Below are 115,343 nucleotides of genomic sequence, written 5' to 3' on the forward strand. Positions count from 1 at the left end.
ATCATAGAAAGCATTAAACGGCGGGTGCGTGATGGTAGCGTGCTGCGCTTAATCAGCCAGTTCTTAACAAGTGGGGTGATGGTTGAAGGCCATTGGCAGCAGACAGACACAGGGAGTCCGCAAGGTGGGGTAATCAGCCCCTTGATAGCGAACATCTATCTGGATGCGTTTGATAAGGAGATGATGCAACGTGGCCACCGCATAGTGCGCTACGCTGATGATATTCTTATCTTGTGTCGCAGTCGTTCAGCGGCAGAGAATGCGCAACGACAAGCGACCCAAATCCTTGAAGGTAAACTGAAGCTGACCGTGAACACAGAGAAAACCCACATCACACACAGTGATGCGGGTGTCAGGTTCCTTGGTGTGGAAATCGGGACGAAATATACCCGAATCCAAGCGAAGAAACTGGCATTGTTCAAAATGAAGCTAAAGGAGATGACAAAACGCAACGGGGGAAAACCGTTGTCACATGTCATCAACAGACTGAATCCACTGCTAAGAGGGTTCAGCCAGTACTTCAGGATTGCCAATGCCAGCAGGGCATTCAAGCAAATCGCGAGTTGGCTGAGACGCAGACTGCGCAGTGTTCAACTGAAGTTATGGAAAAAGGCGAGCCGCCTGCATCGCTGGCTACGACAGCGGGGCTACAAAGGCAAGTTCGCGTCCATGAGCATGACGAGTTGGCGCAGCGCAAGAAGCCCACTGGCAAGCTACGCGATGCCAAACAGCTGGTTTAACGAACTTGGACTGGTGAATCTGGAAGACGTTAGAACGGGAAATGTGCCCAGCAATTACGCTGGATAAACTGTACAGGAGCCGTATACGAGGCCCGTACGTACGGTTCTGTGAGAGGGATGAGGCGGTGATGCCTCACCCTACTCGATGTTTTCAGAATCTAGAATAAATATTATTAATTGTTTTAAAAGTGTTATCAGAATGATTCTCTAAAAATTATCAATAAGAGCTTTGTCTTGGTCTACATTGATTAATAAACTATTAAGTAACATTTAATCCCTTCGGAAGAATCAAGTTATAAAGTTAGATGAAAATTATAAGTGTATGAATATATATGTTTTTAATGATATTTCATTTGGATTTAATAAACTTTTCCTAGTCGGTAAATAATCTAAAAGCAAAAAAGATTAAAAAAGTTAAAGTGCGTTTTTTCTGAGGTAGAAATGCTTTTTTGATTTTATTTTGCTCGATCTTTACATTGCTGATTGACAATTAAAAATGCCAGCGATAATTATAAATGTGTGAACCTGGACACAAAATAAAAATAATAAAAAGCAAAAGTTAATAAATAACTACAGGGAAATAATAATGAAACACAGAAAAACACTCGTGGCAGCAAGTGTTGCAAGCTTGTTGGCATTATCAAGCCAGGTTTATGCAGCAGGTGGTACATTAAAAATTCAGGTGACGAATTCAGATGGCTTACCTGTAGCAGGTGCAACCGTATCGGTTAAATCTCCTGACACACTTACATCAAGAACCGCGACGACAGACGAGAATGGTTTACTTCGCGTTGCTGCGTTAGACCCCGCACGCAACTATACAATCTCAATTGAAGAGGATGGTTACCTCACCGTCAATAAAGAGAATGTCATCGTTGTTTCGGATAAGGTTTTCGAACTCGATTATATCCTTGCCACCTCCGAGCAAGACTATGAAAAAATTGCCGTAACCGGCAGCAGGACGGCTACCTATATCGATACCACGTCATCTACGGTTGGTATGGATATTACGTTAGATCTGACCGAATCGTTACCTACCGGTCGTGATTATCAAAGCTATCTCCAACTTGCACCCGGTACCAAGCCTTCAGCTTCTGGTAACCCATCGTCTAAATCGGGTGTGAACTATTCCGATATTGGGGGAACGATAGGAAGCTCCAGCGATAACGTTTACTATCTCGACGGCATCGATACCACGGATGCGAACTCAGGTGGCTTCGGTTCGAATATCAACTCAGAAATTATTCAGGAACAGCGGGTACTCACCGGCGGTATTCCTGCAAAGTATGCGGGTGGTACCGGTCTGGTTTCTATCGTAAATACCAAGTCTGGCGGTAATGAATTCAGTGGTTCGGTGAACTATTATCTGCAGAACGACAGCCTGGTAGGTGACAACGATCACACAGAAGGTGCGCAATTCTCAACATACGATACGGCCGTTACCCTCGGTGGTCCGATTATCAAAGATGAACTGTGGTTTTTTGCCTCCTATCAAAAGAAAAATCGACAAGACGATTTGTATACCGAGGACGGTATTTTCGCTCGTTCAGTAGAAGAAGATTCTGATTTGGGCTTTTTTAAGCTCACATGGCAAGCCTCCGATCGCGATATGCTGGAAGTTTCCTGGTTTAACGATCCGCGAGAAGTCTCCGGTTCGAGCGATCCTAATGTATTAAACAACCGCGACTCTTCAAATAAATACGGCGGTGACAACTACAAAATTGAATACTCTCACTCATGGGATGATTTGATTGTTTCGTTAAAGGCATCAAAACATGAAAAAGAGAGCTCCGTTAACGCCGCGTATACTGACACCCGAAATGATATCGCTTATCTGAATTACGATGCTACCCAGGAAGAAACGGACCAGGGTGGGCTGGGAACCAACAACGAGCAGCATCGTAATCGAGAACAATACAACGCTGATCTTACTTACTATTACGACACTTCCTATGGCCTGCACACCATCGAAGCCGGTTATGGTTTAGTAAAAAATACCCTGGAGCAAGACTCGACTTATACAGGTGATGGTCAGTACACTTCAATTGGCGCAAACAGCGCTGGTGCCACGCTGGGAAGCTACACTTCAGGTATTGGGTGGCAGGGGACTATCGACCTTTCCGAAGGCGACTACGCACGCATCATCGAAAACATGGAAGGTTCAGCTGATTACAGCTATTACCAGGGACTGCTCGACTCAGACGGCACTGGCGTTATTTCTTCTGACGAGCTGGCGAGTTTGGTATTCAATAGTACGGCAGGCAACCCCACCGGCGATGTTAATGTTTATCGTATAATCATGACGCAAACAGCACCGGTAGAAATGAGAAGTGAAGGGCAAACGGCATACGTTCAAGACACGCTTACATTGGATCAGCTATCTATTACCGCCGGTATTCGTGCTGAAAAGTGGGAACACTATGGGTCTAACGATGCCAAGATTGCCACTTTCGACTGGGAAATCGCACCGCGTCTAAGCTTGTCTTATGACTTGTTCGGTGATGGCGCCAGCAAGGTATTTGGTTTTTACGGTCGTTACTACGATCCTGTTCGTACCAACATGACAAATTTTGCTGGTAACGTGACAGGGCCGGTTCGTGAAGAGCAAATCTATGCGGGCGACCGTTGGTTAACATTCCGTACCCGTGGGGGCGAGAGTGGTCAGGATGCGTTTTTCGCGCCAACCACAAAAACACCTTATACCGACGAGTACATGATTGGTTATGCTACTGCGCTTAACGAAGAGTACGCAGTCGAAGTAACCTACACTGAACGTAAAACACGTGATATCCTCGAAGACTACGACCTGGGCGTATATACACAGGATCTTGCGGGTACGTCGCTGGAACTGCCATTGTCTTACTTCGGTTACGATGAAATTCCTGAATCTAACTACGTTATTGCCACATTAGAAGGCGGTGAGCGCGATTATAAGGGTTATGAAATTTCTTTCCGACGTAATCGTATTGATAACTGGCAGGCTTATGCGTCATTGACCTACAACGATGCAGCGGGTAACACCAATTCAGACAGTAATGCTGACTTACAGGGTGACTTAATCTGGATGGACCCTCGTGCGCCGGGCATGTATGGTGATCAGCCGGGTAATATTGAGTACCTGTTCAAAGCTTATGGTACTTACTATTTCGACAATGGTATTGAAGTCGGGGCAGTGTATAACTGGAATTCAGGTTTCACCTACAGTGCCACTTCTCTTTTGTACAGCCGTCATGTCCCTTTACGTGTAGATGAAGCTTATGACTTTGGTGGTTACAGCGACCGCTGGGCGCAAGAAGGCGTCGTGGGTAGTCAGGAAAGTGACTCGTACGGTACCTTGGATGTTCGGGTGAAATACACTTATGAATTTGATTTTGCCAAAGCAGAATTCTTCCTGGATATCTTTAACGTGCTTGACGACCAAGCGGGCATTCAACAAATGGACGTTGTGGCCGGAGATTTAGGGTATGAGTTCGGTGAAGATATCGACTGGGTAGAGCCTAGACGTTTCTATCTGGGCGCTCGTCTTACCTTCTGATCGATAAAGACTTTTTATCTGACAACGTTGGAAGCCGGTTGTGAGTATTACGACCGGCTTTTTCTATGCTGTGATCAAACCTTCAACCTTCACTTCGTCAATATCATATCAATATGCGGAATACCATCTTCCAGATACATGGTGGACGTGGCTTCGAAACCATACTTTTTATAATAGGCGGCGAGATATTCCTGAGCGCCGATTTCAATGCTTAATCCCGGCCATGTTTGCTTGCATACTTCAAGGGCTTTACTGATTAGTTCGTGCCCCAGTCCATTTCCGCGATGACGGGCTACCGTTAATACACGTCCAATACTCACCGAGGGAAAGCTCAATCCTGGCGGCAACAAACGGGCGTAAGCGGCTATCTCATTGTTGGCAAAACCCACAAGATGAATTGTATCGGGATGGATATCTTTTTCATCCAGCTCCGGGTACGGGCAACTTTGTTCCACCACAAAGACATCAACCCGTTCTTTCATAATGTTAAAGAGCTGACGTGTAGATAAGTCTGAAAAATGAATGGCTTGCCAAGTAAGCATTACTTTAAACCTGTGACGAATGTTGCAGTGACTGTAACAGTCTTTAATCGGCGCGTCACCATCATCCAGGCCTGTAAATACTGGCGATTTCGCGCTGCTCTGCTAGGTTTTATTGGTAATCCTGTCTCGTAATGAACGCGTAAATTCACTGTCAATGAGGCTTTGTTGATGGCGCTAAGCGATATACCGAATGGAAAGTAAAAGATGAGTGATCAGAGTGGGTTTGAAACTGTATTCAGAGACTCCATGGACGGGCTGGCAATTCTTAAAAACGACATTTTTGTCGATTGTAATCAATCAATGCTGAATATCGTTGGCGCAACACGGCCTGAACAATTTGTTGGTCAAACGCCTGCGGAGTTCTCCCCGCCATTTCAACCCGACGGCATGCCATCTGCTGAAAAAGCAGAAATAATGATTAGTCAATGTATCGAATTAGGATGTACCCGCTTCGAGTGGGTGCATATAAAAGTTGATGGTACGGAGTTCTGGGCTGATGTGCTACTGACAAAAATGACGCTGGATGGTGAAGATGTGATTCATACCAGTTGGCGGGATATTTCCGAGAAGAAGTTGCTCGAACTCGAAACGCACAAGCAAAAGCTCACCTTCGAAACCCTGTTTAATGATTCATTAGATGGCTTGTGCCTGTTAACCAAAGAAGCCTACATCGATTGTAATCCGGCCTTTGTCGAGCTGTTTGGTTTCAAGGAGAAAAGCGAAGTCATTGGCATTACGCCCATCGATATTTCTCCTGAATACCAGCCCGATGGTCAAACATCACTGAACAAAGCGACGACAATTATCCAGACCGCTTTCTCAGAAGGGAAGATACGTTTTGAGTGGATGCATCAGAAGCTAGACGGCACTGAGTTCTGGTGTGAAATTGTGTTGTTTAAGATCACGGTTGAAGATCAGGAAGTACTCTATGCGAGTACCCGGGATATTTCAGAGAAGAAGGAACTGGAAATTGCGCTTCAACGGAGCTTCGATGAAGTAAAAACATCAAACCACGAACTGGAAGATATGCTGGAAAACCTGCAGCAGACACAGGAGAAGCTGGTTGAATCGGAAAAAATGGCAAGTTTGGGATCGCTGGTAGCCGGCGTCGCCCATGAAATTAACACCCCGGTGGGAATCGCGCTAACCGGCACAACACAACTCATGGAGGAAAGCCGGGATATCGCACAGCGGTACGAGGAAGGGGCCATCACGGAGGACGACTTCGAGGAATTCCTTTCAATGGCTAACGAGCTTTCGGAATTGGTAAAGAAGAACCTGCAGCGCACGGCACAGTTAGTGAAAAGCTTTAAGCAGGTTGCCGTAGACCAAACATCGGAAGAAGATCGGGAGATTAACTTTAAGGTGTATTGTGAAGAGGTGATTTCAAGCTTGGCTTCCGTTATCAGAAAAGGCCAAGCCGAGGTGTCGCTGGATTGCCCAGATGACATTCAAATCATGACTAACCCCGGCTTACTCGCACAAGTGTTAACTAACTTGATTGTTAACTCCATCAATCACGGGTTTAGCGAAGGTACTGGCGGCAGCATCTATCTGCAAGTTCGTGAGCACGAAGAAGGTGAAATTTCGATCTTATATAAAGATGACGGCAAAGGCATCAGCAAAGAAAATTTGCAGAAAATATTCGACCCGTTTTTTACCACTAATCGTGGAAAGGGCGGTACGGGGTTAGGGCTCAACATCACTTATAACATCATTACCAGCGCCCTCGGTGGCAGTATTAAATGTACCAGTGTTGAAGGAGAAGGGGTGGAGTTTGCCATTAAATTCCGTGCGAAGAACACAGCTTATTAGTGAAATGTTACTAAATTTCGTATATTGAGTACGATAAATGAGTGGCGATGCAAACCGTCGTATAGCATAGTATAAATTCAACATTCTCGTTGAAATTAGGAATATAAAAATTCTAATCAAAATCAAACGGAGAGGGTGACTGTTTAAACGTGCAGTTACTGAGGGAGACAGTAATGGTTCACGATACCAGCTTACCTTTTATCGCTGGCATAGGCTCTTCAGCGGGCGGTATTGAAGCACTTATTGAGCTAGTAAGCAGTATTCCGCCGGAATTAAATGTATCTTTTATCATTGCCCAACACCTGTCGCCTAACCATAAAAGCCAGATGGCAGAAATCCTGTCTAGAGAAACTCCACTCCCCGTCATTGAAATCACCGACGGCTGTTGTGTAGAAAAAGGCAAAATCTATATTGCGCCTTCAGGCAATCATATTCGATATCGCAACGGTCATATCTACCTGCAAAATGAACCCGTACAAATTTCACCAAAGCCATCGGTCAATATATTACTAGAAAGTCTTGCCGATGAAATTGGTGACCATGCCATCGGAATTATTCTCTCCGGAACGGGTAGCGACGGCACGCTCGGATTAAAGGCGGTTAAAAGTGTGGGCGGCTTCACCATTGTGCAAGACCCTGACTCGGCGAAATACGATGGCATGCCTTCATCCGCTATCTCAGCTATGCCCGTAGACAAAATTGTTTCACCGGATGCGATGGCTAACGAAGTGGCGAATTTCGTTAATAATATCAGTGATGACTTTCTTCCAACATCGAATGATGAGCGGGAAAAGTTGCTAAACACTATGTTTGAACTGATTCGCGCAGAAACCAAGATAGATTTTGGATTTTATAAACGCTCAACGCTGTTGCGACGGATTAATCGTCGAGTAATTTACACCAATACGGCAACACTTGAAGCCTATCTTGAGCTCCTCCAAGAGAATAGTGAAGAAATACATGCACTCTCAAAAGAGCTATTGATATCAGTGACTAATTTCTTCAGAGATAGCACCGCATTCAAAGACATCAAGTACTATATCAGTGAAATAGTCAGAGATAAGAAAAATGAAGATAGCATAAGAGTATGGGTGCCGGGCTGTGCTACCGGAGAAGAAGCGTATTCTATCGCTATTTTGTTCATCGACGAATTAAAGAAACAAAATAAAACCTCAGATTTAAGAGTTTTTGCTACCGATATTGATGATCAGGCGTTACAAATTGCCAGAAAAGGGTGTTACAGCGCACATGCTGTTAATGCAGTAGACAACGATATTCTGGAAAAGTACTTTCACTATAGTAGCAACACGTATACCGCTAAGAAGAAGTTGCGAGAGCGCATTACCTTTTCCAGACAAGACATTACCCGTGATCCGCCTTTTCTTCATCTTGATATGGTGACGTTTCGCAACGTCATGATTTATTTCAATGTCGATTTACAGGCCCGCGTACTGTCTATCCTAAGGTATGCACTCAATACCGGTGGGATCCTATTTTTAGGTAAATCCGAATCAATCGGACTGAAAGATGAGTTGTTCGTGCCTGTAGATCGAAAATCCCGCATATTTAGAGCCAGTTTAGCGACAGAAAAGCCCAGTTTGCCCAGAATGGGGGCACAGATAGAAAGACAGCCTGCAAAACAGGTGAATGCTGTGGATTACAATAAAGCCGCACTGATAGAAGCGGCGTTGGTGCTCGCAAGCCCGTGTATGCTCATCAACGAAAATTTTAAGGTGTTACAAAATCACGGCAACATCAAACCGTTTATTCATATTCCTGATGGTGCACCAGAATCGAACCTGACTAAGCTTATTGCTCATGCTTTTTCGGCAGAACTGGTTGCAGGCGTTGCAAAAGCAAAACGCACAGGAGATAAGGTGAAAGGTCACTCTCATGCCATTGAAACTGGCTCTGATGATCAATGGTACATGACAATCATGCCCGTTTACGGTATCGAGTCAGAACGTTTTCTGGTGCATTTCTCAAAAGGGAAAAATACCACCGATCATCAATTAAATACCCAAAGCGAAGATGTTGGAGAGTTACTTGCTGCCCGCGAGCAATTGCAAACACTGACAGAAGAAATGGCAGCGTCTGCAGAGGAAATGCAAGCGCTGAATGAAGAAGTGCAGGCCGCCAATGAAGAGTTGCAGGCAAACAACGAAGAGTTGGAAGCCACGAACGAGGAGCTGCACTCCACCAATGAAGAATTGCTTAGCGTAAATGAAGAAAACGCACGCAAGACTTCAGAGCTTTCTATGATCAATATGGAGCTGGAAAGTACCTATAACACGATTGATTTCCCAATTTTTGTTTTCGATACCGAGCTGCGACTTAAACGCAGCAACGATGTGGCGAACCGAAAATATCATCTAAATGTGGGTATTTATAAAAAATCTATCCATGACATGAATCTCCCTGATTATTTCACTGACATAGAAAAGCGTATGCGTGAAACACTCAGCGGTGGCGGGAAAATGAACTTTATCATTCAGCCTGCAATCGACGAAACGTATAACGTGTTTATTACCCCCGTGACTGGTATCGATAATAAATCGAATTGCCTCATATTAGCGCTAATTAACAATTCTGAACTTGCGAAAGCGCACAATCGGGTAGAGAAAAGTCAGGAGCAGTTACTGGCTATTATGAATAACTCGTTGTCGCTGGTGGCATTGAAAGACTCCACCGGTCGCTACGAGTTTGTTAACGCTCGCTTTGAAGAGCTGTTTGGCTTAAATAACGAAGAGGTTATTGGAAAAACCGACAAGCAGTTGTTCGATGAGGCGGTAGCTAGAGATCTGCGCGAGCGCGATTTAGAGACTATGCGAACGCTGTTGCCGCGCAAAACTGTTGACGAAGTATTTGGTCCCAAGGGGAAAGTAATATTAGAAAGCGTGCGCTTTCCGATATTCGATAGCGAAGGGACAATAAAGTCGGTGTGTACTCAGGCGAACGACATTTCCGGTGCGCGGCATGCCAATGAACAACTTAAACTTGCCGGAAAATTATTTGACCGCGCAGGTGAAGCTATTCTTATTACCGACAGCGATGCAAATATTGTTACTGCTAATCAAGCTTTTACCGATTTCCTTGGCTATTCAATCAGTGAGCTTTCTGGATTAAATCCTCGCAAGCTAGCTTCCGGACAGCACTCCGACGGGTTCTTTGAAAACATGTATTTCGCGCTGGAAACCATGGGGTATTGGCAGGGCGAAATTATCAATCGAAGGAAGTCAGGTGAAGAGCTTAGCATGTGGCTAACCATCAATGTGGTGAAAGATGCCAGTGGTAGCGTAGTGAATTACGTCGCCACTTATAGCGATATTAACGAAATAAAAAGCGTGCAGCGCAAAATAGAGTTTCTGGCAACCCACGATGAACTGACCAAATTGCCAAGTCGCAATCTGCTGATGGAACGGTTAGATCTGATGCTCAGCCATGCTCGACGTCAGGAGACGTTATGTGCCGTGTTGTTTTTCGACCTCGATGATTTTAAAAATATCAACGACAGCCTTGGCCATGATATCGGTGATGAGCTACTTCGTCAGGTGGCTAAGCGTTTGCGTAAATGCATTAGGGATACCGATATTCTTGCCCGTATGGGTGGCGATGAATTTGTTGCGGTAGTGAGTGCTGAAGAGCTAAGCGAAATAAAGGACGTGTCTGACCGCATTATCAAGACATTAAGTTCCCCCTTTGAAATTATTGAACACACACTCTTTGTCTCGGCCAGTATGGGTATTGCTATTTATCCCGCCGACGGTGACACGAATTTCGCGTTATTGAAAAATGCCGATACGGCAATGTACCGGGCCAAGGAGCTCGGCCGTAATCAGTATCAATACTTTACTGAGCAGATGCGCAGCGATGCTGAAGAAAAGATGCAAATAGAGCAGTCGTTGCGAGATGCTTTAAAAGAAAGCCTGTTTGAAGTGGTTTATCAGCCCAAAGTCGATACAAAAACAGGTAATGTGATCGGTGCTGAAGCATTATTGCGAGGCCACAATGGCGCACTTGAGCTCATATCGCCGAGCACCTTTATTGAAGTCGCTGAGAAAGGGCGGCTTATTGATGAAATAGGACTGCATGTATTGTCTAAGGTTCTCTCAGACGTACGCAGTTGGCAGGATGATGGGTTAAGTGTTCCCAACATCTCTGTTAATGTTTCTTCGAAACAGCTAAAAAATAATCGCTTTATTACTCAGGCCAAATTGCTGCTGGATGACTTCTGCGTTAAACCGGAAGTGTTTACCATCGAAGTAACTGAAACCGCCTTGATGGAGAAGGTAGAGAAAAGCATCGAAACGCTTAGTATGCTGAGTGATATGGGCATGAGTATTAGCGTAGATGATTTTGGTGTGGGTCAGTCATCACTAACTTATTTACGTAAACTGCCGATAAATGAGTTAAAGATTGATCAAAGCTTTATTCGTGGCATGGTAGAAGAACAAGATGATCGTGCCATTACCAGAACGATTATTCGAATGGGCCATGCGCTGGGTTTAAAAGTGGTTGCCGAGGGGGTGGAGACAGAAGCGCAGTTGCACATTCTGCGACAGGAAAATTGTGATGTTGTACAGGGTTATCACTTCTTCCGTCCTATGCCTGCCAAAGAGTTTCGAGAGTTGATCAAGTCCACAGGATAGTTATGGAACAATGCGAGTTAGAAAAGCTCCACCTATCAGGGCAGATTCAGCCCTTTGGGGCTTTTTTGCGCATTGACCAGTCAACAAATTTGGTTACTCATGTCAGTAAGAATATTTCCCAGTTCTGTGATGTTCCTTTCGAAGATGTACTTGGGAAGTCGATAAGAGAATTACCTTGGTTTCCCTTAGGGGCATTGTCTGATTTGCCGGATGTTCTTGGCTCTCGCTTATTAGATATCAAAAACAATAGGGCAGGGGAGCCGCTGTATTTTCGGGTAATTCGTGCGGACAACGCGATCAATGTAGAAATTGAATTACAGGAGCGGAGTGCTTCTACCTCTCGCTATTCACATCATGATGCAATCTCATATCGCTCACTTCAGGGAGATTGGACAGAGCAGGATTATTTTAATTATTTAACTACGGTCATTAATCAGTATTTACCGTTTAATCGGGTAATGCTTTATCGATTCGAGGAAAGTTGGATTGGCGAGGTTGTTTCGGAAGCCAGTAAAGATAACCGCACCTTATATCAGGGCCTAAAATTCCCCGCCTCAGACATCCCTGCTATTGCCAGAAGGCTTTATTTTCTCAATCCCTCGAGAATTATTCCTAGTACGAATTCCGAAGCCGTGGATATTGTAAGTCTGGAAGAAAGTGTACCGGATTTAACTTATTCAGATTTACGCAGTGTTTCGCCAGTGCACATAGAATATCTAAGCAATATGCAGGTGCAAGCATCGCTTTCTATCCCGGTTATTGTATCCGGAGAACTGTGGGGGCTGATTGCCTGCCATCATCCTACGTCGTTAAAGGTTGACGTAACGCAGCGAAATGAAACCGAGCGTTTAGTCGCTTCTTTCAGCAGTAGCTTTGGAGCCTTTATTGCGGGTGAACGATTGAAGTGGTTAAGAATTGCTGAAGCGGATATCAGCCGTCTTAGTCTAGCCCTTACAGAAGCATATGCAGACGACGATGCCCGTTTAGATATAGTGGCAGAGTCTATTAAAACGATGTTCAGGTGCAAAGGGGTTGCAGTATTTCAGGATGAACGCGTTGAGTTCTGTGGTTTGTCATCCTGGCGGGAATATTTGGTCTTATTGAAATATGCAGTTGATAAACATTTACTCGGGAATGTGACTGACATCACCGATATTCGTGAGTATATTGCGCAACCATCAGCGAACTTTCCTATTCGTGGCGCGCTGGTAATACGTCAGAGTTTTGAGCGTTCAGGTATCACGATTGTGATTCTGCGTCAGCCTGAAGTCATTACAAACAACTGGGCAGGCAATCCCGACAAGTCGCTGCTCAAAGAAGGTGATAACGGATTAATTAAGCCACGAAACTCATTTAAAAAGTGGTCTGAAACCTCAGGTGATGAAAGCGCTCCATGGAGTAAGCTGGATGTACTGATGGCGAAGAAAATTCGCGCAGTCATTCTCGGGCTGCGACATCCCACTCTTAGATAACAAAAAGGCCAGGCAAAAGTGCCTGGCCATTGTCTGGTTACTCGAATTATCGATTAAAAACGATAACTCACACTAAAGGTCGCATTACGCGGCAGAATGTAACGTCCATTCGGTGAAGACGGGTTACGCGGGTCACCCTCAGTGAGGCCATCTTCGTCAGTCAGGTTTTGCAGGTTCAGCTGCAGTTCCAGATTTTCAGACAAGAATACATTCAGTCCCAGGTCGATTTGTTCATAACCTTCCAGCACAACCTGATTACCGTTGTCACCAAATCGATCGCCAACCGCAAAAATGTTGGCATAGATCGTAGATTCGATGTCATCGATCATAAAGTCGTAGCTTGGAGTCAAGCGTACCTGCCAACCAGGCTGACGCTGGGCTTCATTGCCGTTATTGTCCGGGCTTTCTGTAATTTCGGTTTGCTGAATCGTGGCGTTGAGCGTAATGGAGAAGCCATTGTCGGCATAATAGGCAGCATCGAATTCTACACCGTAAGCTTCGTTGGTCATGGTTTCAACGGGCGCATTCGGGTAAGCCACAAAGGTGTCGCCTTGCACTTCGTTGAAGAAGCTGGTCAGGTAAACACTGTAGTTCTGTTCTGCTTTTTTATAGCCCAACTCATACTGTGTCACTTTCTGAATCAAGTCTTCACCTGATGAGAACGCGCCATAGTTATCGCGGAAATCATCGAAGTAAGGCATTTTAAAGCCTTCACTGGCCCGGAAAAACACGCCCTGATTTTTTTCAAACTGCCAGTTAGCGCCAGCCGTCCAGGCAATGTCGCTTTTGCTGTAGTCTACCGATTTGTTTGCCGCACCGTTTAAGCCTTCATCTACAGTGTATTGTACTTCGTGTTTTTCACTGCGTACGCCCACGTCAATGGTGAGTTCGTCGGTAAGTTTATAGTCTGCCGCGACATAGAATGCATTGGTAGAACCGTCGCCGGTGCTGGCAATATCATAGTTCCAGGCACAGCTGTCGGCGTTATCGTTACAGTCGATACCGGTTAGCAGTTCGCCGCCGTTACCCACAACGTAGTAAGATTGATTACCGATAGACCACCAGTCATCAGAAGAAAAGGAACTGGCAAAATAACCGAAGGTCAGCTCGCCTTTGCCAAAGTCTTTGCTGAAAGTGAGGTCGTTAGTCAGACCCTCAATTTCTTTTAACACTACCCAGCTACCAAACATCTGAACATCGGTATCACCGTTATATTCAGCTCCCGTTACAGCACCTGTGGCCGACGTGCCATTATCTGCTACGGTTGCCAGTTTAACCGCACCACCTTCCGGCACCATGCCGTAGGTGTTTGCATCACCTTTGGTATAGCCAAACTTATCAGACAACGACCAGCCGTTACCCAGGTCAAGTTGCAGGCTACCGCCCGATACCGAGCCGTTCCAACCTCGACCGTTACCCAGATCAACATTCATGGTTTCGCCATCGGGGCCAAATTGGATTTGCGATTGACGGTTCAGCGTGCCGAGCTGCACATAAGCGTTGTCGACACCGTCCACGTTTAGCGGACTAGGCAGATACCAGATGCCGTGATCATCAGTTACTCGGGTAAACACAGAGAACTTACCATTATCGAGCTCTTTGGTGATATTTACCGTGAATTGCTTACCGTTTTCCGTATCGAAACCCGTATCGCGAATGCCAGGAGACGAGTAAATATAACCACCGGCCATGAAATAGAGGTCTTCAGCAAGTTCACCACTGATCAGGCCATCTACACGCTTCAAGTTGTAGTCGGAACCCGTATATTTAATTAAGCCTTCAGTTTCTTCAGAGCCTTCTTTTAGTATGAAGTTTGACGTTAAGCCGGGCTGACCGTTGGAAAGCACCGAGTTAGGGCCACCGCGAAGGGCATCCATGAATGAAATTGTTTCGTCCATTCTGAACAGTGTGGAGTTTTCCAGGAAGCTCAGTGTAGGAGGAGTAAATACAGGAACACCTTGCAATTGAAGGGTAACGAATGGGGCATCACCACCACCCGGAAAGCCACGAACGAAAATGTTCGCGCCAGACTGACCGCCTGAAGATTCCGCCCACACGCCCGGAACGGCTTTGAAAATATCAGCTGTACTCTTAGGGGCAAGTCGTTTGATATCTTCTTCTGACATATTGGTGATCGCAAAGCTGGTATCTACTTTACGGGTTGGGGTTCCGCCCGGCAGTCCGGTCACAACAATACGTTCAAATTCATTGGTTTCGGTTTGTGTAGTTTCTGTGTCTTCCTGGGCAAAAGCAACGGTGCTTAGGCCGAGTGCGCCAATAATGGCCAGAGACAGTGTGGAAAGGGAGGTTTTCATGCTCAGTGTCCTGTATTTTTTCGTTATTCGTGCAGGTGAATTTCTTCATCCTGTTAACTTATCGCGGTAAAAAGTACGAAAAAATGCAATCGATTGCAAAGGTATTTTTCAAAAAATATTTAAATATTTATCATTGTGTTTACATTGGGGCGCGGTAAGTGGTTAACCGAAAACAAAAAAATCCATGCGAGCAGCTTTTCTCAACGTCATAAGCGCAGGGGATGTGGGCAAGGTAAGGAAAAAAGGCTATAGTCCGGCCATCACTTGTTAACCATGTTCTGCGTTTTGAAATCTGAGCGAAACCTTACATTGTCTGATTTAGCAAAGCTTGCTGGTGTGTCTACATCAACGGCTTCCCGGGCCCTGAATAATAATCCTGTGATTAAATTGGCCACCCGAGAGCGAATTCAGGCATTGGCCAAGGAGCACAATTTCAGTATTAACGCGGCAGCAAGCCGTTTGCGCACGCAGCGAACTAACGTAGTCGCGGTTATCCTTAATCTTATTGAGCATACCGAGCAAAGCATTAACGACCCATTCCTGCTCAAAGTGGTTGGCGATTTAAATCAGGCCCTGAACGACAAAGGCTACGAGCTACTGCTGTCGAATTCCTTTATGGCGAAAGACGATTGGTACAACTACTTTATCAACAGTCGCCGCGCCGACGGGATCATTGTGGTGGGGCAGGCAAAAAGTGAGCAAAAAGCCATTGATGCCGCTAAGGCCGGGGCGCCGCTGGTGGTATGGGGTGACTCAAATACGCAGTCAAATTATCCGATAATCGGCAGCAATAACCGCTTGGGCGGAAAGTTGGCGGCGCAGCATCTCATCGAAAATGGCCATACCCGATTGGTTTTCCTGGGCGATACCGGGCACGCTGAAATGAATGAGCGTTATCAGGGGTATCTTGATGCCCATAAGGCTGCCGGTTTAACCGCTGATCCTACTCTGGTATTTCCCATCGACCTCACAAGCCAAGCGGCTTATAACGCCGTTAATGAGACTATTCTAAAACGGGGCTTACACTTCGACGGTATTGTATCCTGTAGTGACATGGTTGCACTAGGTGCGCTTAAGGCATTGAAAGAGCGGTATATTTCTATTCCCGGTGAAGTGGCGATTGTTGGCTTTGACGATATTGCGATGGCCGAGTTGCTGCACCCCGCGTTAACCACCATTAGGCAGAACACCCGTGATGCAGCCAATAAAATGGTTGAGCAATTACTTAATCAGCTTAATGGTGAGCCCGCATTTTCAGACGTGATTGACATTGAACTCGTGGTTCGCAAATCGTCTGTTTAGTCTAAAATTTTTATCTTTCTGATATTCTTAATATTTCACATCCAATCTCGCTAGGATCGCTAAGTTTTAGAATTGCAAACGATTGCAATGATGTTTTTCACTGGCTAAACTACACTGATATTCAATTTGTTAACGAGAATTAAACAAATGCCACGTTTGCTTGTGATTGCAGCCATTGCGGCCAGCTATTTTGCCTTTGCCATATTACTCAATAGTGTAGGCACCGTGATCCTGCAGTCCATTAACACGTTCGATATTTCTAAGCCCGAGGCAGCAACGCTAGAGGGATACAAAGACTTGACCATCGCCTTTGTTTCTTTTCTGGTGGCGTCTTTTGTACCCCGTTTGGGTTATAAGGTTGCGATGCTGGCTGCACTATTACTGGTTACAGCGGCCTGTTTAATCACGCCTGTTGTTAGCGAGTTCGTTGCTATAAAAGCATTGTTCGCCTGCATTGGCGCTGGCTTTGCGCTGATAAAAGTGTCGGTGTATGCCATGGTAGGGTTGCTGTCGTCTGATACGCGCTCCCATTCCTCGTTGTTAAATACCATTGAGGGAATATTCATGGTGGGGGTGTTAAGCGGTTACTGGATCTTCAGTGCATTTGTCGATCCGCTCAATCCCGGTTCGCCAGTGTGGATGAATGTGTATTACTGGCTCGCCGCGCTGTTAGCGATTAACGTATTGCTGGTTTGTGTCGCTCCAGTGCCTTCAGCCGATGAAAAAGTGCGTGAGCAGTCTGCCATTGCGGCATTTACCGGCATGTTAAAGCTGGCGTATCAGCCACTGGTTATCATTTTCGTCGTCTCCATTTTTCTTTATGTACTCATTGAGCAGGGCATCGGAAGTTGGTTGCCGACTTTCAACAACGAAGTACTACACCTGCCTGTAGATATTTCGGTTCAAATCACCAGTTTATTCGCCCTCTCTATTGCGGTTGGACGCCTTGCCGCAGGGCAAGTGCTCAGGTTTATAAACTGGTTTCCATTTCTGCTGGGCTGCGCTGTACTCATGGGGGGCTTGATAATCATCACGCTACCAATGGCCGAAGGCCATCAGGCTACCGGCATTACTCAACTTAGCGATGCACCGCTGGCTGCTTTCATATTGCCCATGATCGGTTTACTCATGGCGCCGCTGTATCCAATCCTCAACTCGGTCATGTTGAGTGCGCTGGATTCACACAAACAAGCTGCAATGACAGGATTGATTGTTGTGTTTTCAGCCCTGGGTGGCACCACGGGCTCTGTTATTACCGGTTATCTTTTCGAGCACATGGGTGGGCAACACGCCTTTTACATGCAGCTTGTTCCTGTTGTCGGCATTATTGCCGCTATATTTTTGTTTCGTCAGGTCTCTCAAAAAGACCAGACTGCTTCAGCTGTTTAGGAGAGGGTACCTGTGGAAGTTTCTGCGTATCTCGCATCAAGTCACCAATTTTTTTCTAGTGAATTATTCCATCGGGTTCAGATGGCGGGGTTGTTTGCCGATAGTAAAACCTTTGCTGATGCCGAGCCCAAAAGCGACATCACGCTAATTCTTAATGCCTATAAAGAACAGCTACCCGCAGACAACGAAAGTCTGCTTGCGTTTGTAAACATGCATTTCGTTATTCCTACTCCTCCGCAGGAACCTGAAGTGCAATCAGAAGATTTGCAAGCGTATATTACCCGGCTTTGGCCGGCACTTACCCGTAAAGGGGTAACACAAACCGCTGGCTCACTTCTGCCCCTTCCTTGCGATTATCTGGTACCGGGAGGACGTTTCCGGGAAATTTATTATTGGGATAGTTTTTTTACTTCTCTGGGATTAATGCGTTCAGGCTATGAAGCGCAGGTGCAAAGTATGGTCGATAACTTCATTTCTTTGCAGCAGTCGGTGGGGCTTATCCCTAATGGGAGTCGGACCTATTACTCAAGCCGTTCTCAGCCGCCCGTGTTGGCTTTAATGATTTCTCTGCTTGAGAAAAACGGCGTCGAAGCAGAGCCGGAAGATCTCAATGGCTATTATTTACAAGCCCTCATCCGAGAACATCACTTCTGGATGAACGGCGCTGATGAAATTACCGGCTCCGGTGCAATACAGCGGGCAGTGAAGCTACCCGACGGAGAGTTGCTTAACCGTTATTGGGATGACAGTGCGACACCGCGCCCCGAGTCGTATCGTGAAGATGTGGAATTAGCGCAAGGGCTGTCAGAGTCAGACGCACAAGTGTTTTACCGTAACATTCGGGCGGCGTGCGAATCCGGTTGGGATTTTAGTTCGCGCTGGTTGGCTGATCCGGAATCACTGTTGAGCATTCAAACAACCGACTTAATTCCTGTTGATTTAAATTGTTTGTTGGTGATTTTAGAGCAAACTATCGCTCGGCTCAGTGCACATGTGCATGGTGAAGACGACGAACAAAAGCAGGTTTGGCAGCAGAAGGCGCAAGCCCGTATCGACGCCATCAACAAATATTGCTGGCGAGAAGACATGGGAGCCTTTGTCGATTTTAATCATAAACAGATGCAGCCATCGTCAGTTCACGCGTTGAGCACCGTGTTACCTTTATTTGCGGGCATCGCCAACAGTGAGCAGGCCGACAAAGTGGCCCAGGCACTGCAAACCCAGTTTTTGCAAAAGGGCGGATTACTGACCTCCGTGAATCAAACTACACAGCAATGGGATGCACCGAACGGCTGGGCACCTTTGCAGTGGTTTGCAGTAGAAGCACTGAAAGCGTATGGAAAAATGGAACTGGCAGAAGAGATTGCCAATCGCTGGCTCGAAACGGTGAATAATTACTATCAGTGTCATCACACTCTTATGGAGAAATACAATGTAGTTGATACCACTGCCAGCGCGAAAGGGGGAGAGTATGAAGTGCAGCATGGCTTTGGCTGGACGAATGGAGTCGTTCAGGCGTTTTTCGCATTGCAAAAAGCGACGCAGTGAGTCGCTGTTCATGCACTGAGACTCTTTAACCTTATTATTCAACTACTCCGTTGCAGTATCGGGGGGCTACGACATCCCGTTATGCTTTAACCAGCGACAGTTTTTGCTGATTGAAGCGTTCGGCTTTGTTACGCCCACCTTTCTTCGCGCGATACATCGCATTGTCAGCCCTTTCCAGCACTACGTGCCAATTCAGGTCGTCCGGCTCCATGGCGGCAATGCCCAAGCTAACGGAAAGGGGAATGGTGTCTGTGGGGGTAACAAACGGCGCTGCATGAATTGCACGACGCACTCTTTCAGCGACGACTTCAATGTCGTTGATTTGCAGACCCGAAAACATTAACACGAACTCCTCGCCGCCATGGCGAAAATGGTAGTCGTATTCCCGGGTGGCGTCTTTTGCCACGCTAGCGATATGTTTCAAAGCATGGTCGCCAATCAAATGGCCGTAGGTGTCGTTTACCTTTTTAAAATAATCGATATCGAAAGTCACAAAAGCAAACGTGGTTTTGTCGCGTTGACAGCGGGCAAACTCCCGGGTGGCAAACTCATTCAGTGCATGACGGTTATACCATCCTGAAAGGGCGTCAGTTCGTGAAAGGTTTCTAAGCGTCGTTTCACGATGCCACGCATGAATAAATATCACCCCAAGCGTAATTCCTGCATCGTATAAGGTGGTGGCCAGCAAGTTTGTTGTTTGCACAATATCATCCCCGAGATACTCCAGTTTTTCCGGGTACGACAACACCATGCCCATATGCACGAGCGTATAAACAATGAATAAGGAAAGCGCGCATCCCGCAGCCCAATATCCTTTTCCCAGTGAAGAGTTTCTAAAACGCCAAAGATGAAAAAGCGAGAGCCCATTTAAGGCCATCATCATTGGCAGAATAGTGAGGAGCCGAAAGGTAACGCTCTCACTCACGTGAGGAGCAAACTGAATCAAAAACACCATTGCACAGATAGAAGCGATGGTGAGGTAAGCATTTTCATTGCGAGTATGTCGAACAATGCCGCTGAAAATGAATCCGTGGGCGGCGATATACATCACATTAGACAGCACCGGCGATAACAACCAGGGAAGTGTGAAAAACGTCGATACAAGAATTGATAGATTACAGCTAAAGAACAGAACACCGGCAATAGCCCAATCGCACATCGCTTTGTTCGTTTTATTTGTGATGTACAGCGACACCAAGGCGGCAGCCGTCATCGCACTGAACATTACAGTGCTGATTGTCAGAGTTAACAAATCCATTTGATATCCAAAGTGATGGGAAGCGTATCGGACTCCGTGATACAGGGTTGATAATCTGATGCATAACCCGATGCAATTCAATATCAATGCGATGAATGGGTAATGATTTGTGAAAAAAAACAGGTATTGTAGATATCAACTAAAGGTATTATTAAGCGGAGCCGGAATTTATGGCCAGTCAACGCGCAGTTAACAAAAACACCCGTGCTATTTTGTTTGATCACGACGGCACCCTCATCGATTCTGAACAGGTGCATTTTGCACTCTGGCAAAGTGTGCTTCGCGACTACGGAGTAGACATATCAGAGGCGTTTTATGCAGATGTCATGGCGGGAATTCCTGTTGCACAAAATGCCGTTGATGCGGTAAAGGCATTTTCGCTGAGCGTTTCACCGGAGCAATTGGCCGCTATTAAGCATGCGCGTACCAATGCGTATCTCGCTAAACAACCCTTCCCGTTAATGCCTCACGCCGTCGACACCATCAAGCAGTGTTATCAAAGTGGTTACCAACTGGCTATTGTCACGGGTGGAAGTCGTCAATCGGTGGAGCGTACGCTGGACGCCCGGGGTATTCGGCATATGATTTCAGTTACGGTAACGGTTGAGGATGTCGAGCACAGTAAACCCGCTCCGGATTGCTACCTTAAAGCCATGAAAATGCTGGGCCGAAAACCCCAAGAATGTGTTGCCGTAGAAGATACTGAACATGGTATGCGTTCGGCGTTAGCCGCAGGAGCCGGTTGCGTGGTTATTCCTACTAGCCATTCTGCGCAGCACGATTTCTCTGGCGCAACGGCACAATATCCGTCCTTGCAAGCCTGGTGGATGATGGAACGCTAGGCAGTTTAGTCATTGGTAGCATTGAATTCGTTGGCGAATTCTTAAAAAATACGATGAGCTTTGATAATTAAAAAGGCGAATTTCTTGCGCATAATACGTGGTCTGGTCATTCTTTTTTTGCTTTGTTTGTTGGCGCTGACAAGCATCGTGGTATTGATGGTCGAAACTGAACCTAAAGTTGATGTTAAAGCGGCGGAGCAGGTTGCTGATGCCGACACCGTTCATGACTTATTAGCGCAACTGGAATCCAGTGTGACAGACCGGCACCAGGCCCACACGATTACCATAAACACGCAACAATTGGATGCTATAGTCGGGTTTCTTCAACGCGCGACAGCCGGTTTTAGAGGGAAAGTGTCAGTCACGCCAGACGCAACACGGGTGCAAGCCAGTATTGCCATACCTGTTGAATTGTTCGACGGTTATCTGAATATTGATGCTACGTTGTTGCCAGCCAATGCCTTTGTGCTGGAGCAAGTGAAGGTGGGCGATCTCTACATTCCCGGCGGCATGGCCGTAGGCCTCACTGAATGGCTTGTTAACCGTTGGACGCAAAGCAATATTGCTACGCAGGCTCGCGAGCAAATAGAAAAAGTCAGCATGAGCAATGAAGAAGTCATGGTGTCGTTGCGCCCTATGGACGGCTTTCTGCGTCAGCTGAATGAAGTGAAAAATGGTCTGTCGGTGGATCAGGACGACGAACTTCGGGATATGACGGCTTACTATCTTCAGTACATTGCCTGGCAAGATATTACTTTGGCCGACACGCCGCAACCGGCAATCGATTTTATCCGTCTGACAATGAAGCGCGCAGCACAGCGCAGTTCGCCAGAAGATGCCGCCGAACATAATAAAGCGGCTATTCTGGCGTTAGCGATTTTTATCGGCCATCACCGGGTAGCGAATTTTGTCGGTGATGTACAACCCGACGCGGAAAAAGCGTTAAAACCATTAACGCCGCCATTGCTCCGCGGCAGGAACGATCTCGCCCGACATTTTCTTATCTCGGCAGCGCTTAAAATTCTCAGTGAGCAGGGTGTCACGCTGGCCATTGGTGAATTCAAAGAGTTAATGGACCGCGCCATTGGCGGCAGTGGTTATTCGTTTGTTGATCTAAGTGCAGATATGGCTGGCGTCGAATTTGCGGAGGTTGCTACATCGCCCAAGCATGCCCAGGAAGTGCAGAATATGTTGTCTCAGATGCACGATGATAGCGTGATTATGCCGCCCATAGATGGGTTAGCAGAAGGGTTATCGAAAACCCAGTTTGAAGACAAATTTGGTGCCGTTGACAGCAACGACTATCTTGATGAGGTTGCCAAAATTAAAGCGCGTCTTGCCACTATTGCGCTCTATCAGTTAGATAACTGACAGAGCGCCAACATCGCTTCAGCCAATGTGAGGCGTTATTGCTTACCAACAGCCTGAAACTGAGCCAGGGTCGTTAACGCCAGTTCAATTTTCTTTACCAGTGGAGCGAGGCCAGCCTTAAACGTGGCTTCGTCGCTGTCTTTAATGGCTTGCCAGTCTCTGGCGATTTCTTCTATATAGGGTGAGAATCGTTTTGAGCTGGTTTCAAAACCACTTTCCTCGGTAAAAATGGCCTGAAATTTTCCTTTTTGAGACTGCTGTAATTGATCAAGAAATGCATCTGCATCAATGGCTTTACGGTGCAGAGTCTGCAAAGTGTCCTGAAGTTGGTCGTTGATCGCCTGCATGGTTCTCCGAAATTCTGCTAAAGTTGTTTAAAGTATGGTCGATAACACTGAGAGGTGGGCAATTCTGCCCACTTTTTTATCTTGCTACAAGCAACAAAGGAAACTGGTATGGATATACAAGGTGCAGGTGCCTCTGGTACATCCGGTGCGTCGCTTGAGTTGGCCTCTCTGAAGCTGGCAAAAAGCCAGCAGCAACAAGAGGGAAAAGCTTCGCTTCAGCTGTTGGAATCGGCCGCTGACGTACCAAAACCATCATCCGGGAATCCGTCGTTGGGTGCCAACGTAGATACCTACGCGTGATTTAAGGGTGTAATTGTAAGTCGACAGGCGTTTTGCCGGGCTGGCCGCCAATCTCCCTGGTGAGTTTAGGTACCAGATACCCCGGCAGGCGCTTTATCATTCCGGCCATCAGCATTTTGGCTTTTTCATCGGACACCTCGAAGTGGGCGGCGCCGAGTACTTTATCTAACTGAAATAAATAATACGGCATTACCCCTGCCTGGAACGATGCTTCCTGCAAATCAACCAGAGCATCCTCAGAATCATTCACCCCTTTAAGCAGCACCGACTGATTAAGTAACATAACGCCCGCCTTGCGCAGCAGGTTAAGGCGTTCTATTAATAATAGACTGAACTCGTTGGCATGGTTCGCATGCAGTACCACGATCACCGGTATGGGCAACTCACTTATCCAGTTCACAAACGCACTATCGAGCCGCTCCGGCATCACTACGGGTAAGCGGGTGTGAATACGCAAGCGACGCACGTGGGGAATACGCGCTATTTCATTGGCTAGCCAGCTCAAGTGGTCATCTTTGGCCATGAGTGGATCGCCGCCAGAGAAAATCACTTCGTTGATGTTCTTATCGGCAGCAATGTACTTCAGGGCTTCCGTCCACTCACGTTTGCTTACCGCGTTTTCAGCGTAGGGAAAATGACGACGGAAACAATAGCGACAGTTCACCGCACAGCCGCCACGCACAATCAGTAAAACCCGGCTTTGATATTTGTGCAGTAGCCCTTTCCCCGCCGTGTCGTGCTCTTCCAGCGGATCAGCACTGTAACCGGGGGCAGCTTCGAACTCGTCTGTCAGTGGCATCACCTGGCGCAATAAAGGGTCGTGCCAGTTTCCTTTCTCCATCAAAGAAGCAAAGTGGCGAGGAACACGCATGGGAAATAATCGTCTGGCAGTTCCGTGGTGACCAAGGTGCTCAGCATCGAGATCGAGGTAGTTCAACAGGTCTTCCGGGCGAGTAAACGCCATTGCAAGATCTTTTTGCCAGTTTGTCTCTACAGACAGCCTATTTTTAGGTATTATTTGCGCCACTTCGTATTTACACCTTATGTATTGGCAGAGAAAAATATGGCTTTTTACAGCACTAACGAATTCAAAGGCGGCCTCAAGATCATGCTTGACGGCGAACCTTGTAACATTCTTGAAAACGAATACGTAAAACCAGGAAAGGGTCAGGCATTTAACCGCGTTAAAATCCGTAAACTTATTTCCGGTAAAGTTCTTGAAAAAACGTTCCGCTCTGGTGAAACAGTAGAAGGCGCTGACGTGATGGATACGGAATTGGCCTACCTGTACACCGACGGCGAATTCTACCACTTTATGAATAACGATACATTCGAACAAATCGCGGCAGATGAAAAAGCGGTTGGCGAAAACGTTAAATGGTTAAAAGAGAATGATGTGTGCACCATCACGTTGTGGAATGGCGCGCCTATCACCGTTTCTCCGCCCAACTTCGTAGAGCTGGAAATTACCGAAACAGATCCAGGTCTGAAGGGCGATACTGCAGGTACCGGTGGTAAACCAGCAACGCTGTCTACCGGCGCTGTTGTTCGTGTTCCTCTGTTCGTACAGACAGGCGAAGTGATCCGTGTGGACACGCGCTCTGGCGAATACGTGTCACGCGCACAAAAATAAGCAATTCCTGACGGCGCTCTTGCGCCGTCTGCTTTTTTCACTTCAAGCTCCCTCTTATGCAAACACCTTCTGACGCCTGGCAGCCCACCGCCGCCTTCGATAACCTGCGCCAACGTGCGGCATTGTTACGCACCATTCGCGAATTCTTTTATCAGCGCGATGTGCTGGAAGTCGATACACCTCTGTTAAGCCACGGCACAGTTACCGATGTGCATCTTGCAGCCTTTTCCAGTGCGTTTTCTCACAGCGAAACAGGCAAACCAGAAACGCTGTATCTGCAAACCTCGCCAGAATATGCCATGAAGCGCTTGCTGTGCGCGGGCAGTGATTCTATCTATCAGATTTGCAAAGCGTTTCGCCACGAAGGGGCTGGGCGGTTTCACAATCCGGAATTTACCATGTTGGAATGGTATCGTACCGGATTCGACCATCACGCACTGATGGCGGAGATGGATGAACTGTTGCAGGCCACGTTGAATACCGATCCGGCGGAAAAGGTCAGCTATCAGGACGTGTTTATACGCCAGTTATCGGTCGACCCATTAACGGCACCGGTAGAGGTTCTGCAAAAAAAAGCCGTTGAGTGTGGCCTGGATATGAATGCCGGGCTTCCAGACGATGCCGATACACTGTTGCAACTACTCTTCAGTTTATACATCGAGCCTCTTATTGGAGCCGATTCGCCTTGTTTTGTTTATGGCTTTCCTGCATCGCAAGCTGCACTCGCGAAAGTAAATGCAGACGATCCACGCACCGCAGATCGCTTTGAGGTGTATTTCAAAGGCGTTGAGCTGGCCAATGGCTTCTATGAACTGGCTAATGCCAGTGAGCAGCGCCAGCGTTTTCTTGCCGATAATGCAAAACGTGAGGAAATCGGCTTACCTCCTTTACCCGTAGACGAATACTTCCTTTCAGCGCTGGCGTCAGGACTACCCGACTGTGCCGGTGTGGCACTCGGTATCGATCGTTTATTGATGCTTAAACTGGGTGCTTCTCATATACAAGACGTAATCACTTTTCCGGTATCTCGGGCCTAATACAATACCGTTGCTTCTTTGTTAATGGGTTTCCTACGATAGAAAATGTCATTGTTATGTTATATCATCGATAATTAACTGCTTTCATCGGTGAATGGGGATTGACCTCAGACCGCTTTCCGTTAAAAATGTTATAACATTACAAAAAATCATTAGTAGTTGACGGAACATCCCCCATGTACAAACCCTCTCTTCTTGCTGCTGCCGTATTGGCGGCATTTAGCAGTGGCACGTTCGCCACGACAATTACAGGTAAAGTGACCGACGAGTCAGGTGCGCCAATTAAAGGCGCACAAGTGTCGGTAGAAGGTTCGCGTAAAACCGTGCTAACAGATGAAAACGGTGTTTACACCATGGCCGATATTAGCGCCAAAGATGTGCACGTTCATGTGTCCTCAAGCAAATATCTCCACGGTGATAAAGATTTAGGGCCAGTGTCCGGCAATCAACAACTGAATTTCACGCTGGCACCAGCATCAGTTGAGAATATCGTGGTCACCGCCACCGCTATGCAAACATCTATACTTGAAAGCGTAACGCCGGTCTCTGTGCTCAGCGCAGAAGAGTTACGCCGCAAGCAAGAGCCCACGTTAGGTGAAACCCTGAAAACCATGCCGGGTGTGCATTCTTCTTATTTTGGTCCGGTGGCGAGCAGCCCGGTGATCCGTGGTGCTGGTGGCCCCCGCGTGAAGATTGTGCAAAATGGTTTGGATGTTGGCGATGTATCGCGCATTGGTCCTGATCATAACGTGGCAGCAAGCACCTCAAGTGCCACTCAGGTGGAAGTGTTGCGTGGTCCGGCAACGTTGCAATATGGCTCGGGTGCCATTGGTGGTGTGGTCAACGTCGTAGATAAACGTATTCCGCAAGAAATGCCTTACGGCACTGAAGGGGAAGCCGAACTGCGTTACAGCACCGTGGACAACGGCAAATTTGGCAAAGTGGATGTCACCACAGGCAAAGACAACGTGGCATTCCATTTTGATGGATTCAAGCGTAAGACCGACGACATTGATATTCCCGGCTATTCCGAAGCTGAACCTGATGAAGATGCTACCTACGGTACGCTGGGTAGCACAGACATGGATACCACAGACTTCAATGCGGGCATTAGTTACATTCAGGATGAAGGCTACATTGGTTTCTCAGTAGAAAAGCTCGATAACCTGTACGGCGTGCCGGGTCATCACCATCATCATGAGGAAGAAGAACATGAAGAAGGTGAAGAGCATGAGGAAGAAGGTCACGAAGAAGGCACTAAAATTGATGTGGATATGACTCGCTATCAATTGGCCGGCGAGTGGCATTCACCCACTGACGGTATCGACAATATTCGTTTTGCTGCCGCTTACACCGACTACAGCCACGTTGAAATTGAAGACGGCGAAATCGGTACCCAGTTTAATAATGAAGGCGTGAATGCCAAACTGACCATCGCGCACACCGGCATTGCAGGCTGGCACGGCGTGTTCGGTATGCAGCTAACAAACAGCGACTACGAAGCGATTGGGGAAGAAGCCTTTTCACCGCCAACAACAACGGATACACAGGCGCTGTTCCTGATTGAACAGAAGAAGGTTGGCGATGTGACCTTTGAGTTGGGTGGGCGCTTGGAAAACACCTCATTCGATGCCGACGATGCCACCGTAGAGCTTCATGTTGAGCACCTCGATGAAGAGGAACATGAGCATGAGGAAGAAGAACATGAAGAAGAAGCGCTAACGTTCAACTTCCCGGATTACGACTTTACCAGTGTTTCGCTGTCCGCCGGTGCGAACTGGGAATACCAGCCGGGCTATGCCGTGGCTTTAACGTTGTCTCGCAACGAACGTGCGCCTAGTCAGCAAGAATTATTCTCTGGGGGTCAGCACATTGCCACTCGCACTTACGAAGTAGGTTTGGTTTATCAATTAGATGATGAAGGTGAGTTGTCTGACACGTTGCGCGATGTGAACGAAGAAGTCAGCACCAACCTGGATTTAACGTTCCGCAAATTCAACGGGGATTGGGGTTATACCGCGTCGCTGTTTTACAACCAGGTAGACAACTACATTTACGAAAGCGGCACCGGATTACTGGCCATTTCTGAAGAACATGAAGAGGAATTGGCTGAAGAGGGGGCCGAGCACGAACATGAGGAAGAAGGCACGCCGGTGTATTACTTCCAGCAGTCTGACGCTGATCTCTACGGCTTCGAAGCGGAAGTGTTCTACAACATTTCAGACGAATGGCGCATAGAAGCCTACGGCGACTATATTCGTGCCAAGCTCGATAATGAAGATTTACCGCGTATTCCACCGTTGCGTTTAGGCTCGACCTTGCGTTATCAGGGGCAGTCGCTCGGTGGTGAAGTAGGCGTTGAATGGTATGACGAGCAAACTAAAACCGCGCCTTACGAAACGGCTACCGATGGCTACACGCTGTTAAACGCCAGTGTGGAATACGATATCGCCTCAGCTGGGGTCGATTGGGTTTTGTTTGCCCGTGCCGACAACATCACTGATGAAGAGGCCCGTGTACATACTTCATTCCTGAAAGATTTGGCACCGCTTCCGGGCCGCAACTTCTCGGTAGGCGTACGCGCTGTGTTTTAAGTCACTGGCATGTGAACCGGGTGATGTGTGTGTTCCCGTAAATCCATCCTTCGTATTTACGTGAAGGCCGGTTCACTAAACGCTATACTGGCTCCCGTTATGGTTTTCCATCGCGGGAGTTTTTTTGCAGTTTTCAGAATTAACATCGTGGATGCGGGCTACGGAGAATAAGCCCCTGGTACTCGGCTACGGTAGCCTGATGAGCAGTGACAGCCGTCGTCGTTTCTCTAATATCGAGCATCAAGGTCTGTTGGTACAGGTTGCTGGTTATGCCCGAGCCTGGATCACGCGCAGTCTGGAAGAACAACAAACGTATGTGGGTGCGTTGCCCGACGTTCAGGGCTGTTTGAATGCACAGCTTATTGCTACAGATATCGATCCCGCCCTTGCCGACCGCGAAAAAGACTATCAATTCGAGCAGGTTCCAGTAACACAGATTTCGACTCATTTGCCTACGCAATCCGCCCATGCTTTACAGAATTTTCTCGGGGAAAAGCGAGTCTATATTTGTCGTTCGTTGGCTAGCTACCCGGCAGAAGCCAATTATCCTATTCATCGCTCTTATGTCGATACGTGTATGGCTGGATGCCTGGAAGCGGGGGGCGAAGAAGCCGCCAAAACGTTTGTCGAGCAAACCGGACACTGGAATCAGCATCTGATAGATGACAGGCATGAACCACAATACCCACGTGCCGCTAAGGTCTCACCGGCACATCGTGACATCATTGACACCATTCTGGGGGCGCTGCTATGAAACTGTCTACCTCTCAATTAGATTTACGCCAACCCCGACATGGCGATGAAGCTTGGATCTATGCACTTAACCACGATCCACTGTGGTTGCGTTTTATTGGTAACCGTGGCGTGAATACCTTGCTCGATGCCACCACTTATATCGACAATGCCATGAAGCATTTCGATACCCACGGTTATGGTTTGTTCGCTATTGAAGATCGATTAACGGGTAAAGCCCTTGGCATGTGCGGGCTAATAAACCGTGGGCTGTTCTCTGCGCCTGATTTAGGTTTTGCGTTATTACCTGAAGCCAGGGGAAAAGGAATGGGTGTCGAAGCGTGCGAGGCGGTTATTGCGTTTGCCCGTGAGCAGCTCTGCGTGGACTATCTCACTGCCATGACCCATGGTGAAAACCATGATTCGCAGAAACTGCTTAGAAAGTTGGGCTTTAACAGACAAGGCGAACTGTTTATGCCGGGCATCCGTGGGCAACAGTTTTTCTGGCTGGAAATGAAAACGCCCCGCTGAATGAGCGGGGCGCGGGTTTATTTCTTTGTGTCTTAAACCGGTGGAAGCACCGTCACTTTTTTCAGAATGATAGGCTCTTTGGGCGAATTGACTTCACCAATAGCAGGCTGATAATCGAGTTCTACTTCCATCATTTTCTCAATAACTGCTTCGCCTTCAACAATCATTCCGAATACCGAGTAACCCCAGTCCCGTCCCGGGTCCAGGTTGCTGTTGTCATTCATGTTGAAAAACCATTGACGAGTAGCCGAATGCGGATTGTTCTGACGTGCCATCGATATGGTGTACATTTTGTTTTTCATACCGCTACCCGACTCATTAAAAATCGGGTCGTATTCTGGCTTTTCACCATATTCCACATCGTAGCCACCGCCTTGCACAATATAGCCGGGCACAATGCGATGAAATACCGTGTTGTTGTAGCTGCCTGCATCTACGTAACGCAGAAAATTATTTACGGTAATGGGGGCGCGGCGACGATAAAGTTCTACGATTACATCGCCTGCAGAAGTCTCCATTTTAACCCGCGGATAGTAGTTATCTGGCTGAACATGAGAACCGTCTTTTTCTTTTTTCGCTGCAACCGCAGAGGTGGTGATCAGCACTAAAGCCAGAAACAACGTACGTAACATAGTGAACTCCCTTAACGTTTAGCTGAGTTGAGAATCACGAACTTCTGGTGACTGGCAAGCTGACTCACGCCGCCGAAGATCCGCTTTAATTTTATATGGTAATCAAGATGGCGGTTGCCTACCACCACAAGATGGCCGCCACGGGCGAGACAATCTTTAGCATCGGTAAACATTTGCCAGGCAATATGATCGGTAATGGCATTTTGCTGGTGGAATGGAGGATTGCAGAATACCTTGCTATAACCGCCGTCGCCACGCTGCCTTATTGCATCCAAACAGTTCGAGGGCACAAACTCACAGCGTTCCAGCGCATCAGGAAAATTTTCCTGCACATTCAGCTTTGCCGATGCCAGCGCCATGAAAGACTCATCGACAAACGTAATGCGGGCTTCCGGGGCCAGAGAAAGTGCGTTAAGCCCAAGCACGCCGTTACCGCAGCCAAGATCAATAACACGCTCATTGTTGGTCACATTCATGTGTTCCAACATGAAACGGGCACCGATATCTAGCGATTGGCGGGAGAACACATTCGCATGGTTCGCCACAGATACATTCAAACCGTTTTGGGTACGAACAGACCAACGAGTCGGGTAGGGCGATGTTGCAGGGGCGTCGAGCTTAGCGGCATCAGGTGTGGAAAAAATTAAGCGAGACTTTTTCTTTGCTAACGACGTTTTCGTTTCGCCAATATAACGCTCGAACAGTTCCAGCACATTTTTCGTGATGGTTTTTGCTTTCGCCCCAGCAATGATGCGCGTGTCGGGTGTAATGACCTGTTGCAACATAATTAGCTGATGCTCAAGCAGTGCCAGTGCCCGGGGAATTTTCAGCACTACCGTATCGGGTTTATCTGGTAGCGCGGCCAGGCAGTCTGTAGCGGTTACCGGCGCACTTACCAAACCTTCCGCAGTAAGGCTTTCTTCGAACCCGTTTACTACCAGGTTATCTTCCAGCGAACGGTGCGAAATCCACGAGTCCGATACCCAGTGCGGGGCGTGATCGGCATACCAGCAGCCCAGTGCACCGAAATCATCATTGAATATGATACATTTGCCCAAAGATGAAGACTGGCTTTCAGCAATGTGATCAATAATCAGCTCATCCGCACTGTCCCAGGCCTGCAAGCTCACATGCTGGTGTTTGGCGGGGTGGCGGATAAGTTTAAGTGTGCGGTCGCGAAATGCGAAAACGGTGTTGTCGCTCATGGGTATGGTTAACAGGTTCCAGGTTTATGCAATTTTCATTTTTCGATGATGACAGTGAACACGCTTCGCAGCCTCAGATTATTCCGCTGCCGGGGGCCGATGTGGTTTACATGCCCCGCTGGCTGGTAGATCAAGAGGCCACTGCGTTTTATCATGCGTTGGCATCATCATTAAGCTGGTCACAGGATACCATTAAACTGTTTGGCAAGCCGGTGAAAATTCCCCGCCTGCAAGCCTGGTATGGTGATTTGACCACCCAATACACCTACTCTGGACTCACCATGGTGCCCAAGGAATGGACAACGGAATTGCAAAACCTGCGTTCGCGCTGCGAAAAAACAGCCGAGTGCCGTTTTAACAGCGTACTTGCAAACTGGTATCGACACGGACAAGACAGCATGGGCATGCATGCCGATGACGAACCTGAATTAGGCGTGCAACCGGTTATTGCTTCGTTAACACTGGGCGAAGGGCGACCCTTTATATTCCGCCACAAGCAAACGAAAGAAACCACACGGATTAATCTGGAGCATGGCTCATTGCTAATAATGCGCGGTGATACCCAACGTAATTATCTGCACGGTATCAACAAGACGACCCGCAGTATCGGTGGTAGAATCAACCTTACATTTCGCTATATTTATCCTGCTACACCGGAGTAATCATGGTTGACGTAAAAGCCTTTATTGAACAGCAATTAACAGAAGCCCTGTCGCCTGTGTACTTAGAAGTGCTGGATGAAAGTCATATGCACAATGTACCACCGGGCGCGCAAAGCCACTTTAAAGTTACTGTAGTCACCAGCGATTTTGAAAACGTGCGCCGGGTACCACGACACCAAAAAGTAAACGGCCTGCTTGCCGAAGCCTTACAAGGCCCGGTACACGCGTTAGCCATGCACACCTACACCCCAGAAGAATGGGAAGCCAGAGGCGGCAGCGTAAACGCCTCACCAAACTGCCTCGGCGGCAGCAAGCTGGGGTGAGCCTTGTTAGCTCTTCCGGCCTAAAAGCCGAAGGTGCTCTGAAACACGCCGTAAATCCATTCTTGGAGGCTCGGCAACCGCATCCCTGCGGTTGACGGTTTCCTCGCACAATCGACTCTCAGTCCGCGAGCTAACAGTGATTTGTCGCTTTCGCAGCATCCGTAATGCTGTAACAGAACACGCTGTGAACACATCCCTGTGAGCTCGACAGCCGCATCCCTGCGGCTGACGGTTCTGTTACAGCATCACTCCTGCCGCTGCTCTCAATGGCTCACGTTATCAAGTGTTTGCTTTCGTATCGCTCTGAAGCCGATTTTAGTTTTGAATTCAATGCTGCAGGTCGGTCGAGTGCTTCCATCAGTAATATCGCATCTTCTTGGCTTAACTTTAAACTCTGCTCGCGCTCTATGATTCGTTTAGCTTTTTCGATTGCCGCATTTAGAACAAATGAGTTAATACTGCTCATGCCTGCGATGGCAGCAGCCTTAGTCAGTAAATCTTGTGTATCAGCATCAACTCTGGCGGTGATGCGAAGCAACCTGGTACTCATTGTTTAGCCTTTGTGTGTCTAAGTGTCACATCAGAGTTACGCGCTTAAATTGTACGAATAGTAAGCGATGTGGCATTTGGGCTCAACTAAATAGGCCTTATTTTAAGCTGCACTGGATGTCACCAAAGAGCGAGATTCGTACATCAGATGAATCGACAACTGTAGATAATGAAGTCCTCTGCATAAGGATTAAACTTTATTTTTTTCATCAAGTTATTCGTGTAATGTTGACTACTTATCTAAACTTAAAAGAACCAAAACAAGGTCCAGATGGAATACTTATCATTATTTGGTTTACTACAAGCCTACTCAATACCGCCAACTCAAGTCAGGCTGATTAGACATGGAAATAAGGAAGTTAGTGCCTTAGATACTTTCGAACAGGATCCCAAAAAATTTACTGAATATACTGCTTGGCAGAAACCGGGCAAATACGGAAATGCGAAATATTTGGCAGTATTTTGTCCCGGCCGTGGCACTACATCTTTGTTTCTGGGTATATGGGAAGTATTCGGCGTCACTGCTAACCGGGAGCTTTCTGCAGAACATTTTGCCCAGTTAGATAAATATAATTTCCCCAAACAGTGGTCTGAAAATACAGATCGTTATGAATTACAGCTAAGCGCCAAAATGCAGGATATCCCTAAACGATTGGTTATTGATTGGGGAAAATCCACAGTTAGCTGGGTTCAGTCAAAAGATAAACCGATAGTCGAAATCAAGCCTACTAACTCCATTGGTGAATTTAGCTCATATGACAGCGTTTTATTGAGTTACGCGGACTTAATAAAACTGATAAAAGATACAGACTCTAACGTAAGTTGGGTAAATGCCCTTTCATCAGTGAATGGCGTTTACCTTATAAAAAATACCTTGGATGGAAAACTCTATGTAGGTTCGGCCTACGGTAAAGGCGGTATTTTGGGGCGCTGGAGTGCCTACGCGTCCAGTGGCCATGGTGGAAATAAATTGCTTAAGGGTTTGGATACTCACTTTTTTGAATTTTCTATTTTAGAAATTTCTCCTGCTACAATGTCGGCCGAAGACGTGATTGCCAGAGAAAACCGATGGAAATTGTGTTTAGGCACCAGAAATTTTGGGCTCAACGACAATTAGCAAAACCTTATTGTTCGCTGGCCACTCCCTAAATGTAATGGCTCATACGCGACCTGATAGTTTCGATTTTGAGTTAATTCAAATCTAAAAGCTATCAACTTATTTGCGGCAGATAGAATGAGAAGCAGATATCACAATTATCGTAAAGCTATGAAAAAAGGACATTCAGAGAATTTCTCTATATGACCTATTAGTCGGTTTATTTATTTGAGAAAAGCCTGACCGGTTAAAAAATCCACCTCCAGCGGAAACTTTATTGTTTCTTTGATATCAGGAAATTCTGCAGGACTACACAACCTTAAATTCATCTTTTGACGGCGCTTGCTTAATTTCTCCGTTATATCCATACCGCGTTGCTGTGCCGCTTCGCAAAGTAAAATAGCCATACGGCATATCACAGTATTGGAAGAGCCAATACTAATAGAGGACCGTAAATTACCTGCCCGTTTGGCATGAATGGCTAACAATTCATCTACACTATTGATAAGCGCGGGTTCATCATTAGATAAAATAGCCTTGACTGCGTCGGTACTGCCCAAAGGCACTATGTCAGACTTATGCTCTTCTTCATTCGCCAGTCGCGGTAAAAAATCTTTTACCGACAGATTTACTGAAAGTAGTGCCCCTACTAGCGTCAATACACTATGCACTTCATCTTGCGTTTTATCATAAGCCATGATGGATATGTGCTTAGCCAAGTCAAGTCGGGTATCATCACCACGCAAAACAGCATTAATGTAAAGTTGTGTTAAATTGTAAAGTTGTCCCGGCGGATGTACGTCATAAGCTTTTTGGTAATATTCATCGGCGCGCTGTGAATAAAGCAACGCGTTATTATCATTAAGCGATTTGGCGTATACGAATGCAGAAAACCAAGCATTAGCTGCTATTTGGTGACAGGTTGCCGTATGCTTTGTACTTAAATCAGGTATTTCACTATCTATTTGCGCTAATGAAAGTTCTCGCTTCAATCGGTATCGCAACTCGTCTACTGCTTTCATTGTTATTTCCTTCGGTCATTAGGATGCAAACTCGAGGGCGTTTTGTGTATACAGCCCCGTACTTTCGGTTACAAGCCTAGCTTTAATTGGTTATTGCTGGTGTCCGCTTTTGACCGATACAAGAAAAAATGAGAATGAATCTGGTAAGTTAACCGAAATCCATTCTCAACTAACTAAGCCGCAGAATTTAACCAATTCCAGAATGCTTCCGGCATTTCGGCCTCTACGGTTTCCATCGACTTGATATCAACGGTGGCGTTACAAGCCATAAGAGGTACCTCGATGACTTGCTCTTGTGCAGACCAATCCATTTCAAAATAGCGAATGTCATCATCGTAAGCGATTTTCTTTACACGACCATGGCCGTATAGCTTCATTGTTTTGCCAAAAGTTTCACGCTTCTTGAGTACGATAAGGTCGCCAGGGCAAATGGTGGTCCATCTGCCTATCTGCGATTTGTTTGTTGGATAGTCGAGTCGACAGGTTCCTTCTCTTTTCCACTCAATATCCTCACGCTGGTTGAAGTCTGCATTCGGGCAAAAGCCCATGAAAAGTATGTAGCCATCTGAAGGTGTAGACCCATTGATTGCCTCAAGAACGACTCTGGCATCTTCGTCACCTTTTGCGACAAGTGCTTCAGCATTTGTTTTGAGTCTCGCAATGTCCGATCGGCTCATATTGCCAGATTTAAGTTTATCGAGTTGCTTCTGATACTTCACAGCAATTTCATCCTTTATAACTGCTTATGGATATTTGCGAAGTAAACTAGCACGCGAAAATGATAAAGCCAATATTCGCTGCAGCTCAATAAAGAGTGTGTTTCACAGCAGAGCAGGCACTAACTCACAATGCCTACTAACCATAAACCCCTTTTCTCTGCCATTTATCGGAATTTCGCAAAACAACAGTTGTAAAATGATATCGATGTCACTAATGTAGGCAATCTATAGATTGATAACATTTAATTAACTTCTTTGCGCATGGCCGAAGTGGCACTCAAGTGCAGAGTTATTGATAAGGGAAACAAACATGACATCGTCACTTTCACGTCGACACTTTTTGAAAGCTGGGGCAGCGGTAGCCGGTTTGATGGCCGTGCCGGGCGCAATGGCGCATTCCATGACTGCAGGCTGTGGTACTACGGGTACCCGTCCGTACGGCATTCAGATGTACATGGTACGTGACATGCTGGCGAAAGACTTCAAAGGCACGGTGAAAAAGCTGGCTGCAGCGGGCTTTAAGCAACTGGAACTGTTTGGCGTTGGTGGCTCGGTTAGCGCTGAAGGTGCGCCTCTGTTTGGTTTGAGTGTCGATGACATGGCGGCAATGCTGAAAGAGTATAAGCTCAGCGTGCCATCCGTTCACATCAATTCAGATTTGGAAGATATCGACTACATCCGTGAAATGGGTGAAAAGCTGGATATCGACTACTTCATCGAACCGATGGCGGGTGAGTTTTTAAGCTTTGCTGATGGCAAAGTGACGTTGAACCAGCCCTCAACGGTTGAAGAAGTAAAAGCCATTGCGGCGCGCTTAAATAAACGCGGCCAAACCATGAAAGATCTGGGCTTTAAGTTCGCTTACCACAATCATAATTTTGAATTTGATAAAGTGGATGGCCAGGTTATTTTCGACATCATGATGGAGAACACCGATCCTGAACTGGTAAAAATCGAGTTAGATTTGGGCTGGGTTGCGGCAGCTGGACACGATCCTGTTGCGATGCTGAAGAAATACGAAGGCCGCGTGATTGGCTGCCATATGAAAGACTACAATGATTCACTGCCGCTTACTGACGATCCGCGATTTATCATTCCTGAAATGGCACGCATTGGTACACCGGGCGATGGCAAAAGCGACTTCCCGGCTATTGTGAAACTGCTTAATAAACAGAACGTGAAGTATCGTTATGTGGAAGTAGACGTAACGGAAACACCGTTTGAAGATGCGGTACGTGGCTTGTGCCATTTGAGTGCGTTGGGCTAACCCATAATTAGAATAAGGAAAGTTGCTATGAAAACACGTGTATTTACTTTGTCAGCGATTGCCGCGGTGATGTTGTCAGCCTGTGGTGAGCAGGCAGCAGAAAAGCCTGAAGCGAGTGCGCCCATGAATGACACACAGGTCACCATTGCCAATGGCACCATTGAAGGGGTGAAAGATGATGACATTCTTGTTTTCAAAGGCATTCCTTATGCTAAGCCGCCAGTAGGTGAAAATCGCTGGCGTTCACCACAACCGGTTTCAGAATGGGATGGCGTGAAAGCGACTACCGACTACGGCAACGACTGCGCGCAGAAACCGTTTCCAAGTGATGCTGCTCCATTGGGTAAAGAGCCTGCGGAAGACTGCTTATACGTGAATGTGTGGGCGCCGCAGTCAGGCGAGGGTAAACGCCCAGTTGTGGTTTGGATCCACGGTGGTGGCTACGTGAATGGCGGTGCATCGCCAGCCACTTACGATGGCAGTGAATTCGCCCGTGCGGGTGTGGTGTTTGTTAGCTTTAACTACCGTTTAGGCCGTTTTGGCTTCTTCGCACATCCTGCCTTATCTGCTGCAAAAGAAGGCCCGCTGGGCAACTATGGCTTTGAAGATCAGATCGCGGCGATGAAGTGGGTACAGGAAAACGTTGAAGCGTTCGGCGGTGATGCGAGTCAAGTGACTATTATGGGTGAATCTGCTGGGGGCGGCTCGGTGCACAACCTCATGCAAACACCTGGCGCGCGAGGCACTTTCCAGCGTGCAATCATTATGTCGGGTGGCGGCCGTTCCTTGATGGGCGAGCGTTATCTGGATAAAGGCAGCAATGGTCAGCCTTCGCTGGAGCAGATTGGTGTGAACTTCGCTGAAAAACATGGCATCGAAGGCACAGGCCCTGAGGCATTGGCTGCATTACGCGCATTACCTGAAGAGCAAGTTGTCGATGGTTTGAATTTGATGGCGCTGTTTATGCCGCAAGGTGGCGTAGTCACTTATGGTGGCCCGGTGAACGATGGTGAAATTGTGCAGGGCGCAACGCAAACGATGCTGGAAGAAGGCAAAGTGGCTAAAGTGCCAGTAATGGTAGGCACAACCAGCCAGGACATCGGCTTTGCAAATTTCCCTGACAAAGACGCTTTGTTCGCTTCTTTTGGTGAATTCGCTCAGGCTGCCCGCGACGCATACGATCCAGATGGAAGCGCCGACTTGCAAACACTGGTTGCCAGCGTGGGCCAGGACTTCACAATGCAAGAGCCTGCTCGCTTTGTCGCTCAACAGATGACACAGATGGACGAAAACGCCTATTTGTATCGCTATGACTATGTGGCAGAGAGTGTACGTGATGGAAAAGGCACTCCCCATGCGGCGGAAATTCCATTTTTCTTTAAAACGGAAGATGTGAAATATCCCGAATTTACCCAAAAAGATGCCGCTGCGGCAGACCTGGTATTTAGCTATGTGGTGAGCTTTATTGAAAATGGCGATCCGAATGTGACCAGACTGCCAGAGTGGAAGCCTTACGATGGCGAGCAACATAACATGATGCACTTCAACATGGATGCCGAAGCTGTACACGGCCAAGATCCATGGACAGAGCGACTGAATGCTGTTCAAGGTGCGACTGAAGCGTTTCAGGCATCTACGGGTACTGAATAAGTCGAATTATCATCGGTAAATAAAAAGCGCATCATTGCGAAATGATGCGCTTTTTTTGTTTGGGTTAGAACCAGTCAGTTCGTTAGTGACTGGACACAAAACTGCGTTACACCAGATGCCAGGCGCTCAGGGTACCAAAAGCGACCGCTGTAACCGGCAGAGAAAACAGTGTTGATACCGCAATAATGCTGGCTGCCAGGCGGTGATCGCCGCCCATACTGCGTACCATCACATAACTGGCTGCTGCGGTTGGCGCAATCGACAGTAATAGAACAATACCAAGGCTCATGCCGGTAAATCCAGCCGCATAGGCCAAGCCAACCATGAGTGCCGGATACAACACACACTTGCTGATTGTGCTTAAGGTAATGTTGTACCAATCGGCAGAGAACGAGCGAAATTGCAGTGATGCGCCGGTGCACAGCAGTGCCAGTGGCAGAGTGAGCTGTGCAAAGTATTCACCGGTACGGGTAACGACCTCAGGCAGGTGCCAGGAAAAATAGGAAAACGGCAGCGCAATGACAATAGAAATAATCAACGGGTTGCGGGTGATGCCTTTTACTTGCTCCATTACCGAACGCTTGCCGGGTTGATAAAAGTTCAGCACCATCACCGAAAGAATATTAAACAGAATCGTAATACAGCCCAAATAGACCGATGCCGCTGCCAGCCCATCCTGACCGTAGGTGTTGGCACAATACGCCAGACCTATAATGCCCATATTGGCGCGAAACCCGCCTTGCACCACTACGCCCCGAGACTGATAAGGGCGTACTGTCTGGCGCGCCGCGATAACCAGCAGTGCCGTCATAATGAGTGTTCCCGCCATACCAACACCTATCAAAGGCAAGTTGGCGGCATGACTAAAGTCAGCCTGACTGATAGACAGAAACAGCAGCGCCGGCAGTGCGACTTTGAAAACCAGCTTGGAGCCGGTTTCAACAAAGTTTTCGTCTACCAATTTAATACGGAAAAACAGCCAGCCCAGTAGCAATAGCAAGAGAACGGGTAGCAACGTGGAAGTAATAAATGAGAACATGCATGGCACAAAGAAAGTCGGAATAGATGTATTATATCAACTTTCGCCTATTCATTTCTGTGACTGTCGTGGCTTATCTCTGCTGATTCAGCTTAATCAATTCCCATATTCTTGTGTGATGGATGGATCTGAATGTTCGTTGTAAGGGAATAAAGGAAAAAACGCGCAGGACATTTGTTATCTCTTTTCAGCCCAAAGCAATGCACATGAACAGATATAGTGTAATGCTGCTGGCAAGCATTGTATTACTCTCGCTGCTGGCAGTATGGACCCATTACCAACCTATTCCCGCACTGGATAAAAGCACTATGCTCTATTTCCGTAGTGCCGTTGATCCCGCCAGGCCAATAGGGCCGGAATGGTTGGCAGTGCACTTTCGCGATATCACTACGTTAGGAAGTAACTGGTTTCTTTTACTGCTTACAGCGCTTGCGGCAATAACTTGTGCGGCAAAAGGACACCGGGATAAAGCCCTGTTTATTTTGATAACGGTAATCAGCGGAATAGCATTAAGTTTTGCGCTCAAGTATGGATTTCACCGACCTCGCCCCGAATTGGTGCCGCATATTACGAAAGTGTATACAAGCAGCTTTCCGTCAGGACATGCCATGAGCTCCTCATTGACCTATGCCTGTTTAATCAGCCTGGCTTTGCATTTAGTTAAGGAGCGCATTTTACAACGTTGCTTTGTGGTTACTGCCGTTATCATTGTGATGCTGGTGGGAATAAGCAGAGTATTTCTAGGCGTTCACTGGCCCACCGACATTCTGGCTGGCTGGAGCGCTGGCTTAGGCTGGTTCTGCCTCTGTCGTATGCTTATGAGCAAACTTGCTCAGGGCAAACCAGCATAAAATAAAGGCGAATCCGGGATTCAGGCTGTTACTTTTTTGGTGGCTTTGACTACTCTTTCGGCCACATCGATGAGTTTACAGTTTTGATCCATTGCGGTCTTTTGTAAACGCCGGTAAGCCTGATCTTCAGTCATGCCCCACTGTTGCATTACCAGCAATTTCGCCCTATCGATACATTTTTGATCGGTAATGGCCTGGCGCGCTTCGTCTAACTCAACGGACATCTTCTTGATATGCTGTGACTGCTCACAAAGCAAATCGTAAAAAGAACGATGGGCCGACAGGTTCTCTGCATTCGCTATAATTTCGTCGCCAAAAGGTTCTGAGCCTTTAAGTCCAGGCATTTGCGGATCAAATAGCATGGTGAGAGGTGTACCAGAAGCCGCCGGTTCCTGCTCGAGGGTTTTGATGCGTTTATGATGGTTTTTCAGCTCGGCATCTGCCCGCTCTACCAGTGCTGATGCCAGCGAAGTTAGTCGATCGGTAAGCAGTTCCTCAACACTTTGCATGGCGTCTATTCGCGATGTGGCTATGTCGTACCACACTTCGCTGAGTTGCCCGTCTATAGGGCTGCCGTCGGAAAGCTGGTCGATCATTGCTCGAAGGCGCTCAAGATCAGCTTGGGTTTGACTGGATTCAATGGTTTTCCATTGCTGATTAGCATGTTTTTCTGCGAAAGCCGAAAACACATCAAAGCTGTGCTGCTGCGCCTCTTGCAGATGATGCAGTTTGTCACACAAGCCCACGCTGAAATGGGTTTCGGCGAAGCCAATTGCACCCCATGCCCGCTCTTGCCCTGAAAATTCCTTCCCTTGAAGAAAATTAAATAAGGCCACGAGTTGGCGTGTGATATCAGGGTCGCTGGCGACGTCAGCGGCTTCGAAAATCACCGATAAAAGCCCGCTGATAAGACGACAATAGGCTTGTGTGGATTCAAGTGAGGTTAGATCCTGTACACCGATTTTTTCGCGCAACGAAGATAAGTTATCGAGCCCTTGCAGAGCCATGCTAATGCTCACCAGCAAGCGCATATTGGCTGCGCTTTCATCTCCACTCATATAAAGCGACTTAAGTAAGCTTCGTAAATTCTGTTCAACCTGATTGCTGTCCTCGATTTGTTGAAGACGTTGCTGTTCGAAGCGCTCTCCGCCAGAGGCCAGGAAAATGTTGCTGATCCCCCGTTCTCGCTGCAGTTGGTGAATAACATCTTTAACTGACGTTACGAGCTTACAGTTAGAGGCGAGTTGATTGAGCGCTTTAATCTCGGCATGTTTCGCAGCAAGCAGAAATCGCTTAGTGGCGTCACTGATTACAGCCATAGTGGTGTCCGATAAGGTGTCTGAATGACGTTGCGGTGTGGTTAAATGGTAGCAAAGCTCGTTCCAGTATTAAACAGGTTTACCTTATATGCGAATAACAAGGGCTATAACGGAACGAAAACTACTCTTGCATCTATTCACAGAGCAAGTGGACGTTTTATTTCACTATTCTGGATCTTATTGGTGCGCTGGTTGGTTTTCTGTGGTGCAGGGAAGGAAACGTAAAATAGTCTTAGTATTTATATTTTTCTCTAACTGGATGAATTTTAGTTTGTTTTTATTTATGGCCCTGAAATTGTATTGGAATATCCGACGACGCAATGTTGCGTACAACAAAATGTAATTTTGGATAATGACGTCCAATACCACATCGGAAACGGTGCATGGTTGGGCGTTTTTTTGTGCCCGCATTTTGTTGTAAGTAGCAATTTACTTAACCCTGAAACATTAATAGGTAATTAAAATGGCTTACTTACTTCCTAATGAATTTGTAACAAAGATGGTAGATGCGGGTGAATCCAAAATATACATGTCTACCCGTGATACTCTGATTCGTGCTTATATGGCAGGTGCTATTTTGGCGCTGGCGGCGGTTTTTGCCATTACTATTGCGGTTCAAACCGGTGTGTTTCTGATTGGAGCAGTACTGTTCCCGGTTGGCTTCTGTATGTTGTACCTGATGGGATTTGACTTGCTGACTGGTGTATTCATGCTTACGCCATTGGCCTGGTTGGCAAAACGCCCCGGTGTTACCTGGTCACAGATTTTCCGTAATTGGGGTCTGGTTTTCTGCGGCAACTTTGCCGGTGCACTAACCGTAGCGTTCCTGATGTCTTTTATCTTTACCATGGGCTACAACACCGACGGCGGCGCTATTGCGACTAAAGTGTCTGGCATTGGTGAAGCGCGAACCTTGGGCTATGCACAATATGGTATGGAAGGCTGGCTGACCATTTTCATTCGCGGCATGCTGTGTAACTGGATGGTATCTCTGGGCGTAGTAGGTGCCATGGTTTCTACGTCGGTAAGTGGTAAAGTACTGGCTATGTGGATGCCTATCATGCTGTTCTTCTTCATGGGCTTTGAGCACTCCGTGGTTAACATGTTCCTGTTCCCGTTTGGCCTGATCATGGGCGGTGATTTCTCTATCATGGATTACTTCCTGTGGAACGAAATCCCAACTGCGCTGGGTAACTTGGTTGGTGGTCTGGCATTTACTGGCTTAACGCTTTACACCACGCATTATCGCACTGCACCAAAACGTAAACTGGCAGCGCAATCTGCTCCAGTGTCTGCGTCTTCTGACGACGACTCAAAACCTGCTTTAGTATAAAGACAGGAGCCGGCCGAAAGGCCGGCTTTTCTATGCTTAAGTTATCGATTGGACAATTTTCGAGTGCCGGCGAAAAGCCTGAAAACCAAGACAGCTATGGATTCAGGCTTCCCGCGGGCGACTTGCTCACCTTCAAAGGGGCAGCCGTTGCACTGGCCGATGGCATCAGCACCAGTTCCGTTAGTCATATCGCCAGTCAGGTTTCAGTTAAACAATTCCTCGAAGATTACTTTTGTACCTCTGATACCTGGTCAGTTCCCAAAGCGGCAGAACAGGTTATAAAGGCCGTTAACCGCTGGCTGCTCGGGCAAACGCACAACTCACAGTTTGCTGGCGAACCAGATAAAGGTTATGTGTGCACCTTCAGCGCGCTTATTTTTAAACATGATCTCGTGCACAGTTTCCACCTGGGGGATGCCCGAATTTATCGGTTACGGGGTAGGGTGCTTGAGCAACTCACCCATGAACACCGAGAGTATGTAAACAGCCAACAGCACTATTTAGCAAATGCCCTTGGTGTGCATCACGACGTAAAAATTGATGTGAGTAGTCGTCGCACGGCGCAGGGAGATTGCTTCATTCTAATGACCGATGGCGTTTATGAACACGTTGATGATGGGGCAATCTGTCAAATTGTCCACGGTAATCGGGATGCCCCTGAACTCGCTGCTCAAATGTTGGTGGAAACCGCGTTCGGTAACGGCAGCACCGATAATCTTACGGCCCAGGTGGTTTGGGTAAATGACGTGCCGTTGCAGCAAACTTTACAGATAATTACCGGCATTGATGAATTACCTATTCCGCCTGTGTTGGAAGTGGGTAATAAAATTGACCAGTTTGATGTATTAAGAGTGCTGCATAGCAGCGCCCGTAGTCACGTTTATCTCGTGAAGGATACGATTTCAAACAAGCAGGTGGTGGTCAAAGCGCCATCTATTGAAATGGCCGGTCAGGAAGCGCATCTCGATGCATTCAGAATGGAAGAGTGGATAGCTCGCCGGGTGAAATCTCGCTATGTGGTGGGGGCGCCAGAGCAACGCTTTGCCAAAACGGCCTTCTATAGCGTAACGAATTACGTGGCGGGTAAATCACTGGCGCAATGGCTGGAAGACAACCCACAACCGGATTTAGACACCGTTCGCCTCATCATTGAGCAGGTGGCGCGCGCATTAATGGCGCTGCACCGAAAAGACGTGTTGCACAGAGATTTACGCCCTGAAAATGTCATGATAAACGAACACAGTGCCGTTACCTTGATTGATTTGGGGGCGGCGTCAGTGGCGGGCATTAACGAGTTTATCGACAGTGAAGACGTGGTGCCTGGCACCGCTATTTACGCCGCACCGGAGTATTTTCTTGGTCAGGCAGGGAGCGAGTATTCAGATCAGTTCTCTTTAGCGGTTATGACCTACTACATGCTGAGCGGGCGGTATCCTTATGGAATTGATGTGGCGAAGTGCCGTAGCGTCACCGCTCAGCGCAAATTGAAGTACGCCAGTGTCCTCGATGCCGACCGAAGCATTCCTTTCTGGCTTGATCACACGTTGAAGCGGGCGCTACAACCCAATCCGGTAAAACGTTACAACGTATTGTCGGAATTCATACACGAACTTCATCATCCTAATCCAGCATTTTTGCGCCGCGAGCGCCCGCCACTAGTAAAGCGTAATCCCGTTGCTTTTTGGCAGGGGGTAAGTGCGGTGTTGTTATGCCTGGTGCTATTTCTTCTCTTTGAGAAATTCCAATAACCTGAAAATGGAGCAACCAATGATTACTGACAGACAGCAAGTCACCGCCATGATTATGAGCGCCAAAGTGAGCAAACAAATCAAATGGTCCCAGGCCGCCGAAGTGATTGGTGAGTCAAAAGAATGGAGTACGGCAGCTTGTTTGGGGCAGATGGCCATGACGAAAATCCAGGCTGAAGCCGTAGGCGCGTTGTTCGATTTATCTGAGGAGGCCGTTGCGTGGCTTCAAATAGCACCTTACAAAGGCTCTTTGCCTACAGCCGTACCTACCGATCCATTGATTTATCGCTGGTACGAATTGGTGAATGTGTATGGCACAACGTTAAAAGAACTCATTCATGAGGAGTTTGGTGATGGCATTATGAGTGCTATCGATTTCGAAATGGATTTAACCCGCGAACCAGACCCGAAAGGGGATAGGGTGAAAGTGGTGATGTCTGGAAAATTCCTGCCTTACAAAACCTACTAAACAATCTTGTGTTCCCTCGGAGGATAACTCCAGAGGTTTAGGGGCATGTTCAGCATGCCCCATTTTTCTATTTTCTCACCACATGCAAAAACCAGCCAACAAACACTGATATCAAAATTGAGAAGAACCCTAGCAACGGTAAAATTGAAAGTACCCAACTGCGAACTTGTTCCGGTTCGGCATCTACGCCCAGTGGCAAAAACAGCAGTCCAAGTGTGGTAGCTGCAAAAATAGCAATTGAGGAGGTAAGGGTTGCACGCCACAGCGGCAATGGCATTACCCAATTGATAATAAAAGCGATAATGATAGCGACGGCGGCAAGTAAATATGCAATCACGTTAACTCCGGAAAGCCTGTCAAAAGCGCATAGTCTGCAATGCTGCGGGCAGAATTGCAATGCTGTAACAGACTAACCGGAGTGTTGAAGCGTTTATTACACTAAGTTAATTTGATAGTGTGTAATCTAAAGTAATGTCTGCGTTGAGAAGCTTGGAAATTGGACAGTTCTGCTTTGCACCATTGGCTATTTCGGCGAACTTGTCCTCGTCGATTCCGCTAACTTTTGCTTCCAGTGTCAATGCAGACTGAGATACCTTAAAGCCGTCTCCGTCTTTTTCTAAGGTAACGGCAGCATCAACTTTTAACTCGCCTTCGCTGTAACCTGCATCTGAAAGTGCAAATGAAAGTGCCATGGCGAAACAACTGCTGTGCGCACCGGCAATTAATTCCTCTGGGTTAGTACCAGATTTATCTTCGAAGCGTGTATTAAATCCGTAAGGTTGATCACTTAATGCACCACTTCCTAAACTTACGTGGCCTTTACCGTCTTTACCTAAAGGCTGATAATGCGCTGAACCTGTTTTTACAATAGCCATAATGACTCCCTTTGCGTAATGAGTGAGAAAACCGGCACAGCTGAGTATTATCGTTAATACTTCATGTTAAGTTGTAAACCGGTTTCAATGTTGTTGTCACAATCGTTTGATTAGGTGTTAAGAAGAGTCAATGCAGCGACCATGCCGGATCAAAATGATAAAATCGGCTTCGCTTCTAGCCCCTGTGGCGTATGGGAAAAAGAAACATGGGCGCGTTTTTTAGCCGGCGATGTGTCAGGTCCTTTCTTCGGAGCGACTGTAACCGTTACAGCATCGTTGTACCTTTTGCATAACATCAGTTGGTTTTCTTAAGTGACTTTTAACATTTTGTTAAAAGATTTTAATGAGGCATGGTGATAGAATCGCCGACCGATTTTTAACCACACTGTTTAAATCACACAACCTGTTGGACACCTATGTTTGATCTGATAAATAGCAAAGACAGCAACATAAAAAATGATGTGCTGTCTGGCATTACTGTTGCGCTGGCCTTGGTACCAGAAGCGGTAGCCTTCGCATTCGTAGCGGGCGTTGAACCAATGATTGGTTTGTACGCAGCTTTTATGATGGGCCTAATTACCTCTGCCATTGGCGGTCGCCCGGGAATGATTTCCGGCGCAACCGGTGCGATGGCCGTGGTCATGGTGGCGCTGGTGGCGCAACATGGCGTGCAGTACTTATTTGCAGCGGTCATTCTAGCCGGTATCTTGCAGATATTGTGCGGTATCTTCCGTCTTGGCAAATTCATCCGACTGGTGCCTTATCCGGTAATGTTGGGCTTTGTGAATGGTCTTGCCATTGTTATCTTCCTGGCCCAGTTAGGTCAGTTTAAAGTACAGAGCGTCACCGGTGGCCTGGAGTGGATGCAAGGCACCATGCTTTACATCATGTTAGGCCTTACTGCGCTCACCATGGCCATTATTTATCTGCTACCAAAGCTAACAAAAGCGGTACCCGCGTCGCTGGTCGCCATCGTTACCATCACACTTCTGGTGCATGGTCTTGACCTTGAAGCCCGCACGGTTATCGATTTTGTGCGAGACTTGTTGCCTGCCGATCAGAAAGACACGGCCACCCTGGCCGGTGAACTGCCGTCATTTGCTATTCCTATGGTGCCACTGAATTGGGATACATTGATGATTATCCTGCCTACTTCAGTGATCCTGTGTCTGGTTGGTCTGATTGAATCGTTGCTGACGCTGACATTGATTGACGAACTCACCGACACCCGTGGCCGTGGTAACAAAGAATGTATTGGTCAGGGTGTGGCGAACACCGTAAACGGTTTCTTTGGTGGCATGGGTGGTTGTGCCATGATTGGTCAGTCGATGATCAACATTAATTCTGGTGGTCGTGGCCGCTTGTCGGGCATTACTGCGGCCGTCGTGCTACTGGGCTTCATTTTGTTTGCCGCTCCCCTTATCGAAATGATTCCGCTGGCGGCGCTGGTGGGTGTGATGTTCGTGGTAGTTATCGGTACGTTTGAGTGGGCATCATTCCGCATTATTCGTGGCGTAAATAAAGAAGACGCGTTTGTCCTGTTCCTGGTTACTGCGGTGACGGTTATCTCCGACCTGGCTATTGCGGTTGTGGTAGGTGTGATTGTGTCTGCGTTGGTATTCGCCTGGAAAGCGGCCCGCTACATTGAAGCCAAAACCCATATCGATGAAGACGGTTGGAAAGTGTATACACTACGCGGCCCCGTGTTCTTCGGCTCAATTCATCATTTTAAAGAGATGTTTGATGTGGCCGGTGATCCCGAGCATGTCGTCATTGATTTTAATAACAGCCGTATCTGGGATTCCTCCGGTATTGATGCGCTGGACAGCCTGGCTGATAAATACGAACAGCAAGGCAAGAAACTGCATATTCGTCACATTAGTGAGGAATGTCGGGGATTGCTCAAGAAAGCCGATAAGTTTGTTGAAATTAACGTTAACGAAGATCCTCGTTATCGTATAGCAACAGACAAATTAGGCTGAGATTGATACCGACACTTTGCATGTTTATGGTGCAAATGCATTTCGATAGTGCGCCTTGTCTCGGGGAACCCTTTGGCTAACGCCCTAAGTTATTGAAATGTGGTGCTGAAAAAATTGGCACTGTTAGTGCAAAGTAGTAATCATACTGATACCACCGGTATCAATGTCAGGTAACGCAAGCTGCTCTATAGCGTGTTCTCCGCTTTAGCAGCAAAAACCTGATGCAGAAAAATTTTGTGCACGTTTAGTGCGAAACAGGCAAAGAAGCCCACCTTCAGTTTTCACTGAAAGTGGGCTTTTTTTATGGCTCAGAATAAGGGTTCAGAAATGACAGCATCAACGACTAGCAAGCGAATCGTCATTGTCGGTAACGGCATGGTCGGTCACCATTTCGTCGAGCAGTTGGTAAACAGCAACGCAAACTGCGAAATCACCGTACTGAGCGGTGAGAAACGTCTGGCTTATGACCGTGTTCATTTATCATCGTGGTTCAGCGGCAGTCGCGCTGAAGATCTGGCTATGACTGATGAAGCCACTTACGACAGTTGGGGCGTGAAATATTACACCGACGCCATGGTGACTGAAATTAACCGTGATAATAAGTCTGTCAGCACGGCGCAGGGCACGTTCCATTACGACATGCTGGTATTGGCTACTGGTTCTTATCCTTTTGTTCCACCAATTCCGGGCAACGACCAGGAACACTGTCTGGTATACCGTACCATTGAAGATCTCGAGGCCATTGAAGCCTCTGCTGCGGTAAGTAAAACCGGTGTGGTCGTGGGCGGTGGTCTGCTCGGACTTGAAGCGGCGAATGCATTAAAACAAGCCGGCCTCGAAACCCATGTAGTTGAATTTGCACCTCAACTTATGGCGGTTCAGCTCGACGAAGCAGGTGGTGATCTGCTGCGCAATAAAATTGAAGATCTCGGCGTGGTTGTTCACACGCAAAAGGCGACACAGGTTATCGAAGCAGGTGAAGAAGCACGTTATCGTATGGCATTTGCCGATGGCAGCGCGCTGGAAACCGACATGATTCTCTTCTCTGCCGGTATTCGCCCCAGCGATCAATTAGGTCGCCTAGCGGGTCTCGATGTTGGCGAGCGTGGCGGTATTATCATTAATAACCAGTGCCAGACTTCAGATCCAAACGTATATGCTATTGGTGAATGTGCACTGTGGGAAAGCCGCATTTATGGCTTGGTTGCTCCGGGTTACTCAATGGCGCGGACTGCCGTTTCTCATATTACTGGTGGCGATCTGGAATTCGCCGGTGCTGATATGAGTACTAAGCTGAAGCTGATGGGCGTTGACGTAGGTTCCATCGGTGATGCCCACGGCCGCACAGCGGGCAGCTTGAGCTACACCTATCACAACCAGCCAGAAGGTATTTACAAGCGCCTCATCGTTGATGGTGCACAGAAGAAAGTGATCGGTGCTGTGCTGGTGGGTGACACCAGTGACTACGATACACTGCTTCAATATAGCCTGAACGACATTGATATTCCTGAACATGCCGAGTCGTTAATCTTGCCATCTGCCGGCGAGAAGCCAGCCCTGGGAGCAGACGCACTGCCTGACACCGCCACCGTTTGTTCGTGCCACAACGTCTCTAAAGGGGATATTACTGCGGCTATCGACGGCGGCTGCTGTAGCGTAGGTGAAGTGAAATCCTGCACTAAAGCTGCAACCGGCTGTGGTGGCTGTGCGGCACTGCTGAAAAACGTGGTCGACGGCGAACTGGAGAAGCGTGGCGTAGAAGTTTCTAAAGCCATTTGTGAGCACTTCAACTATACCCGCCAAGAGCTGTATCACATGGTTAAAGTGGAAGAAATCCACAGCTTTGATGAACTGCTCGAAAAGCATGGTGAAGGTTTAGGCTGTGATATTTGTAAGCCCGCTGTAGGCTCGGTGCTGGCTTCGGTTTGGAACGACTATATTCTTACTCAGAACAACCTGCCGTTACAAGATACCAACGATACCTACCTGGGTAACATGCAGAAAGACGGTACTTACTCGATTGTACCTCGTGTTCCAGGTGGTGAAATTACACCTGAAGGACTCATTCTGATTGGCGAAATCGCCAAAGAATACGGTCTTTACACCAAAATTACCGGCGGTCAACGCATCGACTTGTTCGGCGCACGTGTAGAGCAGTTACCTGATATCTGGGAAAAACTGGTAGCGGGTGGTTTTGAAACCGGTCATGCCTACGCTAAATCTCTACGTACCGTAAAATCTTGTGTAGGTAGCACCTGGTGTCGTTACGGTGTTCAGGATTCTGTAGGGCAGGCCATCGATCTAGAAAACCGCTACAAAGGGTTACGTGCCCCGCATAAAATCAAATTTGCTGTTTCTGGCTGTACCCGTGAGTGCGCAGAGGCACAAGGTAAAGACATTGGCGTTATTGCCACCGAAAATGGTTGGAACCTCTATGTTTGCGGAAACGGTGGTATGAAACCGCGTCACGCAGACCTCTTTGCTACCGACCTCGACAGCGAAACGCTGGTGAAATACATCGACCGTGTGCTGATGTTCTATGTGAAAACCGCCGACCGTTTACAACGTACTTCTGTCTGGATGGAAAATCTGGAAGGCGGTCTGGATTACCTGAAATCAGTGGTTATCGATGATTCACTGGGCATTTGTGACGAGCTTGAAGCACAAATGCAACTGGTTGTAGACGCTTACCAGTGTGAGTGGAAAACCACCATTGAATCACCGGAGGCCCGCAAGCGTTTCCGTCAGTTTGTGAACAGCAAAGCCATCGACAGCAATATTCAGTTTGTAGACGAACGTGGTCAAATTCGCCCGGCTACTGAAGCTGAAAAAATTGCGGGTGCATCACGCATCCCGGTTGAACTGGTTTAAGGAGAACAACAATGCAGGCAACAGCAGAAATGACTCAACAATGGCACGATATCTGTGAAGAAAGCGACCTGGTTAAAAACAGCGGTGTATGCGCGCTGATTGACGAACAGCAAGTGGCTATTTTCACACTGAAAAACAAAGATGGCATCACGGTTTACGCGGTGTCAAACTGGGACCCAATCGGCAAGGCTAACGTCATGTATCGTGGAATTGTCGGTTCTCTTGGCGGCGAGCCTGTTGTCGCCTCCCCACTTTATAAAGAGCACTATTCACTGGTCACCGGACGTTGTCTGGAAAATGACGAAGTAAGCCTCAGCGCCTACGATGTGCGCATCGATGATGGTCGGGTGCTGGTTGCACTTTAAAATTCTGACAGTGTTGAGGTCGCGTTCATGAATCATACCCCTACTCACATTATCCCGGTTAAGCCGGTTCCCGTGTCGACAGAAAGTGTGCCTTCCCTTGCGCAGACAACCTGTCCATATTGCGGCGTGGGTTGTGGTGTGGATATTACCATGCAGCAGGAAGCCGGTAATACCGTACTTACGTCGTTGACAGGTACGCCGGAGCATCCGGCCAACTTTGGTCGCTTGTGTGTGAAAGGCACCAACCTGCTCGATACCAATAGTGAAAACGGTCGTTTATTGTTCCCAGCTATCAATGGAGAACGTGCAAGTTGGGATGAAGCCACCACCGCTATTGCAGAAAAAATGGTGAGTGTGATTAAAACCCACGGCCCCGATGCCGTTGCTCTTTATGTTTCTGGGCAATTACTGACAGAAGACTACTATGTAGCAAACAAGCTGATGAAAGGGTATGTCGGCAGCGCGAATATCGATACCAATTCGCGCTTGTGTATGTCTTCTGCTGTGGGTGCTTACAAGCGTGCATTCGGTGAAGATATCGTACCTTGTAATTATGACGATCTGGAGCAAACCGACTTACTCATTCTCACCGGCAGTAACGCGGCGTGGACCCATCCGGTATTGTTTCAGAGAATGGAACGAGCTAAGCGCCGTAATCCAGATATGAAGGTAGTGGTAGTCGATCCCCGGGCTACCGATTCTGCCACCCTGGCCGATTTTCATATTGCGTTAAAGCCAGGTACCGATGCTGTTCTGTTCAACGGGTTACTCACATTTATTGCCGAAAACGATGCGTTGGATAACGCGTTTATTCAGGCATCGACAAACGGTTTTACCGACGCACTGAAAGCGGCTGCTGACTATTCGGTTAGCGAAGTGGCAAAGCAGTGCGACATTCCTGAGCACGAAGTGTTAGCTTTCTACTCGCTATTCTTAAACAGCGAGCGTGCCATCACGTTTTTCTCCATGGGTATTAATCAGTCAAACAGCGGTGTGGATAAAGGCAACGCCATTATCAACTGCCACCTGGCGTCGGGAAAAATTGGTAAAGCAGGTAGTGGTCCATTCTCGATTACCGGTCAGCCTAACGCCATGGGTGGACGTGAAGTAGGTGGCCTGGCAAACATGCTGGCTGCGCACATGGATATCGAAAATGCAGAACACAGAGAACGTGTTCAGCGTTTCTGGGATGCGCCGACCATTGCTGAAAAGGGCGGCCTTAAAGCCGTTGACCTGTTCAAACGTATTAACGAAGGCAAGGTGAAGTTTGTCTGGATAATGGCAACTAACCCTGTGGTAAGTATGCCCAACCGCTCTGAGGTTGAAGCGGCCCTGAGCAAATGCGAAATGGTGGTGGTGTCTGATATCGTTCAGAAAAACGATACATTGAAATATGCCCATATTACCTTACCGGCCACCGGCTGGTCTGAAAAGAACGGGACAGTAACTAACTCAGAAAGACGTATATCACGCCAGCGAGGCTTACTCACCCCGCCGGGCGAAGCCAAGCATGACTGGCAGGCAATCAGCCTGGTGGCAGCAAAACTTGGTTTCGAAAGTGCGTTTAATTATCAACACCCAGCAGACATCTTTCGTGAACATGCGCAGTTAACGGCATTTGAAAACGACCGTGAACGGGCACTTAATTTGTCTGCCTTTAACCATATCTCTGTCGCTGAGTACGACAACTTGCGCCCAGTGCAATGGCCGGTTACAGATGCTGCCAAAACCGGCACGGCGCGCATGTTTGAAAACGGCCATTACTTTACTGCCGATGGTAAAGCCCGTTTTATTGCTATAACTCCGCGACTCCCTGAACAACAAACCTCTGCTGAATTTCCATTTGTGCTTAATACCGGCCGAAGCCGTGACCAGTGGCACACCATGACTCGAACCGGAAAAGCAGCAAAGTTACTTAAACATGCGCCTCATGCAACCCTTGCTCTGCATCCCAAAGACAGAGAAGCATTGGGTATTGAAGTGAACAGTTTAGTGGCACTGGACAGCGCCTGTAACACCGGCGAACCGGTCATTTTGCCAGTGGTTGAAGATGCGCAACTGCGTCGTAAAACCTGTTTTGCGCCCATCCATTGGTCAGCAAGCTGGGGTTCAAATATTACCCTTGGTGCACTGTTCAATGGGGCACACGATCCGTTGTCTGGCCAGCCAGAACTGAAGCACGGTGCGGTAAACCTTACGCCGGCCAATTTCGAACTGCACGGACAGATGATCATTGCCGACGACAGCAAGCTCAATATTGTCAGTGAACATTTTGACTACTGGGCAAAATCGGTACTAGACGGTGGTTCAACGCTGCGTGTGGCCAGCAATCGGGATGTACCCACAATGGCCCGTTTACTCCGTGGGGCTTTGCCTCAGGCATGGGTGCTCACCATGATGCAAAGTGCCAATGGTTTAGTGGTGTTAGCCACCCACGACAAACAGCTTCAGTTTGGCTTGTGGTTAGCTGAAGACTTTCCAGCATTACCGGACGAATGGCTGGACGACTGTTTACAAAAAGATGCGATAGACGCTGAACTGCAAGCTAGCTTGCTGCGCGGACAGCCTGACGAAGCTTTCCTTAACGGAAAGCTGGTCTGTAGCTGCTTCAGTGTGCGTGAAAAGTCCATTGAAGTCGCCATTGCCGAAGGCGCGTGTTCAGTAGAAGCGCTAGGTGAAAAACTAAAATGCGGTACCAACTGTGGCTCGTGTAAGCCCGAGCTAAAACAAATTCTGCAACGTCAGCCCGTGCTCACTGCTGCCGTAGCCCTTACCGAAGAGGTTGTTACCTATGATTAATTTAGCCATTAACAAGTTGCCGCAACTGTTTTTCCGTAAGCGTGTGTCGTTTGCTAACAAGCATGATGTGGCGCATCGAAATGATGCTCAAACAGCCCAAAGCGGTAAGCAACAAGGACAGGTTTACATTATTGGCGCAGGACCGGGCGATGCAGAACTACTTACCATTAAAGCCTGGAAGTGCTTACAGCAAGCCGACATCGTGTTGTTTGACTGGCTGGTGGATAAATCGGTCATTGCTGAAATTCCTCGCCATGTGAAAACGGAATTTGTGGGCAAGCGCGCAGGCAAGCATTCCATGCATCAGGATGACATTTGTAAGCGTGTTGTAGAACTGGCGGCGTCGGGTTTAAACGTGGTTCGCCTGAAAGGCGGTGACCCGGCTATTTTTGCTCGTACCTGCGAGGAAACGCAGGCTCTTGAGGCGGCGGGAATTCCATTTGCCATCGTACCAGGCATCACTGCTGCCTCGGGGGCATCAGCTTACACCGGTATTCCGCTAACCGAGCGTGACTGCGCGCAATCGGTTACGTTTACCACTGCCAGTTTTAAAGATCAGGACAAAATGCCAGATTGGCCGGCGCTGGCCGAAACCATGCAACGCCAAACCGTTGTGATTTACATGGGGTTGTCGCGCCTCAAGCGTATCAGTGATGAGTTAATCTCCGCCGGTATACGCGAAACGTTTCCGGTGGCAGTGATAGAAAATGCCTGCACGCCCAACCAGCAGGTAGTCACTTCCACTGTTTCTTCTATAGCTGAATCTGTTTCAGCGGCAAATCTGCAAGGTCCCGCTTTGCTGATCTTTGGCGAGGTGGTAAAGTCTCGTCAACAGGTCTCACCAGCGCTTCTCCAGCAGGTTTCTCATGTCGCAGGAATTTAGTCAGTACATTAAAATAATCGGTAAAGGTCAGAAAGGCAGTCGCAGTCTCACACAGGAAGAGGCGTTCACCGCGATGAAAATGTTGCTCGCCGGGGAAGTTACCGGCGACCAGCGCGGCGCTTTCCTAATGTTATTGCGTACCCGGGAAGAAACGCCCGACGAAGTCATTGGCTTTGTACGCGCTTGTCACGAGCTCATACCTGCAGAAATCAAAGCACTAAAACCGCAAGTAGATATAGGCTGTTACGCTGGTAAACGCCGGCAATTACCCTGGTATTTGTTGTCTGCTGCCTTGCTGGCAAAGTCTGGGAAAAAGGTCTTTTTGCACGGCGCCCACGAACCCGGCTCAGGCCGGCTTTATGCAAGCCATGTCTTACCTACGCTAGGCTTACCTGCGGTTGAATCTGCCTCGGCCGCCAAGTCTCAGCTTGATACTCAGGGTGTTACGTATCTGGATTTAGGTATTGTACTTCCGCCATTGAATACGCTTATAAAACTGCGGGAATTTTTTGGTTTGCGGTCATGCGCGAACACCCTTGCACGTTTGCTCAATCCAACGGCTGCGCCTTACTGTGTGCAAGGGGTTTACCACATGCACCTCGACCACAAACATCGACATGTGAATGAAGCCTTTCGCGATTACGCTTCACTGTGTTTCCGTGGCGATGGCGGTGATCCCGAGGTAAACAGTGAACGTCCTACGGAACTGTTCATTACACGGCTTGGTGAAACGGAAATGCCAGTACTGCCGGAAATGACAGAGAAGTGGGCAATGAAAGACCGTGAAATGGACATCGACGATATGCTGGCGTTCTGGCGGGGCGATATCGAGCACCAATATGGTGCTCAGGCAGTACATGCAACCCTGGTTGCTTACCTTATGCTGTCAGAAGCGCAAAGCCAGGATGAAGCTAAATTGCAGGCTCGCAGCATGTGGGAACAACGAGACAAAGCGGCGCTACCGTTTCAGTTCTGAACGCTATCCACCACGTTTGTTCGCTGACTTTGCCAGATAACTTTACCGAGAATTTGATTCCGGTGAACCCAGCCAATGTCTTCGCAACTGATCGACTCAGCAATATTGTCACCTGCCATATACATACCTAAACCGGGTTCTGTGCTCAGAACCCGCTTCACCATTATGCCTCTTAGCGCACAGCGAAAAACAACAAGGTCGTTAACTCTTGGGTAGCCAAAGAGTATGCGGCGCACTAACACAAACGTGCCCGCGGGCAACGTAGGTTCCATACTACAGCCGCTAACCTTGAAGAGCTTCAGCATTTATTTTAATACCGGATAGACCACTTGTTCCGCAGGCGGGTAAGGGGAAGTGACCACGTAGGTTTCAACGTCTTTGGTTGCCCAGAAATATTCTGAGAACTGATTAACCAATTGCAAAAGCTCTGCGCCTTTTTCCCGGGAGACCGTTTGCTTACACGCTGATCCTGTCATCATGATTTTGTGAACCAGTTCGTGAACATCGGGGAATTTCTCAATTTGCGGCGCTTTAAAGTAATCACCCCAAATGATACGGATTTCATGCTTCACTTTCTCGGCGTGGGTTTCTTTTTCCTGCACCAGTCGAATAAGTTGCGCTGTGTTGCCTTCATCAACCTCGTTGATCAAATCAAGCAAACGAATCACGCTCAACGCGGCTAATTGTGCGCTGACTGGATCGTATATTTTGCAAGGAATATCACAATGCGCACTGGCGCGCTCCACAGGAATTAATGCATCCATTTTTTTAAGCACGTTATGTAACATTTTACTCTCCCTGAATATGCTGATTTCGTTTTACGGCTTTGTACACGGCAAAACCGCATGCACAGGCTGCTGCAAACAATGAGGCATAGAAAAGCACGTGCAGAAATGTACTTGTCCAATGATTATGGTCGTGGCCGGCATGCGCCCATAGAACAGGGCTAAACAAACTGATTGCCAACGCAATCACGGTTTTTATGGAACGGCTACTGAACATATAAAACTCCTATTAGTGAAGGTTCGAAGTGGATGAAAGTCCGGTTTTGACAGGGCTTATGTTTTGATTTGTGTTAAACAGGGCCGGGTCATCATTGCGTTGCTGGAAAAGGTAAAGCTGTTCACAAGCAATTCTCTGTCCCCAACACAAAACTGGTGAATCCGGAAACTGGTAAGCTAATTTATGAATATGTGTTTGCAACGTCTGGTGCAGTTTGGCGGCTTCACCCTGTTGCTTCAATCGCTCGAAAAGATCGGCCAGGTTGTGGTAACTCACCAGTAATGCTCCCACAACAGGGCGAGCGCAGGGCGCAATTTCTATCATTGAATTTGCAATTGAGATGGCACTGAGATAGCGCATACGCGCCATGTTATAAGCATCAATTTCGTAGTCTCTGTTCGCCGCAATAATGACCTGTTCCCAATCGCGATAAGCGTTGCTACACGCCGTGTTCATTTCGCTCACATTACTCAGGTCACGCATGAAGCACTGCCTCTCTGATATATGAGCCGGTTTGCAGGGCCTCTCTACTTCTCATCAAAATGCCCTGTTGGTAATCCTCGAGGCCAAGTTTGAAGTAGGCATGGCTTAGCTGTCTGGCGAGGCTCTCCATCTTGTCTTTAAGCACATCATTTTCGCCGCCATCAACTTCAAGCAAGATGACGCAAATATCGAAAGCACAACCGAGGTAAGCAATGGCTTCTCTGTAGTGCGCGTCATAAAAAAGCATGCTGCCTTGATATTCATCCCTGGCTAAGTAGTGAATAGCCTGCTCAGGGTGGCTATACACCCATTCCGCGTGTTTCTGACATAAGTAGGTGATCTTCACTGAGGCATCCTTATGTTGTTGGCATTATTGATAACTGCTTCACTTGGATTAACCATAGCGCTGATATTTCACGAGTGCAAATGATAATTGTTATTATTTGCATCTTTTTGAATGGTTATACGTTGGGGGAAAGGAACAGGGGTTTTGTTTTTTCAAAAAAGTGTTAGCAACGCCAGGGCAGGGGCCTGGCGTTGCTGATGACTGCGGCTTTAAAAACGCGAATTAAACCGCAGTTCCGGTTAACTTGCGTGGGTCGAGGAGTTTCTTGAGCTCTTCCCGCGAAATGTCTGTCATCTCTTCTGCGACATCCACAACTGGGCGGCCCTCTTTATAGGCTTTCTTGGCAATTTCAGCCGCTGCGTTATAGCCGATAACCGGGTTGAGTGCGGTTACCAGAATTGGATTACGATCAAGTGATGCTTCGAGATTTTCCTGGTTCACGGTAAATCCGGCAATGGCGTTATCGGCGAGGATTTTTGCAGAGTTTGCAATAAGCGTGAGACTGTTCAGCAAATTATGCGCAATCAGTGGAAGCATGACGTTAAGTTCGAAGTTACCAGATTGACCACCAATGGTGATGGCAGTGTCGTTACCGATGACTTGAGCAGCGGCCATAGCAACGGACTCCGGAATTACCGGATTTACTTTTCCGGGCATAATTGAAGATCCTGGTTGTAATGCCGGTAGGGCGATTTCACCTAAACCTGCCAACGGACCCGAGTTCATCCACCGCAAATCATTGGCTATTTTCATAAGGCTGACGGCGGTAGACTTAAGCGCTCCCGACACCGATACCGCAGTATCTTGCGACGCGATAAGGGCGAAAAGATTAGTGCCCGGCGTAAAGTTGATGTCGGTAATTGTTGAGAGCTCCTGATTGAAGGCAGATGCAAAATCAGGGTGCGCGTTAATGCCCGTGCCAACGGCAGTACCGCCTTGCGCTAAGCTTTGAAGTGCCGGTTGTAGCGATTCCAAAGTGCTAATTTGTTGCTCAATTTGTGCATGCCATCCTGACAAGCTTTGGTCCATGCGAATAGGCATGGCGTCCATAAGGTGTGTTCTGCCAGTTTTGCAGTAGTCTTTCACGCGGTGACTTTTTTCTGCAATGGTCGCCGCCAGATGACGCAGAGAGGGTAGAACATCTTCCTGAAGTGCGATGGCAGCACTGACATGAATCGTTGTTGGGATCACATCATTACTGCTTTGGCCATAATTGACATGATCATTTGGGTGCACTTTTTCAACGGAATGTGAAGAGGCCACCGTACTGATCACTTCATTCGCATTCATGTTGGTGCTGGTGCCTGAGCCAGTTTGATAGACATCAACAGGGAAGTGGCCCATTAGATCTTCCATTTCGATGAGTTCGTCACAGGCCCGACAAATGGCATTTGCTCGCTCTGCGTCGAGTTCTCCCAAAGAGAGATTTGCCCGGCTGGCCGCTTTTTTCACCAGTATTAATGCTCTGATAAACGCTTCGGGCATACGTTGCCCACTGACCGGGAAGTTATTTACTGCGCGCTGCGTTTGTGCGGCATAAAGGGCACTTTCGGGCACTTGCAGTTCACCCATGCTGTCTTTTTCTACTCTTGTCGTTGTCATCATTATGTCCTTAACGGGTATCAATTAGTGAGAGAAAGTCTGGCCTGAAAAGCCCTGACTTGTGTGAGTTGGTATGAAGAAGTTGCAAATCGGCAAGCAAGGTAAAACGGCTTATGGATAGCGTTGGCGCATTGTTGACGCCAATGCAGAGGCAGCTTTTGGTCTCTGGAAACTTGTAGAAGAATGTCTGCACACCTGAGATAACTGAATACTCTTGTCTGGGGATGCAGCTCTGCATATTCCCGCCACAAGGTCACAAAGGTAGTGAGATGTTCAGGCTCATCAGGTTGGCTGCCTGTTTTAACTACGGTGGTTACATCAGCTATCTGATGAAAATCGAATTTGCACGGATTACCCAAGGCCATTACCTCCGATTTTGAAATGAAGGCTCAGTATACACACATAAATCTTAATGAGAATGATTTGCATTATGTTTGTGTCGCAATTAGAGTTAATTCTTAATCAGTAATTCATGGATCTAACATGACAACACTATCCTCACGTGGGCAAATGATGAGCCAGGGAATTCAGCAGCACGTAGTGTGGAGAAACAAGCGGCTTATATTCCCGTTTGTATTGCTTACGCTACTTGCACTCCCATCGACCAGAAATATTACGATGGCCGTTTTAGCCGATGCGTTTTACCAGGTTGCGGCATTCGTATATGTGTCTATGGCGCTGTATTACTTTTTGTCAGAAAGACTCAATCTGGAAAGTGCATTTTCCAGGTTACAGCAGCATTCATGGTTAGAAGTGGGCGGTGCCGCTTTACTTGGAGCACTGCCTGGATGTGGTGGCGCCATTGTCGTTGTTACGCAGTACACAAAAGGGGCGGTGAGCTTCGGTGCTGTGGTTGCTGTGCTCACTAGCACCATGGGCGATGCAGCATTCTTGCTGCTGGCACAATCGCCCGCAGATGGTCTTCTGGTAATGGCAATCAGTGTCGTAGTGGGGACATTGTCGGGGCTGGTAGTAAGGAAGTTTCATAATTACAAAGGCAAGCACGAAGACGTCATCAACGTGTCTAAGTCTCGTAGCCAGAGTAGCAAACTCACGCCATTCCACAAACGCATTGTGCGTTTAGTTACCCGGTTCTGGTTTTGGAGCATTGCGCCTGCTTTTGCTATTGCGCTTTGTATGGCACTGCAAATCGCGGCATGGATTCATTTCGGCATAGCTGATGAAACCATTAACCTGCTTGGTACGGTATTGGGCGCATCGGCTATCTTGCTGTGGTCATTTTGTAATAGCGGAACCGGTTATCAATCGGTTGCCGGAGAAGAGCCGCCAGAGCCTCCTGAAACCTGGCAGAAGAAGGCTGCGCTTGATACACAGTTTGTACTGTCGTGGGTAGTTGTGGCTTTTTTAATGTTCGAGCTTACGGTGCACTTTCTGAACATTGATCTGGTTGGATTGTTCGATTCTGCTGGAGCCATTACCGTAGGTGCTGCAATCCTTATTGGCTTCTTACCAGGATGCGGGCCACAGATTTTGGTGACAAGCTTATATTTGCAAGGGGCTGTGCCTTTTTCTGCTCAACTGGGTAATGCGATAAGCAACGACGGTGATGCGCTGTTTCCTGCTATTGCCCTGTCTCCCAAAGCGGCGTTACTCGCCACGGTTTATTCAGCGGTGCCCGCCATTATTGTTGGTTACGGCTATTACTTCCTGTTTGAATGAGTTGTGCACACCAATTGCAAATAATAATGATTATTATTTGCAATTGGTGTGATGTAGATCTATTATGCAGTTGAACCTATCTTGAAACTCGCACTTGGTTTCTGCCCCTTTCCCTGGGGCAGCTTTTTTTCTTCAAATATGGAGGTGAAAAATGGACGCTCTGTTTTTTCTGCTCTTGTCCGCTGGCACTGCAGTCACCTGTGGCACACTTCTCAGAGTATTGGGCAAATTCAGCGGAGAATAGCCAACTCGCTTCTTACAGGATTATTCGATGACCCTTGTGATGCTGCACGGTAGTGTAAGCGCTGAACGAATCAGCAATGCATCTTCATTCACCGCAAATCAGTTCAAGCAATTCCTTAAACAGAAAAAAGTTTTCTACAGTAAAAAACGTGTAAGCACATTACTCCTACATCATTATCGTTTCCTCATGTCTCTGTCATCGATATCGGTAAACGGCCGTCCCGATACAGATATATTGTCCTGGGGAAGTGGCGGCAACGGCCTGCCCGTTATGCATTGTTTGCGCGCAGATATTCAGGATCTATCTGGCTGCTGCCCTTGGGTGGGTGAATGCGGTAACCAAAAATGCTCTGAAATCGTCTGTTTGGGGAAATTGCTGGCCAGTCAAACTATCTGCGAAATCTATGAAGTTGAGCAAAGACGCTTACATAACTACATCGGCCCGGTAATGAACAAGAGCAGCCGTTTTTTCTACCTGCTGCAGCGATACTGTGACTATCAAAAGTCGCTACTTTTTTCGCGGGTCAATGCGCTAGCACTCTCTGGCAAGGATGAAGGGCGCATTGCCCACACCTGCATTTTAACCATTAAAGGCTATCAATCAGATTTGCTAGGCATGCTCTAAGCTTGCAAACCAATCTGCACTAAAAAGGTGAGGTTGCACTCATTTAGAACCTCTTTTTCCAGGCTACGCGCAAGTTTTTTCAGTAAGATTATGATTGTATGTGATTTTTTGTTTTGGCAAAGGATTTGCTTTTATCCGGCATAATAGTGAGGCCTCGGCCCACTGTATAATAATAAATTATATTGTCAGTGATATTTCACTGACCACCGGTAATGAAGCCCATAACTGTCCCTTGAGGATAGCTGTGGGTTTTTTTTTGTCTCAGGAAAACGCATATGTCAGCCGAAAAATTCAATTTGTTTTCGTTCACGGGAAAAATGAAGATACTTCATCTTTCCTGGATGGTGTTCTTTATTACCTTCCTCGTGTGGTTCAATATGGCACCGCTCAAGGAGGTCATCGTCAATGATCTGGGCATGAGTATTCAGGAGTGGAAAACACTATTGATCCTCAACGTTGCGCTCACGATCCCCGCCCGAGTGGTTATCGGTGCGTTAACTGACAAATTCGGCCCAAGAAAAGTCTATTCAGCCCTGCTGCTTATTTCTTCTGTTCCTTGCTTTGCCTTCGCCCTCGCGGAAAACTTTACCCAAATGGCACTAGCCCGTTTTGCACTTGGTTTTATTGGTGCAGGCTTTGTTATTGGTATTCGTATGGTGAGTGAATGGTTCCCACCAAAAGAGTTAGGTACTGCTGAAGGTATTTATGGCGGATGGGGTAACTTTGGTTCAGCGGCAGCGGCATTCACCTTACCCACCCTGGCATTGCTTTTTGGTGGTGAAGATGGCTGGCGATATGCCATAGGCATTACCGGTGCATTGTGTATTCTGTTTTCTGTTATTTACTACAAAAACGTTTCTGATACGCCAAAAGGTTCTACCTACTTCCGTCCGAAAAACCTGGGCGGTATGGAAGTGACCTCTAAAGGCGACTTATTCTTCCTGTTGGTGATGAAGCTGCCTATGTATTTAATATTGGCACTGCTGGCGTATAAACTGTCTCCAAGTGGTTTACCACTGCTTAGCTACACCGCATGCAATATTATCTATGCTGGATTAACCGCACTTTACCTGTTTGATGCTTACTCTACCTTTAAAGTGAACAAGCCGTTGTTTGAAAAGCCAGTGCCTGAAGCACACCGATACGAATTCAAGCAGGTGGCAGTATTGAATATTCTTTACTTTGCAACGTTTGGCTCTGAACTGGCCGTAGTATCTATGCTACCAGCATTTTTTGCTGAAACCTTTGAGTTGAGCATGGCTGTTGCTGGTTTACTGGCAGGGCTTTATGCCTTTATGAATCTGATGTCTCGTCCTGGTGGCGGCTTAATTTCAGACAAGTTTGGGCGTAAGAAAACGCTTTTGATTCTTACTGCGGGACTGGCGCTAGGCTATTTCTCACTTAGCCTGATTGATGCATCGTGGCCCATCTGGCTGGCAGTACTGGCGGTGATGGCTTGCTCGTTCTTCGTTCAGTCAGGAGAAGGTGCGGTGTTTGCGGTTGTGCCACTGATTAAACGTCGTCTTACTGGCCAAATTGCCGGTATGACAGGTGCCTACGGGAACGTAGGTGCGGTAACGTATCTAACGGTGTATGCCATGGTCGATACATCTACATTCTTCCTGGTGATCAGCGGAACCGCCGTGCTTGGTTTTGTCGCATTGTTATTTATGAAAGAGCCGAGCGGTACCATCACTGAAGTAAAAGAAGACGGCACCGTTGAACTGATTGAGGTATCCTGATTTAACAGTAAATTAAACGGAATCAGTGCGTGTCGGGTTCAGTGCTTAAAGTCGCGATGGGCGGTCATAGTACCGCCGGAATAAAAGACGAAAATCAGGACGCGTTCGCTGCCTGGCATGGCACCGACGCTGAACTGACTAACAAAGGGGTAACTGCCGTTATTGCGGATGGCGTTTCAGCCTGTTCCCGGGCAAAAGAAGCGTCGCAAATGGCGGTTACCAGCTTTATCAACGACTATCGGCAAACATCGGTCAGCTGGACAGTAAAAAAAGCCGCAGGCCAAATTCTTACCAGTCTTAATCGCTGGTGCCACAGCCAGGTAGATTATTCTGTTGGCTCGGGCAGTCAGTGTGTCACTACCTTCACGGGTCTTATCTTTAAATCTGCAACCGCATTTGTCTTTCACGCCGGTGATAGTCGGCTCTATCGGTGCGACGCAGGCAATCTTGAGCAAATCACGAAAGATCATACCCTGGGGGGCAACAAAGGCGGATCGCTCATCCGGGCATTGGGTATAGATTCGCGGTTAGAAATTGACTACCAGTCTCTTGAGTTGCGCGTTGGTGATGTGTTCCTGTTGAGTACCGACGGATTACACGGGTTTATCTCTGCGGCGGAATTTAAAGAGATATTAAGAGATGCTGATGAAAGTAATCTTGAGCAAAAAGCGGAAGCGCTAACTCGACGGGCCATCGAAAATGGCAGTGACGACAACGTGAGTTGTCTGCTGTTGAAAGTGGTGGCTATTCCCAAGCTTAACCTTGAAGAGGCCTGTAAAAAAATTTATTCCTTAGCCATTCCTCCTGCCTTAGAGGATGGCATGAAGCTAGAGGGTTATCGTGTTGTCGAAATGCTGTTTAATGGCACCCGCAGTAGCTTATATAAAGTTGTTGAAGAGGCCACGGGGCAGTTGCGTTGTTTGAAAACGCCATCGTCTTATTTTTCTGATGATCCGGTCTATCTCGATGGCTTTCTTCGAGAAGAGTGGGTGGGCAGTACCTTGAATCACACGCATATCATGAAAATCGTGCCCCGTCCGGCATCAGCAAAATTTATGTATCACATCTGTGAGTATGTGGAAGGGGCTACGTTACGACAGTGGATTATCGACAATCCACAGCCCTCATTTGATAAAGTGCGAAGACTTATCTTGCAAATGATAAAGGCGCTTCGGGCAATGCAGCGGCAACAAATGGTGCATCGGGATATTAAACCTGAAAATGTCATGCTGACAGACGCAGGCGAAATTAAACTCATTGATTTTGGCACGGTGCTGGTTGCTGCTCACAAAGAAGTCGGGCTGCAATTGCAGGAGGGTACGCCGGTGGGATCGGTGAACTACATTGCACCTGAATACCTGATCCATAATGAAGCAGACTTCCGTAGCGACCTGTTTTCCACCGCCGTAGTCTGCTACGAATTACTTACCGGGAAACTTCCCTATAGTGAAATGAACAGTGATAGTGCAATTCCAGTTAACTATCACGCCTGGGAATATGTGCCGCTGAGCCGGTATCGTTCCGACCTCCCCATTTGGCTCGACGAGTGCCTTAAAAAAGCATTACGACCCAACCCCGCCTACCGTTATGAAGCGTTTTCTGAATTTGAAAGCGACTTGCGCACCCCCGGTGTATCGTTAACTCGCCAAACAAAACAAAAACCCTTGATTGAGCGAAATCCTGTCTTGGTTTGGCAGGGAATAAGCGTGATCTTGCTGGCTTTACTCGTTCTTTCCTTGTTTCGTCATTAATTGCGCTAAAAGTCGTGAAAAGGTTACATTGTGTCGCTAAAGTGCAGTGATGAACCGTATTTGTGCATTTTCGATGCACCCTGCATGGGTGATTTGAACGTTATTTGTGCATAAATGCACTACTTTGCTCCAAAAATCGAAAGGACTATCCTCAGCTTTTTTCTAAGTTGTTGATTTTAATTGTTTTAAAAAATTGGCATCGTTGATGCTAAATAGATTTTGTCTGAGAGAGACACACAATTAATTAAATGAAATAGCAACGTAGCTGTTTCGAAAGGCAACGAAGCCCACCGCGATTCATCAGCAGATGAATCGCGGTGGGCTTTTTTTTTGGCTGTAAGGAACCCGAAAATGAATCAGTATGAGAAGTTTGATGGAGTGAAGAAAAAGCTGAAAGGTATCGTAAGTGCATTAGCGCTGGCGGTTTCAGTTTCTGGTGTGATGAGTGCTGGAGTTCAGGCAGCTGAAGAAATTGACTGGCCCGAAAAAGAAGAACTGAAATTTGGTTTTATTAAGCTTACCGACATGGCACCCCTTGCCATTGCATATGAAAAAGGCTTTTTCGAAGACGAAGGTCTGTATGTCACTTTGGAAGCACAAGCAAACTGGAAGGTATTGCTCGACCGTGTCATCGACGGTCAATTGGATGGCGCACACATGCTGGCAGGCCAACCATTGGGTGCAACCATCGGTTTTGGTACTGAAGCACACATCATCACCGCTTTCAGCATGGACTTAAACGGTAACGGTATTACTGTTTCTAATGACATCTGGAAAGAAATGGAAAAGCACATTCCGGTTGAAGATGGTCAGCCTGTGCACCCAATCAAAGCCGACTACCTGAAGCCTGTTGTCGAAAGCTACCGTGAAGCTGGTAAGCCGTTCAACATGGGTATGGTATTCCCGGTTTCTACCCACAACTACGAACTGCGCTACTGGTTAGCCGCGGGTGGTATTCACCCTGGTTATTACGCACCACATAAAGGTGACACATCAGGTCAAATCGACGCGGAAGCTTTGCTGTCTGTAACCCCTCCACCGCAAATGCCTGCAACCATGGAAGCCGGCACAATCTATGGCTACTGCGTAGGTGAGCCATGGAACCAACAAGCGGTATTCAAAGGTATCGGCGTACCTGTTATCACTGATTACGAAATCTGGAAAAACAACCCGGAAAAAGTATTTGGTGTAAGCAATGTGTGGGCTGAAAAATATCCGAACACGCACCTTCGTGTTGTAAAAGCGATGATTCGTGCAGCGATGTGGCTGGATGAAAACAACAACGCGAACCGTCCTGAAGCAGTAAAAATTCTGTCTAAACCTTCTTATGTGGGTGCAGATGAAGCCGTACTGGCGAACTCTATGACGGGTACATTCGAATACGAAAAGGGCGACAAGCGTGACGTACCTGACTTCAACGTATTCTTCCGTTACAACGCAACCTATCCGTACTACAGCGATGCCATCTGGTATTTAACGCAAATGCGTCGTTGGGGTCAGATTTCAGAATCTAAGCCTGACAGCTGGTACATGGATATGGCGAAGAAAGTATATCGCCCTGATATTTACGCGGTTGCAGCGAAAGCACTGATTGCTGAAGGTAAAGCGAAAGCGGCTGATTTCCCTGACTTCGATTCTGAATCAGGTTTCAAACCGCCACAGAGCGAATTTATCGACGGCGTAACTTACGACGGTACCAAGCCTAACGCTTACCTTGAAAGCTTTGGTATTGGTCTGAAAGGCGACACTGTGCTTTAAGCACAGACAGGAGATACGAAAATGAGTAAGTCAGCGTCTATTGTCACATTCATCGGCTCTAAGGAAAGCAGCATGGGTAAAACGTTACTTTCACACTTACAGGCATTGTTATTGCCGGTAATTGGTTTACTGCTTTTCCTGGCTGTCTGGAATGGTGTGGCTAAAACCATTGATACGTCACTCGGGCAGTTCCCCGGTCCGGCGCAAGTTTGGGAACAGACGCTGACACTCGTTAGCGAACATAGTGCTCAGCGTGAAAAAGCCGATGCGTTCTACGCCCGACAGGAAGAGCGCAATGCTGCACGGGTCGCCAAAGACCCAACTTACGAGCCAAAAATTCGTGAGTTTACCGGTGCGCCAACCTTTTTTGACCAAATCTGGACCAGCCTATACACCGTTATGATTGGTTTCTTGATTGCGTCATTAATTGCGGTACCGGTTGGTATTGTGTGCGGCCTGAGCAAATCTGCTTATACCGCTATTAATCCTCTGATTCAGCTATTTAAACCTGTTTCTCCCTTGGCCTGGCTACCACTGGTAACCATGGTGGTCAGTGCCCTTTATGTTTCAGATGATCCAATGTTCTCGAAATCCTTTGTGACTTCTGCATTTACCGTATCGCTGTGCTGTTTGTGGCCAACGCTGATTAACACCGCTGTTGGGGTATCAAACATCGACAAAGATCTGGTGAACGTGAGTCGCGTTCTGCGCCTCAAGCCCCTTACTCACTTGTCGAAAATTGTTTTGCCTGCATCCATCCCAATGATTTTTACCGGCTTACGTTTGTCGCTGGGTATTGGCTGGATGGTTTTGATTGCCGCAGAAATGTTGGCGCAGAATCCAGGTCTAGGAAAGTTTGTATGGGACGAGTTCCAGAACGGAAGCTCAGATTCATTGGCCCGAATCATGGTTGCTGTATTAACCATCGGTGCTATCGGTTTTGTACTGGACCGCATCATGCTGATGTTGCAACGCATGGTTAGCTGGGACAAAAACAGCGTATTACGCTAATTAAGAGGATATGAGCATGAACGCAAAACATCTCGAACTGACTCAGGTAGGAATCGACTTTCCTACACCTAAAGGCCCTTTTACTGCGTTACGCGACGTAAACCTGAATATCAAAAAAGGGGAGTTTATCTCGCTAATTGGTCACTCAGGTTGTGGTAAGTCGACGGTACTGAATATCGTGGCCGGCCTTCATCAGGCAACCACGGGTGGCGTTATTCTGGATAACGTAGAAGTGAAGGAACCGGGTCCGGAACGCGCCGTGGTGTTCCAAAACCATTCTTTGTTGCCATGGTTGTCGGTGTATAAAAATGTAGAGCTTGCTGTTAAGCAAACGCTGCGTGGCAAAAGTAAAGCTGAGATCAGAGAGTGGGTGATGCACAACCTGGAATTGGTGCACATGACTCACGCCATCGACAAGCTACCTTCAGAAATTTCTGGTGGTATGAAACAGCGGGTCGGTATTGCTCGAGCACTGGCGATGGAACCGAAGGTTCTGCTAATGGACGAACCCTTCGGTGCACTGGATGCATTAACCCGCGCCCACCTGCAAGACTCGTTAATGGAAATCCACGCCGATTTAGGCAATACCGTTATCATGATTACCCACGATGTTGACGAAGCCGTGCTGCTTTCTGATCGCATTGTTATGATGACCAATGGGCCTGCCGCCACAGTCGGCGAAATACTTGAGGTGAATTTGCCTCGTCCCCGAAATCGTCTGGTGCTAGCTGACAATCCGGAATACAACCACTATCGCCATGAAGTGCTGACTTTCTTGTATGAAAAACAGAAGAAAGTGGAGCCAGTGAGCGCAAGAAAATCAGGCACGGAAAAAGGCGCGTCATCAAGCAAGACTGACGCCGCTTAAAAAAACAACACTTAAATAAAAATCAATGAGATAGCTCGGCCAATTGGATCGGGCGGGCTATCTCTGACTCAAAATCAGAGGAATACACAATGAAACCAACTGCATTTTTCAAAAAAACAGTCGTCGCAGTCGCACTCTCTGGTGCACTTTTCCCTGCGATGGCCGCCGACTGGTATGACGCAATGAAGCAATCTACAGCAACCGCTGATTTTCGTGTGCGCTATGAAGGTGTGGATCAAGACAATGCATTGAAAGATGCTAGTGCACTGACGCTGCGTACGCTGGTTGGTGTGACCACCGGTAGCTACAATGGCTTCTCGGTTACCGCGCAAATGGAAGATGTGCGTATTGCGTTTGACCAAGGCGAATACTCTGTGCCACCTACAGGTTTCAAGCCAGGCGAATATTCAGTTGTTGCCGACCCTGAGACCACCGAATTACATCAAGGCTTTGTACAGTACAAAAATGAAAACCTGACTCTGAAAGCCGGTCGTCAAATCATCGCTCTCGATGGACACCGGTTTGTTGGTCACGTTGGCTGGCGTCAGGATTGGCAAACGTTTGATGCCGTTTCTGCAAAATACACCTATGGTGACCTCACAGCATTCTACGGTTATGTTACTCAGCGTAACCGCATCTTCGCTGAAGCACAGGATCTAGACAGCAAAGATCACCTGGTTAACGTGTCTTACGTTAGCCCTATCGGTAAGTTCACGGGTTATGCGTATCTGCTTGAAGTTGATAACGATACCAACAACTCATTAGATACTTACGGTATCAGCTATGCAGGCAGCACTGAACTCGATGGATTCAAACTGATTTATAACGCTGAATTTGCTACCCAAAGTAATGACTCTGGCGCGGCCAGCTACGATGCCGACTATCTGATGTTGGAAGGTGGTGCCGTAGTATCTGGCTTCACCGGAAAGGTTACCTATGAAGTATTGGGTTCAGATGACGGCATGTACGGTTTCTCAACCCCGTTAGCAACGCTACACAAATTTAACGGTTGGAGTGACCAATTCCTGGCAACACCAGCTCAAGGTCTTGAAGATTTGTCATTCACCATCACTGGCCCACTATTTGGTGGTAAAGTGTTGGCTGCCTACCATGAGTTTGATGCTGATGAAGCTACGGCAGAAATCAGTGATCTGGGTAGCGAACTTAATTTACAATATGTGACGAAGTTTGCAGAACATTTCTCACTCGGTGTTAAGTATGCGACCTACGATGCCGGCGACATTAAAGTGGATACAGATAAAGTATGGGTGTGGGTAGGCTTAAAATTCTAAACAATCAGACTACCGGGGTTATTCTCTGCGGTGGTAAGTCCTCCAGAATGGGGCGGGATAAGTCTCGTCTGAAACTGGGGGGCAGCACGTTACTCGACGTCACGCGTCAGCGTCTTTCAACCGTGACAGAAAACGTGTTCACTGCAGGCCGGGAAGATTGTGATTTTATCGATACCTACAAAGACAAAGGGCCTGCTATGGCCCTTTTCAGTTTGCTTGAACAAGCTGATGTGGAGGACGGGGCAAGGCTTCTATGCATGCCGGTAGATATGCCGCTGTGTTCTGTTGCTTGTTTACAAGCTGCCCTTGATGCCAGTCGTAACAATAACTGTAGCGTGTACGCATTAGATGCAGTGATGCCATTAGTGTTGTTGTACTCGGAAGAAGGATTTCGTCAGTTGCAGCAGCGCACAGCAGAAAACGCATCGTTATCATTACGGGGCTTACTTCACTGTTTTAACGGCGAAGCAGTTGATTTACAGCGATTCGGGAACGAACTTATGAATGTGAACGATCCCGACGACTGGGCAAAAATTAACGAACTGACGAAATAAAACGGGTAGCCGTTTACGCAGTAAGCCAGCCTTTTGACACCGCCAAATCCAACTGTTCGTTCACATAGGCCCACAATTTAGGTGCACAATGCTCAAGATGGGCATTTCTGGCCAGAATTTTACTTTTCGCTACGTTGTGGCGAACCCAACTTCCGCCTTCTGCTGCCATATTCTGGAACACCGGTAAAACCCGATCCATGGCTTTGGCAAATTTAGCATCTGCGGTTTCTGCCGCCTCAAACTCATGCCACAAAGCATGAAGATGTTTCCCTTGGGCTTCAGGCAGCAAGCCGAAAATGCGGTCTGCGGCAGCGAATTCCTTGGTTTCTTGTTCTGCATGATCTGCCACTTCTGCAAAGGCAAATAAGTCACCGGCATCAATTTCCACCAGATCGTGGATCAGTATCATCTGCGTGACGCGCTGAATGTCTATTGCCTGCTCGGCATAAGGCGCTAACACGTTAGCCATTAACGCCACATGCCAGCTGTGCTCTGCACTATTTTCCTGTCGATCACCGTCGCAAGGTAAACGTACTTGTCGCTTCACGGCTTTAAGTTGATCGAGTTCGCGGATGAAATCGGCAAAGGCCTGAATATCGCTCATTGCTACCTCCAAAAAATAAGCTCCAAATAAAAAACGCGCCATTGGGGCGCGTTTTTCAAATCATATTTGTGTTACTGCTGAGAAAGCCAAACAACCAAATCTCTAACGTCATCGAAAGTCATGCCTTGTACAAAGGTTGCCTTGTATTTACCGTTTACGATAAATGTTGGCGTACCGGTCACATCTTTACGATATTGTTCCTGAATTTTCAGGTTTTTCTTCACCATATTATCAACAGAGAAGTTAGATGTTTTCGCTAACTTGTCGAACTCTTCCGGGTCGACATCATTAACCACAAAGATGTTTTTCAAATCAGACATTCCACCTATTGAGGCACGTTGCTGATGAATGTAGTTAAAGATTGCACCGTTCAACTCATCTTCACGTTTTAGCACGCGACCAATCATCATGGCGCGGGTGGCGTCATCCTGTACTGATTCGTCCGCACCAGGCATGAAGTTCACGTGGATCTTGGTAAACTTTACGTTTTCTGGCAGGGCTTTTTTGATTTCGGCAACCACTGGCTCGAAACGGAAGCAGTGACCGCACCAGAAGGAAGCGAACTCATAAACCGTAGGCTTTGACGTTGCCGGCTGGTCTAATACTTCGTAATGGGTTCCTTCTTTCCACTTAACGTCATCTGCGCAAGCCTGCAGAGGAAGCAGCAGGGCAGTCAACAGAAATAAAGCAATTTTTTTCATCGGTTAACAATCCATAATACAAAATCAAAAAAAGAGTACCACAGTGATCCCGTGCCGACTAGCGTTCACGACAAGATGTCGTAAACGCGAGTTAACAGCAAGTTTCGGCCTAAGTCTGGATTAATAACCCAGCTTTAGCGGTGGCTCGTGAAGCGCTGCCAATTGTTCTTTAAGTGCAAGGATCTGCCCTTCCCAGTATTTATCTTCGGCAAACCAGGGAAACGCCCGCGGAAATGCCGGGTCTTCCCAGCGTTGAGACAACCAGGCCATATAATGCACCATACGCATGGCACGAAGCGGCTCAATCAGCGCAAGTTGGTTGTTGTCGAAGCTGTGGAATTCTTCGTAAGCTTCTACCAGTACATCCAACTGCAGCAATTGTTGTTGCCTGTCACCACACAGCATCATCCACAAATCCTGGATGGCTGGCCCCATACGACAATCATCTAAATCCACAAACATGGGGCCGTCTCGCCAGAGAATGTTGCCTGGGTGACAGTCGCCATGAAGGCGAATAAGGTCGGTGGCGCTGTACCGCTTTTGGGTTTCTTTAATCAATGGGTCAAGAATAGCAAAAAAGGCGGTCTCTAAATGGCGTGGCAATAGTCGGCTTGTGGTGAGGATCTTTCGAGGTTTGTCGAGAAAATTCTGCAGATTAAGTTCGGGGCGAAATTGAAAAGGCTTAGCCTGCGCGACGCGATGCATGCGGCCGATGAAGCGTCCCATCCACTCAAGCTGATCGAGGTTATCAACTTCGAACTGCCGTCCACCGGCAGACGGAAATACAGCAAAACGGAATCCGCATGCATGGTGCAGGGTTTTCCCGTCGACTTCCATCGGCGCCACCAGTGGAATATCGGCATCGGCGATTTCTTTGGCGAAACTGTGTTCTTCAAGGATTTGTTCATCGCTCCAGCGACTGGGGCGATAGAATTTAACCACCAGACGCTGACCGTCATCGGCTTTGAACTGGTAAACCCGGTTTTCATAGCTGTTTAGCGCCAGCAAGCCAGATTCTGGGAAAATCCGGCAACTTTCAAGGGCGTCTAATACGGTGTCAGGGCTTAAGCCCGCAAAGGCAAAATCGCCTTGTTCTTTATTATCTGTAGAGGAATTTTGTTGGTTCATCGACTTCCACAACATTGCCCTCAGCATCTTCGGTACGGACATGGAAATAAATGTCTGTCACCGCCTCGCTAAGGTTCTTCGGAGAGGTTTCCAGAGATAGTGGCATACTGAAGACTTCTCCGCCACCAACAGTTACTGTGGTATCGGCTAAAATATTGTAGCTAGCTAAACCTTTCACCTCGATAGTGTAGGTATGGGTGTCCTGAGATTTGTTCAGAATTTTGATGGTGTAGACGTTCTCTACATTGCCCCGGCCGTTTTCTCGGAACAGGGAGTTGCGATCACGTATCAGGTCGACTTCTAATGGTGAGCGAGTGAGAATATCTGCCATGAGCAGGCCAATCATCACTAACAGTACCACGAAATAGCCAATCAGTTTGGGCCGCACAATATTTGTATGGCCTCCTGTAAGACGCTCTTCAGACGTAAAACTAATCAGCCCTTTGGGATAGTTCATTTTCTCCATAACGCCATTGCAGGCATCTACACACGCACCGCAGTTGATACATTCATATTGCAGTCCATTGCGAATATCGATACCGGTAGGGCATACCTGCACACACAGGTTGCAGTCGATACAATCACCGAGCGCTTTGTCAGCCAATTCTTCATGCTTCAGTTTACGGGGGCGAGGTCCACGTTTCTCCCCTCGGTTGTAATCGTAAGAAACCGTAAAGGTGTCTTTATCGAACATGGCAGATTGAAAGCGGGCGTAAGGGCACATGTGGGTACACATGATTTCTCGCATCCAACCGGCATTCCCATAGGTACAACCTGCGAAGAACAGAATTGAAAATACCGCCCAGAAACTGGCATTGAAGGTAAAAAAGTCGATAAACAAGGCGCCGATCGGTGTGAAGTAACCTACAAAGGTGAGGGCGGTGAGCATGGCAACAGAAAGCCAGGCAATATGCTTGAGTGATTTGCGCCAGAACTTATCGAAATCGAGAGGGCGCTCATCCAGCTTAATGCGCTTGTTACGGGGCCCTTCAATTTTTTCTTCAAACCACACGTACATATAAACCCAAGTGGTTTGCGGGCACATAAATCCACACCACACCCGCCCGGCGAAAGTGGTGACAAAAAACAGCGCGAATGCACCGACAATAAAGATGTATGCCAGTAACGTGAGATCTTGCGGCCACAGCGTGAGACCAAAAATGGTAAAACGCTGGTTCATAATATCCAGCAGAATAGCCTGATGCCCGTCGTATTGAATCCAGGGAATGAGCGCAAAAATACCAACAAAAATAAAGCCAAATAAGCGGCGGAACGTCTCGATAGGGCCCTTAACGGCACGAACATAAATTTGGCTGCGCGCCGATGGGCGTTTTTTGTTACTGCCACCGGGCGGCTGATGCACTTTTACCGGAGAGACGTTTTTTACCTGAATTTGTTCGCTCATGAAGGCAACCTTACTGACACAGGTGTCTGTTATTTGCTGCCAGTATAGCAAGAGTAGATAAGCCAGACTTAATACAGATCAAGAAAAAAAGTGCATAACAGTCTGTTCCGGCTTATTAAAAACAATATTCAGGTATAAAACTCAAACTATTTAATTAGCTTTCAGGCGGTTATATTCTCAACAGGTTATCAGGTTAAATATAAAGCCGTGTCTCTGCTGTCTGAATGAGATTGGCTTTGCGATTACAGGGTCAGGTTAATCAGATGTGGCGTGGTTTTTTGGTGATATCAGAGATAGCAGTACTGATCTTTGTGCTCCGTTTACCAATGGTTCAGTATATTTTTAAAGATGCTCAGGCTGAAGTGAGTAGCTGGTATGAATATGTAGCCACATGGCAGGAACGCAAAGAACTGGAATCTCTGCTATCGGTAACGGCACCCATGCGGGAACAACTTCGTCCGTTCCAACAGGATTATGTCGATGACATCCTGCAAAGTCGCGATAGCATCATTTCTTTTCATCACACCTATTGCGTAACCGACGATATTAACCCCTTTATTAGTGGTGGCGAGTTGAGGCATTTTTGCGCCGCCATCGCCAGTACGGAACTGCTGTCTGCCACGTTGTAATTGCAACGATACCAAGTGGCCCCCCGCACTATATACTTTCCTACACGTATTTCCCTCGCTGAATCGCATAGCGCGTTTCTGCGTTATTTTGATCTCAGTCGTTCAGCTTAAGTTCATCTGCCTTGTTTAATAATAAACGCCCACAATGGGAACAAATCGGTGATATTCTGTTCTAATCATCATGAGGCACCCATTTGTGCATGTGTAGTCGTTCGAACGGGTGCTCTGTGGTTTGGCACTTCGCGGCAGTTGTCTATTTTCTAAAGGAGACAAAGCATGAATACTCTGACGAAAGCTGTGCTGGTTTCGTTGGCAACAAGCAGCCTGACAATATCGGCAAATGCACTGGCTGCATCTGTAGAAATTAATTGGCAGAATCCTGAAAAGTACGCAGATGTAAGGCCGACGAATGAAAGTCGGGTTAAGTTTCGTGAACGCACTTTCGAGGCCCTCGATAAGTACGTGGGTGAACTCGCTGAAAAGCTGCCTGAGAAAGAAAAATTATCAATGACCGTCACCAATCTGGATCTTGCGGGGCAGGTATGGCCAAGCAGTTTCGTATTCGGCAACGCCACAGGCAGTGACGTTCGCATCATTAAGCGTGTGGACATTCCCCGAATTTCGTTTTCTTATTCACTCACTGATGATAGTGGCAAAGTACTAAAAAGTGCTGATGTGAAGTTAAAAGACATGAGCTTTCTTGATAATCCATCCACGTTCAGACAAAACGAATATCTGGGATATGAGAAAGCGATGCTGAAAGATTGGTTTGATGAAGAAATGGCCGATGCTCTCGCACAAAACTAACGTTTAGCATACTGCTCGTTTACAAAAAAACCTGACGTCGTTCAGGTTTTTTTATGCCCGCTCCTCGATTAAATTTACATATAAATCTAACCTAATATTCCTGCAGCCCTTACCAAGCAATACCTGTAGACCAGTTGGTCAAAATAATGTCAGTTTGGGTCAAAAAGTTGTCATTTCTCTGTAGTATTTTCTTTATACTCTTCAACTGCACTTTGGGACAGTTTCTAATAACAAGCAGGAGCAACAATAATGAAAGCACCTATCGTGCTTCCTTTGGTATTGGGGATTACAGCCTCAGTCTCTGCCAGTGGCAGTGACTTGCTGATATCTCAGTACGTCGAGGGAAGTAGTAGCAATAAAGCATTGGAACTCTACAATCCAACGACAGAAAGTGTGTCTCTCAGTGGTTATACCATTTCCGTATACAATAATGGTGGCTTGTCAGCCAGTTCCATTGTTGATTTAAGTGGTTCTATCGCGCCGGGCGGTACGTTAGTTATTGCGCAATCAGGCGCGGAAGATGCGTTGAAGGCCCTGGCCGATGAGTTAACAACCCAGAGCCTGTACAATGGTGATGATGCGATTATTCTCACCGACGACGCGGGCAACATACTCGACAGTATTGGTCAGCTCGGTGTCGATCCGGGTTCATCCTGGAGCGAAGGTGGCCTGTCTACCAAAGACCAAACCCTCATCCGTAATAGCTCAGTGACCACGGGCGATACCAATCCTAACGATGCCTATGGACTCGGCGAATGGGTTGGCCTGCCTCAGAACGACTACACCGGTCTGGGCTCTCACGACTACGACGGTGGTGGTGATGGCGACGGTGGTGGCGGCGAAGATGAAGATCTCGGCGGCGTTTGTACCAATTGCCCAGATATCGATAAAGTGGCTGACGCCTCGACTTTTGATCCTGCTGTTTATTATGCTGCAGTGCAGTCCGAAATCGACGCCGGTTCTGATACCGCTATTATTCGTCAAATCCTCAGTGAAACGATCTCCGGTCAGCACGTACTGACATACAGTGAAGTGTGGACTGCCTTAACGGAAACAGACGAAGATCCCGCGAATCCTGACAACATCCTGTTGATTTACTCAGGAAACTCTATTCCAAAGTCAGAAAATGGTTCGGGTAGCGATTCATCACAGCCTGATTACTGGAACCGTGAGCATAGCTGGCCGAAAAGTCATGGCTTTAGCAGTTCAAGCGCAGAAGCTTACACTGATATTCAGCATCTTCGCCCTTCTGATATCACGGTAAACAGCTCTCGTGGCAATCTGGATTTTGATTATTCTGATGCGCCTCTGCCGGAAGCGCCTGCTAACCGTCGTGACAGCGATTCCTTTGAACCTCGCGATGCGGTGAAAGGGGATATTGCCCGTCAAATGCTGTACATGGATATCCGCTACGAAGGCGCGGGTAGTGATGTTACACCAGACTTAGCGCTGGTTAACCGCATCACCAGTTCTGGCGAACCTTCGCTGGGTAAACTGTGTACCTTGCTGGCGTGGAATGATGCTGACCCGGTTGATGTTGTTGAAACTAACCGTCAAAGTGCAATTTACGAATATCAGGGCAACCGTAACCCGTTTGTTGACCATCCTGAGTGGGTTAGCCTGTTCTATAGTGCTGATAGCTGTGATGCTGTAGAGCCAGAACCAACGCCTGATCCCGAGCCAGAGCCGGAACCAGAGCCAACTCCGGTACCAGGTGGATTCTCACCGCTTACCCTGACCGGTGTTTTTGATGGCCCGTTGAGTGGCGGTACACCAAAAGGTATCGAACTGTTCGTTAATCAGAACATCGACGACTTAAGTACCTGTGGTGTGGGCAGTGCAAATAACGGTGGTGGCACTGACGGCGAAGAATTTACCTTCCCAGCAGTCTCTGCGGTTGCAGGCCAGTTTATTTACATCGCCAGCGAATCTGCAGGTTTTGAAGCTTTCTTCGGTTTTGCACCTGACTATACCAGTGGCGCGATGTCGATTAATGGTGACGACGCCATTGAAGTATTCTGTGACGGTGAAGTTGTTGATCTTTACGGCGACATCAACACCGATGGCACAGGTGAAGCCTGGGATCACTTAGACAGCTGGGCATACCGTATTGCCGGTGGTCCATCAGCTACCTTTGATGTTGCCAACTGGGAAGTGGCCGGCACCAATGTTTTCGATGGCGAAACCAGCAATGCAACGGCAGCAGTACCGTTCCCAATTGGTACCTACGTTACTCCAGCTACAGAACTGTTCTTCTCTGAATACATTGAAGGTAGCTCTAACAACAAAGCGCTGGAAATTGTAAACCTCACATCTGCACCTGTTGATTTAAGTGCTTACGATGTTCAGATGTTCATTAATGGACGTGACTACGCAGGTCAAACTTTCACATTAAGTGGCACATTAGCGCCGGGCGATGTGTATGTATTGGCAAACAGCGGCTCAGACAGTGCCATCCTTGCGGTTGCCGATCTCACCAGTGGTTCATTAACGTTCAACGGCGACGACGCCATTGTGTTACGCAACAACGGTGAAATCGTTGATAGCTTTGGTCGTATTGGCGAAGATCCAGGTTCTTACTGGCAGGGCGATGACGTTCGCACGCAAAACCGCACACTGGTGCGTAATGCTGCCATTACCGAAGGCGATACAGAAGCCTATGACGAATTCGATCCTAGCCTTGAGTGGGATGTTTACGACCAGGATACGTTCCAGTTCCTTGGCGCTTATGGCAGCTCAGACGGCGGCGGCGGTGACGAAATCGGTGTTTGTGGCGACGAAGCAACCTTTATCAGTGAAGTGCAGGGTTCAGGTGCTGAATCACCACTGGCTGGGCAAAGCGTGGTTATCGAAGCTATCGTTACTCATGTAACACCTGCGCTGGAAGGTTTCTGGGTTCAGGAAGAAGCGGCAGATTCTGACGGCGATGACACCACGTCTGAAGGTGTATTTATTGCAAGTACTTCACTTATCGAAGTTGTTACCGAAGGTGATGTGATTCGTGTTGCAGGTAATGTGACTGAAGATTACGGTCGTACCCTTGTTGAAGCCACGTCTGACGCACTGATTTGCGGTACTGGCGCAGTCACGCCGGTAGTGATTTCATTACCGATGGAAAGTGCTGACAGCTTCGAAAAATACGAAGGCATGGTGGTAACTAGCAGTGCAAACTGGACCATCAGCAACATCTATCCTTACAGCGATTTTGGCGAAGTGTGGGTGTCTACAGAACGTCTGTTCAATCCTACGCAAATCCATTTGCCTGGTACTGAAGCATCAGCTGCGCTGGCTGCAAGTAATGCTCTGGATGTATTAATCATCGACGACAACGCCGATGGCTACGCTTCTGAGTGGATGTTACCTGAGGGTGGTTTTAATCCGGACAATACCATTCGCTCTGGTGACCTGATCACAGGCGTAACGGGTGTTATGGATTATGGTTACTCCGCTTACCGTATTCGTCCTACGGAAGTGCCTTCACTGGTTGCAGAAAACTACCGTGAAAGTTCACCCTATGTGGAAGAAGGTAACCTGAAAGTTGCTAGCTTCAACGTGCTGAACCTGTTTAATGGTGACGGTAACGGCGAAGGCTTCCCAACAGCTCGCGGTGCAGACTCACTGTCAGAATACGAGCGTCAGTTAGCGAAAATCGTTAACGCGCTGGTTGAGATCGACGCTGATGTACTGGGCCTGATGGAAATCGAAAACGATGGTTTTGGCCCGTTGAGCGCGGTTGCACAGCTTACCGAAGCCTTAAACGATGAGTTCGGTGAAGGCACTTATGCTTACGTTGATGCCGGTGGCGACCAACTGGGCACCGATGCAATTACCTCAGGTATTCTGTATCGTCCAGCTGTGGTAACACCTGTAGGCTCGCCAGCTATTCTGCTGGAAGCGAATAGTATCGTTGACGAAGAAGGTCCGTTGTTCGTGGATTACGGTAACCGTCCTTCGCTGTCTCAACTGTTCACCCACGTTGAGTCGGGTAAAACGTTTGCTGTTGACGTAAACCACCTGAAGTCAAAAGGTTCAAGCTCAAGCTGTCAGGAAGATGGCGATTTAGAGCAAGGCTACTGTAATCGTAAGCGTACCCGTGCAGCGATTGCTATTACTGCGTTCTTAGAGCAAACCTATGGCGACACGGCGACTATTCTGCTGGGCGACTACAACGCTTACGCAAAAGAAGATCCTATTCAGGTACTGGCATCGGCGGGTTATGCAGATTCTGTTGCCGAAATGAAAGGTAATGCTTCTTACAGCTACTCTTACGATGGCCTGGCAGGAACACTGGATTACATGCTGGTGAACCAAGCGGCTATGGACATGATGGTAGACGTAAACGAATGGCACATTAACAGTGATGAGCCTGAATTTTACGATTACAACGAAGAGTACAAGCCGGCTTCATTCCTGAATGAACTGGTATATCGCGCTTCTGACCACGATCCTGTGATTGGTACTTATCTGCTGGAAGCAGAAGAAGAGCCAGTAACCGGCGACTGGGATGGTGATGGCGATGTTGACCGTGATGATGTCACAGCACTGATGCGAGCTATTTTTGCCCGTCAGGAAATTGATATGTCATTCGACCTGAACAACGATGGCCGTGTAAATGCACGCGACATCGGTGCTATGCGTCGTATGTGTACCCGCAGAGGCTGTGCGACGGAAGATGCTACGCCATCAGGCCGTGGCCGCACCCTTGCTTCCGCGGTTACGACTAAAGCGGCAGCGATATCAAGTTTGTTAAATCGCAACCGTTAATCTGGTCGTAAAACCATTTTTGAAAGCGCTCGGTTAACGCCGGGCGCTTTTTTTTGTGTGTTTTACCATCAAAAAGCCCCTTCATTTTTACTTTCATTGCACATCAGTGCATGCTTAAGCGTATTGATACAAAATCGTTTTACAGGAATTAGCATGTCTCAATCAACGCCCGTTTGTGTGGTTACCGGTGGTAGTCTTGGCATTGGCTTAGCCGTGGTGGAGAAGTTCGCCAAGAATGGCTATCAGGTGGTGAATCTGGACATTTGCGATTTTGATAAGCCGGTGGAACAGGCGCAGTGGATGGAATGCGATGTCACCAGTGAAAGCGCTGTGTCTGACTGTATCACTGAAACCCTCAATCGATTCGGTCGAATAGATGCGTTGGTTAGCAATGCAGGTATGCATTTTTCCGCCACCATCGAAGATACCTCACCTGAAGATTTCGATCGGGTGTTCTCGCTGAATGTAAAGGGTGCCTATCACGCCGTGCGGGCTGTGTTACCCGCAATGAAACAAGCCAAATCCGGGGCCATCATCATCATGGCTTCTGATCAGGCGATTATCGGCAAGCGTAATTCCTTCGCCTATAATATGAGTAAAGCCGCGCTGGCTTCCATGGCGAAAACCACCGCGTTAGATTATGCCTTCTTTAACATTCGCGCGAATGCCGTGTGTCCGGGAACCATTGAAACCCCGCTGTATCACAATGCCATCGACAAATATGTGGCAGCTAGCGGTGCAGATAAAGCGCTGGTACACGCCGAGGAAGAGGCCGCGCAACCACTCGGGCGACTAGGGCAGCCAGAAGAAGTGGCGGCGTTTACGTATTTTCTTGCCAGTGATGATGCAAAGTTTATTACCGGCAGTCTGCAGTGCATCGACGGTGGCTACACGGCACAATAATGAAATTTATCGACCCGCACTTACATTTCTTCGCTCTGGACCACGGTGACTATCATTGGTTGAAGCCTGAGAATCCGCCGTTCTGGTCGGATAAAGCTGACATTGCCAAGTCTTTTGCTGAAAAAGATCTGCGCCTTTTTGGCGAGCAAGGGCTTGCCGGTTATGTACATATTGAAGCGGGATTCGATAACGTACGTCCCTGGCGGGAAATTGATTGGTTGGAGTCGAATTGCACTTCGCCCATGCGATCTGTTGCCGGGTGCGATTTACAAGCAGATGATTTTGAAGCGGTGATGCACGCGCTTATTCAGCGCCAGTCTGTGGTTGGCGTTCGTCATATACTCGATGACAGTGCTTTCGTTGTATTGCAAAGCAGTAAAGCTCGACGGGCATTGTCTATGCTGGCCGAAGCTGAACTGAGTTTTGATGCGCAGCTGTACGGCGAAGATACCGCAGGCATTTCCGCACTTATCGAAGTGTGTCATCTGATGCCAGCGCTGCGTGTAGTGGTAAACCATGGCGGCTTTCCGCCTGCTTCTGAAATCAATTACGCGAACTGGAAAACCAATATGTCGGCGCTAGCGGGTTGCCCTAATGTGGCAGTAAAAGCCTCTGGCTGGGAAATGACAAACCGTAATTGGCGCACCCAGAGCGCTGCAATCATTATTAACGATCTTATTAATCTGTTTGGCACTGACCGTGTGATGCTGGCGAGCAATTTTCCGCTAAGCAATTGGCGCTATTCGTACTCAGAATTCTGGGAGCAACTCATTCCCTGTGTGCCGGATGCTGTGCGAGGCCAGCTGTGTTACCAAAATGCCCACAACTGGTACAGATTCTAATTGATATTGCGTGCGTTTAGCCTATTGATAAACGGCTATCCGGGAAGCGAACTCTGCGCTGTCGTGGGCTTGCCAGAAGATAAGCGAGGGTAAGCGGGCCAAGCCGGCCGAGGAACATGAGCACGATAATAATGCCCTCTCCCCAGGCTGATAAATCCCCCGTTAATCCCCGTGACAAACCTACGGTGCCCAATGCCGATACTGCTTCAAAAACGATGTCGATGAAGGGCGCGGTTTCGGTAATCGTCAGGACAAAAATAGCAATCCAGGTGACACCCGCAGAGATGACGGTTAACGCCAGCGCTTTCGATACCGTTTCAGGACGAATGGTGCGCTGAAACAGCGTTGGCGCATGCTCTCTTCGCAGGAAGTTATACGTTGCCGTAAGCAGCACAACAAAAGTTACTACTTTAATGCCACTTGCCGTACTCATCGACCCACCACCAATAAACATAAGCAGAAGCATGAGGGTAACTGAGCCGTCTTCCAGTGCATTGATGTCCAGCGTATTAAATCCTGCCGTACGGGGCGTCACCGCTTGAAACCAGGAAGCCCACCATTTGCCTGCGGCATCGAGTTTACCGAGAGTTTCAGGGTTGTCGTATTCGATGAGATAGATAAGTAGCAACGCGGCCACATTAATAATGAGCGTACCCAGGAGCATGGTTTTACTGTAGGGCGTAAGCATTTGCCATTTTTTCTTTTTAACCAGGTCAATCCAGACCGAAAATCCCAATCCGCCGGTGATAAACAGTGCGGTGATGGTGATATTCACAACCGGATCATTTACGTAGGCCGACAGGCTGTCTGATGAGAGCGCAAATCCCGCATTGTTAAACGCGGAAATGGTATAGAAAAATGCTTCGTAACAGGCCTGTTTCCAGCCCATTTCAGTTTGCCAATACGCGCTTAATACAAGAATGCCGATAGCTTCAACGGCAAGGGCAAACAGAATAACGGCTTTTGCGGTACTTACCAGTGAAGATGTATCGGTTTCATTGAAAGCTTCTTTCACTGCACTCTGCTGTAAAAAGCTAATTTTGCTGCCGATGGCAACCAGGGTAACAACGGCAAACGTCATTAGTCCAAGCCCGCCAAACTGAATGAGGCCGGCTATCACCATCTGTCCGAATAGGGTAAATCCGGTTCCTGTATCGACAATGGCAAGGCCAGTTACCGTTACTGCAGAAGTTGCCGTAAACAGGCTGTGTACCCAGGAAATGGGGGCCGTGGTGGCGAAAGGCAGTTTAAGCAGAACGGTGCCGAGCAAGATAAAACCTAAGAAACTCAGCGACAGGATAAGGGGCGGCGCCGCCTGAATTTTTAGAGATCCACGGGGTTTACGCTCAAGAGGTCGGTTTCCCGGTAACCAGCGTTTCAACGGCTGAGTCTCGGTGCTATTTTTGCCAGAATTTCCCTGGGGCCGCTGAGTATGACCTGATCGTCAGTCTCAAAACCAAACGTGCTATCCGGCGAACAATGAATACTCTGCCGCCTTTTTATCATCAGACAGTGAATGTCGTTTTTGTATCCGTTTATCAGGTCGTTGAGGGTAAAGGGAGTCCGCTTTTGCGGAATTACCACTTCCACAATGTAGTGCCCGTGTCCGAGGCTCAGGTAATCATTCACCATTGGGTAGTTCAGTGCCTGAGCCACCCGCACACCCATTTCCTCTTCGGGATGAATGATTCTGGCCACATCAAGTTTCGAGAGAATGGTATGATGCGCCTGGCTGTTGGCTTTCACCCAAATATTGCTCACATTTTCATGCTTCAAATTGAGCACACACAACAAGCTGGCCTGCATATCCTCACCAATGGCGACAATTACCGCTTCGCTATCGTGAAGACTCAGTTCCGCCATTGCTCTTTCGTCGGTTGCATCGCAGATGAGGGTCTGAGTTAAGTCAGAGGCATATTGCTCTGCCAGTTTTTCGTCAATATCGATGCCGGTCACAGTGTGACCAAGGTGAATGAGTTCAAGGCTTGTAGTAATGCCAAATCTACCTAAACCAATCACTGTAAAATGCGCCAATTGATGTACTCCATTTCAGATCAGCCAAGTGGCTGTAATCGTGTGATGCAGAGTGCTACGAAAGAAGCAAGAATATGGAACATTCGCTCAGGACTTTTTCAGCGACCGTCTATAGCAGTTGCGAGCAATATTATCCTGCTCCTGAAATAGCTTCTGACTTTTTGAATAGCATCTGAGAGGCTTTTCCTACTAAAACAATCACTATTACCCCAATAAGCACAGGCGTAATCAGGAATGCCCAGCCTTGACAGGTCATCATAATGAGTAACGGATTCGCACCGGCGGGCGGATGTGTTGTTTTTGTCAGCAACATAGCACTAACACCAATTCCCGTAGCCAGTGCCAATGTCAGCGGCGTAACATCAAGGTATTGCGCGAACAGAATACCAACAGTAGCAGTAACCAGGTGGCCTAAAATTACATTTTTAGGTTGCGCTAACGGACTTTCGGGTAATCCGAAAACCAGCACGGTCGTCGCCCCGAATGGTGCCATAACCAGAGCGATATCAGTCAGAGACTGTTGCGAAAAAGCGAGTAAGGCAATTGCGGCGAATGCGCCTATACCGGCGAGAATGGCTGTATTAAATCTGTTCATTTGCATTTTCCTGTTGAGGTAGACTGATTTGTCTACTTGTAATGGTAGACAGGTCGGTTTACCATTGTCAAACGGTTCTTCAGGAAAGATGAGATGACAGCGAAAAAGCAACTTCTAACTGAAACTGCTCTGCAGCTTTTTTACGCGCGTGGTATTCACGCTATCGGTATAAACGAAATATTGGCACAGTCGGGGGTTGCTAAGAAAACTCTGTATCACCATTTTGCCAGCAAGGACGAGCTGCTGCTGGCAGCTCTTCAACTGCGTCACGAGCGTTTTATTAGCTGGCTAAATGAGAGTTTACAGCAAGCCACAACAGGTGACGCCGCAGTAGAAAAGTTATTCATGGCACTTAGCAGCTGGTTTAACAGTGAAGAGGAAAAGCTCGGTTATTTTCGAGGCTGCTTTTTTATTAACACCTCTGCCGAATTCAGTGATGCTGAGAGTGCTGTGTTCCAGCGTTGTCAATTGCATAAACAAGTGGTCAGAGAAACGATTGGACGATACCTCCAATGTGATGAACAGCGGTTAAACAAAGTATGTTTGTTGATGGAAGGCGCTATTGTCACAGCGCAAGTGTCGGGTGGCGCGGATGCGGCCTGTGCGTTGGCAGTCAAAATCTTATCGAATGATAAGGGACAAGGATAAAAAAGGCCGCAAATTGCGGCCTTGAGGTGAATCGACAATTCAGCGCTTATTTCAGCGCGGTTACTGACATATTTGGTGAACGGTAAACGACTTCATCGTTCAGTTCGATGCCAATTCCCGGTGTGTCTGGCGCTTCGATAAAACCGTTAACCGGTTGTGGATCTTGAATACACAGCTCGCGGTTCCAGGATTTGGTTGCGTAGGTGTGGTGCTCGTGGATCAGGAAGTTCGGGATAGCGGTTTCCAGATGCAGGCTGGCGGCAGTCGCAACAGGGCCACCACATACGTGGGCCTGAATGCGCACATCGTAAATGTCAGCGTAGTCACACACTTTCTTCGCTTCAGTGAAGCCACCACACAGACCAATATCTGGCTGCAATACGTCGAGAGACTGATCTTCCAGATAAGGGCGAATTCCCCAGCGATTATACAAACGCTCACCACCGGCAATTGGCGCTTTCACATTACGGGCAACCTTGTCGTGCAGTTTAGAGTTCAGGTAGTTCACTGGCTCTTCGTAATACATGCAGCCAAATTCTTCTACCAGCTCACCCAGTTGAATAGCGGTGGTGGCGCCCGGCAAACTGTGGCATTCAAAGATGATGTCACCTTCGTCGCCCATGGCATCACGAATAGCTTGCAGACGAGCGCGGAACAGCTTCATTTCAGCGCGAGAGATTATCTTCGTACGGTCGAAGTGGGTGTCACCATTGATGTCATAAACGATGGGGTCAACCTTCACAGCGGTGTAACCTTCCGCCATGGCTTTTTCAGCGGCACGACCGTATTCTTCAGGCTGGATCAATTTTGTAATGGTGGTGTCCCAGTCGAACTGCAATTGGCTGGCGTAAGAACGCAATTTGCCGTTAGTTTTGCCTCCCAGTAGTTGATATACCGGCAGGCCAAGAGCTTTACCTTTGATGTCCCACAGTGCGGTATCCACGGCACTCATGGCGGCGTAAATCACAGGACCGCCACCGAGACCCCAGAAGCTCTCACGCAACATTTTCGACCACAGGCCTTCAGTGTTAAACGGGTTCCAACCAATTAGCATGGCTTCGGCGATTTCTTTAATCATGTGCGCTGCAGCCGAATGACCCCAGTCGTAAGCCAAACCGGCTTCACCTAAACCGGTAATGCCTTCGTCAGTATAAATACGCACAAATACCGGGTTCCAAGGCGGACGCTCGGGGCACTCGATATCAAAAATTTCAACTTTGGTAATTTTCATTTTATGTCCTGAATCTGATATTGCAGTTTAAACGCAGGCGCAGCGGGGAAAGGGATTGGCATTCACAACCGTCTGCCGCAGGGATGCGGCAGTCGAGGCCCCATGGATGGGTTTACGCCGTGTTGTGAATGCCAATCCCGTCCCCGCGAAAGCTTGCGTCGGCGCTTATTCGCAGAATGTCGGGTCTAATTTATATGCGCGGCGCAGCATGGCTGGCCAGGCTTTTTGTCCGCCGGTTTCACCAGCGTGGACGATTTTGGCCTGCTCGTAAATGCCTTTTACGATAGGCTCTGGTATTTCGATGACTTCTTCACCGGCTTGCATCAACGACATCTGGATATCGCAAGCACGCTCCAAATCGTAGAAGCGCATAAATGCATCGCCCACGGTGGGGCCAACTGTCAGGCCGCCGTGATTGGGCAATAACATGTGATTCGTGTCGCCTAAATCTTCTTGTAGCTGTTTACGTTCGTTGTCGTTAACCGCTAAACCTTCATAGCTATGGTAGCTCAGTGAAGGCAGTGAAAACAGCGAGTACTGGCTCCATGGCTTGAGTCCGCCCTTAAGCGTTGCAACGCCAATGGTGGCTTTGGTATGAAGGTGAATGACGCATTTTGCGTCTTCGCGCACTTCATGAATCGCGCTGTGAATAGTAAAACCGGCTGGGTTTATCTGATAAGGCGAGCCATCGAGAATATTGCCGTCCAGGTCAACCTTTACCAGATTTGACGCCCGTACCTCGTCGAAGGTCAGGCCAAACGCGTTAACCAGATAGTGGTTGGTTCCGGGTACTTTGGCTGAAATATGGGTGTAGATTAAGTCGCCCCAACGCATGTCCGCGACCAAACGGTAACAGGCTGCGAGGTCCACCCGAGTTTGCCATTCTTCTGGCGACACCTTGTCTTTCAAACTGAAATGTTCGAGTTCAAACACGGAGTCACTCCTTTTCATTTGTATTGATTTAAAGTAGCAGAGGAAGGAAAGACCAACAATCCCGACTTCATCTAACTCATTCTTTATCGGTCTGGCTTTGGCGGAACAGCACTGAAAGGCTATCCCGCAAGGGGATAAGATGATCCCGGTTTTGCATATCCCGGATTGTCAGTTGGTAGACGTCCCGCTTCACCCAACTCAAATTGTCGTTCGCCCAGGCTGGAGCAGCGAAGGGCTGGCCGATACCTTCCAGTCCAGCATGCTGGCTGCACGCATAGATGCCCATGTTGTCCTTTGTTGTAAGTAATAACTTACCAACTTCAACATTAATACCGGTTTGTGCAAAGACTTCACGATGCAACGTGCATTGTTCCGCCTCTGTTTCAGCTGTTTGGGCCACGGGCAGTTCGAGTAAGCCACCGGCATTTTGCCAGAGTAGCGTGTCGGTATCAGCTTTTATTATGCAAGCCAGGGTGTCATGTTGCTGGGGCGTACTCTCGATGGTGCGACATGCCGGAGGCGCGGGCAGGTCAGTGCATCCGAAAAGCGGCAAAAGTAACAATATGGCTGATAAGCGAAACCTAAAAAACATACAACCAGGTAAAATAAATGTTATTCAATTAAAAATTTAAAAGAGTCTTAGGCTCTTATACAAGATCACTGACTACGTATCAGTGGCGGCAGTATAACAATAATAATCACAGGTCCGAACCGGACTTGTTTTAAAATTTCGGTCTATGGAATGAAATGTAATACAGGTTAACCACTTGAAAGCACGACGATTATCGACCGGGAAATGTTGAAGGAATCAGAGATGTCCATGAAATCTATATTGTCCCCGCTTTTGTTGGGAGTTGTCGCGCTGGGTGGCTTTCTTGTTTATGTCAGTTTACCTGAAGAAGAAAAAACATCGGCGAGTAATGGTTTTGCTACCCCGGTTCGAGCTGAATCTGTGGTATTGCAAACGTTCCCGGTTACCATTGAAGCCTTGGGCACCGCTAATGCGAATGAGTCGGTCACCATTACTGCGCAGCAAACAGACCGTGTGCGCGAGGTGAAATTTGACGATGGCGATCACGTTAAGGTGAACCAATTGCTGGTGCAGCTTAGCAACGAAGAAGAACTTGCCCGGGTCGTTGAGCTGGAAGCGAATATTGACGAAGCGCAGCGTCAGTTTGAGCGGGTCGTTAACCTGGCGAAAACCCGCGCCGCATCGCAACAAATTCTCGATGAACAACAAGCCAGAGTAAAAGCCCTGACCGCTCAGTTAGATGTAGCTAAAGCACAACTTTCCGAGCTGGAAATCCGCGCGCCTTTTTCTGGCGTGCTGGGTATTCGTAATGTCAGTGTCGGTTCGTTGGTGCAGCCTGGCGAAATTATCACTACGCTCGACGATATCAGCGTAATCAAAGTGGACTTCAGTGTTGCAGAAGGGCAACTGGCCAGCTTGTCACCGGGGCAGCGGGTTTTCGCTCGCTCGGTGGCGTATCCCGGTGAAACTTTTGAAGGTGAAATTTCAACCATCGATTCCCGTATTGATCCCGTCTCCCGGTCAGTTTTAGTGCGGGGGCTCATCAAAAACAATCCGACGCGACTCCGCCCAGGCATGTTGCTGCAAATTACATTGGAAAAGCAGGTGCTGGAAACCCTGGTGATTCCGGAAAAAGCCCTGGTACCCATTCAAGATAAGCAGTTTGTTTTCGTAATCGACGGCGACGTGGTGCACCAGCGAGAAGTGATTATTGGTGAGCGTAAACCTGGCATTGTGCAAATTGTTGACGGCCTCAGTGAGGGCGAGCGCATCGTGACCGAAGGCACTTTGCGAGTACAGCAGAATTCCAAGGTAAGAGTTCTGGACCCGCTAAACGCTGAAGGAGAATAACCATGTGGTTATCAGATACTTCCGTTAAGCGTCCGGTGTTTGCCACGGTAATCAACCTGCTGGTGGTGATCTTCGGGATTGTGGCAATCAGCATGTTGTCGTTACGGGAATACCCGGATATCGACCCGCCCATTGTTTCGATCACGACAAACTACGATGGCGCATCGGCCAATATTGTCGAAACCCGTATCACCCAATTGCTGGAAGATCGCATCAGCGGTATTGAAGGCATTAAAAATATCACCTCAAGCAGCCGAAACGGCCGTTCACAAATTACCATTGAGTTTCAGCTTACCCGCGACATTGATGCTGCCGCTAACGATGTGCGCGAAGGGGTTAGCCGGGCACTGAATAATCTGCCTGAGCAGGCCGATCCGCCAGAAGTTGCCAAAGCCAACTCCGATGAAGATGTGGTGGTGTGGTTTAACCTGCGAAGTACCAACCTCGACACCATGGAACTGACCGACTACGCCGAGCGTTTTCTGGTTGACCGTCTTTCCATTGCAGAAGGCGTGGCGCGGGTGCGTTTGGGGGGGCAGCGTACGTATGCAATGAAAGTCTTTCTCGACCGCAATGCTATGGCAGCACGTGGCATTACGGTAACTGATGTAGAAGACGTGATTCGTTCGGAAAACGTAGAGCTACCTGCCGGAGAGGTCGAGTCCAACGATCGCGATTTCGAAGTTCGGGTAGCCCGTTCATACCTGACACCCGATGACTTTGCCCAGCTCACCGTAGCGGTAGGTTCGGAAGGTTACCTGGTACGCTTAGGTGAGATAGCCCGCGTGGAACTGGCCCCGGAAGACGACGAAAGTGAGTTTCGTGGTGATGGGGTAAACATGATTGGCCTGGGGATCATTAAACAGTCTAAAGCCAACACCCTGGATGTGGTGCGTTCAGCCAAAGAACAAATCGCTAAAATAGAAGAAACTCTGCCGGATAACATCTTTATTGTGCCCAGTTACGATTCTTCCGTATTCATCGAAGAATCCATCAACGAAGTGTACAACACGCTTATCATTGCCATGCTGCTGGTGGTTTTGGTGATCTACCTTTTCCTCGGCAATGTGCGCGCCACGCTTATACCGGCAGTTACTGTCCCTGTGTCGATGATTGGGGCATTCATCGTGATGTACCTGCTCGGCTTCTCTATCAATCTCTTAACACTACTTGCCATGGTGCTGGGTATTGGCCTGGTGGTGGACGATGCCATCGTGGTGCTGGAAAACATTCACCGTCGCATCGAAATGGGAGAAACGCCATTACTAGCCGCTTATCGCGGAACCAAGGAGGTCGGCTTTGCGGTAATCGCGACCACGTTGGTGCTGATCTCGGTATTTGTACCTCTGGTGTTTCTGGAAGGGAATATCGGGCGGTTATTTACTGAGTTCGCCCTGGCTATGGCCGCTGCAGTGGCCTTTTCCAGTTTTACCGCTCTGTCGCTGTCGCCCATGATGGCCTCGAAATTACTCAAAAAACAAACCCGCAACAGTGGCTTTGGCAACTGGCTGGACAAACGCTTTCAGTCAATCGAAGGGCTCTATCATCGTAGTTTGGGAAAAACCATTCATCAGCCCTGGCTGATGGCCTTACTTTTTGTCATAACGCTAACGCTTATCTGGCAGTTGTTCGGCAAAATTCCCAGCGAGTTTACGCCCAAAGAAGACCGCGGCACATTTTACATTTTGATGAAGAGCCAGGAGGGGGCATCCTTCGAAAGTAATGCGGCTAACTTACGCAAAATCGAAGAAATTCTCATGCCCTATCGAGAGGAAGGCACTTTTGATCGACTGCTGGTAAGAGCGCCCGGCTTCGGCACCAACGCAGGTCTTGCCGTGGTGGGCGTAGTACCCTGGGATCAGCGTGATTTCACCTCTTTTGAGCTAATGAACGAAGTGACCAAAAAGCTGGATGCCATTCCCGACGTGCGAACCTTCGGTATGATGCGTAGTGGCATCGCTGGACGTGCCGGACAGCCTGTGCAATTTGTTCTTCAGGGCGATACCTACGAAAACTTAGTGAGCTGGCGGGATATTATTCTGGATAAAGCCCGTGAAAACCCTGGCTTAGTGCGCGTAGATTCTGACTACAAAGATACCTCCCCACAGTTGCAGGTGAATATCGACCGTGACAGGGCGGCCGACCTCGGCGTTTCTATTTCGGATATCGGACGTACACTGGAAGTCATGCTGGGGCAGCGACGGGTATCAACCTACCTGGACCGTGGTGAAGAGTATTACGTTATCATGGAAGGGATTGAGGAAGACTACCGTAGCCCAAACAGTATCGACAATTTGTATGTGCGTTCCCAGCGAACCGGTCAGCTCATTCCCATGGACAACCTGCTAACTGTGGATGAGCAGGCAACGTCGGCGGTGCTTAACCGCTACAACCGCATGCGCGCTATTACCATTGAAGCTAATTTGGCGGAAGGCTACACACTGGGCGAAGCCTTGGCTTATCTGGAAAACATTGTACACACCGAGTTGCCCGATGCTGCTTCTGTGGACTACAAAGGGGAATCCCAGCTTTACCATGAGCAGGGAAGTTCTTTTATCTTCGTGTTTATCCTGGCACTGGCGGTAACGTACCTTATCCTCGCTGCGCAGTTTGAAAGCTGGGTGCATCCTTTTGTGATCATGCTCACGGTGCCACTGGCGCTGGTGGGGGCTTTTATAGGTTTGTATCTAAGCGGTATGACACTGAATATTTACAGTCAGATTGGACTGGTGATGCTCATTGGTCTTGCGGCGAAAAACGGTATATTAATCGTCGAATTTGCCAATCAATTGCGGGATGCCGGCGTGGAATTTGAAGAGGCGTTACGTCGCGCCGCCGCCCAGCGATTACGCCCTATCGTGATGACTGGTTTCACCACGGTATTCAGCTCACTGCCGCTGGTTCTCGCCAGTGGCCCGGGCTCTGAAAGCCGAATGGTCATTGGTATGGTGATTTTTGCTGGGGTAATCGTATCGGCATTCATGACGTTGTACATCGTACCAACGGCATACGCCACCTTTGCTAGAAACACCGGTTCACCAGAAACCCGAGCCAAAAGACTGGCCGAAGAAGACGCCGCCATTCCCTACCGCAAAGGGGATTTGGAGTAGCTAAAGGCCAGCGGTGTACGATAAGCCGGTGATTTACGATAGGCCGGTGCTGTGGAAGCCCTGCGCATTTAAAATCTGGAACACGCCGCTGGTCAAATTTCATGAGATGCATGGGAGGCTGGCGCGAAAGCTGAGAGGACTTTGGATTCAAAACGCATTGATAGCTCCCTATTGGGCTGTTGAGGGAAATGCTTGAAGGGACAAAGCCTACTAGCGTGATGAGTCGCTTGCTCGGGCGAAAAGACCGGCGCGGGAGCCTGGAGCATTTTAAATTCGGAACCGTCTGCCGCAGGGATGCGGCAGTCGAGCCCACATGGATGTGTTTACGGCGTGTTCCGAATTTTAAATGCGCAAGGCTCCTAAAGCGCCGGTCTTTAACCAGCCCCGCAAGCTTTCAAGCGCCGGCCTTCAGCAGCCACACGTTTTCCTGGGCGTCTACTTTGCCTTTCAGATTGATTTCGTTGCCGTGTAGCAAGGTAATGCTGTAATGGTCGATGTAGTGTTGCTCCACTTCGTTGGCAATTACCGCAAAGGGAGGGCCGTCCATTTTTTGCTGATCATAATCGAAAGTGATCAACAGCTGCGGGGCAGTGCCTGTGAGGTCGCGCAGGTGTTTGGTGTAGCGTACCCGCATTTCAAACGGCAGGGCTACCAGTGCTGCACGGTCATAAACCGCATCGATATTGCCCAGCATGTCGGGGGTAATATGAAAAATATCGCCGCCGAATAACGTAAAACCCGGGCCGTCGTAGCGTGTGATGTCACCTATTTTTGTGCTGTCAGGAATAATATCCAGTTGCTGACACAATTGCGCAATGGCAATGGTGCTCAGTTCGGCTGCCACCACGTAGTAGCCCTGTTTGATCAGCCACGGAATATCCAGCGTTTTACCACACAGCGGCACAAAAATGCGGCTGCCTGGTGCCAGCGATAAACGATGAATATTTTGGGTCAGGTTAGGATTGGCTTCCTGTTCATGAAAACCGGTCTCATTGTTATGCCACTTCATTAACCAGAATTCTGGATCCATCTTCCATTCCTTATCAGTTTAGATGTTGGCAGATTAGCTTAACCAGTCCGGCAGGTAAATCACTGTTAATGTAAGAATACCTGACCATGCGACTAAAACCGCTGCTGCTTGATAGCTGATTCCTCTAACCGACGCAAGTTTGTGTGCGTTGTCGTTGGGTAAAATAAAACTCGATAACCCTGCTACAACCAGCGTAATGACAAAGCCAATGAGGTTCCACCAGAACCAGAAAAGAGTACTGTCGCTGAGCCATAAAAAGACATTGGTGCCCACACCGGCTAACAGCCCAATATTCATCGCAACCGGAGAAATTTTGCGGCTGTGTATGCCTGCAAGGAAGGTGGCTAAAACTGGACCATAAAACACCGAACCAATTTTGTTGATGGCTTCAATGACCGTAGGCGCAATATTGCCTGCGTATAGCGAAAGTACCAGTGTGATTAATCCCCACACTGTACCTGCGATGCGTGCCCGTTTCAGGTAACTTTCATCGTCGGGCTTTGCGCCAGTGACGCGGCAGATGTCTTCCGTAGTTACCGCGGCAAGGCTATTGATGGCAGAACTTAGCGAAGACATGGCCGCCGCCAGAATCGCCACCACAAGAATACCGACAATGCCCGCAGGCAAATAATTAACGATAAAGATCGGCATCATCCAGTCTGGCTCGTCAGCGGGGATCTGCGCTTGTAATTCCGGGGTAGACAGCACCACTGCGCCAATCACTAACCCCGCAGCGCAATACAGCACGGTGATGGGGAAACGCAGAAAAGCGACAGTGAGCAGCATCTTTTTTAAATCGCTGATACTGTGACTGGACAGCGAACGCTGCGCCTCGGACTGGTCGCAGCCATAGTAGGAAGCGTAAAGCACCAGTCCGCCAAAAATCATCGGCAGCAAACCAAAGTCGCTGCCATCAAGGCCCGCGGTTTCTGTGTTCGCAGCCTGCAAGCGTTCTGAAGGAATGATGTTCATGACTTGCTGCCAGCCACCGGCGGCGTCCAGACCAGCCCACAGACATAATCCTGCACCGGCAACAATTAACACCATCTGAATCGCATCGCCATAAACCACCGCTTTCATACCGCCCATGGCAGAATAAATCAGCGTAATGACCCCAATGATTAAAATGGCGTGAAGTTGGTTCAGCCCCATGGTGCCTTGCAGGATAAGGCTAATGGCATAAATCATAATGGCGGTGGCAAAGGAGCGACTTATCTGGAACACAAAACTGATAAGCAGACGAGTGGACCGGGAAAACCGCTGTTCTAGATAATCGTACACACTCACCACACCGGCATTGTGCAAGGTGGGGAGCAAGCGCCATAGCATAATGATAACGGCAAGGGGCAGGGCAAGTTCGTAACTTAACCAAATCAGTCCGCCACCTTCACGAAGCCCAACAAATGCGGGGGCTGAAATAAAACTGATAGCCGAAAGTTGGGTAGCCATCACTGAAAGCGTGAGTGTGGGCCAGGCCAGAGAACGTCCACCGAGAAAGTATTCCTGGCCGCTTTCCTGATGACGGAATCGTAACCCCAGCCAGAGCAAGCCAAGTAAATAGAGTCCTACAATGAGGTAGTCGAGCCAGGTCATCCTTTTCCCCTTTTTTATTATCTACGGATAAGTTCGCAAAATACCGTTTACTGCTCAGGCACTTCACCACCTTAGCACAGCAAGTCGCTGAATTGTGGTTGGGATTTATACCGATGGCGATGGGGAATTGTTCAACAAAGGGCAGGAAACAAAAAAGGCAGCCAAGCTGCCTTTTAAATCTAACAAGAAGAACGTGTTGATTAAGCGGTTAACTTAGCAACGGCTTCTTTCAATTCTGCATTTACTGCGTCATCGGTTACTTTACCGGCTTCTACGTCGAATACATCGTAGAAGTTAGGCACGGATACGCTGGCTTTTACGTTACCGGCAAAGAATTCTGCAGAGGCCACTGCTGCGCCAAGCACTGATTTCGCGCCACCTGGACCTGGTGATGTTGACAGGTAAACAGCGGGTTTATGCGCGTATACTTCGCGATTAGTTCGGCTCGCCCAATCGAATAAGCTCTTATAAGCCGCTGGATAATGGCCGTTGTGCTCTGCAAAAGAAATAACCAGCGCATCGGCGGAAGCGATATCTGCAAGAAATTGTTTAGCCTGTTCAGGGCTGCCCAGTTCTTCTTCGCGATCTTGAGTGTAAAGCGGCATCTCGTAATCGTTGATATCGAGTACCTTTACTTCTGCGCCGTCGATGAGACCGGCAACATAAGTCGCTAACGCTTTGTTAATAGAGGTTTTGTGAGTACTGGCACCAAAAGCTACAACTTTCATTTATTAAAATCCTTTCTGAGTTTCTGTTCACTATACAATACGGTTTTTCACGCTTTTGGGTAATTGCTAAATACCAGACAAAACGTTCGATTTTATGAAACGAACGTTTACCTCAACATGATCATCCGTAATTTGTATGAATTCCGCGTTGCCAAAGAGTGATGGATGGCGTTTTGTACGCACCGTAATTTAGTGCCAGCCTATTTCACACCCCACAGGAATGGCGAAGGCTGCCACATTTTCCCGGCGCTAAAACTGAACCCGTTCGGGCGATCGTCTGCAATCAACAGTGGGCCATCGAGGTCGACAAATTCTGCGCCCTCACACAGTAAATAAGCGGGAGCCATCGCCAGTGATGTGCCCACCATACAACCTACCATTACCGTAAATCCCAGTTCTCTGGCGCGTTGAAGTAGGTCAATGGCTTCGCTCAGGCCGCCAGTTTTGTCCAGCTTAATGTTAACGCTCTGGTAACGCTTACGTAGTGTTTCGAGATTATCTGCGGTATGACAGGATTCATCGGCACAAAGCGGTATTGGGCATTCATAGCCTTCCAGCGCCGCGTCTTCTGCAGCTGGCAATGGTTGCTCTATCAATACGACATTGCAGGCTTTCAGTTGGTCGGCAACGGCTTTAAGCACATCCACTGACCAGCCTTCATTAGCGTCTACAATTAGTTGACTGTTTGGTGTGACCTGATGAATTGCGGCAATCTTTTCCACTACCGCTTCGGGGTCAAGTTTCACCTTTATTACCGGAGCGCCAGCCAGTTTACGTGCTGACGCCTGCATGTTCTCAACCGAATCTACGCTAATGGTTTGTGCGGTCACGCACATTTCAGGCAGCGTTAACTCCGTTAGTTCTGCCACCGACTTTCCACTGATTTTGGCGCGTAAATCCCAAAATGCACAGTCCAGGGCATTACGGGCAGAGCCCGCTTTTAGTAAATCGGGTAATAATGCGTGGTCTTCCACATAACGCAGCTTTCCCTTTACCGACTCAAGTTCAGCAGTCACCGATTCAATGGATTCGCCATAGCGGCCATAAGGTACAGATTCGCCCTGACCAGTAAAGTGACCGTCGCTAACGGTCACACGAATCACTTCTGCAGCGGTTTTCTCACCGCGGGAAATACGAAACACTTCCGCCAGGGTGAAGCTCTCGTGGTAAACAGAAATGGTTAAGGCCATTAGAGCGCACCAACAATGTTGCTTACACCAAATCGCACCGGATCAGTACACGGTAGGCCCAATTTTTGGCTGATATCTTCACAGTATTGCCGCGCCTCTTCCTCACTCACACTTGACGTGTTTACGGCAATACCAACAACCTTCACATCGGGGTTGGTCAGGCTGGCAGCCTTAGTGGTCATTTCAATTACATCCTCAAGGGTGGGTTGAGGGTAGTGGGGTAATCCGCGCATATGTGAGCGGTTTAGTGCATGACAAATTACCAGTGCGTCAGGCTGGGAACCGTGCAACAAGCCCAGAGACACACCAGCAAATGCCGGGTGAGATAATGAACCCTGGCCTTCGATGATGTCCCAGTGATCATCGTCGTTATCCGGGCTTAAGGTTTCTACCGCACCGGAAATAAAGTCGGCTACCACGCAATCGATAGCGACGCCTTCACCTGCCACCAAAATACCGCTTTGTCCGGTGGCTCTGAACGTGGCTTTCTTGCCCGCCTCATTGAGTGCTCTGGTAAGCGACAAAGAGGTATACATTTTTCCTACCGAACAGTCGGTGCCCACGGTAAGTAAGCGTTTTCCACTGCGCTTGATACCTTTACCGGTTTTAAAACGGGTGGTGGGATGACGAATATCAATAAGCTGTCTATCAATACGGCTTGCGGCTTCAACTACGGCGGGAATGTTAGTGAGCTTGTCGTGCAGGCCGCTCACTACGTGCATACCTGCCTCAATTGCCTCAACAATGGTGGGAACCCAGGCTTCATCAATAAAGCCGCCGCTATTGGCAAAGCCGAGTACGAATGTGTTTGCGCCCTGAGACACCGCTTCATTGATAGTCATTGCAGGTAAGCCGGTAGATACCTCGCAGCCAGGAAGCGCGTATTCGCCAATGCAGGCATCTGGGTTCCAGTCGGCCACACTTTTGGCCATTTTGATACTCAGCGGGTCGGTCGCATCACCGATAAACAACAGGTACGGCGGGGTTAAGATCATCGTTACTCCACAAACCATTAATAGTAAGAGACCATTTAAAGGAAAGCGGGTGGGGAATACAAGCGGGAAACTGCTAGTGGAAAGTGATATGCGACAATCTTCATACAAAAAAGCCACCGAATCGGTGGCTTTTTCAAAGGATTGTACCTGAACGATTACTCGTCGAGGAAGCTGCGTAACTGCTCAGAGCGGCTTGGGTGACGCAGTTTGCGTAACGCCTTCGCTTCAATCTGACGGATACGCTCACGGGTAACGTCGAACTGTTTACCTACTTCTTCCAACGTGTGGTCGGTGTTCATATCGATACCGAAACGCATACGCAGTACTTTTGCTTCACGGGCTGTCAGACCGGCCAGGACTTCCTGGGTTGCGTCTTTCAGGCTGCCGCCGGTAGCTGAATCGAGGGGCTGAATAATGGTGCTGTCCTCGATAAAGTCACCCAGATGCGAATCTTCATCATCACCGATTGGGGTTTCCATGGAGATAGGCTCTTTCGCAATCTTAAGCACTTTACGGATTTTATCTTCCGGCATTGCCATACGTTCTGACAATTCTTCCGGTGTAGGCTCGCGACCCATTTCCTGAAGCATCTGACGAGAGATACGGTTCAGTTTGTTAATGGTTTCAATCATGTGAACCGGAATACGGATAGTCCGCGCCTGGTCAGCGATTGAACGGGTGATTGCCTGACGAATCCACCATGTCGCGTAAGTTGAGAACTTATAACCACGACGGTATTCGAACTTATCTACCGCTTTCATCAGACCGATGTTACCTTCCTGAATCAGATCCAGGAATTGAAGACCACGGTTGGTGTATTTTTTCGCGATTGAAATAACCAGACGTAAGTTCGCCTCAACCATTTCTTTCTTCGCACGACGGGCTTTCGCCTCACCAATAGACATACGACGGTTAATGTCTTTAATGTCAGCGATAACCAGACCAGTTTCCTGCTCTACGCTGTTCATCTTAGAGATTGAACGCTCGATGTCTTCTTTATGATTTTCCAGCAGACCGGTATACGCCGCACCTGAAGCCAGTGTCGCCTTTAACCAGTCGGTGGTGGTTTCGTTGCCAGCAAATGCCTTGATGAAGTCTTTCTTCGGCATCTTCGCGTTCACAACGCAGTACTTCATGACAAGACGTTCTTGAATGCGCACTTTGTCCATCATGTCGCGCATGTTTTTAACCATGCGATCGAACTGCTTCGGCACCAGACGGAATTCTTTGAAAATCTCACTCAGAACATTAATTTGTTCACGTGATTTTTTATCAGAACGACCGTTAGTTTCAATCACTTCGCGGGTTTTCAGATATTGCTCACGGAGCAGGGCGAATTTCTCGCGCGCTAATTCCGGATCAACACCGCTGTCATCGTCATCACTGTCGTCGTCATCGTCGTCGCTGTCATCATCGTCTTCGTCGTCCAACTCTTCAGCTGGAAGCTCAGAACCGATGTGCGTAGCCGTTGGCGCGAGATCCTGATCATCGTTAGGGTCAACGAAACCAGAGATAATATCGCCTAGGCGAATTTCTTCTGCTTCGTACAAGTCCCACTGTTCCAGCAAGTAAGTAATTGCTTCAGGGTACTCAGCAACAGAACACTGAACCTGGTTGATACCGTCTTCAATACGCTTAGCGATTTCAATTTCGCCTTCACGGGTAAGCAGTTCTACGGTACCCATCTCACGCATGTACATGCGAACCGGGTCAGTGGTGCGGCCGATTTCACTCTCAACGGTAGCCAGTGCCTGCGCAGCAGCTTCGGCAGCGTCTTCATCGGCAGTGGTTTCTTGCATCAGCAGTTCGTCTGAGTCTGGGGCAGATTCTGAAACCTGGATCCCCATATCGTTAATCATGCTGATGATGTCTTCGATTTGATCGGAATCGACGATATCTTGTGGCAGGTGGTCGTTAACCTCTGCAAAAGTTAAGTAACCTTGTTCTTTACCTTTTGCAATAAGGAGTTTAATCTGAGACTGCTTGCTTTGAGCCATATAACCTACACTTCTCACATTTAATTAATAAGCAAAAAAGCACGTCCAAGCACCGGAATTTTCCGTCTTGTCCATGCTTGCTGTCGTTTGTTACCGCACCTGTCAGAACATCGGCTATTGTAATTTAGGCCTGTTTTATGCATAGTAATCAAAAGCTAATACTTTGATTGTCGCATCAGGGGCAGCCCGATGTTTGATTCAATTCTGTTTGTGGCGAATTAGCCAGTATAACAGGAAAACGTTAAATTTGACCAGACGTTCAGCGCGATTTTTCGCCAGAACGAAAGCATTTATAGCTTTTGACGCTCTTTCATCAGTAAGGTCAGTTCAGTCTTCTCTTCCTGTGACAAGGGTTGCATACGCGATCGGGAGATCAATGTTTCAATCCTGCTATCGAAATGCCAATCGAGCAACTTTGCAAAACTGTCGCAATATACTGTCTCTGCATCGTCATCCTTTATCAGGTGTTCCTGCAACAGTAACTTCGCGATGACAGGAGAATGGGGATGGTCGCGGAAGTTTTCAAGGACCTGGGCGGTAGTTGACTGTGGATTATTTACACAGAACTGGTGTATATCCACAAGTACGTTAATGCCGGGCACACCACTGTGAGCTAAAACTACTGGCGCGCATTCGGGATGTCCAGCCGCCAGGGCAGGGTTATCCAGTAATAATCGAACCATGGTCCGCACCGGCGAAATCTGGGTTTTTTGCTGGGTGTAGCTGGAATGTTTAGGTTTGGCTGAAGCCTGATTCGCCTGTTGCATATCTTGTTGCAGACGAAAACGGTCGTACTCACCCACGTGTTTTGCTAACTCTTCCTGCAGCATGGCTTTCTGACTATCACCCAGAACCTGATCAATCAGCGGCTGAGCTGCTGCTTTCAATGCCACCTTACCTTCAGGTGTGCCTACTTCATGTTCTTTTAGTAGTGATTCAAAGAAGAATCGGGATAAGGGCAGGGCATCATCAAGCAAATTCATGAAGGCGTCTTTACCCACCTTGCGCACCATAGTATCCGGATCTTCACCGTCGGGCAGAAACAGAAAGGTCAGTTTTACGCCGTCTTTTAATGCAGGCAGGGCATTTTCCAGTGCGCGCCAGGCTGCGTCGCGACCGGCGCGGTCACCGTCATAACAGCACACAATATGGGATGTCGCGCGCATCAACATGCTCAGATGTTCGGGTGTGGTAGCGGTACCCAATGCGGCAGTGGCAATATTGATATCGAATTGGCTTAAGGCCACCACATCCATATAGCCTTCTACAATGATGACCTTATCCAGGTGCCGCTGGCTTTGCTTGGCCTGATAAAAGCCAAACAGTTCATGCCCTTTGTGGAAAATGCGGGTTTCCGGCGAGTTAAGGTATTTCGGGCCATCGCCTTCCAGCACCCGGCCGCCAAAGCCAATGACACGTCCACGGCGATCCCGGATCGGAAACATGATCCGATCACGGAAGAAATCATAGGTTTTGCCGCGATCATTCTGGTTTACCAGCTTCAAATCGATTAATTGCTTAACACGCTCGTGTTCTTTGCCGAAGGTTTTTAATACACCATCCCACTCCGACGGTGCATAACCAATTTCCCAGTGTTTGACTATATCACCGGACAGTCCGCGGCCTTTAAGATAATCAATGGCTTTCTGGCTGTTCGCGTGTTGGCGAAGCTGTTGCTGAAAATAGCGGGCCACGCTTTCCATCAAGGCGTAGTCGTCTTGCTGTTGCTGACGCTTTTCTTCGCTCATGACCGGGCGGCTGCTTTGCTCCCGGGGCACTTCGAGGCCATGAATTCTGGCGAGTTCTTCAATGGCTTCAACAAACTCAAGGCGGTCAAATTCCATGATGAAGGAAATTGCGTTGCCATGGGCACCACAACCAAAACAGTGATAAAACTGCTTATCCTGGCTTACCGTAAAGGACGGGGTTTTTTCGTTGTGAAAGGGGCAACAGGCTTGATAATTTCTGCCGGCTTTTTTCAGCTTCACACGACTGTCTACAATGTCGACCACATCGCTACGGGCCAACAGATCATCAATAAAATCGCGTGGAATTCTTCCGGACATCAGAAACGGTAACCTACTGTTTTAAATCAAAGAGCGTGAAAAATATAAGCAGCAAACCAGGGATGTTTGCAAAATCCTGTATCAGCAGAATGCCAGATACTTTAATCAGGGGATGTGCGCGGTGCAACCAAATAATGTTTTCGTGCCACAAATAAAACAGCGGCTGAAACATGCTGTTTCAGCCGCTGCTCAGAACGCACTGCAGGGAAATTACGCGTTCAGACGCGCTTTGATTTTTCCGCTCAGTGCGCCCATATTAGTACGGCCCTGAACCTTAGGTTTCAGTACACCCATCACTTTACCCATGTCCTGCATACCGGTTGCGCCGGTTTCAGTCATGGCTTCTTCAATAAGTGCAGCCACTTCATCGTCAGTCAGAGGCTGTGGCAAGAATGACTCAAGAACAACGATTTCAGCACGTTCGGTGCTGGCCAGATCGTCGCGGTTAGCCTGATCGTACTGTGCAGCTGCATCCAGACGTTGTTTAACCATCTTGGTCAGAATTGCCAGGATAGTTGGATCGTCGTCTACAGTGATTTGCTCATCGATCTCTTTTTGCTTGATAGCGGCAAGTGCCATACGAATAGTACCAAGCTTGAGCTTTTCCTTGGCGCGCATTGCGTCTTTTTGCGCGTTCTTTAAGTCATCAATTAAAGCCATTATTTATTCTCTGTCTGATGGGCTTGGGAAGGGGCGTTACTTTTTCAGTGGGCCTTAAGACAGCAAAGGTGCCATAAGGCACCTTTGTCAAAGCCAACACTATCTTAGTAGAGTTTTACGCGACGTGCGTTTTCGCGAGCCAGCTTTTTCATGTGGCGCTTTTTAGCAGCCGCTTTCTTACGCTTACGTTCCCAAGTAGGCTTTTCGAAGAACTCACGACGACGAACTTCAGACAATACACCTGCTTTTTCACAAGAGCGCTTAAAACGACGAAGAGCGACATCAAACGGCTCGTTTTCTCTAACTTTAACGATAGGCATTAAATTCTCACCTCAAAAATTTAGTATGTAGCCGGGCGTGGTAAAGTGTGCGCTAAATCGACACCCGGGTTAAAAATGGTGCGAAATTCTATTCTTTTCTGAGGGAGATGTAAAGCCGGTATTGTTAAAAAATTGACCAGTGATCGTTCAAAAGTGCTCGCGATCCTGCGTTTGGGCGTTTTCTCAACGGCTTATTAGGGGTAAACTTGCCGCCCTGCTTAACAGAATCGTCTTTTATACGACGGCTAAGCAACTTCATCTGCAACGAAATACGAGGAAAACTATGCGCATTCTGGGTATCGAGACATCCTGTGACGAAACCGGCATTGCTGTTTATGACGATGAACAAGGATTATTGTCCCATGAATTGTATAGCCAGGTAAAGCTGCACGCGGATTACGGCGGTGTGGTGCCTGAACTGGCTTCCCGGGATCATGTTCGCAAGATCATTCCCCTGATCCAGAAAGCACTGAAAGATGCTAACACCGAAGGCAGCGATCTCGATGGTATCGCTTTCACGCAAGGGCCGGGTTTAGTGGGCGCACTGCTGGTGGGCTCCTCCGTTGGCCGTGCATTGTCTTATGCCTGGGATATTCCCGCTGTTGGCGTGCACCACATGGAAGGTCATTTGCTCGCGCCCATGTTGGAAGCCCATGCGCCGGAATTTCCGTTTGTAGCGTTGTTAGTCTCTGGCGGTCATTCCATGTTAGTAGACGTAAAAGGCATTGGTGAATATGAAGTGCTGGGCGAGTCTATCGATGATGCCGCCGGTGAAGCGTTTGATAAAACCGCCAAACTGCTCGGGCTGGATTATCCTGGTGGTCCGCTGCTGGCGAAACTGGCAGAAAAGGGCGAGGGTGGTCATTATCAGTTTCCCCGCCCAATGACCGATCGACCCGGCCTTGATTTCAGCTTCAGTGGTCTGAAAACCTTTGCGGCTTATACCATTCGTGACGCCGACGACTCTGAACAAACCAAAGCCAACATTGCTTTTGCCTTCCAGGAAGCGGTGGTGGATACCCTGATCATTAAATGTAAGCGCGCGCTCAAGCAAACTGGTCGTAAGCGCCTGGTCATCGCCGGTGGCGTAAGCGCCAACACCTATCTGCGCGAATCGATGCAAACATTAATGACATCACTGCGCGGTGAAGTGTTCTATCCTAGTCTTGGCTTCTGTACTGACAACGGCGCCATGATTGCCTACGCCGGCATGCAGCGCCTGAAAGCCGGTCAAACTTGCGACCTGTCTGCCGCTGCCAAACCACGCTGGCCGCTGGATTCATTGATGCCGGTTTAACGACCCAGGCATTTGGGAACGGCTTTCGACCAGTTTCCCCATTGTGCGGCAAATGAAATGACGCTGTAACCTGCAAACTTTATACTGTCTTTTTTCTATAATAAAAAAGACAGTATAAAGTTATGTTGAAATTTAGAGGTCTGAAAACCAAGGGATTGTGGGCGGCACTGTGTGTCATGTTCATCACAGGTGCCGTGCAGGCAGAAGAAGCAGGCCCGAATCAAACGCCCTATGTGGTGATGATATCACTGGATGGCTTTCGACATGACTATGTGGAAAAGCATCAGGCGAAGCGCATCGGCGAAATCGCGAAAAGCGGCGTTCGTGCGGAAAAAATGATTCCGGCCTATCCGTCGAATACCTTCCCCAACCACATTTCTTTAATCACCGGTTTACTGCCTGTCAATCACGGCATTGTGAACAATGCGTTTTACGACAAATCCCGTCCGGCGGGCGACAGTTACGCCCGCTATTCCATGGGTAAAGGTTATGGCGATTCAACCTGGCTCTCAGGTATGCCGTTTTGGAATCTGGTGGAGTTTAACGGCATCAAAGCCGCGACTTATTTCTGGCCGGAATCGGATGCGCGTATCAACGGAAACCTGCCGTCCTATCACTTCCACTATTCTAAATATGCAGACTATCAGAACCGTGTGAACCAGATTGTAGAATGGCTATCACTGCCTGAAGTATCCCGCCCTCACTTTATCGCTGGCTATTTTTCGCTGACCGATACTATTGGTCATAAATACGGGCCAAATGCGCGAGAGACTTATGAAGCTGTTCAGCGTATGGATGGTCTGATAGGTCAGCTTTATGATCGCCTGCAGAAACTCTCTGTACCGGTTAATCTGGTGATAGTGTCTGACCACGGAATGGCTGAAATAAACGATGATGCCAAAATTGATGTCACAAAACTGGGCATTCCTGATGACTTCGTCGTGGAAATTCGCGGCGCGCAAACGCTGATTTACGGGAAGCCAGACACCACGAAGAAGCAGATTGATGCACTGAAATCTCAGTTAGCGAACAAAGCAGATGGCCGCTATACAGTGATGAGTGACAGTCGTCGTGATGAAGTTTCTATGCCGGTAACTAGCCGAACCGGCGATATCATGCTTGAACTGTTACCGCCGGCTTACTTTGTGGGTGCGAAGGCTCACGATGGTCATGGCGCACACGGCTTTGATAACACCCTGGACGATATGGGTGCCACATTTATTGCCGCAGGGCCTGCATTTAAGAAAGGTATGACCCTTCCTCCAATGAAAAATCTTGAGGTTTTCCCCGGGCTGGCGAAGGTGATGAAACTCGAATACGTCCCTCAAACCGATAGCGGCAGCAAAACCTTTGAGCAAGGGCTGATTAAATAAGGTGTTGCCTACCGGTACTCGTGCTCGGCGTTTACCGGTTTCATCCTCGGTTTTACCGGTGTTTGCGCTCGGCGATGCCGGTCCACACAGGCATTATCAGCAACGTGATCAGGCAAGTAATGAGTGCTGTCCAGCCGAAATGCTGATAAATAAAACTCGATAGCGTAATGCCCACCCATCCGCCAACGTAGTAAAACAAGGTATACAGCGCATTTGCACGGCCGTGTCCTGCGTCCAGTTTACGATTCAGCGCACCCACTGCCGCTGCATGAATAGTGAAGAAGCCAGCACAGAAAAGCAGTAACCCCACCAAAATTGCCAGCGTAAACGGCAACAGCAACATCAGTAATGCGCTGAGTAATACCGCCGAGCCGACCAGCAAGGTGTTGCCGCTACCGAACCGATTACTGAGTTTGCCCGTTACCGGTCCAATCATCACCCCCACAAGGTACACCAGATAAAGCAAAGTAGTGTCTTGTGTTGAAAAGCCAAACATGGGTTCGGCCAAGTGAAAGGGCAGAAAGTTAAACACCGAAGAAAAAATGCCGAATCCGCACAGTGCACAAAGATAAAGGCGCAGTAGTTTCCATTGAGCAACAAGTCGAAGGTAACTGGTTGCTGGCTTGGTGGTCTGCTGCTTATTTTGCTGATGCGCCGGTAACCCTTTCAGTGCAGCGAAAATGGCTATTGCCGTAAGCAGACTGGTGGCGACAAAGGCATATCGCCAGTGTTCTGGGGAAAATGCCCAACCGCCCAGTAATCGTCCACCCAGTCCTCCGGCTACGGTTGCTGACACATACGAACCCATCACCACATTCAGGCTCGCTGGCGGAAGTGTTTTTGACAGGTAGGCCACAATGCAGGTTGTCAGTGCAGGAATGAAAATGCCCTGAACAAAACGCGCTGAAATCAATAAACTCAAACTGTCGGTGGCAGCGCAAATAAGCCCACAAACAATAATCGCCGTGCCGCCGATTGCGATAATGGGTTTTATAGGAAAGCGATCTGAAATCAGCCCGAAGGGCAGATTAGCTAACGCAATACCCAATACCACGGCTGACACGGTGAGTGAAACCCGCACTAAATCGGTATCGAAGTCTTGTTGTAAAACCGGTAGAACAGGCTGAGTAATATAGATATTGGTGAACGCGGCGCAAACCAGCGCGAAGATAATAATCTGCAGACGATGCTGCGCTTGAACGGGCATAATTCCTTCCGGAGAAAAATTAACGATGAAGCCGGGATGAACAGGATTTCAGGAGTGATGACATTGTGACAGCCGGCACTATTATTTTAAACGGACTTTATCCCATACCTTGCTCTCTTCGCCCTTGAGCAAACGCAAGATATTGTCTTTGTGACGAATAATGATGAGAACCGACAGCATAACCACAGGAACGGTATACATGGGCTTGATAAACCAGGTAAACACCGGTGCTAAACTTACGGCAACAATGGCAGCCAAAGAGGAATAGCCAAAAATAAGCACGATGGCAAGCCAGGTGGCGATAAGCAGTCCGGCCAGTTCCAGGCCCAAAGGAAGTAACACGCCAAACGCCGTGGCGACGGCTTTGCCGCCCTTAAAACCAAAATAAAGTGGAAATATATGGCCAAGGCAAGCTGACACACCAATAAAACCTAGCGCGATGGGGTCTATACCCATCCAGTAGCTACAATAAACCGGAACCGTGCCTTTAAATATGTCCATAAACAGCACCAGTGCTGCCGGCGTGCGACCGCCAAGACGAAAAACGTTGGTTGCGCCGGGATTATTGGAGCCGGCAGTACGAGGGTCGGGAAGTCCATAGAGGCGACAAATAACAACAGCACTGGACAATGACCCTATCAGGTATGCCACGCCGATCATCAATATCGTCAAACCTGTCATTACTGCGTTGATCTCCTTGTTTCCCTGCGTGCAGACTAACAGGAATCGCAGGTAAATTGCCAGTGAGTTTAGTGAACCTCAGGCCAGTTGTGGTAAAGTGGCGGCCATTACTCAAACGCTTCAATACGAGCGCGTCGTTTTATGCAACAGATTATTCTTTCTGGTCTTAAGGTCGACACCCTTATCGGTGTGTATGACTGGGAACGTACTCAGAAAACTACCCTTATTTTTGATATTACCGTTGATGCTGATCTCACGGCAGCCATGGCCAGTGACAATGTGAGCGATACCATTGACTATGCCATGCTTGCTCAGTCCATTCAGCAGGCCGCCGCTGACCAGACCTTCGAGTTACTTGAAGCGTTAGGCGCCCATGTAATGAAACACGTGTTTATGGGGTTTCCGGTCTCGCATATTCGACTTGGAATCACAAAACCAGGGATCTTGCCAGATGCCGATACCGTTACGGTGGTATTTAATCAGGCGCGAGGCGAATGAGCCACCATATTACTATCAGTTTGGGTACCAATATTCAGCGTACCCATTATGCCCGAAGTGGCCTGGTGCACTTAAAAGCCCATTTCTCTGACATTAGTTTATCGCGGATGTTTGAAAGTGAGGCCGTGGGCTTCAATGGCTCGCCTTTCTATAATTGCGTAATAGCAGCGGCTACCGACAAACCTTTGGAAGAGGTGGTTGCTACGCTAAAAGCGATTGAGCGGGAAAACGGCCGTACTCACAGTGAAAAAAAGTTTTGTGCTCGCACTCTCGATTTAGATCTATTAACCTACGACAACGTAGTGACAACTCACCCTGTTAGACTGCCCAGGGCAGAAATTCTGCAAAATGCATTTGTGCTGCAACCCCTTGCTGAACTTCTCCCTGATCATGTGCATCCCGAAGCAGGAAAAACCTACCGGCAGTTGTGGCAGGAATACGATCAAACTTCCCAACGGCTATGGCCAATCGATTTTACATGGAGTGATTCTAAGGGATGACGCTTTTCGAAATTATCATTCTTGCCCTGATCCAGGGAATTACCGAATTTTTACCTATCAGCAGTTCCGGACATTTATTGCTACCAGCAGAACTTTTTGGCTGGGACAGTCAAGGTCTGGCCTTTGATGTTGCTGTGCATGTTGGCAGTCTGCTTGCCGTCATGTTGTATTTTCGTCATGAAATAACTCAAATGACCATCGCCTGGGTTACCCGCGGTTTTACTAAAAATCAGAATACCGACAGTAAACTGGCCTGGTATGTCATTTTGGCGACCATCCCGGCTGTAATCGTGGGCTTGCTGTTAGATGACTGGATTGAAATGAATGCGAGAACCGCGCTGGTCATCGCTGCTACTACCATCATATTCGGTTTGGCACTGTGGTATGCCGATGCGAAAGCGCAGCACACCATGGAGCTTGAAAACATTACCATGAAGCAAGCTATTATCATTGGTTTGGCACAGGTTATGGCGCTTATTCCGGGCACTTCTCGTTCAGGTATCACCATGACCGCAGGCCTGATGCTAGGGTTGAATCGCGAAAGCTGTGCGCGTTTTTCGTTTTTGCTGTCGATCCCGGTGATTTTGGGCGCGGGCACATTAAAGACCTTTGATTTGGTGCAGGCAACCACACCTGTAGATTGGAGTGCGCTACTTTACGGTGCTGCATTCTCGTTCATTAGCGCGTATCTGTGTATCTTCCTGTTCCTAAGCTGGATATCCCGCATTGGTATGTTGCCGTTTGTGATTTATCGCATGGTGTTAGGTGCGGTATTACTGTGGTTTGTATTTGGTTAATTTACCTAAGGGGAACTGATGTCAGAGACTATCTTTACCAAAATTATTAACCGGGAAATTCCCGCCGATATTATCTACGAAGATGACATCGCGCTGGCATTCAAAGATATTAATCCGCAAGCGCCGGTACATTTTTTGGTTATTCCGAAAAAGCCGATTGCAACCATTAACGACATTACTGAAGAAGATCGCGAAATTGTTGGGCACCTAAGTTACGTTGCCGCCAAAGTCGCCGCTGAGCAAGACTTTGCAGAACAAGGCTTTCGCACGGTAATGAACTGTAATGAGTTTGGTGGACAAACGGTGTATCACATCCACCTGCACGTACTGGCTGGCAAGCCGCTAGGTTGGCCACCTTACACGGATAAAGTGAAACAAGGCCTGGAATAAGCGCTTATTGTTCAGCGTGGTTAATTATCAATAAATTAGCTAAAAAAGGCAGGTAGCGGCGCTACCTGCCTTTCGTTTAATTACAGTCCCAGCACCGCTTTACCTTGTTTGAAGGTAATATCGACGGGAATGTTGGCTGCTTCCAGGCGAGCAAGGTCAGAGGCCAGAGCAGGCTTGATGATACCCTTTTCTTCTACCAGTTTAGCAACGCCTTCGTAATCGCCGTCACCTTGATAAATTAAGATAAGGCGGGATAAGGCTTCTACTGCGTTACCCATTTTTTCCATATTCACTTTATAGAAACCGTCTTCGCCTTTCTCGAAAGCACCTTGCTCCTCGAAGAAATTAAAGCGAATCATGTTAGCTTTACCATGAGCGCTAGACGCTCCAAAGCGCACAGAGCGGAATATGCCAGCCATGAAGGTAACATAATAATCTTCCAGTACACCTTCAGTAATTTCACCTTTCTCCAGCAGACTCTGCACCATATACAGCCCAAGAATGTCGGCCTTGCCCTCTTCTAGCGCCGAGGCGTGTTCTTTTAAAGCAGCACGAACAGTACTGCTACCATCCAATGTATTCTTAATACCAAGACCGTGAGCCACTTCATGGAACATCGTATTGGCAAAGAAGGCGTCAAATGTAATGTGGTCGCGTTGTTCTGGGCTTATGAGCTCATCGGCAATGGGCAGAAGGATCTGATCAAATTTGGCGCGCATGGCGTTTTTCAACTGCAGGCGTCGGGTACCTTTGGCCAGTTGTACGCGTTCATCGTTAGGCAGGTTGATGGCAATAGTTTTACTGCCTGCATTGGAATGACCCGCGTAGTAAATCACATCGTAAGCGTTAAGGTCGGCATCAGAGCCAGGCATTTCGGCTTTATATTCGGCAGGAACCGGCAAGCCTTTTTGTAATTCAGGGAGGAACTGGGCGAACTTGGCGAGGCGCTCACTCCAGGCCATATCTTTAAGCAGTACATACGATTCAAACGCGGCGCGGTAACCGAATAACTGATCTTCATAGGACTCAATGGGGCCGATAACCAGCTCAACCGGATTCGTTTTCATGTCCATCCAGGCCATATCCGACGCATAATAATCGTTACTTAACAGCGCATCGGCCCGTAATGTCAGGTAGTTGGCAAACTCTTCGTTATCTGCCAGTTCGGCCGCCTGACGTAACAGTGCAGACGCTTGCGTTAATTCAGCTTTATAGGCTTCTGAATAGGGCACGGTATACAGGCTGCCGTCTTCATTGCGCTTTACCAGTGAATATAAGCCGTCTTTGTCTGCAAAATCTTGCTGCTGAAACTCTTCTTTGGTCATATCGTGAGGGTAGAATTCCGCGCCTTCGGGCTTGCTGTCATACCCTTTTAAAAACGCCGCATCGCCATTTAAGCGATCCCAGGGACCATAATTGATGTCAGCAAACTTCGCGATGTCTGCATCGCTGTATTTTTCAAGAAATGCCGATTTTTCACCGGAAAAGGCTTGCTTCCAGAAGAGGTCGTCCATGATTTTTGATGCGTCGATCAGTAAGCCCAGCATGGTTTTCTGGTTGTCAGAAAGCGAAGACAAATCGCTGGTTAATGCTACGGGCTGATAAATCCCCAAACGCGCACGGTCTACCAGTAGCGGCGACGCTTGCGTGTCTGCGACTTCTTGTTTTGCTGCTGGTGTTGAATGGCTGGTTTCAGGGGCTTTAGAACAGGCTGAAAGGGTTAGGATGGATGCGGCAACGGCCATGGCGAGCCGGGTGCGAGTAGCGCTTATTTTCATCGTTATACATTCCATTTTTAGGTATTCATGTCGTTATAACGATTGATACACAATTAAAGGCGCATGTGCAACGGTATCCGCGACAACCCGAGCGATGACTCAGCCTGACAGCGTTTTCTTCGATACCTATTTTGCTTCCCAATCAACAACATTCGTTTGTTGCTAAAAATCAGAATATCAATTTCAGGGTAAAAGAATGGGCTAAGCCGTAAAAGCCGAGCTGAATAAAAAAAAGCCAGAAAAGTAACAAAAAATATACAATAAAGTGTTTAAAGTTCTGATAGTGTAATAAGAAAACTGTTATTCAAAACAATAAGTTATACTAAAGTATAAGGTAATGAAGTGGAAGCGCTACTAAAAAATAACAAAGAGCAGTTTCTGGAACTATTTACGACCGTCTCACACTATCGAAACAATTTATTCAGTCTGAATACTTGGTGGGATAAGGTGGCGTTAGTCGGAAAAATAAACTCACTTAATGTACCCCAGAGTTTGCTTGGCAACATGCTAGAGACCAAGTCTGAATTCGCTGTTCTGCAGGATGATTTAATCGAAAACCTGTTGGCTGAAAATACGCAACAATGTGGCGTTAAAAATCAGACCATTGCACAGACCCTCATTGATATTCCAATTCGTAATTTATTTGAGCGAACCGCTGATGTGGGGTTTCTCGCTACCGATACGGATATCATTAAGTTTCTGCATGATGCGCAATCAGGCTCGGAAAACAGCGAAAATATTGCTGTGCGATTAGAGCAATACGCAGCAAAGTATACGGTTTACGACGATATTATGTTGTTTGACTGCCAAGGTGAGCTGCGTGCGCAAATGGCGCAGGGCGAGCCCATCGCGGAAACTGACCCTGTGTTATCGGAAATCTTAACTGGCTATCATGAATACCTGGAGATTTGCCGTTATTCACCCCTACGGCCTGCGCATCCGATTTCATCGTTATTTCTTGCGCCGGTAAGAGATCCTGAAACACAAGAGATCATTGGTATTTTGTGCATGAGCTTTCGGCTGGAAGGCGAGATGCGCAGTTTGTTTAATGATCTTGATGATGACTCCGGGAACATCTTGGCTCTGCTCGATGAGAAAGGAAATACCCTGGTTTGTAGCGACGATACTGTTTTACCGCGAGGGAAAACGGTAAATGTGGCAAAGGAAAATCAGATCCTCACCATTGACAGAAAAGAATATATTGTCACTGTCGCAAAAACCCGGGGTTATCAAAATTATCAAGGGCTTGGATGGCACGGCTGTGTGTTATTACCTCTGACTCACATGGGCTCGCAGCCAACATCAAGTTATGATGCCATTGACGACGTCAATCAGTGGCAAGGCTTTTCTTCTGTATTGAGCAATATCCAATACCGGGCAAAGATTGTTACCGAAGATTTGGATTTGGTGGTGTTAAATGGGCGCATTGCCGCTGCCCGCCGCGACGCGGACGAGTTTATTCCCATTCTGGAAGAAATTCGCAAAATTGGCCGCCAGATGCAGTCCATTTTTACCGACTCGGTGAGTCAACTGATGAAAACGGCACTCACCACCCATTTCAATGGCATGACCTTCCAGGCCGCACTGGCTATCGACATCATGGACAGAAACTTGTACGAGCGGGCAAACGATTGTCGCTGGTGGGCACTTACTTCACATTTCCAGAATACACTGAGTAACAACGCCGCTACCGCTGCAGATATCTCGGTAATGGGCGACATCCTCGAATACATCAACAGTTTGTACACCGTGTACACGGGGATCTATCTGTATGACCGTAGCGGAAAAATTGTTGCCGTATCAGATAAAAGTTTATCTGACCAAATAGGCCAGGAAGCAGAAAAAAGTTCAGTATGGGAATCGGCGATACGTATGCAGAACGCACAACATTTTCGTGTATCAGCTTTTGAATCAAGCGACTATTACGACAGTAATCCTACCTACATATACAATGCCGTCATTCGCAAAAATGATGCTGCGGTTGGTGGCATTGGGTTGGTATTTGATAGCGAGCCGGAATTTTCACAAATGCTGGCAGACGTGCTTTGGGCAAATGACAGTGAACGCTTCGGTTTGTATATCGACCGTCGAGGCAAGGTTATCAGCGTAAGCGGCACAGAGCGTTGGAAGGCCGGTGAGCAAATTACGTTGCCCGCTGCTGTGACGAATGGCGCGAATGGTACAAAAGGCGCTGGTATTTACCATTTGGGCGATGAAGCTTTTCTCCTGGCTTTTGCGGTTTCAAAAGGATACCGGGAATATAAAACCTCTGATGGCTATGAGAACGATGTGATTGCAATTATCGGTGAGCCAAACGGGCGAGTGGCCGACTAGTACGTTGCAATAAAGCAGAAAAAAAGAAGGGAGCCAATCGGCTCCCTTCTTGTTGTATGGTGACATTAGAACGCGTAGTTCACACCAATGTTCGCTGCACGACCACGTGAGCGGAATGCCGATGCACCCTGATAGCTTTTATCGAAGGC

At 48.0% G+C, this 115,343-nt stretch carries 99 protein-coding genes (1 of these 99 running past the window's edge); 55 read left to right on the forward strand and 44 right to left on the reverse strand.

Features of this window, described 5'->3' with window-relative positions; all coding sequences use genetic code 11:
* A partial coding sequence (locus tag BFC18_RS03170) for a reverse transcriptase domain-containing protein (protein WP_245680317.1) occupies positions 1–807 on the forward strand: 807 nt, incomplete at its 5' end.
* A 519-nt stretch (positions 808–1,326) separates the two neighbouring features.
* Positions 1,327–4,275 carry a TonB-dependent receptor gene (locus BFC18_RS03175; RefSeq protein WP_170826552.1) on the forward strand — a complete coding sequence of 983 codons (2,949 nt, stop codon included), beginning with the start codon at positions 1,327–1,329 and terminating at the stop codon, positions 4,273–4,275.
* Between the two features lie 89 nt (positions 4,276–4,364).
* Here BFC18_RS03175 and BFC18_RS03180 read toward each other — a convergent pair whose 3' ends face one another.
* The gene (locus BFC18_RS03180; RefSeq protein ID WP_070123750.1) at positions 4,365–4,817 is read right to left on the reverse strand and encodes a GNAT family N-acetyltransferase; all 453 of its coding nucleotides are present in this window, start codon (positions 4,815–4,817) and stop codon (positions 4,365–4,367) included.
* Between the two features lie 204 nt (positions 4,818–5,021).
* Between BFC18_RS03180 and BFC18_RS03185 the strand changes: the two genes are divergently transcribed.
* From BFC18_RS03185 to BFC18_RS03195, 3 genes are all read left to right on the forward strand, one after another.
* On the forward strand, positions 5,022–6,632 hold the full coding sequence (locus BFC18_RS03185) for a PAS domain-containing sensor histidine kinase (protein ID WP_070123751.1): 1,611 nt from the start codon (positions 5,022–5,024) through the stop codon (positions 6,630–6,632).
* A 173-nt stretch (positions 6,633–6,805) separates the two neighbouring features.
* Positions 6,806–11,281 carry an EAL domain-containing protein gene (locus BFC18_RS03190; RefSeq protein WP_083272893.1) on the forward strand — a complete coding sequence of 1,492 codons (4,476 nt, stop codon included), beginning with the start codon at positions 6,806–6,808 and terminating at the stop codon, positions 11,279–11,281.
* 2 nt (positions 11,282–11,283) lie between these two features.
* On the forward strand, positions 11,284–12,753 hold the full coding sequence (locus BFC18_RS03195) for a GAF domain-containing protein (RefSeq protein WP_070123752.1): 1,470 nt from the start codon (positions 11,284–11,286) through the stop codon (positions 12,751–12,753).
* A 53-nt stretch (positions 12,754–12,806) separates the two neighbouring features.
* Here BFC18_RS03195 and BFC18_RS03200 read toward each other — a convergent pair whose 3' ends face one another.
* A complete protein-coding gene (locus BFC18_RS03200; protein WP_070123753.1) occupies positions 12,807–15,068 on the reverse strand; it encodes a TonB-dependent receptor in 2,262 nt (753 codons plus the stop codon).
* Between the two features lie 273 nt (positions 15,069–15,341).
* Here BFC18_RS03200 and BFC18_RS03205 point away from each other — a divergent pair, with 273 nt between their 5' ends.
* The 3 genes from BFC18_RS03205 to treF all read left to right on the forward strand — a co-directional run bounded on the left by BFC18_RS03205 (position 15,342) and on the right by treF (position 19,307).
* Positions 15,342–16,370 (forward strand): LacI family DNA-binding transcriptional regulator, encoded by a 1,029-nt coding sequence (locus BFC18_RS03205; protein WP_170826553.1) that lies wholly within the window; start codon positions 15,342–15,344, stop codon positions 16,368–16,370.
* 147 nt (positions 16,371–16,517) lie between these two features.
* A complete protein-coding gene (locus BFC18_RS03210) occupies positions 16,518–17,759 on the forward strand; it encodes an MFS transporter (protein WP_070123754.1) in 1,242 nt (413 codons plus the stop codon).
* Positions 17,760–17,771: 12 nt separating this feature from the next.
* Positions 17,772–19,307, forward strand: coding sequence for an alpha,alpha-trehalase TreF (gene treF / locus BFC18_RS03215; RefSeq protein WP_070123755.1), 1,536 nt, complete (start codon positions 17,772–17,774; stop codon positions 19,305–19,307).
* Between the two features lie 79 nt (positions 19,308–19,386).
* Here treF and BFC18_RS03220 read toward each other — a convergent pair whose 3' ends face one another.
* A complete protein-coding gene (locus BFC18_RS03220; protein ID WP_083272894.1) occupies positions 19,387–20,565 on the reverse strand; it encodes a GGDEF domain-containing protein in 1,179 nt (392 codons plus the stop codon).
* A gap of 170 nt (positions 20,566–20,735) precedes the next feature.
* Here BFC18_RS03220 and BFC18_RS03225 point away from each other — a divergent pair, with 170 nt between their 5' ends.
* Together BFC18_RS03225 and BFC18_RS03230 are read left to right on the forward strand one after the other, a co-directional pair.
* The gene (locus BFC18_RS03225; RefSeq protein ID WP_070123757.1) at positions 20,736–21,407 is read left to right on the forward strand and encodes an HAD family hydrolase; all 672 of its coding nucleotides are present in this window, start codon (positions 20,736–20,738) and stop codon (positions 21,405–21,407) included.
* A gap of 84 nt (positions 21,408–21,491) precedes the next feature.
* Positions 21,492–22,778, forward strand: a complete 1,287-nt coding sequence (locus BFC18_RS03230; RefSeq protein WP_083272895.1) for a YfiM family lipoprotein — start codon at positions 21,492–21,494, stop codon at positions 22,776–22,778.
* A gap of 35 nt (positions 22,779–22,813) precedes the next feature.
* On the opposite strand, the gene BFC18_RS03235 is transcribed toward BFC18_RS03230, so the two are convergent.
* Positions 22,814–23,125 carry a hypothetical protein gene (locus BFC18_RS03235; RefSeq protein ID WP_070123759.1) on the reverse strand — a complete coding sequence of 104 codons (312 nt, stop codon included), beginning with the start codon at positions 23,123–23,125 and terminating at the stop codon, positions 22,814–22,816.
* Positions 23,126–23,233: 108 nt separating this feature from the next.
* Between BFC18_RS03235 and BFC18_RS03240 the strand changes: the two genes are divergently transcribed.
* Positions 23,234–23,425, forward strand: coding sequence for a hypothetical protein (locus BFC18_RS03240; protein ID WP_070123760.1), 192 nt, complete (start codon positions 23,234–23,236; stop codon positions 23,423–23,425).
* Position 23,426: 1 nt separating this feature from the next.
* Here the strand turns inward: BFC18_RS03240 and epmB are convergent, their stop codons facing one another.
* Positions 23,427–24,452 (reverse strand): EF-P beta-lysylation protein EpmB, encoded by a 1,026-nt coding sequence (gene epmB / locus BFC18_RS03245; RefSeq protein ID WP_070123761.1) that lies wholly within the window; start codon positions 24,450–24,452, stop codon positions 23,427–23,429.
* A 36-nt stretch (positions 24,453–24,488) separates the two neighbouring features.
* Here epmB and efp point away from each other — a divergent pair, with 36 nt between their 5' ends.
* From efp to BFC18_RS03270, 5 genes are all read left to right on the forward strand, one after another.
* Positions 24,489–25,058, forward strand: a complete 570-nt coding sequence (efp, locus tag BFC18_RS03250; RefSeq protein WP_070123762.1) for an elongation factor P — start codon at positions 24,489–24,491, stop codon at positions 25,056–25,058.
* Positions 25,059–25,114: 56 nt separating this feature from the next.
* Positions 25,115–26,095 carry an elongation factor P--(R)-beta-lysine ligase gene (gene epmA, locus BFC18_RS03255; RefSeq protein WP_070123763.1) on the forward strand — a complete coding sequence of 327 codons (981 nt, stop codon included), beginning with the start codon at positions 25,115–25,117 and terminating at the stop codon, positions 26,093–26,095.
* A gap of 176 nt (positions 26,096–26,271) precedes the next feature.
* Complete coding sequence (locus BFC18_RS03260; RefSeq protein ID WP_070123764.1) at positions 26,272–28,689, forward strand: TonB-dependent receptor; 2,418 nt, start codon at positions 26,272–26,274, stop codon at positions 28,687–28,689.
* A 124-nt stretch (positions 28,690–28,813) separates the two neighbouring features.
* Positions 28,814–29,443 (forward strand): gamma-glutamylcyclotransferase, encoded by a 630-nt coding sequence (locus tag BFC18_RS03265; protein ID WP_245680329.1) that lies wholly within the window; start codon positions 28,814–28,816, stop codon positions 29,441–29,443.
* On the forward strand, positions 29,440–29,952 hold the full coding sequence (locus BFC18_RS03270) for a GNAT family N-acetyltransferase (protein WP_070123766.1): 513 nt from the start codon (positions 29,440–29,442) through the stop codon (positions 29,950–29,952). The genes BFC18_RS03265 and BFC18_RS03270 overlap by 4 nt, the downstream gene beginning before the upstream one ends.
* 32 nt (positions 29,953–29,984) lie before the next feature.
* Here the strand turns inward: BFC18_RS03270 and BFC18_RS03275 are convergent, their stop codons facing one another.
* Entirely contained in the window at positions 29,985–30,584 is a 600-nt protein-coding gene (locus BFC18_RS03275) for a peptidylprolyl isomerase (protein ID WP_070123767.1), read from the reverse strand.
* Between the two features lie 11 nt (positions 30,585–30,595).
* Positions 30,596–31,789 (reverse strand): methyltransferase, encoded by a 1,194-nt coding sequence (locus BFC18_RS03280; RefSeq protein WP_070123768.1) that lies wholly within the window; start codon positions 31,787–31,789, stop codon positions 30,596–30,598.
* A 26-nt stretch (positions 31,790–31,815) separates the two neighbouring features.
* Here BFC18_RS03280 and BFC18_RS03285 point away from each other — a divergent pair, with 26 nt between their 5' ends.
* Together BFC18_RS03285 and BFC18_RS03290 are read left to right on the forward strand one after the other, a co-directional pair.
* Positions 31,816–32,451, forward strand: coding sequence for an alpha-ketoglutarate-dependent dioxygenase AlkB family protein (locus BFC18_RS03285; protein ID WP_070123769.1), 636 nt, complete (start codon positions 31,816–31,818; stop codon positions 32,449–32,451).
* 2 nt (positions 32,452–32,453) lie between these two features.
* Positions 32,454–32,774 carry a BolA family protein gene (locus BFC18_RS03290; protein WP_070123770.1) on the forward strand — a complete coding sequence of 107 codons (321 nt, stop codon included), beginning with the start codon at positions 32,454–32,456 and terminating at the stop codon, positions 32,772–32,774.
* Between the two features lie 271 nt (positions 32,775–33,045).
* Here BFC18_RS03290 and BFC18_RS03295 read toward each other — a convergent pair whose 3' ends face one another.
* A complete protein-coding gene (locus BFC18_RS03295) occupies positions 33,046–33,324 on the reverse strand; it encodes a type II toxin-antitoxin system TacA family antitoxin (protein WP_070123771.1) in 279 nt (92 codons plus the stop codon).
* A gap of 270 nt (positions 33,325–33,594) precedes the next feature.
* Here BFC18_RS03295 and BFC18_RS03300 point away from each other — a divergent pair, with 270 nt between their 5' ends.
* Positions 33,595–34,440: a GIY-YIG nuclease family protein gene (locus BFC18_RS03300; RefSeq protein ID WP_070123772.1), complete on the forward strand. Its 846-nt coding sequence runs from the start codon at positions 33,595–33,597 to the stop codon at positions 34,438–34,440.
* 203 nt (positions 34,441–34,643) lie between these two features.
* Here the strand turns inward: BFC18_RS03300 and BFC18_RS03305 are convergent, their stop codons facing one another.
* Both BFC18_RS03305 and BFC18_RS03310 read right to left on the reverse strand, forming a co-directional pair.
* Positions 34,644–35,441: a hypothetical protein gene (locus tag BFC18_RS03305; RefSeq protein ID WP_070123773.1), complete on the reverse strand. Its 798-nt coding sequence runs from the start codon at positions 35,439–35,441 to the stop codon at positions 34,644–34,646.
* A gap of 173 nt (positions 35,442–35,614) precedes the next feature.
* Entirely contained in the window at positions 35,615–36,160 is a 546-nt protein-coding gene (locus tag BFC18_RS03310) for a hypothetical protein (protein WP_070123774.1), read from the reverse strand.
* 310 nt (positions 36,161–36,470) lie between these two features.
* Between BFC18_RS03310 and BFC18_RS03315 the strand changes: the two genes are divergently transcribed.
* Positions 36,471–37,427, forward strand: coding sequence for a TIM barrel protein (locus BFC18_RS03315; protein WP_070123775.1), 957 nt, complete (start codon positions 36,471–36,473; stop codon positions 37,425–37,427).
* A 27-nt stretch (positions 37,428–37,454) separates the two neighbouring features.
* Entirely contained in the window at positions 37,455–39,077 is a 1,623-nt protein-coding gene (locus BFC18_RS03320; RefSeq protein ID WP_070123776.1) for a carboxylesterase/lipase family protein, read from the forward strand.
* Positions 39,078–39,183: 106 nt separating this feature from the next.
* Here the strand turns inward: BFC18_RS03320 and BFC18_RS03325 are convergent, their stop codons facing one another.
* The gene (locus BFC18_RS03325; RefSeq protein ID WP_070123777.1) at positions 39,184–40,116 is read right to left on the reverse strand and encodes an AEC family transporter; all 933 of its coding nucleotides are present in this window, start codon (positions 40,114–40,116) and stop codon (positions 39,184–39,186) included.
* Between the two features lie 206 nt (positions 40,117–40,322).
* Between BFC18_RS03325 and BFC18_RS03330 the strand changes: the two genes are divergently transcribed.
* On the forward strand, positions 40,323–40,967 hold the full coding sequence (locus tag BFC18_RS03330) for a phosphatase PAP2 family protein (protein ID WP_170826554.1): 645 nt from the start codon (positions 40,323–40,325) through the stop codon (positions 40,965–40,967).
* A 20-nt stretch (positions 40,968–40,987) separates the two neighbouring features.
* Here the strand turns inward: BFC18_RS03330 and BFC18_RS03335 are convergent, their stop codons facing one another.
* Positions 40,988–42,286: a nitrate regulatory protein gene (locus BFC18_RS03335; RefSeq protein ID WP_070123778.1), complete on the reverse strand. Its 1,299-nt coding sequence runs from the start codon at positions 42,284–42,286 to the stop codon at positions 40,988–40,990.
* A gap of 463 nt (positions 42,287–42,749) precedes the next feature.
* Here BFC18_RS03335 and BFC18_RS03345 point away from each other — a divergent pair, with 463 nt between their 5' ends.
* From BFC18_RS03345 to cynS, 3 genes are read left to right on the forward strand one after another with little or no spacing between them, the layout of a single operon-like run.
* On the forward strand, positions 42,750–43,619 hold the full coding sequence (locus tag BFC18_RS03345; protein WP_070123780.1) for a formate/nitrite transporter family protein: 870 nt from the start codon (positions 42,750–42,752) through the stop codon (positions 43,617–43,619).
* A gap of 32 nt (positions 43,620–43,651) precedes the next feature.
* Positions 43,652–45,367 carry a bifunctional protein-serine/threonine kinase/phosphatase gene (locus BFC18_RS03350; protein WP_070123781.1) on the forward strand — a complete coding sequence of 572 codons (1,716 nt, stop codon included), beginning with the start codon at positions 43,652–43,654 and terminating at the stop codon, positions 45,365–45,367.
* A 19-nt stretch (positions 45,368–45,386) separates the two neighbouring features.
* The gene (cynS, locus tag BFC18_RS03355) at positions 45,387–45,836 is read left to right on the forward strand and encodes a cyanase (RefSeq protein WP_070123782.1); all 450 of its coding nucleotides are present in this window, start codon (positions 45,387–45,389) and stop codon (positions 45,834–45,836) included.
* A gap of 67 nt (positions 45,837–45,903) precedes the next feature.
* Here cynS and BFC18_RS03360 read toward each other — a convergent pair whose 3' ends face one another.
* Positions 45,904–46,173 (reverse strand): hypothetical protein, encoded by a 270-nt coding sequence (locus BFC18_RS03360; protein ID WP_070123783.1) that lies wholly within the window; start codon positions 46,171–46,173, stop codon positions 45,904–45,906.
* Between the two features lie 106 nt (positions 46,174–46,279).
* Positions 46,280–46,711 carry an OsmC family protein gene (locus BFC18_RS03365; RefSeq protein ID WP_070123784.1) on the reverse strand — a complete coding sequence of 144 codons (432 nt, stop codon included), beginning with the start codon at positions 46,709–46,711 and terminating at the stop codon, positions 46,280–46,282.
* A gap of 416 nt (positions 46,712–47,127) precedes the next feature.
* Here BFC18_RS03365 and BFC18_RS03370 point away from each other — a divergent pair, with 416 nt between their 5' ends.
* From BFC18_RS03370 to BFC18_RS03395, 6 genes are all read left to right on the forward strand, one after another.
* Positions 47,128–48,693, forward strand: a complete 1,566-nt coding sequence (locus tag BFC18_RS03370; protein ID WP_070123785.1) for a SulP family inorganic anion transporter — start codon at positions 47,128–47,130, stop codon at positions 48,691–48,693.
* Positions 48,694–49,020: 327 nt separating this feature from the next.
* Positions 49,021–51,564, forward strand: a complete 2,544-nt coding sequence (nirB, locus tag BFC18_RS03375) for a nitrite reductase large subunit NirB (protein ID WP_070123786.1) — start codon at positions 49,021–49,023, stop codon at positions 51,562–51,564.
* 11 nt (positions 51,565–51,575) lie between these two features.
* Positions 51,576–51,929, forward strand: a complete 354-nt coding sequence (gene nirD, locus BFC18_RS03380) for a nitrite reductase small subunit NirD (protein WP_211481008.1) — start codon at positions 51,576–51,578, stop codon at positions 51,927–51,929.
* A gap of 27 nt (positions 51,930–51,956) precedes the next feature.
* A complete protein-coding gene (locus BFC18_RS03385; RefSeq protein WP_070123787.1) occupies positions 51,957–54,728 on the forward strand; it encodes a nitrate reductase in 2,772 nt (923 codons plus the stop codon).
* Entirely contained in the window at positions 54,721–55,611 is an 891-nt protein-coding gene (cobA, locus tag BFC18_RS03390) for a uroporphyrinogen-III C-methyltransferase (protein WP_070123788.1), read from the forward strand. The genes BFC18_RS03385 and cobA overlap by 8 nt, the downstream gene beginning before the upstream one ends.
* Complete coding sequence (locus BFC18_RS03395; RefSeq protein WP_070123789.1) at positions 55,595–56,587, forward strand: glycosyl transferase family protein; 993 nt, start codon at positions 55,595–55,597, stop codon at positions 56,585–56,587. The genes cobA and BFC18_RS03395 overlap by 17 nt, the downstream gene beginning before the upstream one ends.
* On the opposite strand, the gene BFC18_RS03400 is transcribed toward BFC18_RS03395, so the two are convergent.
* From BFC18_RS03400 to BFC18_RS21575, 7 genes are all read right to left on the reverse strand, one after another.
* Positions 56,578–56,892: a S26 family signal peptidase gene (locus BFC18_RS03400; RefSeq protein WP_070123790.1), complete on the reverse strand. Its 315-nt coding sequence runs from the start codon at positions 56,890–56,892 to the stop codon at positions 56,578–56,580. The genes BFC18_RS03395 and BFC18_RS03400 overlap by 10 nt on opposite strands.
* Positions 56,893–57,375 carry a superoxide dismutase, Ni gene (sodN, locus tag BFC18_RS03405; RefSeq protein ID WP_070123791.1) on the reverse strand — a complete coding sequence of 161 codons (483 nt, stop codon included), beginning with the start codon at positions 57,373–57,375 and terminating at the stop codon, positions 56,893–56,895. It abuts the gene before it with no gap.
* A 1-nt stretch (position 57,376) separates the two neighbouring features.
* Positions 57,377–57,589, reverse strand: a complete 213-nt coding sequence (locus BFC18_RS03410) for a hypothetical protein (RefSeq protein ID WP_070123792.1) — start codon at positions 57,587–57,589, stop codon at positions 57,377–57,379.
* Between the two features lie 12 nt (positions 57,590–57,601).
* A complete protein-coding gene (locus tag BFC18_RS03415; RefSeq protein ID WP_070123793.1) occupies positions 57,602–58,072 on the reverse strand; it encodes a hypothetical protein in 471 nt (156 codons plus the stop codon).
* Complete coding sequence (locus tag BFC18_RS03420; protein ID WP_070123794.1) at positions 58,065–58,418, reverse strand: hypothetical protein; 354 nt, start codon at positions 58,416–58,418, stop codon at positions 58,065–58,067. Before BFC18_RS03420 ends, BFC18_RS03415 begins: the two co-directional genes overlap by 8 nt.
* Positions 58,419–58,640: 222 nt before the next feature.
* Positions 58,641–60,020: a class II fumarate hydratase gene (locus BFC18_RS03425; protein ID WP_070123795.1), complete on the reverse strand. Its 1,380-nt coding sequence runs from the start codon at positions 60,018–60,020 to the stop codon at positions 58,641–58,643.
* A gap of 20 nt (positions 60,021–60,040) precedes the next feature.
* Positions 60,041–60,379 (reverse strand): hypothetical protein, encoded by a 339-nt coding sequence (locus BFC18_RS21575; RefSeq protein WP_170826556.1) that lies wholly within the window; start codon positions 60,377–60,379, stop codon positions 60,041–60,043.
* Between the two features lie 124 nt (positions 60,380–60,503).
* Between BFC18_RS21575 and BFC18_RS03430 the strand changes: the two genes are divergently transcribed.
* The 9 genes from BFC18_RS03430 to mobA all read left to right on the forward strand — a co-directional run bounded on the left by BFC18_RS03430 (position 60,504) and on the right by mobA (position 71,544).
* Positions 60,504–61,700 carry a putative manganese transporter gene (locus BFC18_RS03430; protein ID WP_139138937.1) on the forward strand — a complete coding sequence of 399 codons (1,197 nt, stop codon included), beginning with the start codon at positions 60,504–60,506 and terminating at the stop codon, positions 61,698–61,700.
* Between the two features lie 271 nt (positions 61,701–61,971).
* Positions 61,972–62,568, forward strand: a complete 597-nt coding sequence (locus tag BFC18_RS03435) for a hypothetical protein (RefSeq protein WP_070123797.1) — start codon at positions 61,972–61,974, stop codon at positions 62,566–62,568.
* A gap of 275 nt (positions 62,569–62,843) precedes the next feature.
* Positions 62,844–64,310, forward strand: a complete 1,467-nt coding sequence (locus BFC18_RS03440) for a NarK family nitrate/nitrite MFS transporter (protein ID WP_070123798.1) — start codon at positions 62,844–62,846, stop codon at positions 64,308–64,310.
* A 29-nt stretch (positions 64,311–64,339) separates the two neighbouring features.
* The gene (locus BFC18_RS03445; protein ID WP_342670027.1) at positions 64,340–66,061 is read left to right on the forward strand and encodes a bifunctional protein-serine/threonine kinase/phosphatase; all 1,722 of its coding nucleotides are present in this window, start codon (positions 64,340–64,342) and stop codon (positions 66,059–66,061) included.
* 441 nt (positions 66,062–66,502) lie between these two features.
* Entirely contained in the window at positions 66,503–67,819 is a 1,317-nt protein-coding gene (locus BFC18_RS03450; protein WP_245680332.1) for a CmpA/NrtA family ABC transporter substrate-binding protein, read from the forward strand.
* A 21-nt stretch (positions 67,820–67,840) separates the two neighbouring features.
* A complete protein-coding gene (locus BFC18_RS03455; RefSeq protein WP_070123799.1) occupies positions 67,841–68,830 on the forward strand; it encodes an ABC transporter permease in 990 nt (329 codons plus the stop codon).
* A 16-nt stretch (positions 68,831–68,846) separates the two neighbouring features.
* Complete coding sequence (locus BFC18_RS03460) at positions 68,847–69,698, forward strand: ABC transporter ATP-binding protein (RefSeq protein ID WP_070123800.1); 852 nt, start codon at positions 68,847–68,849, stop codon at positions 69,696–69,698.
* 89 nt (positions 69,699–69,787) lie between these two features.
* A complete protein-coding gene (locus tag BFC18_RS03465) occupies positions 69,788–70,990 on the forward strand; it encodes an alginate export family protein (protein ID WP_070123801.1) in 1,203 nt (400 codons plus the stop codon).
* Positions 70,969–71,544: a molybdenum cofactor guanylyltransferase gene (gene mobA, locus BFC18_RS03470; RefSeq protein ID WP_170826557.1), complete on the forward strand. Its 576-nt coding sequence runs from the start codon at positions 70,969–70,971 to the stop codon at positions 71,542–71,544. The genes BFC18_RS03465 and mobA overlap by 22 nt, the downstream gene beginning before the upstream one ends.
* Before the next feature lie 13 nt (positions 71,545–71,557).
* On the opposite strand, the gene BFC18_RS03475 is transcribed toward mobA, so the two are convergent.
* From BFC18_RS03475 to ccoG, 4 genes are all read right to left on the reverse strand, one after another.
* The gene (locus BFC18_RS03475) at positions 71,558–72,148 is read right to left on the reverse strand and encodes an HD domain-containing protein (RefSeq protein WP_070123942.1); all 591 of its coding nucleotides are present in this window, start codon (positions 72,146–72,148) and stop codon (positions 71,558–71,560) included.
* Between the two features lie 71 nt (positions 72,149–72,219).
* Positions 72,220–72,849 carry a thiol:disulfide interchange protein DsbA/DsbL gene (locus tag BFC18_RS03480; protein ID WP_070123803.1) on the reverse strand — a complete coding sequence of 210 codons (630 nt, stop codon included), beginning with the start codon at positions 72,847–72,849 and terminating at the stop codon, positions 72,220–72,222.
* Between the two features lie 120 nt (positions 72,850–72,969).
* Positions 72,970–73,977 (reverse strand): serine/threonine protein kinase, encoded by a 1,008-nt coding sequence (locus BFC18_RS03485; protein WP_070123804.1) that lies wholly within the window; start codon positions 73,975–73,977, stop codon positions 72,970–72,972.
* Complete coding sequence (gene ccoG / locus BFC18_RS03490; protein WP_070123805.1) at positions 73,949–75,382, reverse strand: cytochrome c oxidase accessory protein CcoG; 1,434 nt, start codon at positions 75,380–75,382, stop codon at positions 73,949–73,951. The genes BFC18_RS03485 and ccoG overlap by 29 nt, the downstream gene beginning before the upstream one ends.
* A 263-nt stretch (positions 75,383–75,645) precedes the next feature.
* Between ccoG and BFC18_RS03495 the strand changes: the two genes are divergently transcribed.
* From BFC18_RS03495 to BFC18_RS03515, 5 genes are all read left to right on the forward strand, one after another.
* Complete coding sequence (locus tag BFC18_RS03495) at positions 75,646–76,011, forward strand: hypothetical protein (RefSeq protein WP_070123806.1); 366 nt, start codon at positions 75,646–75,648, stop codon at positions 76,009–76,011.
* A 276-nt stretch (positions 76,012–76,287) separates the two neighbouring features.
* Positions 76,288–76,818 (forward strand): DUF3016 domain-containing protein, encoded by a 531-nt coding sequence (locus BFC18_RS03500; RefSeq protein WP_070123807.1) that lies wholly within the window; start codon positions 76,288–76,290, stop codon positions 76,816–76,818.
* 249 nt (positions 76,819–77,067) lie between these two features.
* Positions 77,068–81,582 (forward strand): ExeM/NucH family extracellular endonuclease, encoded by a 4,515-nt coding sequence (locus BFC18_RS03505; protein WP_070123808.1) that lies wholly within the window; start codon positions 77,068–77,070, stop codon positions 81,580–81,582.
* A gap of 153 nt (positions 81,583–81,735) precedes the next feature.
* Entirely contained in the window at positions 81,736–82,485 is a 750-nt protein-coding gene (locus tag BFC18_RS03510; protein ID WP_070123809.1) for an SDR family NAD(P)-dependent oxidoreductase, read from the forward strand.
* A complete protein-coding gene (locus BFC18_RS03515) occupies positions 82,485–83,327 on the forward strand; it encodes an amidohydrolase family protein (protein WP_070123810.1) in 843 nt (280 codons plus the stop codon). The genes BFC18_RS03510 and BFC18_RS03515 overlap by 1 nt, the downstream gene beginning before the upstream one ends.
* 16 nt (positions 83,328–83,343) lie before the next feature.
* On the opposite strand, the gene BFC18_RS03520 is transcribed toward BFC18_RS03515, so the two are convergent.
* From BFC18_RS03520 to BFC18_RS03530, 3 genes are all read right to left on the reverse strand, one after another.
* Positions 83,344–84,708, reverse strand: coding sequence for a TrkH family potassium uptake protein (locus BFC18_RS03520; protein ID WP_070123811.1), 1,365 nt, complete (start codon positions 84,706–84,708; stop codon positions 83,344–83,346).
* A complete protein-coding gene (locus BFC18_RS03525) occupies positions 84,705–85,361 on the reverse strand; it encodes a potassium channel family protein (RefSeq protein WP_070123812.1) in 657 nt (218 codons plus the stop codon). The genes BFC18_RS03520 and BFC18_RS03525 overlap by 4 nt, the downstream gene beginning before the upstream one ends.
* Before the next feature lie 130 nt (positions 85,362–85,491).
* Positions 85,492–85,956, reverse strand: coding sequence for an HPP family protein (locus BFC18_RS03530; RefSeq protein ID WP_070123813.1), 465 nt, complete (start codon positions 85,954–85,956; stop codon positions 85,492–85,494).
* Between the two features lie 93 nt (positions 85,957–86,049).
* Here BFC18_RS03530 and BFC18_RS03535 point away from each other — a divergent pair, with 93 nt between their 5' ends.
* Complete coding sequence (locus tag BFC18_RS03535) at positions 86,050–86,604, forward strand: TetR/AcrR family transcriptional regulator (protein ID WP_070123814.1); 555 nt, start codon at positions 86,050–86,052, stop codon at positions 86,602–86,604.
* A 46-nt stretch (positions 86,605–86,650) separates the two neighbouring features.
* On the opposite strand, the gene BFC18_RS03540 is transcribed toward BFC18_RS03535, so the two are convergent.
* From BFC18_RS03540 to BFC18_RS03550, 3 genes are all read right to left on the reverse strand, one after another.
* Positions 86,651–87,835 (reverse strand): mandelate racemase/muconate lactonizing enzyme family protein, encoded by a 1,185-nt coding sequence (locus BFC18_RS03540; protein ID WP_070123815.1) that lies wholly within the window; start codon positions 87,833–87,835, stop codon positions 86,651–86,653.
* Between the two features lie 165 nt (positions 87,836–88,000).
* On the reverse strand, positions 88,001–88,786 hold the full coding sequence (locus tag BFC18_RS03545) for a class II aldolase/adducin family protein (protein WP_139138939.1): 786 nt from the start codon (positions 88,784–88,786) through the stop codon (positions 88,001–88,003).
* A gap of 58 nt (positions 88,787–88,844) precedes the next feature.
* Positions 88,845–89,360, reverse strand: coding sequence for an NUDIX hydrolase (locus tag BFC18_RS03550; RefSeq protein WP_139138940.1), 516 nt, complete (start codon positions 89,358–89,360; stop codon positions 88,845–88,847).
* Positions 89,361–89,582: 222 nt separating this feature from the next.
* On the opposite strand from BFC18_RS03550, the gene BFC18_RS03555 reads away from it, so the two are divergent.
* Together BFC18_RS03555 and BFC18_RS03560 are read left to right on the forward strand one after the other, a co-directional pair.
* Positions 89,583–90,650, forward strand: a complete 1,068-nt coding sequence (locus BFC18_RS03555; protein WP_070123818.1) for an efflux RND transporter periplasmic adaptor subunit — start codon at positions 89,583–89,585, stop codon at positions 90,648–90,650.
* Positions 90,651–90,652: 2 nt separating this feature from the next.
* Positions 90,653–93,760, forward strand: coding sequence for an efflux RND transporter permease subunit (locus BFC18_RS03560; protein ID WP_070123819.1), 3,108 nt, complete (start codon positions 90,653–90,655; stop codon positions 93,758–93,760).
* 394 nt (positions 93,761–94,154) lie between these two features.
* Here BFC18_RS03560 and tmpT read toward each other — a convergent pair whose 3' ends face one another.
* The 9 genes from tmpT to rpsU form a co-directional block, all read right to left on the reverse strand.
* Positions 94,155–94,790 (reverse strand): thiopurine S-methyltransferase, encoded by a 636-nt coding sequence (gene tmpT, locus BFC18_RS03570; RefSeq protein WP_070123821.1) that lies wholly within the window; start codon positions 94,788–94,790, stop codon positions 94,155–94,157.
* Between the two features lie 33 nt (positions 94,791–94,823).
* Positions 94,824–96,383, reverse strand: a complete 1,560-nt coding sequence (locus BFC18_RS03575) for a sodium:solute symporter family transporter (protein WP_070123822.1) — start codon at positions 96,381–96,383, stop codon at positions 94,824–94,826.
* A gap of 200 nt (positions 96,384–96,583) precedes the next feature.
* Positions 96,584–97,111: an NADPH-dependent FMN reductase gene (locus BFC18_RS03580; protein ID WP_070123823.1), complete on the reverse strand. Its 528-nt coding sequence runs from the start codon at positions 97,109–97,111 to the stop codon at positions 96,584–96,586.
* A 200-nt stretch (positions 97,112–97,311) separates the two neighbouring features.
* On the reverse strand, positions 97,312–98,301 hold the full coding sequence (gene dgcA, locus BFC18_RS03585; protein ID WP_070123824.1) for an N-acetyl-D-Glu racemase DgcA: 990 nt from the start codon (positions 98,299–98,301) through the stop codon (positions 97,312–97,314).
* Entirely contained in the window at positions 98,301–99,296 is a 996-nt protein-coding gene (dgcN, locus tag BFC18_RS03590; RefSeq protein WP_070123825.1) for an N-acetyltransferase DgcN, read from the reverse strand. Before dgcN ends, dgcA begins: the two co-directional genes overlap by 1 nt.
* A 155-nt stretch (positions 99,297–99,451) precedes the next feature.
* A complete protein-coding gene (rpoD, locus tag BFC18_RS03595; protein ID WP_070123826.1) occupies positions 99,452–101,293 on the reverse strand; it encodes an RNA polymerase sigma factor RpoD in 1,842 nt (613 codons plus the stop codon).
* A gap of 290 nt (positions 101,294–101,583) precedes the next feature.
* Positions 101,584–103,359 carry a DNA primase gene (gene dnaG, locus BFC18_RS03600; RefSeq protein WP_070123827.1) on the reverse strand — a complete coding sequence of 592 codons (1,776 nt, stop codon included), beginning with the start codon at positions 103,357–103,359 and terminating at the stop codon, positions 101,584–101,586.
* 210 nt (positions 103,360–103,569) lie between these two features.
* Positions 103,570–104,019, reverse strand: coding sequence for a GatB/YqeY domain-containing protein (locus BFC18_RS03605; RefSeq protein ID WP_070123828.1), 450 nt, complete (start codon positions 104,017–104,019; stop codon positions 103,570–103,572).
* A 104-nt stretch (positions 104,020–104,123) separates the two neighbouring features.
* The gene (gene rpsU, locus BFC18_RS03610) at positions 104,124–104,339 is read right to left on the reverse strand and encodes a 30S ribosomal protein S21 (protein ID WP_070123829.1); all 216 of its coding nucleotides are present in this window, start codon (positions 104,337–104,339) and stop codon (positions 104,124–104,126) included.
* 283 nt (positions 104,340–104,622) lie between these two features.
* On the opposite strand from rpsU, the gene tsaD reads away from it, so the two are divergent.
* Both tsaD and BFC18_RS03620 read left to right on the forward strand, forming a co-directional pair.
* Positions 104,623–105,636 carry a tRNA (adenosine(37)-N6)-threonylcarbamoyltransferase complex transferase subunit TsaD gene (tsaD, locus tag BFC18_RS03615; protein ID WP_070123830.1) on the forward strand — a complete coding sequence of 338 codons (1,014 nt, stop codon included), beginning with the start codon at positions 104,623–104,625 and terminating at the stop codon, positions 105,634–105,636.
* 122 nt (positions 105,637–105,758) lie between these two features.
* Positions 105,759–107,009, forward strand: a complete 1,251-nt coding sequence (locus BFC18_RS03620) for an alkaline phosphatase family protein (RefSeq protein WP_245680330.1) — start codon at positions 105,759–105,761, stop codon at positions 107,007–107,009.
* Positions 107,010–107,061: 52 nt separating this feature from the next.
* On the opposite strand, the gene BFC18_RS03625 is transcribed toward BFC18_RS03620, so the two are convergent.
* Together BFC18_RS03625 and plsY are read right to left on the reverse strand one after the other, a co-directional pair.
* On the reverse strand, positions 107,062–108,216 hold the full coding sequence (locus BFC18_RS03625) for an MFS transporter (RefSeq protein ID WP_070123831.1): 1,155 nt from the start codon (positions 108,214–108,216) through the stop codon (positions 107,062–107,064).
* Between the two features lie 81 nt (positions 108,217–108,297).
* Positions 108,298–108,897 (reverse strand): glycerol-3-phosphate 1-O-acyltransferase PlsY, encoded by a 600-nt coding sequence (gene plsY / locus BFC18_RS03630; protein ID WP_070123832.1) that lies wholly within the window; start codon positions 108,895–108,897, stop codon positions 108,298–108,300.
* A gap of 141 nt (positions 108,898–109,038) precedes the next feature.
* Here plsY and folB point away from each other — a divergent pair, with 141 nt between their 5' ends.
* Genes folB through BFC18_RS03650 form a run of 4 tightly spaced genes read left to right on the forward strand, consistent with a single transcriptional unit; the run spans position 109,039 to position 111,082 of the window.
* Positions 109,039–109,395 (forward strand): dihydroneopterin aldolase, encoded by a 357-nt coding sequence (gene folB / locus BFC18_RS03635; protein WP_070123833.1) that lies wholly within the window; start codon positions 109,039–109,041, stop codon positions 109,393–109,395.
* Positions 109,392–109,895, forward strand: coding sequence for a 2-amino-4-hydroxy-6-hydroxymethyldihydropteridine diphosphokinase (folK, locus tag BFC18_RS03640; RefSeq protein ID WP_070123834.1), 504 nt, complete (start codon positions 109,392–109,394; stop codon positions 109,893–109,895). The genes folB and folK overlap by 4 nt, the downstream gene beginning before the upstream one ends.
* Positions 109,892–110,692, forward strand: coding sequence for an undecaprenyl-diphosphate phosphatase (locus BFC18_RS03645; RefSeq protein WP_070123835.1), 801 nt, complete (start codon positions 109,892–109,894; stop codon positions 110,690–110,692). The genes folK and BFC18_RS03645 overlap by 4 nt, the downstream gene beginning before the upstream one ends.
* A gap of 18 nt (positions 110,693–110,710) precedes the next feature.
* Positions 110,711–111,082: a histidine triad nucleotide-binding protein gene (locus BFC18_RS03650; RefSeq protein WP_070123836.1), complete on the forward strand. Its 372-nt coding sequence runs from the start codon at positions 110,711–110,713 to the stop codon at positions 111,080–111,082.
* An 80-nt stretch (positions 111,083–111,162) separates the two neighbouring features.
* Here BFC18_RS03650 and BFC18_RS03655 read toward each other — a convergent pair whose 3' ends face one another.
* The gene (locus BFC18_RS03655; protein WP_070123837.1) at positions 111,163–112,860 is read right to left on the reverse strand and encodes a dipeptidyl-peptidase 3 family protein; all 1,698 of its coding nucleotides are present in this window, start codon (positions 112,858–112,860) and stop codon (positions 111,163–111,165) included.
* Positions 112,861–113,202: 342 nt separating this feature from the next.
* Between BFC18_RS03655 and BFC18_RS03660 the strand changes: the two genes are divergently transcribed.
* Positions 113,203–115,194, forward strand: coding sequence for a cache domain-containing protein (locus tag BFC18_RS03660; protein WP_070123838.1), 1,992 nt, complete (start codon positions 113,203–113,205; stop codon positions 115,192–115,194).
* A 65-nt stretch (positions 115,195–115,259) separates the two neighbouring features.
* Here the strand turns inward: BFC18_RS03660 and BFC18_RS03665 are convergent, their stop codons facing one another.
* On the reverse strand, positions 115,260–115,343 hold the final stretch of the coding sequence (locus BFC18_RS03665) for a TonB-dependent receptor plug domain-containing protein (protein ID WP_070123839.1). Its footprint extends 1,758 nt past the window's final position; the window shows 84 of its 1,842 coding nt (coding positions 1,759–1,842); its start codon lies off the right edge, out of view; the stop codon is at positions 115,260–115,262.

It is taken from the genome of Alteromonas confluentis, from assembly GCF_001757105.1.
Classification (GTDB): domain Bacteria; phylum Pseudomonadota; class Gammaproteobacteria; order Enterobacterales; family Alteromonadaceae; genus Alteromonas; species Alteromonas confluentis.

Excerpts from the sequence above, each read along its gene's own strand:
- BFC18_RS03175 (WP_170826552.1), top strand. The coding sequence starts at position 1,327 with ATGAAACACAGAAAAACACTCGTGGCAGCAAGTGTTGCAAGCTTGTTG.
- BFC18_RS03180 (WP_070123750.1), bottom strand. The coding sequence starts at position 4,817 with ATGCTTACTTGGCAAGCCATTCATTTTTCAGACTTATCTACACGTCAG.
- BFC18_RS03185 (WP_070123751.1), top strand. The coding sequence starts at position 5,022 with ATGAGTGATCAGAGTGGGTTTGAAACTGTATTCAGAGACTCCATGGAC.
- BFC18_RS03190 (WP_083272893.1), top strand. The coding sequence starts at position 6,806 with ATGGTTCACGATACCAGCTTACCTTTTATCGCTGGCATAGGCTCTTCA.
- BFC18_RS03195 (WP_070123752.1), top strand. The coding sequence starts at position 11,284 with ATGGAACAATGCGAGTTAGAAAAGCTCCACCTATCAGGGCAGATTCAG.
- BFC18_RS03200 (WP_070123753.1), bottom strand. The coding sequence starts at position 15,068 with ATGAAAACCTCCCTTTCCACACTGTCTCTGGCCATTATTGGCGCACTC.
- BFC18_RS03205 (WP_170826553.1), top strand. The coding sequence starts at position 15,342 with ATGTTCTGCGTTTTGAAATCTGAGCGAAACCTTACATTGTCTGATTTA.
- BFC18_RS03210 (WP_070123754.1), top strand. The coding sequence starts at position 16,518 with ATGCCACGTTTGCTTGTGATTGCAGCCATTGCGGCCAGCTATTTTGCC.
- BFC18_RS03220 (WP_083272894.1), bottom strand. The coding sequence starts at position 20,565 with ATGGATTTGTTAACTCTGACAATCAGCACTGTAATGTTCAGTGCGATG.
- BFC18_RS03225 (WP_070123757.1), top strand. The coding sequence starts at position 20,736 with ATGGCCAGTCAACGCGCAGTTAACAAAAACACCCGTGCTATTTTGTTT.
- BFC18_RS03235 (WP_070123759.1), bottom strand. The coding sequence starts at position 23,125 with ATGCAGGCGATCAACGACCAACTTCAGGACACTTTGCAGACTCTGCAC.
- BFC18_RS03240 (WP_070123760.1), top strand. The coding sequence starts at position 23,234 with ATGGATATACAAGGTGCAGGTGCCTCTGGTACATCCGGTGCGTCGCTT.
- efp (WP_070123762.1), top strand. The coding sequence starts at position 24,489 with ATGGCTTTTTACAGCACTAACGAATTCAAAGGCGGCCTCAAGATCATG.
- epmA (WP_070123763.1), top strand. The coding sequence starts at position 25,115 with ATGCAAACACCTTCTGACGCCTGGCAGCCCACCGCCGCCTTCGATAAC.
- BFC18_RS03260 (WP_070123764.1), top strand. The coding sequence starts at position 26,272 with ATGTACAAACCCTCTCTTCTTGCTGCTGCCGTATTGGCGGCATTTAGC.
- BFC18_RS03270 (WP_070123766.1), top strand. The coding sequence starts at position 29,440 with ATGAAACTGTCTACCTCTCAATTAGATTTACGCCAACCCCGACATGGC.
- BFC18_RS03275 (WP_070123767.1), bottom strand. The coding sequence starts at position 30,584 with ATGTTACGTACGTTGTTTCTGGCTTTAGTGCTGATCACCACCTCTGCG.
- BFC18_RS03280 (WP_070123768.1), bottom strand. The coding sequence starts at position 31,789 with ATGAGCGACAACACCGTTTTCGCATTTCGCGACCGCACACTTAAACTT.
- BFC18_RS03285 (WP_070123769.1), top strand. The coding sequence starts at position 31,816 with ATGCAATTTTCATTTTTCGATGATGACAGTGAACACGCTTCGCAGCCT.
- BFC18_RS03290 (WP_070123770.1), top strand. The coding sequence starts at position 32,454 with ATGGTTGACGTAAAAGCCTTTATTGAACAGCAATTAACAGAAGCCCTG.
- BFC18_RS03295 (WP_070123771.1), bottom strand. The coding sequence starts at position 33,324 with ATGAGTACCAGGTTGCTTCGCATCACCGCCAGAGTTGATGCTGATACA.
- BFC18_RS03300 (WP_070123772.1), top strand. The coding sequence starts at position 33,595 with ATGGAATACTTATCATTATTTGGTTTACTACAAGCCTACTCAATACCG.
- BFC18_RS03305 (WP_070123773.1), bottom strand. The coding sequence starts at position 35,441 with ATGAAAGCAGTAGACGAGTTGCGATACCGATTGAAGCGAGAACTTTCA.
- BFC18_RS03315 (WP_070123775.1), top strand. The coding sequence starts at position 36,471 with ATGACATCGTCACTTTCACGTCGACACTTTTTGAAAGCTGGGGCAGCG.
- BFC18_RS03320 (WP_070123776.1), top strand. The coding sequence starts at position 37,455 with ATGAAAACACGTGTATTTACTTTGTCAGCGATTGCCGCGGTGATGTTG.
- BFC18_RS03325 (WP_070123777.1), bottom strand. The coding sequence starts at position 40,116 with ATGTTCTCATTTATTACTTCCACGTTGCTACCCGTTCTCTTGCTATTG.
- BFC18_RS03330 (WP_170826554.1), top strand. The coding sequence starts at position 40,323 with ATGAACAGATATAGTGTAATGCTGCTGGCAAGCATTGTATTACTCTCG.
- BFC18_RS03335 (WP_070123778.1), bottom strand. The coding sequence starts at position 42,286 with ATGGCTGTAATCAGTGACGCCACTAAGCGATTTCTGCTTGCTGCGAAA.
- BFC18_RS03345 (WP_070123780.1), top strand. The coding sequence starts at position 42,750 with ATGGCTTACTTACTTCCTAATGAATTTGTAACAAAGATGGTAGATGCG.
- BFC18_RS03350 (WP_070123781.1), top strand. The coding sequence starts at position 43,652 with ATGCTTAAGTTATCGATTGGACAATTTTCGAGTGCCGGCGAAAAGCCT.
- cynS (WP_070123782.1), top strand. The coding sequence starts at position 45,387 with ATGATTACTGACAGACAGCAAGTCACCGCCATGATTATGAGCGCCAAA.
- BFC18_RS03365 (WP_070123784.1), bottom strand. The coding sequence starts at position 46,711 with ATGGCTATTGTAAAAACAGGTTCAGCGCATTATCAGCCTTTAGGTAAA.
- BFC18_RS03370 (WP_070123785.1), top strand. The coding sequence starts at position 47,128 with ATGTTTGATCTGATAAATAGCAAAGACAGCAACATAAAAAATGATGTG.
- nirB (WP_070123786.1), top strand. The coding sequence starts at position 49,021 with ATGACAGCATCAACGACTAGCAAGCGAATCGTCATTGTCGGTAACGGC.
- nirD (WP_211481008.1), top strand. The coding sequence starts at position 51,576 with ATGCAGGCAACAGCAGAAATGACTCAACAATGGCACGATATCTGTGAA.
- BFC18_RS03385 (WP_070123787.1), top strand. The coding sequence starts at position 51,957 with ATGAATCATACCCCTACTCACATTATCCCGGTTAAGCCGGTTCCCGTG.
- cobA (WP_070123788.1), top strand. The coding sequence starts at position 54,721 with ATGATTAATTTAGCCATTAACAAGTTGCCGCAACTGTTTTTCCGTAAG.
- BFC18_RS03395 (WP_070123789.1), top strand. The coding sequence starts at position 55,595 with ATGTCGCAGGAATTTAGTCAGTACATTAAAATAATCGGTAAAGGTCAG.
- BFC18_RS03400 (WP_070123790.1), bottom strand. The coding sequence starts at position 56,892 with ATGCTGAAGCTCTTCAAGGTTAGCGGCTGTAGTATGGAACCTACGTTG.
- sodN (WP_070123791.1), bottom strand. The coding sequence starts at position 57,375 with ATGTTACATAACGTGCTTAAAAAAATGGATGCATTAATTCCTGTGGAG.
- BFC18_RS03410 (WP_070123792.1), bottom strand. The coding sequence starts at position 57,589 with ATGTTCAGTAGCCGTTCCATAAAAACCGTGATTGCGTTGGCAATCAGT.
- BFC18_RS03415 (WP_070123793.1), bottom strand. The coding sequence starts at position 58,072 with ATGCGTGACCTGAGTAATGTGAGCGAAATGAACACGGCGTGTAGCAAC.
- BFC18_RS03425 (WP_070123795.1), bottom strand. The coding sequence starts at position 60,020 with ATGACAACGACAAGAGTAGAAAAAGACAGCATGGGTGAACTGCAAGTG.
- BFC18_RS03430 (WP_139138937.1), top strand. The coding sequence starts at position 60,504 with ATGACAACACTATCCTCACGTGGGCAAATGATGAGCCAGGGAATTCAG.
- BFC18_RS03435 (WP_070123797.1), top strand. The coding sequence starts at position 61,972 with ATGACCCTTGTGATGCTGCACGGTAGTGTAAGCGCTGAACGAATCAGC.
- BFC18_RS03440 (WP_070123798.1), top strand. The coding sequence starts at position 62,844 with ATGTCAGCCGAAAAATTCAATTTGTTTTCGTTCACGGGAAAAATGAAG.
- BFC18_RS03450 (WP_245680332.1), top strand. The coding sequence starts at position 66,503 with ATGAGTGCTGGAGTTCAGGCAGCTGAAGAAATTGACTGGCCCGAAAAA.
- BFC18_RS03455 (WP_070123799.1), top strand. The coding sequence starts at position 67,841 with ATGAGTAAGTCAGCGTCTATTGTCACATTCATCGGCTCTAAGGAAAGC.
- BFC18_RS03460 (WP_070123800.1), top strand. The coding sequence starts at position 68,847 with ATGAACGCAAAACATCTCGAACTGACTCAGGTAGGAATCGACTTTCCT.
- BFC18_RS03465 (WP_070123801.1), top strand. The coding sequence starts at position 69,788 with ATGAAACCAACTGCATTTTTCAAAAAAACAGTCGTCGCAGTCGCACTC.
- BFC18_RS03475 (WP_070123942.1), bottom strand. The coding sequence starts at position 72,148 with ATGAGCGATATTCAGGCCTTTGCCGATTTCATCCGCGAACTCGATCAA.
- BFC18_RS03480 (WP_070123803.1), bottom strand. The coding sequence starts at position 72,849 with ATGAAAAAAATTGCTTTATTTCTGTTGACTGCCCTGCTGCTTCCTCTG.
- BFC18_RS03485 (WP_070123804.1), bottom strand. The coding sequence starts at position 73,977 with ATGAACCAACAAAATTCCTCTACAGATAATAAAGAACAAGGCGATTTT.
- ccoG (WP_070123805.1), bottom strand. The coding sequence starts at position 75,382 with ATGAGCGAACAAATTCAGGTAAAAAACGTCTCTCCGGTAAAAGTGCAT.
- BFC18_RS03495 (WP_070123806.1), top strand. The coding sequence starts at position 75,646 with ATGTGGCGTGGTTTTTTGGTGATATCAGAGATAGCAGTACTGATCTTT.
- BFC18_RS03500 (WP_070123807.1), top strand. The coding sequence starts at position 76,288 with ATGAATACTCTGACGAAAGCTGTGCTGGTTTCGTTGGCAACAAGCAGC.
- BFC18_RS03505 (WP_070123808.1), top strand. The coding sequence starts at position 77,068 with ATGAAAGCACCTATCGTGCTTCCTTTGGTATTGGGGATTACAGCCTCA.
- BFC18_RS03510 (WP_070123809.1), top strand. The coding sequence starts at position 81,736 with ATGTCTCAATCAACGCCCGTTTGTGTGGTTACCGGTGGTAGTCTTGGC.
- BFC18_RS03515 (WP_070123810.1), top strand. The coding sequence starts at position 82,485 with ATGAAATTTATCGACCCGCACTTACATTTCTTCGCTCTGGACCACGGT.
- BFC18_RS03530 (WP_070123813.1), bottom strand. The coding sequence starts at position 85,956 with ATGAACAGATTTAATACAGCCATTCTCGCCGGTATAGGCGCATTCGCC.
- BFC18_RS03535 (WP_070123814.1), top strand. The coding sequence starts at position 86,050 with ATGACAGCGAAAAAGCAACTTCTAACTGAAACTGCTCTGCAGCTTTTT.
- BFC18_RS03540 (WP_070123815.1), bottom strand. The coding sequence starts at position 87,835 with ATGAAAATTACCAAAGTTGAAATTTTTGATATCGAGTGCCCCGAGCGT.
- BFC18_RS03545 (WP_139138939.1), bottom strand. The coding sequence starts at position 88,786 with ATGAAAAGGAGTGACTCCGTGTTTGAACTCGAACATTTCAGTTTGAAA.
- BFC18_RS03550 (WP_139138940.1), bottom strand. The coding sequence starts at position 89,360 with ATGTTTTTTAGGTTTCGCTTATCAGCCATATTGTTACTTTTGCCGCTT.
- BFC18_RS03555 (WP_070123818.1), top strand. The coding sequence starts at position 89,583 with ATGTCCATGAAATCTATATTGTCCCCGCTTTTGTTGGGAGTTGTCGCG.
- BFC18_RS03560 (WP_070123819.1), top strand. The coding sequence starts at position 90,653 with ATGTGGTTATCAGATACTTCCGTTAAGCGTCCGGTGTTTGCCACGGTA.
- tmpT (WP_070123821.1), bottom strand. The coding sequence starts at position 94,790 with ATGGATCCAGAATTCTGGTTAATGAAGTGGCATAACAATGAGACCGGT.
- BFC18_RS03575 (WP_070123822.1), bottom strand. The coding sequence starts at position 96,383 with ATGACCTGGCTCGACTACCTCATTGTAGGACTCTATTTACTTGGCTTG.
- BFC18_RS03580 (WP_070123823.1), bottom strand. The coding sequence starts at position 97,111 with ATGAAAGTTGTAGCTTTTGGTGCCAGTACTCACAAAACCTCTATTAAC.
- dgcA (WP_070123824.1), bottom strand. The coding sequence starts at position 98,301 with ATGGCCTTAACCATTTCTGTTTACCACGAGAGCTTCACCCTGGCGGAA.
- dgcN (WP_070123825.1), bottom strand. The coding sequence starts at position 99,296 with ATGATCTTAACCCCGCCGTACCTGTTGTTTATCGGTGATGCGACCGAC.
- rpoD (WP_070123826.1), bottom strand. The coding sequence starts at position 101,293 with ATGGCTCAAAGCAAGCAGTCTCAGATTAAACTCCTTATTGCAAAAGGT.
- dnaG (WP_070123827.1), bottom strand. The coding sequence starts at position 103,359 with ATGTCCGGAAGAATTCCACGCGATTTTATTGATGATCTGTTGGCCCGT.
- BFC18_RS03605 (WP_070123828.1), bottom strand. The coding sequence starts at position 104,019 with ATGGCTTTAATTGATGACTTAAAGAACGCGCAAAAAGACGCAATGCGC.
- rpsU (WP_070123829.1), bottom strand. The coding sequence starts at position 104,339 with ATGCCTATCGTTAAAGTTAGAGAAAACGAGCCGTTTGATGTCGCTCTT.
- tsaD (WP_070123830.1), top strand. The coding sequence starts at position 104,623 with ATGCGCATTCTGGGTATCGAGACATCCTGTGACGAAACCGGCATTGCT.
- BFC18_RS03620 (WP_245680330.1), top strand. The coding sequence starts at position 105,759 with ATGTTGAAATTTAGAGGTCTGAAAACCAAGGGATTGTGGGCGGCACTG.
- BFC18_RS03625 (WP_070123831.1), bottom strand. The coding sequence starts at position 108,216 with ATGCCCGTTCAAGCGCAGCATCGTCTGCAGATTATTATCTTCGCGCTG.
- plsY (WP_070123832.1), bottom strand. The coding sequence starts at position 108,897 with ATGACAGGTTTGACGATATTGATGATCGGCGTGGCATACCTGATAGGG.
- folB (WP_070123833.1), top strand. The coding sequence starts at position 109,039 with ATGCAACAGATTATTCTTTCTGGTCTTAAGGTCGACACCCTTATCGGT.
- folK (WP_070123834.1), top strand. The coding sequence starts at position 109,392 with ATGAGCCACCATATTACTATCAGTTTGGGTACCAATATTCAGCGTACC.
- BFC18_RS03645 (WP_070123835.1), top strand. The coding sequence starts at position 109,892 with ATGACGCTTTTCGAAATTATCATTCTTGCCCTGATCCAGGGAATTACC.
- BFC18_RS03650 (WP_070123836.1), top strand. The coding sequence starts at position 110,711 with ATGTCAGAGACTATCTTTACCAAAATTATTAACCGGGAAATTCCCGCC.
- BFC18_RS03655 (WP_070123837.1), bottom strand. The coding sequence starts at position 112,860 with ATGAAAATAAGCGCTACTCGCACCCGGCTCGCCATGGCCGTTGCCGCA.